The sequence below is a fragment of the Sinorhizobium kostiense genome, from assembly GCF_017874595.1.
Lineage (GTDB): Bacteria > Pseudomonadota > Alphaproteobacteria > Rhizobiales > Rhizobiaceae > Sinorhizobium > Sinorhizobium kostiense.
Window position 1 is genome coordinate 55795 of sequence record NZ_JAGILA010000008.1, and the last position, 111559, is coordinate 167353.

The following is a 111559-nucleotide window of genomic DNA, read 5'->3' on the forward strand; positions in this document are numbered from 1 at the left end:
GTCAAGAAATGAGGCTGAAAGACAAAACCGCAATCGTGACCGGCGCCGGCAAGGGCATCGGCGCAGCAATCGCCCGACGGTTTGCCCATGAGGGTTGTGCTGTTGCGGTGAACTATGCGCGCGATGAGGCTGCTGCCCGTCAGGTCGTGCAGGACATCGAGCAGGCGGGCGGCAAGGCGGTTGCGGTGCAGGCTGACGTCGGCGATCCGGCCGGCATGCCCGCGCTGTTTGATGCGGCTGAAGCCGCGTTCGGCCCGGTCGATCTACTGGTCAACAATGCAGGCATGATGCGGCTCTCATCTGTAGCCGACGCGACGGACGCGGACATCGAAGACCACTGCACCATCAATCTCGCCGGCACGTTCCGCGGCATGCGCGAGGGCGCCAAGCGGCTGCGCGATGGCGGGCGAATCATCTGCGTGTCCTCAAGCGTGGTGGGCTTCTACCAGCCCGGTTACGGATTGTATGCCGCGACGAAAGCGGGGATCGAGGCGTTGACGCACGTGCTTGCCAAGGAGTTGGGCCCACGCGGGATCACCGTAAACGCAATCGCGCCCGGCCCGGTCGAGACCGATTTCTTCATGTGCGGCAAGTCTGAGGAACTGGTTGCCAGCATCACGCGGATGATCCCGCTCGGCCGCCTCGGTCGTCCCGATGACATCGCCAACGCCGTCGCTTTCCTGGCTGGGCCGGAAAGCGGCTGGATCAACGGTCAAACCATCCGCGCCAATGGCGGCGCGGTCTAATCGCAACCCTCAAATCCAAGGAACAAACCATGCCTTTCGCGAACTACAAACTGCCCCAGGCCTCGCTTTCGACGGCGCAGAAGGAAGACCTGATCCACAAGACGACCGAACTCATGGTCGGCTATTTCGGGGAGGTCGTGCGTCCGACCACGATGGTCCTGATCGAGGAAGTGCCCGATGGCGGATACGGACGTGCGGACGAAGTCTTCGTCATGCCGGAGGAGTACCGGGCAAAGGACTGACGCCGTATCGATCGAGAGCTGTTGAATACAGGGAGACATGTGTGACGGAGACCAACAACATGATTTCCCAGCATTCACCTTCCGATCCGAAGCGGACGCAGCGCGCATGATCGGGGCTGATGTGAGCGACAAGGAAATAGCTCACTGGGGCTGACGGTACGCGCCCATGATACAGTCTCTCCCAACATATCAGGGAAGGGTCGATCGCGATCCCGAATTCCTCACGGACCTCCCGGATCGCACATTCAAGCGGCGTATTATACCTGCGCGTTTACGACACGCCGGTGGCGCCAATCCGGTTTGACCGTCCGGATGGCCTTCGGTACATATACCGATCATGCGACGGCGTCCGCGGAGGCGGGCTGAAAGAGCGTCCGGTGCGGCCGACCCAGGCAGGGGGCTTGATCCGGTGCTGTCCAGACCGGTGGTGGCATCCGCCCAGGCCGGCGCTTCGTATGGAACGCCGACCGCTGCATTGGGCCCTGGATCCGAAAATCCCTGTGCAGCAATCAACGAGTTTGCAGTTCGCGTGTCGGGGACGGGCCGCCGCTGCAGGGAGCCGCCACCGCCCCTCATCCCGATGCCGCAACCTTCTCCCCGTCGGCGGGGAGTCCGCGAGTGTGAGACCCGGGGCAGAACCGGCAGCAGCAATTGTGCGGAGCTTTTGCCGTATCAACTGCGTACTCGTTTTCGAGCCGAGGTTCTGCGCCGGGAGCTATAGTACCAGCGGTGTCGATCTATCGTGTTCGCTCGACGCTTGAGGCAGTCGTTTACTTCCATGGAGATGAACGCGAGCGAAGCTCGACGACCTCAACGAGGCCAGCCGACATGACCTTTATGCAAGAGGAGAAATCCCGCAGATATCACCAATTTTCGGATCGACGCAAAGGGGGCTAGCGCCCTGAGTAAAGCGTCATTTTCCGTCACTGCTCGATTAGCGCTTTCGCCTGGTTCTTCATGGAAGTGATCGCCAGGAGCTGTTGCGTCAAGCCTGGAACGGTTGCAGGGAAGCGGCCTTCCAGTGCGGCGGTGCCGACCGTGAAGGCGGCGGCCCGGCCGCTGACGACGGCATGGATGCGTTCGGCGCGGTCGATCGAACCTGCGACGATGACGGGCTTGGCGACGGCGTCGCAGACGGCCCGGATGAGGTCCGCGACATCGACATCGGCGCGATAGGCAAGGAGATCGAGGCCATGCACGCCCTCACGGGCGGCAAGGTCTTTTGCGCTTGCAACGATCTCCGTCACGGAACCCTCGAGAACGCTGGGATGACCCACAATGCGGCCGGGGAAGGGGTAGTAGCGAATTCCACATCCCTTAAGGAGGGGAAGGACGTCGTCGACATGGGTGCCGCCAAGCAGATAGTCGACGCCGAGCGTGAGGGCGGCGCGCACCGAGGCGATTTCGCTGGCGCGGTCGAGTGAAACCACTTCGAGATAACTCTTCGCGCCTGCGGCCCGGATCTCCCGATTAAGCTCTGAAAGCACCTCGAAGGGCAGGCCGATATCCTTGAAGCCGATATGACGGACACCCGCAGAAAGCACCAAGGGGAGCTGCGCCAGCGCATCCGGGATCGTCCGGTCGTTGCGGGTCAGCATGAAGATGAAATCGATGGGGGACATGTCATTTCTCCTGGTCGCGCGGTGCCTTCGCCAGACGGCGAGCGTAGTCGATTGCTGTTTCGAGACTTCCCGGATCGGCAATGCCACGGCCGGCGATATCGAAGGCAGTGCCGTGGTCGGGGCTGGTGCGCACGAAGGGCAGGCCGAGCGTGATGTTCACGCCCCTTTCCAGTCCGAGATATTTCACGGGGATCAGCCCCTGGTCGTGATACTGCGCGACGACCACGTCGAAGCGGCCGTTTCGCGCCTGCATGAAAACCGTGTCGCCGGGCCAGGGGCCGCTGGCGTCTATGCCTTCGGCGCGGGCTGCCGCGATGGCGGGCGCGATGATGCGGATTTCTTCGTCTCCGAAGAGACCGCCTTCGCCGGCGTGCGGATTGAGCCCCGCAACGGCGATGCGGGGGCGGGCGATACCGAGCGCGCAACCCCCCTGATGGGCGAGGCGTATCGCGGACATCTGTGCCGGAAGATCCGCCCGGCGGATCGCGTCTGCCAGCGAACAGTGGATCGTCACCAGCACGGTGCGGATATCGTCATTGGCGAGCATCATCGCCACGCGCCCGGCGCCACCTTTTTCGGCAAGGATTTCCGTGTGGCCGGGGTACGAGAGCCCCGCAGCGGCGAGCGCCTCCTTGTGGATCGGCGCCGTCACGATGCCGGCGACCTTGCCAGTCCTGGCGAGATCGATCGCCGCAACGATGGCATCATAGGCCATCCGGCCGCTGGCGGCGCTCACCTTGCCCAGTGCTGGTGGGGTTTCGGTGCGGGACGCAGCGAGGATATTCAGGGCGCCATCCGGCTTCGCGTCGGCGATGTCATGGATCTCGTTCAGGTGCAGCCCGCCGCCGATGCTGGCGATCGCCCTCTCCATCACGGCCGTATCGCCGATGACGACGCTGCGGCGGACGTCGGTGCGATGAAGTATAGTCTTAGCCACGATCTCCGGCCCGATGCCGGACGGATCGCCCATGGTGACGGCGAGCGGCAGGGAGGTGTTCATTCGGGCTCCTTTCCAATTCGGCGAATGGTGTCGGCGGCATTGCGCAGCGTCATGGCGGAACCAAAGCCGCCTGCTTTCATGGCGAGAAGCATCATTCGTCCATCAACAAGACGAGCGCAGCCGAGGGGAAAGCCGGGCTCGAGTTCGCGGATCAAATCGAAAGCGTGAATCGACAGCCGTTCCAAAAGGGCGTGCATCGTTTCCCCGCCCGTTGCGACGATGGCGTCGTATCGATGCCGGGATAAGGCGATCTCTGCCTCGTCCACCAGGGTGGCGAGAGCCCTCGCCGGGTCGCTGGTGCGGATGTGCGGTGTACGGATGCAGACCACCGAAGCTGCCTTGTCGAGATCCGTCGCACGCATTGCGACCGAAGCGCCTGTCGCGGCCAACGTCTCGCACTGGGAATGGCTGACATGGTTTGCGCTGCCGACAAGCACGAGAACACGGTTCGGCGTGGCTTCAGGCGTAAAAGTGTCTTGGCCGGTGCGTGGCTCGACGACCGTGGCCAGCGCCTCCGCCATGCCCGGCGAACCGACCCACAGCGCCGCGCCGTGCTTCTGGATCTCTGCAATCCGGCGATTGAGCGTTGCCTGATCTGATGCATCGACGATGACCACCGGAGCGTCGCCAATGGTCTTGCCGATCTCGTGGTCCTCGGTGCGGGCGGAGATTCTGGCGATGCGGCCGAGGCCGGGGTCGATTAAGTCTCCGATGCGCGACGTGTGGGCGGGATGGACAGGGTCGCGGCTGTACGCCGTTTCTGCAACCGGCTTGCCGTCAAGCAGTTGAACGCCGTCGATCGTCGTGCGCCCGGCAGCGGGAAATGCAGGTGCGATGACCAGACGTGGCCGGCCGCTGGCCTGGAATGCGGCGGCAATTTCCACGCGGATATGGCCGCGGAGGGTGGAGTCAATCGTCTTGTAAAGAAACGGCCTGTCTGCAAGCCTGGTTACCGCCTGGCGCGTCACATGCGCGGCATCGGTTTCACAGAGAGTGCGGCTGCCGGTGTCGATTGAGACGAGACTGGCATGGGTATCGAGCGATCTCACCCGGCAGATGCGTGGGACATAGCCGCGTTCCAGGAAAGCGATCGCCCCGTCCGCCGCGCTTGTCAGGTCGTCTGCGACGACGCCAATGTGTTTGATTTGGTCAATAGTGCCTGTCATGAACTGAAGGCTATCCGCCAAGTTCTGAGAGAAAAATCGATATGATTTCACGGGTATCGGTGATATCCTGTCACCAATGAAGCGATCTGACCTTCCTTCCCTTGATGATCTGCGTGCCTTTGAGGTCGTTGCCCGCCTGGGTTCCGTGCGAGCGGCCGCGTGTGAGTTGAACCTGACGCATGGTGCCGTCAGCCGGCGCGTATCGAAACTTTCCGAACACCTCAACATCCGTTTGCTGGAACCCGATGGGCGCGGCCTGAGGCTGACGGGAGAGGGCACGCGCCTCGCGCAGGCGACGACGAACGCGCTGGCGCTCGTTGCGGCGGCGCTGGAGGATATCCGCAAAGTCGAGGTGACATCGCCGATCGTCGTTTCCTGCGAAAGGTCCGTCGCCATGCGCTGGCTGATCCCGCGGCTCTCGGAATTCCAGGATCGCCATCCCGAGATCGACCTTCACCTCTCCGTCGGTGGTGGGGGCTTCGATTTTGTGCGCGACCGCATTACGCTCGCGATACGCAGGCTGGATTTCGCGATCAATGCGAACTGGCAGGTCGAGCGGTTGATCGAGGAGCAAGTCGGCCCCGTGATGGATCCAGCGATGACGGATCGATTCGCGGTCGGCGATTACGTTGCGCTTGCCGCAAAGACCCGGCCGGATAGCTGGCAGAAGTGGTCCGCCGCCCATCCGGACGCGCCGAAGCCGCACTCGACGCGCTTTCTTGACCATCATTTTCTGATGGTCGAGGCCGCCGCCGGAGGTCTGGGTGTGGCGATGTGCCCAAAGATCATGGCCATCGACGATATTCGCAAGGGCCGCCTCGCCGCGCCACTTGGCTTTCAGGCTGATGGCTCACATTACGGCGTCATTCGCTCCGCGCTGTCGCAGAAAACGCCTGGAGTTGATCAATTTGTGTCCTGGCTTGTCGCTACCATCCAAAACGATTTCCGCGCTGTGTCTTGAGCGGCGTTGCGGGCTCACGGATCAAATTGGTCCCGCCCCGACCGGAATCGGGTGCTCAGCTGTTCGGGCCAAGTATGGCTGTTCTCGCTTCGGCAATATGGTCGTGCATGTTTTGCTCGGCCTCTCTGGGATCCCGGTCTTTGATCGACTGCCCCTTCATTTTTCCCCAGAGATTTCCCGCCCGTACCGCGTGAATACCTTCATAGAGGGAGGCGAGCAGGCCATTGCGGGCGGCTTCGACGATGATGCGGTGAAAGACAGCGTCCCACTTCTCGAATTCCACCAGGGTTGCCGCCGCGCTGCCCCGATCGATTTCTGCATTTCGTCTATCTGCTGGCTGGTCGCCCTCAATGCCACCATGGCGGCGATCTTGGGTTCCATGATCAGCCGGGTCTCGAAGACCTCGGCTGGCATTAGTTCTCCGTCACAATAAAAATCGAGGAAATATTGATCGCCTCATTGGTGATCCTGCGTCACCATCAGCGTTCAGCAAAATTCGATAGTCCGGCCCGGTTGTTTGGCTGTATCACCAAGGAAGCCGCACTGATGGACCTGGACTATGCAAACCCCTGTCATTCGCCTTGATTTCCGTTCCGATACGGTTACCCGTCCCACCGTTGGCATGCGTGCGGCGATGGCTGCCGCCGAGGTGGGCGACGATGTCCTTGGCGACGACCCCACAATCAAGGCGCTCGAGGCCCGACTTGCCGCACTGTTCGGCAAGGAAGCGGGACTGTTCGTGCCAACCGGCACCATGTCCAATCTCGCTGCGATCATGAGCCATTGCCAGCGCGGCGAGGAATTTCTCTGCGCAACCGGAGCTCATACCTATCTATGGGAAGCCGGAGGCGCTGCGGTGTTGGGCTCGGTCCAGCCGCAGCCCTTGCCGGTGCGCGCTGACGGCACGATCCCCATCGAGGACCTTCACGCCGCGGTGAAGGACGACGATCCGCATTTTGCGATCACGCGACTGGTCACCATCGAGAACACGTTCGCCGGGCGGGTCCTGCCGCGCGATCATCTGGCCGAGGTCGTCGAATTTGCGCGGGAGCGGAAGCTCGCCACCCATCTTGACGGTGCGCGGCTGTTCAACGCGGCTGCGGCGCTCGGCGTCGATGTCGGGCACCTGGCAGAGGGCTTCGATAGCGTGTCGCTGTGCCTTTCAAAGGGGCTGGGGGCGCCGCTCGGATCGGTGCTGGTCGGCGATGCCCCATTGATCGCCCGTGCGCGCCGGTGGCGCAAGATGCTCGGCGGCGGAATGCGGCAGGCAGGAATAATTGCAGCGGCTGGGCTGTATGCGCTCGACCATCACGTCGACCGACTGGTCGAGGACCACGCCAATGCTCGGGTGCTCGCGCAAGCATTTGGGGGAATTGAGGGGCTGAAGGTGACCCCGCCGCAATCAAACGTTGTCTTTGTCGAGCTCGCGCCCGATCTGGCGACCCGGCTGTCCGAGGCGCTACGTGAACTCGGCATCGCGGCGAGTTTCTGGCCCGGTGGGCGGATGCGCTGGGTCACCCATCTCGATGTCAACCGTGCCGCTGTCGACGAGGCCATCGCGGCAGTCCGCGAGATCACTGAGGGCAGGACATGAGGGAATCATGTGGAGAGCGGTAGATGGTAGAGACCCTCACCATGTTATTGGACTGATAAACGACGCTGGTTACGCGTCGAAGAAACATGGAAGGAAGGCATGCATCTGTTCGCACGCAAGGACCTCGAGGAAGCCGCCGCACTCGTCTACCGGCATATGTCACCCACACCGCAATACGTGTGGCCGCAGATCTCGGAAATGGCAGGGGCCTTGGTCTGGATCAAGCACGAGAACCATACGCCGGCCGGCGCTTTCAAGGTGCGCGGCGGAATCACCTTTATGGATTGGCTCCGCCGCAGCGGGCGTTCGGCCGGGGGAATCGTCACGGCAACGCGCGGGAATCATGGCCAGAGCCAGGCCCGTGCCGCGCGGGCAGCCGGTCTTGGCGCCAAAATCGTTGTCCCGCACGGCAATTCCGTCGAGAAGAACGCAGCCATGCGGGCCTTTGGCGGCGAGGTTATCGAGTACGGCCGCGACTTCGACGAGGCCCGTACCGAAGCCCGGCGCCTTGCGGCCGAAACCGGCCTATTCCTGGTACCGCCCTTTCACGAGGAGATCGTCCGGGGCGTCGCGACCTACGGGTTGGAACTCTTTACCGCGGTGCCCGATCTCGATGCCGTCTATGTGCCCATCGGCTGCGGTTCGGGGATTTGCGGCGTCATCGCCGCGCGCGAGGCCCTGGGCCTGAAGACGGAAGTGATCGGCGTAGTTTCGACGCACGCGCCGGCCGCGAAGCTCTCCTTCGAGGCCGGACGGCTGATCGAAACCGAAACGGCGCTGACTTTTGCCGACGGGATGGCCGTGCGCATTCCCATCGAAGAAGCTTTCGCAATCTACTCGAAGGGCACCTCGCGGATCCTCGCCGTCACCGACGACGAGGTCGCCGAAGCGATGCGCCTCATCTACCGCGCGACCCACAATGTCGCCGAGGGTGCCGGCGCCGCGTCACTTGCGGCGCTGCTTAAGGAAGCCGCTGCGATGCGCGGCAAAAAGGTTGGACTTATTCTTAGCGGTGCAAATGTGGACGCCGAGGTCTTCCAGAAAGTACTGGGCGGGGAGACACCACCGGTCGCGACGGTAAGCAAGTGACAGTCGGCGGCACGAGAGCTTATGGCGCGGTTTTCACTATGGCTATCTCGTCGAAGCCGGCCGTTGGGGGTGAAGAGCCTTTAGCTAGCCGCGGGCGGCTCCGGCCACGGCATTGGGCTCGGGTCGGTATCGCCGCTTGCATCAGCATGCTGGACAAGTGAAATCGCTGGCCGCCCGGAACGCGACTTCCCCTGCTGACAAGGTGCGTCCACGGTTGCGGTGTTCACCTAAACGCGTAAAGGGCTCGCCCTTCACTCGGCAAACCCACCGAACGCTAGCGCCAGCGGAATTCGATGCAACTAGGTTCGCAACGGACCGGCGGTGCATTCCTGCGCCGTTTACGACACGCCGATGGCGCAATCCGGTTTGACCGTCCGAATGGCCTTCGGTACATATACCGATCATGCGACGGCGTCCGCGGAGGCGGGCTGAAAGAGCGTCCGGTGCGGCCGACCCAGGCAGGGGGCTTGATCCGGTGCTGTCCAGACCGGTGGTGGCATCCGCCCAGGCCGGCGCTTCGTATGGAACGCCGACCGCTGCATTGGGCCCTGGATCCGAAAATCCCTGTGCAGCAATCAACGAGTTTGCAGTTCGCGTGTCGGGGACGGGCCGCCGCTGCAGGGAGCCGCCACTGCATGCCTTCGGCCGAGGGACCAGCCGTCACCAATGGAAAGCTCGTGCTCGGTCTCGGCTGTGAGCGCAACGCGGCGCCCGCGGAAGTGATCGCGCTTGTGGAACGGGCGCTCGCCGAGACGGGTGCCGGCGGAAGCGATCTCACCCTCATCGCCACGCTCGATGCGCGCTCGGAGGAGCCCGCCATCCATGCCGCCGCGCGGCACTTTGCCGTGCCGCTTCGATTTTTCGACGCAGCGACGCTCGAAGCCGAGGCGGACCGGCTGCAAAATCCATCCGAAGTCGTGTTCGCCCATACCGGCTGCCATGGCGTGGCGGAAGGCGCGGCCCTTGCCGGCGCCGGGCCGGGTGCGGTCCTGATCGTGCCGAAGATGCGCTCGACGCGGGCGACAGCGGCGATCGCCGGTCCACCCTCCGCAGCTGCTGCGGAGGACGGGCAGGCCAGAGGGGGTGCAATGCTTTGTACGGGACGGGGCACAAGAACATGACGGAAACCCTTTTCGCCGGCCTGCCGGAACTCGAACCGGGGACCGTGTGGCTGGTCGGCGCCGGCCCCGGCGACCCTGGTCTGCTGACGCTGCACGCCGCCAATGCGCTCAGGCAGGCGGACGTCATCGTTCATGACGCGCTCGTCAACGGCGATTGCCTGAAGCTCGCGAAGCCTGGCGCAATACTCGAATTCGCGGGAAAACGGGGTGGCAAGCCCTCGCCGAAGCAGCGCGATATTTCGCTGCGGCTCGTCGAGCTGGCGCGTTCGGGACAGCGTGTGCTGCGGCTGAAGGGCGGCGACCCGTTTGTCTTCGGCCGTGGCGGCGAGGAGGCCTTGACGCTGGTCGAGCATCAAATCCCCTTCCGCATCGTTCCGGGCATCACCGCCGGCATCGGCGGTCTCGCCTATGCCGGCATACCGGTAACCCATCGGGAAGTGAACCATGCGGTGACTTTCCTTACCGGCCATGATTCCTCCGGCGTCGTGCCTGATCGGATCAATTGGGAAGGCATCGCCAAGGGCTCGCCGGTGATCGTCATGTATATGGCAATGAAGCATATCGGCCAGATAACGGCGAAGCTGGTTGCCGCCGGGCGGGCGCCGGACGAGCCGGTCGCGTTCGTCTGCAACGCGGCGACGGCTGAACAGGTGGTGCTCGAAACCACGCTTTCGCGCGCGGAAGCCGACGTCGCGGCTTCGGGTCTCGAGCCGCCGGCGATCGTGGTCGTCGGCGAAGTCGTGCGGCTGCGCGCGTCGCTCGACTGGCGAGGCGCGCTCGACGGCCGTTCCCTCATGTCCGATCAATCATCGACCCGCCGTCGAGACCCGGCATGAGCGGACTGATGATTGCGGCTCCGAGCTCAGGCTCGGGCAAGACGACGGTGACGCTCGGGCTGATGCGGGCGCTCAAGAAGCGCGGCGTGAGGATCGCGCCCGGCAAGGCCGGACCGGACTATATCGACCCCGCATTCCACGCTGCGGCGAGCGGCGAGCCTTGCCTCAACTACGATCCGTGGGCGATGCGGCGCGAACTGCTCCTTGCCAATGCCGGGCGCACGGTTGCCGACGGGCGCGCGCTTATCGTCGAGGCTATGATGGGGCTTTATGACGGGGCGGCCGACGGTAGCGGCACGCCGGCGGATCTCGCCGCGGCCCTCGGGCTCGCGGTGATCCTCGTCGTCGATTGCGCTCGTCTCTCCCATTCGGTAGCGGCCCTGGTCAGCGGCTATGCCGGCCATCGCGGCGATATCACCGTCGCCGGCGTCATCCTCAACCGGGTCGGCAGCGACCGGCACGAGGCGATGCTGCGTGATGCGCTCGGCAGCATTTCGATTCCGATCTTCGGTGTCATTCGCCAGGACCCTGCGCTCAAGCTGCCGGAACGCCATCTGGGTCTCGTGCAGGCGGGGGAGCATGGAGCACTCGAAGCCTTCATCGACCATGCTGCCGCCACAATCGAGGCCGATTGCGATCTCGATGCCATTCTCGCCGCCGCCCAACCCTTGCGATTCAGGGCAGAGTCCCAACCCGCCGCGCTCAAGCCGCTTGGGCAACGGATCGCCATTGCCCGCGATGTCGCCTTCGCCTTTGTTTACGAGCACCTCATCGCCGGCTGGCGCGGGCAGGGTGCCGAACTTTCCTTCTTCTCGCCACTTGAAGACGAACCGCCGGCCAGCGGCGCGGACGCGATCTATCTTCCCGGCGGTTATCCGGAATTGCACGCGGAACGCCTCGCGGGCGCGACCGGCTTCCGCAGCGCCATGCGTTCTGCGGCGGAACGGGGCGTGCGCATCTTCGGCGAGTGCGGCGGCTATATGGCACTCGGCGAGGGGCTGGTTGCGGCGGACGGCCTGCGTCACGGCATGCTGGGTCTCCTGCCGCTCGTCACCAGCTTCGCCGAGCGCAAACGGCATCTCGGCTATCGTCGCGTTACACCGTTCGGTGACGCATTCTTCGACGGTCCGATGACGGCACACGAATTCCACTACGCGACCATCGTGTCGGAAGGCGCGGCCGAGCCGCTCTTTTCGGTAAAGGACGCGGTCGGGGAGGACCTCGGCCGGGCCGGGCTGCGCCGTTCAAACGTCGCCGGGTCCTTCATGCACCTCATCGACCGGCTGGAGGCGCCATGACGGCACCGATTTTGCACGGTGGCGGCATCAGCGAGGCTGCGAGGCTCTTTGGCGGCGACCCGTCGGACTGGCTCGATCTTTCGACCGGCATCAATCCATGCCCGGTCGCCATTCCGGAGATCGATCCGCGCGCCTGGCACCGGCTACCGGACAAGCATCTGGAGGAGGCGGCACGCGCTGCCGCAAGCCACTATTACCGCACCGGCGGGCTGCTGCCACTGCCTGTGCCAGGCACGCAGGCCGCGATCCAGCTGCTGCCGCGCCTTGCGGCCGATCAGAAGCGCGTCGCCGTGTTCGGGCCGACTTACGGCGAGTATGCCCGCGTGCTGCAGGCGGCCGGCATTATCGTCGATTTCGTCGAGACCGCCGATCAACTGACCGCTGCGCACGCTATCGCCGTTGTCGTCAATCCGAACAATCCGACGGGGCGGCTTTTCCAGTCGGAAGAAATTTTGGGCATGGCCGAGGCGATGGCTTCGCATGGCGGCCTGCTCATCGTCGACGAAGCCTTCGGCGATCTCTATCCGGAAACGAGCGTGGCGCCCCATGTGGTGGATAACGACAACCTCGTCGTCTTCCGATCCTTCGGAAAATTCTTCGGGCTTGCCGGATTGCGCCTGGGCTTCGTCGTTGCGACGGCAGCGGTGCTCGAGCCCTTCCGCGACTGGCTGGGCCCTTGGGCCGTTTCCGGCCCGGCGCTTTCCATTGCCGCGAAGCTGATGGAAGGGGACACGCAGGCGATCGCCAAATGCATCCTGGAGCGCAAAGCCGGGCTCGATGCAGTGCTCGAGGGGGCAGGATTCGAGATTATCGGTGGCGCGGGCCTGTTTGCACTGATAGAGCATGAGTGCGCCCATCATATCCACAGGGCGCTTTGCGAAGCGCGTATCCTGACGCGCCGGTTCGACTACAATCCCAGTTGGCTTCGATTCGGTCTTGCGGCGGACGAGAATGGGGATCGCCGCCTCGCCGAGGCCTTGCAGGGGACAAGCATCTAGATGTCGGCCGAAACCCTCCTCATCCTGGCGGTGGCGCTGCTGATCGACCGTCTCGTCGGTGATCCCGACTGGCTATGGTCGCGGGTAACTCACCCGATCGTCCTCTTCGGCAAGGCCATCGCGATCTTCGACGAGAGACTTAATGTTGCAGACTTGGGGGAGGGTGCCCGGAAGGTGCGGGGCGTGGTGACGATCGTCACCCTGCTCATCGCCAGCGTGGTGCTCGGCATCGTGCTCGGCCGTCTTTTCGATGTTCTCGGCGCCATCGGCTTTGTGCTCGAGGCGATCGTCGTTGCTGTCTTCCTCGCGCAGAAGAGCCTTGCGGATCACGTCGTCCGGGTCGCCTCCGGTTTGCGCAATGACGGTCTTTCGGGAGGCCGCGAGGCAGTGTCGATGATCGTCGGGCGCGATCCGAACACGCTCGATGAGCCGGCCGTCTGCCGAGCGGCGGTCGAAAGCCTTGCCGAGAACTTCTCCGACGGAGCCGTGGCGCCGGCGTTCTGGTATGCCTTGGCCGGCCTTCCCGGGCTCCTCGCCTACAAGATGCTGAACACGGCCGATTCGATGATCGGCCATAAGAGCCCGCGCTATCTCCATTTCGGCTGGGCTTCGGCGCGGCTCGACGATCTTGCCAACCTGCCGGCGGCGCGGCTCTCGGCGCTGCTCGTTGCCGCCGGCGCCTACTTGAGAATCGGCGCCAAGGCGGCGAGCGCGACGATTGGCGTCGCGCGGCGAGACCACGGGCTGCACCGCTCGCCGAATTCCGGATGGCCCGAGGCAGCGATGGCCGGCGCCTTGGATCTGCAGCTCGCAGGACCGCGGATCTATGGCGGCGTCAAGGTCGACGAACCGATGATCCATGGGGACGGTCGACCCGTCGCGACCGTCGAGGATATCGACCATGCAGTTTCCGTCTTCTACTCGGCCTGTATGGTTCTGGCGGTGGCCTGTGTCGTTCTCGCGGTGCTCTTCCTGATGCTGGGTTCCGGTTAGGATCGCATCAGAGGTGACGGCCGGAAGCTCTGAAGGGTCCCGAGGTGAGGCTTTTCACCTCGCAAAACGTTATTGCCAAGGTAAATGCCCCGGCGCCGGCTGGCTGCCCCAGTTTCCGGCAGCCAGGCTTGCGCCGCACCTCGTTGCCGATTGCGCTTCCACCCCTCTCTGTGGTCATCCTCGGGCTTGACCCGAGGATCCAATCTCAAGCATCGTTCCCGCATGGCCGGCTACGTCTACATCGTGACAAACCATAAGAGAGGGACGCTCTACATTGGGGTCACGTCAGACCTGGAGCGCCGCATCTTCGAACACCGCGAGGGTAAGACACCGGGCTTTGCATCGAAATACGCATGCAGTCAGCTCGTCTGGTATGAGGAGCATCTGCAGATCGGCACGGCCATTCAGCGCGAGAAATCGCTCAAGCGCTGGTATCGGCAATGGAAAATCGAACTCATTGAGAAGATGAATCCGGACTGGCGCGATTTGTATTTCGAGCTTTGGTAGCTTCGTGTGTGGATCCTCGGGTCAAGCCCGAGGATGACGGAGGAGGGAAGGCTTCGACGAACCTGCTACGCCCGAGGATGACGGAGGGAGGACTCTGAATATGCCGGACGGTTCTTGATCTAAAGTGGACTGGGATGAGGGAAGGCCCGGGTTTCCGTCTGCTCGCGCTTTAATTCTCCAGAAACTCAGCAATCAACCCGCTTTGAGCGCTACGAACATGCCCAGCAACTTTTGGACCGACCCCGCCACCAAGCCCCTAATCGTCGCCCATCGCGGCGGTGCGGCTCTGGCTGCCGAAAACACGCTTGCTGCATTCGAGGCGGCCGCGACCATCGGCGCGGACGCCATCGAGACTGACGTCCGCATGACAAGGGATGGCGCCCTGGTCTGCCTGCACGATGCGGATCTCCAGAGACTATGTGGCGATCCGCGCGCCGTGGCAGAACTCGATCTGGCGACACTTCAAGGCCTGCTGCCGACGGTGATGACGCTCGACGTCGCGCTCGCGGCGTCCGCTCCGATGGGGCTCCTGCTCGACGTCAAGCTCAGGGACCGGACTTCGCTCGCTGATATTGTCCACCGCGTGGAGCGTGGCAAGGCAGTCGAGCGAACCTTGCTCGGGTTGCGAAGCCTTGATTTCATCGCAGTGGCACGCAGTGCCAGGACGGACATCGCCATACTCGCCTTTCTCGAGGACCCGGAATCAGCCGCGGCCGCAGGAGAGGCCGGCGCGAACTGGTTCAGGCTGTGGCAGGGAGTTGCGAACCCGGCCCGCGCGATTGCCGTGCGCGACGCCGGGATGCACCTTGCGATCATGGTCGGTCAGCCGCGCACGGTGCCGCTGCCGGGATATCCGCCCTTTCCCGTCGGCCTGATCGATCGCGATGGGCTTGAAAGCCTGCGCCCGCTCGCTCCGGACGCGATTTTGCTCGACGACCCGCGCTTGGCCGTGGCGGCCGGCTACTAGGGAACTGATGCTAAGCAGCGATTCTGGCCAACACGCCAGTCCAGCCGGGGGCCGCACCCGGTCGCCGTTCGGCAACAGCCTTTTCAATTCTCTGCCGCTAGAGCCAAGGGGGCATTGGCTTTTGCGGTGCATTTTTCTATACGGTTCGCCAAGACTCGATTTTCATGAGGTAAGCGCGTGACAGCCACATTCGACAAGGTTGCTGATATTATTGCGGAAACGAGCGAGATCGATCGCGAGACGATCAAGCCGGAAAGCCACACTATCGATGATCTCGGCATCGACAGCCTCGATTTCCTCGACATCGTTTTCGCGATCGACAAGGAATTCGGCATCAAGATCCCACTCGAGCAGTGGACCCAGGAAGTCAATGAAGGCAAGGTCTCGACCGAGGAATATTTTGTCCTGAAGAACCTCTGCGCCAAGATCGACGAGCTCCGTGCCGCCAAGGCCTGATTGACTCCTTCGATACGCGTTCGATTCACTTCCGATGCCGCCTGCTGCGTCCTTCGCTTGACAGGCGGCATCGGCATTTTTACTTGAGCCGCGAAACCAACGGGGTGAGCCTTCATGCTCCTTGAGTATTTCCAGATGATCGACCGGGTCGAGAGCGTCGATCTGAAGGCCGGCCGGCTCACGGCGCGGTCGGTCGTCCCTGAAAAGAGTCCCGTGTTCGAGGGGCATTTCCCCGGCTATCCGCTGGTTCCGGGCGTCCTCCTGATCGAAACGATGGCGCAGGCCTCCGGATTTCTCGTCTTGGCGGCGACGAAATTCGCGGCGATGCCGTTCCTGATGTCGGTCGACAACGCCAAGATGCGAAGCTTCGTCGAGCCTTCGGCCGAACTCGAGATCGAGGCGCTCATGGAGCATGAGGGGTCCGGTTTCGCCGTGACCAAAGCGAAGATCGCCTCCGGTGGCAAGAAGATCTGCGATGCCCAGTTGAAGCTCAGGACGATACCGTTCGATCAGGTGCCGCTCGGCGATGTTGTCCTGAAGCGCGCCGAGGAACTGGGACTGGTGGCCGCAACGGCCGGTTCGGAGAACTGAGATGACGAAATCAGCAAACGACGTGGTGATCACCGGCGTCGGCATAGTGACCAGCCAGGGCGTCGGAGCTGAACCGCATGTGGCGCTGCTGACGGCGGGCGAACCGCCGAAGGCGCGGGTCGAGACGGAGCGCTTCGCACCCTATCCGATCCACCCGCTGCCGGAAATCGACTGGTCCGAGCAGATCCCGAAGCGCGGCGACCAGCGGCAGATGGAGAACTGGCAGCGCCTCGGCGTGTTTGCGGCCGGCCTTGCTCTCGACGATGCGGGCCTGAAGGACAATCTCGAAGCCTGCGGCAGCATGGACATGATCGTTGCGGCCGGCGGTGGCGAACGCGACATCAATGTCGACTCGCTGATCGTCGACGAAGCGCTGAAACGCAATGACCGCGAGCGGCTCCTGAACGAGAAGCTGACGACGGAACTGCGACCGACGCTCTTTCTCGCCCAGCTTTCCAACCTGCTCGCCGGCAATATTTCCATCGTGCATAAGGTCACCGGTTCCTCGCGCACCTTCATGGGCGAGGAGGCGGCGGGCATCTCGGCGGTCGAGACCGCTTTCGCCCGCATCAGGGCCGGGCAGTCGACGCATACGCTCGTCGGCGGCGCCTTCTCGGCCGAACGTCTCGATATCGTCCTGCTCTTCGAGGCCATCCAGGGACACGCAACCGGAGAGTGGCATCCGATCTGGTCACGGAAGGAAGAAAATGGCGGCGGCATGATCCTGGGCTCCGTCGGAGCATTCCTCGTGCTGGAATCGCGCGAATACGCCGAGGCACGGGGCGCCCGCATCTATGCGACGATCGATGCGATCGGCGGCGACCGCGGCAGCCGCGAGGGGGGCAAGCTCGAGGCGCGCCTCAAGGAGCTGGCGCGGCCGGCTGCCCTCATCGAGCCGGAGTCGACCGTCGTCTTTTCCGGAGCCTCAGGGTTTCACGACCTTGTTCGCCGCGAAAAGGCCTTCCTCGACACCGAACTCGACGGCCGACCGGTCCGCGCCTTCGGCGGCCTTGTCGGTCATGGGGTCGAGGCACAATTCCCGGTCGGGATGGCGCTTGCCGCGCTTGCGCTCGGCAATGGCGCCAAGATCCCGCCCTTCGATCCCGCCGAAACGCCGATGACGGCGCCTGCAAAGGCAGCGGTCGTCACGACCATCGGCCATGCCCGCGGCGAAGGCATCGCCGTGCTTGCCGCTGAATAAGGGAGCCCGAGCATGAGCAAGGCATACAAGGACCACCTCGGCCGCCCGATCGTCGCCGTGACCGGCATGGGCGTCATCACCTCGCTCGGCCAGGGGCTCAAGGACAATTGGGCGGCACTCACGGGCGGCGTATCGGGAATCCACAAGATCACCCGTTTCCCGACGGACAGCCTTTCCACCCGCATTTGCGGTACCGTCGACTTCATCGAACTGCCGGCAGACAATGCCGTAGAGCGCTCCTATGCGATGGCGCGTGAGACGACCTTGGAGGCGCTGGCGCAGGCCGGCCTTTCGGGCGACTTCAATGGGCCGCTGTTCCTTGCCGCACCGCCGATCGAGCCCGAATGGAACGCCCGGTTCGAGCTTGCCGATCGTTCGCCGCCGTCGGAGCGGCCGGGCGACGCCTATAACCGCTTTCTCGCCGCGATGCGGCAGAAGGCCGACCCCGTGTTCCACGAGGCAGTGCTCTTCGGCTCGATCTCCGAACGTCTCGCCGACCGTTTCGGCACGCGCGGTCTTCCGGTGACGCTGTCGACGGCCTGCGCGTCCGGCGCGACTGCGATCCAGCTCGGCGTCGAGGCGATCCGCCAGGGACGCACCGACCGGGCGCTGACGGTCGCGACCGACGGTTCGGTCAGCGCCGAGGCCTTGATCCGCTTCTCGTTGCTCTCGGCGCTCTCGACGCAGAACGATCCGCCGGAGAAGGCCTCGAAGCCCTTCACCAAGGACCGCGACGGCTTCGTCATCGCCGAAGGTGCGGCGACGCTGGTGCTCGAGTCGCTGGAGGCAGCGCTCGCCCGCGGCGCGCGCGTCTACGGCATTTTGAAGGGTTGCGGAGAGAAGGCGGACCTCTTCCACCGCACGCGGTCGTCGCCGGACGGCGGCCCGGCGATCGCGACGATCCGCGCGGCGCTTGCGGATGCCGGCATCGACGAGAGCGCCGTCGGCTATATCAATGCGCACGGCACGTCGACGCCGGAAAACGACAAGATGGAATATCTCTCGATGTCGGCCGTCTTCGGCGATCGCCTGCCTTCGATCCCGGTTTCGTCCAACAAGTCGATGATCGGCCATACGCTGACGGCGGCCGGTGCGGTCGAGGCGGTGTTCTCGATCCAGACGATGCTGACCGGCACGCTGCCGCCGACGATCAATTACCAGAACCCGGACCCGGCGATCGTGCTCGATGTCGTGCCGAACGTGAAGCGAGAGCAGCAGGTGACGGCGGTGCTGTCGAACTCCTTCGGCTTCGGCGGCCAGAACGCCAGCCTCGTGATGACGGCCGAACCCGCTTGAGGATGGGGCGGGCCAGAGGAGGCTATTTAGCTCCCACGCACTCAGCGTAGCGACCGACCGTTCGACGATCAAAATACTTCAAAGGAAACATCCATGCGCGCCCTGCAACTGCTCGAAGACCGCAAGCTCGAAATCACCGACCTTCCGGAGCCGGAGGCGCCGGGCGCGGGCGAGGTGACGCTGCGCGTCAAGGCGGTTGCGCTCAACCATATCGACGTCTGGGGCTGGCGCGGCATGGCTTTCGCCAAGCGGAAGATGCCGCTGGTGATTGGTGCGGAGGCATCCGGCGTCGTCGAAAGCATCGGCCAGGGCGTTGCCAATGTGCTGCCGGGGCAGCTCGTGTCGATCTACGGCGCGCGCACTTGCGGCCTCTGCCTGCCCTGCAAGGAGGGGCGTGACAATCTCTGCGAACACGTGGGTGGCGTGCACGGCTTTCACCTCGACGGCTTTGCGCAGGAGAAGGTGAACCTGCCGGCGCGCCTGCTGGTGCCGGCACCTCCGGGTGTCGATGCGGTCGGCGCGGCGCTTGCGCCCGTCACCTTCGGCACGGTCGAGCACATGCTCTTCGATAACGCCAGGCTCGAGCCGGGCGAGACGATTCTCGTCCATGCTGGCGGCTCCGGCATCGGCACGGCCGCCATCCAGCTCGCCAAGAAGATCGGCTGCACGGTCATCACCACCGTCGGCTCCGACGACAAGATCGAGCGGGCCAGGGCGCTTGGCGCCGATCACGTCATCAACTACCGCACCGACCGCTTCGAGGGCGTGGTGCGCAAGCTTACCAAGAAGAAGGGCGTCGACGTCGTGTTCGAGCATGTCGGCAAGGACACCTGGGCCGGCTCCATGCTGTCGATGAAGCGCGGTGGTCGTCTCGTCACCTGCGGCTCGACCTCCGGCGTTTCAACCGAAATCAACCTGATGATGCTCTTCCAGCAGCAGTTGAAGCTGCTCGGTTCCTTCGGCTGCCGTATGGAGAACATGGCAAATGCCATGCAGAAGATGGCCCGCGGGCTGGTTCACCCGGTGATCGACACCGAGGTCGGACTCTCCGACATCGACCGGGCGCTCGAGCGTATGGAATCGCGCCAGGTCTTCGGCAAGATCATCCTCCGGATGGACTGAAGCCGGTGCGAATGCTGATCACACGGCTGGTGCTTGCCGCCGATCGCTTCAGGCAATGGGTGATCGCCCAGCTCGTCATTCTGCTTCTTTCGGTGCTGAAGCTGCTTCCAGCCGATGCGGCGATCAATTTCATGGATCGCGCCGCGCGCTGGATCGGCCCGAAGACCCGCCGCCACAGGCTCACGCTCATCAATCTGCGCAACGCCTTTCCGGAGAAAAGCGAGGCGGAGATCGAGGAGATCGCGCTCGAAAGCTGGGGCAATATGGGCCGGCTCGCTGCCGAATATGTCTTCCTCGACCAGCTCTTCGATTTCGATCCGTCACGGACCGAGGCGGGCAGGGTGGAAGTTTCCGGCATATCGCTGTTCCTGGAACTGCGCGACAATCCGCGTCCCTTCATCGTCTTCACAGCGCATAGCGGCAATTTCGAAATGCTGCCGGTTGCGGGCTCCACCTTCGGCTTGGACGTGACGGTGCTTTTCCGGCCGCCGAACAATCCCTATCTCGCCGACAAGGTCTTCGAGTTCCGCAAAGCCCGCATGGGCAATCTCGTGCCGTCGCATGCCGGTTCCTCCTTCGCGCTTGCCCGCCAGTTGGAGCACGGCGGTGCGGTTGGCGTGCTCGTCGATCAGAAATTCCGCAAGGGCCTGAAAACCAAGTTCTTCGGCAGGGACGTGCAAACCAATCCGCTGCTCGCCAAGCTCGTCCGGCAGTTCAATTGCGAAGTCTATCCGGCCCGCTGCATCCGGTTGCCGGGCGGTCGCTTCCGCCTGGAACTTGAACCCGCCGTCGAGATTCCGCGAAGGGCGGACGGGAGCGTCGACGTGATGGCAACGGCGCAGATGCTCAACGACAAGGTCGAGAGCTGGGTCCGCGAATATCCCGGACAATGGCTGTGGTACCACGACCGCTGGAACATCAAGGGCACGCTATAGGTTGACATCCCCTCTGGCCCCTCTGGCCTGCCGGCCATCTCTTCCGTCCTCGCTGTATCCGGGATTTGCCCATCGCCTCCCGGCCCCCCTGGTCCCGGGAACGTTTTCGATTGGAAGCGGCCGTTTTCTCCAGTTGAACGCTCGCGCGACGAGTGTAAGCTGCTTGCTGTGGGAACATTCGCGGGCGCTTCGGATGGCCGGCGCGCGAGTCCCATAGGGGGCAGATCCGTCCTGCTAACAGTCGTCGGCTCAAGGGTAGCCGGCCGCCTTGGCGTGAGTCGGTTCGGGGATTGGGGTTTCGAATTGAGAGAACTGATCGAACGGTTCTGGTTCAAGTATTCGCAGTTGCAATATGCCGTGAAAGTGGCGGACGAGCACCTGATCGGCATTCTCGATCGCGAAATCGATCCCGTCCTCCGGGCCGTCTATGACAGGAAGGCCGCGAGCGTCCAGGAGGCGCGCCTCCAGTTCGAGTTTCTCGTCGACATGTTGCGGGCCGACGCGGACGATCTCTCCTGCCTGCTGCGCCATTCGCAATTGCTTCGCTCCCTGGTCGACCGCTATTTCGCCGCAACGGGGGCTTCCGATCTCGCCGGCCTGCATTTCGACCGCGCGCCGGGATCGCCAAGCAAGGGCCGTGCCGACGAAGGCTTGCTCAATGAGGCTATCCTCGATTCCATGCCCGACCGGATCGCTGTCATCACGCCGGACTACCGCTATCTCTACACCAATCCCGCCAATGCCAACCATCTGGCCAGCCGGCCGATGGAGCTCATCGGCCGGCACATCGTCGAATTCATCGGTCTCCAGCGCTTCGAAGAGCGCGTCAAAGCCTGTCTCGACCGCTGTTTTGCCGGCGAAATCGTCGCCTATACGTTCGCCAAGTCCGTCGAGGGACGCATCGTCGTCGTCCGCTGCCGCATGACGCCCTGTCATTCGAGCGGCGGCAAGCTGATTGGCGCCATTCTCGTCATCCAGGAACAGGCCGACCGGCGGCGGGCGATCGCGGCCTGAGGTTGTGGATGAGTGCTGTTGCGACGCGGCATACCTGTGCTTGGCGCAGGGACAAGAGAAATTCAGGAGAGCGACCGGTCAACCTGCACGGACATGCTGACGCGGCGGGAACTGCGCCAGACTGCCGCGTACTCCGCGAAAGTGCTAAACTCGTTTCAGGCCGGTGCGCGCCACAAGGACGTCGTCTCCGGCGGGAGGAAGCGAGATGTCACAGGAATGGCCAATGTACATCCTGCAATCAATCGTCGTCTTCGGCCTCGTCAGTGCCTTGTTCATCCGCTTCGGCGAGTAGCCGTCACGCGGTGTCCGTCGCTATTGCGCCGACCAGACCGCCAATTCGTATCCGTCCGGGTCGGAGAAATGAAAACGGCGGCCACCCGGAAAGGGAAAGATCGGCTTGACGATCTTGCCGCCTGCCGCCTCGACCCGCGCCTGCGCGTCCTCGATCCGGTCGGCGTAGATGATGACGAGCGGGCCGCCGCTCCCGACGGGGCCGAGCGTGGTGAAGCCGCCGGTCAGCCGGCCATCGGCGAACTCGCAATATTCCGGACCGTAATCGGTAAAGGTCCAGCCGAAAGCGCCGCCATAGAAGGCTTTGCTCGCAGCGATATCCGAGACGTTGAATTCGATATAGTCGATGCGGCGGTCATTCTCTTTGCTGCTCATGTCGTTTCCGTCCTTGCAATCACGCCTTGCTGGATTCGAGGATTGATTTAAGGCTGGCGAGATCCTTTTCCACCCACGCCGCGTCCTCGGCGAATTGCGCATCGCTCATGCCCGGCAGCCTGAGCAGGGTGAACATCACTTCGGCACCATCGCCGTTCGGGACGACACGCAAGGCGTTGTGCACCTGCTGACCGTCTGCCAGGGTTACAAGGTGATCGACGACGCCGTAGTCGTTATCCGGGGAGAAGCGCACGCGGGCGTTGCCGAGCGGCCCGGGCGCGAGCCACTCCTCGCCCTCGCGCGTCAGGCCGGCAGAGAGGCCGGAAGCCCAGAGCGGCATCTTCTCGTGGTCCGCCATGAAGGCATAGACCTCGCGCCAGTCGCGCGCGATCGACGTGTGAATGATTCTGGCGGGCATCGGGGGCATGGACTCGCTCCTCTGGTCTCAGGATCAATGGGCAGCATCTCGCCTGATGCTCTATATGGTTCTGCCGGTTACAATGCAGGGACGCAAAGTTTGCCTCGGAGTTGCGCGACATCCGCAGCGCACCGAACGGGCAAATGCGCTTCAGCCCTCGATTTCAAGCGCCAGTTCGAGCTCAGGTGTGGTCAGTTGCGGCCAGAATGCGAGATAGACATCCGCATCTCGCGGTCGGCGCCCTGGTCCGAGTTCCGGCGCCACTTCGGCCACGGTCCTCAGCAGGGCCTCGAAAGGACGCCAGCCAATGACCAGCACGCCGGCGGTGCGCGGCCGGCGGATCACCAGCGCGGGAAAGCGCCCAATCTGGCGAAAGCGCGCGTTCTTCACGTCATCCATGAAGTTCGTTCGGGCGTGGTCGCCGTCCATGTCGCAGCGCAGACGCTGCGGATCAATCACATCAGGACGCGCTTCGGCGCAGGCGTCGATGATTTCGTGCAACACCGATTGTCGGGCGATGTTGCGCCGCTCAGTCATTACGGCTTCCCGCAAGCGCCGCAGGATCAGTTCGGCGGCGATCGGCGACTGGAGCTCCGCCGCCTTCACCAGCAAGCATGCCGGCCATGACGACGACGGTTGATCCTCGGTCCAAATGCGGGCGTCAAGTGGCATTCCGGACGTCTGGTGCGCCTGCAGCCAGAGCGGCCCCATCTGGGCGGGCCTGTGGATGGAGTTTACCGGATCCTGGTAATCGTCCCAGCATCTCAACATCCCCGCCATGCGGTAGCGCCAAGCCATCTGCCCGGCGAAGGCGTAGCGCAGCATGCGCCACTGAGGCTCGAATGCCCAGGACCAACAGCATAGCGGATCCGTATAGTAAACGATTTCGACGGCGGCCGGCGCCGCCGTCTCGTCGTCGCGCACCGTGCCGAGGGCAGAACCGGCAAGGTGATGGGTCACTTGCTCCGGGGGCTTGCAAGCTCGGTCTGCGGATATGACGACCACTGGTTTTCCCCCTTGGGAAGCCTGGACCTGACCTCTTCGCTGCGTTGCTTGCTCATTTGCTTATCCATCCGCTCGACTTCCTTTGCCGTGCGGCTGGTGCCCTCGGGGTTGTGGTCGACCTCGCCCCGGGTGTCGACGACGTGCTTGATGGGATCCTCGATATACTCCCAGTGCTCCCCGTCGCCCCAGGGTCCCTGGCCCTCGTTCCACGGTCCGCGAGCATCAACCCCGTTCGACATGTTGAAATACTCGTGGGTGAAGCGAGGATCGCCCTGCAGGACGCCGGGCGGGAAGTTCGGCTGTATGGTCTCAAGTGCCGCCGAGAACATCTGGAAATGCGCAACCTCCCGCGTCATCAGGAAACGTAGCGTGTTCTTGACGTGCGGGTCATCGGTGAACTGCAGCAGATATTCATACACGATTTTCGCGCGGCTCTCGGCCGCGATATCCGAGCGCAGGTCGACTGTGAGATCGCCGTTGGCGTTCACATACGCGCCGGTCCAAGGAACGCCCTGGCTGTTGGTCAGAGTCGGGCCGCCGCCCGAGAGGGCGAGAAATTGCGGGTTCGCGAGCGCCTCGTGAATGAAGCTTTCCTTGGACGATTTCCCGTTGAGCTTCGTAATGGGGTTGGCCTCCGCGGCATTCTTGAGTTCACCGTTCACGCCATCGAGCAGCATCGTGATCGTCGCTCCGACGATTTCCAGATGGCTGAATTCCTCGGTGGCGATGTCCATAAGCAAGTCATATTTCTCGGGATACGGCTGTCTGGCGGAAAAGGCCTGTACGAAATACTGCATGGCGGCCTTTAGCTCACCATTGCCGCCACCGACTGCTCCAGAAGAAGCGCGGCAAAACGCGGATCGGGTTTGGAGACGCGTGCGTCGAACTGAAGTTCTTTCACATGATGAAACATGGTGGGGGCCTCGGATTTGGTGCGTGTCCGATTTCGCCCAGCAGCAAACCTGAGGATCGGTGGCGGGCAAAAACGGTGTCCGAACCTGCCGCCCGTCGCTTTGTTCCGAATAATCTGCGCGCTTCGGAGCTTTGCCGAACAGTCCACCCGGCAGCTACATTCGAGATCAACTTTCCTTGGAAAAAAGCTATCGAGAGACGCATGAACTCCTTATCAGCGGCTATCCTCGACGATGGCGACGGCAAACCGAAAAAGAATATGATTTCGACGGGACGGCTTGTCGTAAATCGATTTGAATGCCAAAAAGCCTCTCCACCCGCGCCACGTCGCGTCTCGCTCCTCGATACGGACATGCGGGAAGAAGGGGCCGGCAGGAGGCGCCATCGCGGCCTGCGCGGCCCTCAAGTCAAATGGAGGCGACACGTGTCACAGGCGGAAATCGGTCTAATCGGTCTTGGCGTCATGGGAGCGAACCTCGCGCTCAACATCGCCGAGAAGGGCAACAGGATCGCGGTTTTCAACCGAACCGTCGAGACGACGCGCAAATTCTACGCCGAGGCGGGTGAGCTTCAGGGGCAGATCGTTCCCTGCGAGACGATCGAGGAGTTCGTCGCCGCGATCCGTCCGCCGCGGCCGATCATCATCATGATCAAGGCGGGCGAGGCGGTCGACCAGCAGATGGAGGCATTGAAGCCCCATCTCGCCAGGGGCGACATCATGATCGACGCCGGCAACGCCAATTTCCGCGATACGATGCGCCGTTTCGATGCATTGAAGGACACGGGCCTCACCTTCATCGGCATGGGCGTTTCCGGCGGCGAGGAAGGCGCACGCCATGGACCTTCGATCATGGTCGGCGGGACGGCGGAATCCTACGCCCGCGTGGAAAAGGTGCTGACCTCGATCGCCGCCAAATATGAAAGCGATCCTTGCGTCGCCTGGCTTGGCGAAAACGGCGCCGGCCACTTCGTCAAAACGATCCACAACGGCATCGAATATGCCGATATGCAGATGATCGCCGAAATTTACGGCATCCTGCGCGACGGGCTGAAGATGACGGCGAACGAGATCGGCCAGGTCTTCGGGGCATGGAACCGGGGCCGGCTCAATTCCTATCTGATCGAGATCACCGAAAAGGTGCTGAAGGCCTCCGATCCACTGACCGGGAATCCGATGGTCGACATGATCCTCGACAAGGCCGGCCAGAAGGGCACCGGCAAATGGTCAGCCATCGAAGCGCAGAACATGGGCGTGCCGGCGACTGCCATCGAAGCGGCTGTCGCCGCCCGCAGCATCTCCTCGATGAAGGACGAGCGTGAAGCCGCCGAGAAGATCCTCGGCGTGCCGTCGGTTGGAGAACTTGCGGTGGCGGACAGGGACGCGTTCATCAAGGATCTGGAAAACGCACTGCTTGCCGCCAAGATCGGCGCCTATGCCCAGGGTTTCTCGGTAATGGCAGCGGCCTCCGGGGAATTCAACTGGAGCCTGCCTATGCCGACGATCGCAAAGATCTGGCGCGCCGGCTGCATCATCCGCTCGCAATTCCTAGACGAGATCACTTCGGCCTTCACCAAGGCGCCGGATGCCGCGAACCTGATCGTCACGCCGGCGTTTGCGGCAATGGTCAAGGAAACCGACGGGGCGCTTCGCCGCGTCGTCTCGACGGCAGTGCTTGGTGGTCTGCCGGTGCCGGCGCTCGCCTCGGCGCTCGGCTATTTCGACAGCTACCGCCGCGGCCGCGGCACGGCAAACCTCATCCAGGCCCAACGAGACTTCTTCGGCGCCCACGGCTTCGACCGCCTTGACGGCGCCGACAGCCATCACGGGCCGTGGGGCAGCGGTCTAAACGCCTAGGTCCTGAGTCCAGGTTTAATTCGATTGTACTAAAGGAAGGGTGGCGCCGGTCACCCTTTCACGACAAGCTAGCGCATCGGCCCGAAAATCGTACCCGATTTTCGGAAAGCTCGATGCGCAAATTCAAAGAGTTACAGCGACCTTTGCGCGTCTGAAAAGACGCGCGGCGCTGTAAGGCATCTCAAGCAAGGGAGCAATCGGGAAGGCAGCATGAGATTCAGGGTGATCGAAGGGGGCAAAGCGATCGAAACCACGCCCGTCACCGGGTCAGCAACGGTTCGTGAGGAGGCTGAGCGGCGCATAAGGGCGTCGGGCTACGAGCAATGGCGGGTGCGCAGCCTCGCCACTGGAGCGCCGATCCCGAGTTCGATCCGGTATTTGAAAATGCAGATCGACTTCGTTGCCGAGAAGCTCGCGCAGCTCAGTCCCATTCCACACGACTTTGCCGACGACAAATACTGGCCTGCTGCCAGTTCCGAGATCATAGCAATGCATCGACCCGCGTGAGAGTCGCGGCCAGCAAGAGCAACCAAAGGTTACTCCCGCGCTTTGGTCACCGACGACTGAAGTTCCGGCTGGCTTAGGCTCTGCAGCGATTCGGCCGGGCGGCCGTCGATCTGGCCGATCACCGCCTTGGCGAGTTCGCGCCCGGCCAGGCGGATATCCTCGTACATGGTGATGACCTCCGGGCGCAGCCAACGCAGGAAATCGCTCGGCACCTTGGAGACCATGTCGGCGTGTTCGCCGACCTTCTTGCCCGCGGCCTCGAGCCCGGCGATCAGCGCAATGGCGCCGGAGCCGCTACCGGAGACGATGCCGTCCGGCGCTTCCGGCGAACGCATCAGCGCCTCGAATGCATCGCGGATGGTCTTGAGGCTGTGGTCGATATTGACCTGGTGGAAGGACACGGACTCGGCGCCGAAATCCTTCAGGCCGCGCCCGAAGCCCGTGCGCATGTGCTTGTGGAATGAGAGGTGTGGCGGAGGCTCGAGCAGCACGAGCCGCCGCCGACCGAGCTCCACGAGCTTGCGCACCGCCTCGTAAGCAAAGCGCTCGTTATCGAAGTCGTGAAACGGGTGCACGATGCCCATGTCGGTGCGTCCGTGGGTGGCGAAAGGGAACCCACGTTCGGTCAGCAGCCTCACGCGCGGGTCATTCGGCTCCAATCGCGAGATGATGACGCCGTCGGCCGCGCCCGTATCGAGAATGTAGCGGATCGGCCCGAGCGGATCCTTGGCGGAACTGTAGGGGGTGACGACCAGGTGATAGGGCGTGCCGGCGAGGATCTCGGTGATGCCGATGACCATCGGGCTGGTGATGCCCATGATCTCCTCTTCGAGCGTTAAAACGAGGCTGATGACGTTGGTCTTGCCGGTCCTCAGTCGAACGCCGGCGCGGTTCGGCTGATAGCCGATCTGCTTTGCGACCAGGCGCACCCGCTCCTTGGTCTCGGCGCCGATATCGGGCGCGTCCTTCAGCGCGCGGGAAACGGTGGTGATGCCGAGCCCGGTCATGAAGGCGATGGTCTTCAGCGTCGGTCGGCCGCCCTCCGTTGGCGGTGTTGCCGCCGGCTTGTTCTTCGTCCTGCCTTCCATGCCCTTACCCTGGAAACCCTCATTCTGAGATGCCTGCGGCGCGTTTTCGCTGCATTCCGTTGCCTTGCCCCGCTTATATATGATTTGCCGCCGGTCACCAGATCGGTGCCGACCGGCTCCGAGCTGGAAAAACTGTAACGATACAGCTCAAATGTCGAGCATTTTCGTCGCTGCACTGCGAAACATGTATCCAGAGAGTTGAGTTCCGAACCTGCTGCATCGGATGCAGCGCCTGCGGAGCGCGCCTGGTGATGCCGTGTCCATCCGCACCATTTGCGCCGTGCAAAAACAAAGGGTAATGGAAGGAACTTCATGTTTTTAAGAAGCTGAACGGGCGTGAATTCCCATGCCCGCAAGTCGCTCAATTACACGCAAAAAGAGTGCTGGCATAATTATCTTGAATCGCCCGTTGTGGGTGTTGCGTCGGCAAATCGTTTGAATTAAGTTTTTTACGGCAACGTTACAGTGAGGGAGGAGACTCATGAAATTACGTTCTTTGGTTGGCGCTTTGGCCGCAACCGTCGCACTGCCGCTCGGTGTGGCCGGCGCCACCGATCTGGAGGTCACGCATTGGTGGACCTCCGGCGGTGAGGCCGCGGCGGTCGCCGAATTGGCGAAAGCCTTCGATGCGACCGGCAACAAATGGGTCGACGGTGCGATCGCGGGCTCCGGCGGCACGGCGCGCCCGATCATGATCAGCCGCATCACCGGTGGCGATCCGATGGGCGCAACCCAGTTCAACCATGGACGCCAGGCGGAGGAGTTGGTCGAGGCCGGGCTGATGCGCGACCTGAGCGAAGTTGCCGAGCGGGAAAAATGGCGGGAGATCGTCAAGCCCTCGAGCCTGCTCGACTCCTGCACGATCGAAGGCAAGATCTACTGCGCTCCGGTCAATATCCATTCCTGGCAATGGCTGTGGCTTTCCAACGCCGCCTTCAAGCAGGCCGGCGTAGAAGTGCCGAAGAATTGGGATGAATTCGTCGCCGCGGCGCCGGCGCTCGAGAAAGCCGGCATCATTCCCCTGGCGCTTGGCGGTCAGCCGTGGCAGGCGTCCGGCGCCTTCGACGTGCTGATGGTGGCGATCGCCGGCAAGGACGTTTTCGAGCAGGTGTTCGCCAAGAAGGACGCCGAAGTGGCCGCCGGGCCTGAAATCGCCAAGGTCTTCAAGGCTGCCGACGATGCGCGTCGCCTGTCGAAAGGCAGCAACGTCCAGGACTGGAACCAGGCGACGAACCTCGTCATCACCGGCAAGGCAGGTGGCCAGATCATGGGCGACTGGGCCCAAGGTGAGTTCCAGGTGGCGGGCCAGAAAGCCGGCGAGGACTACACCTGCCTGCCGGGCCTCGGCGTCAACGAAGTGATCTCGACCGGCGGCGACGCCTTCTATTTCCCGCTGATCGAGGATGAAGAGAAGTCGAAGGCGCAGGAGGTGCTCGCTTCCACTCTCCTGAAACCCGAAACTCAGGTCGCTTTCAATCTGAAGAAGGGATCGCTGCCGGTTCGCGGGGACGTCGATCTTGCGGCGGCCAATGATTGCATGAAGAAGGGCCTCGACATCCTTGCCAAGGGCAATGTGATCCAGGGCACGGACCAGCTGCTTTCGCCCGACAGCCAGAAGCAGAAGGAGGACCTCTTCTCCGAGTTCTTCGCAAATCCCTCCATGACGCCGGAGGACGCGCAGAAGCGCTTCGCAGAGATCATCGCCGACGCGGATTGATACCCACCTCAGGATGCCCCGCGCTTGTCGCGGGGCCGACCCCCGGGCTCGTTTGTCCGATCGCGTTGGCATCCGCCCGCGAAAGCGGGGGCTCCCGTTTGGCAAGTGGCTGGCGCGACAGCCAGGTGGTTGCGGCGCCGGCTGCCCACTGCCCAGAAAACCGTTGCAGTTCCGGAGGAGGAAACATGACGGGTCTAACACGTGGTTCGGTGCGTCCGAACCAGTGGCTGCGCAACCTGAATGCGAAGATCGCCTCGATCCCGATGATTTTGACGGCCCTGGTCATCTTCGTCGGCGGCACGGCCTGGACGGTCGTCTATTCCTTCACCAACTCGAAGCTGCTGCCGCGCCTGAAATTCGTCGGGCTTGATCAATACGAGCGGCTGTGGGAGGCGCCGCGCTGGATCATCTCGATCCAGAATCTCGCGGTTTTCGGCTTCTTCTCGCTGATCTTCAGCCTGGTGATCGGCTTCGTGCTCGCGGCGCTGATGGATCAGAAGATCCGATTCGAGAATACGTTCCGCACCATCATGCTCTATCCGTTCGCCCTGTCGTTCATCGTCACGGGCCTGGTGTGGCAATGGCTCCTCAATCCGCAATACGGCATTCAGTCGATCGTGCGGTCGCTCGGTTGGGAGAGCTTCTCCTTCGATCCGCTCTATGATTCCGACATCGTCATCTACGGCATCCTGATCGCGGCGCTCTGGCAGGGCACCGGGCTCGTCATGTGCCTGATGCTGGCCGGCTTGCGCGGCATCGACGAAGACATCTGGAAGGCCGCGCGCGTCGATGGCATTCCGATGTGGAAGACCTATGTGCTGATCATCATCCCGATGATGCGTGGCGTCATCATCACCACGCTGGTGATCATCGCGAGCGGCATCGTCAAGGTCTACGATCTCGTCGTCGCGCAAACGAGCGGCGGGCCGGGGATCGCCTCGGAGGTGCCTGCCAAATACGTCTACGACTACATGTTCCTCGCCCAGAACCTGGGCCAGGGCTTCGCCGCCTCCACCATGATGCTCCTGACGGTCGCCATCATCATCGTGCCGTGGGCCTATCTGGAATTCGGGGGAGGACGCAAGCGTGGATAACCTCGCCAGCAAAAGCGCGCTGAAACGCCATGAGGCTGAAGACACCAGGATCAAGGCCGGTCCTCGCGGCAGCAAGCCGAGGAGCGCGCTCTCACGCCGCAACATCATCGTCTACGGTACGCTGATCCTGGTAGCCGTCTATTATCTCCTGCCGCTCTATGTGATGATCGTGACGTCGCTCAAGGGCATGCCGGAGATCCGTGTCGGCAACATCTTCGCACCGCCCCTGGAAATCACCTTCGAGCCTTGGGTGAAGGCCTGGGCCGAGGCCTGCACCGGGCTCAATTGCGACGGCCTCTCGCGAGGCTTCTGGAATTCGGTGCGCATCACCGTGCCTTCGGTGCTCATCTCGATCGCGGTCGCATCGGTCAACGGCTACGCACTCGCCAACTGGCGCTTCAAGGGCGCCGATCTCTTCTTCACCATCCTGATCATCGGCGCCTTCATCCCCTATCAGGTGATGATCTACCCGATCGTCATCGTGCTGAGAGAAATGGGCGTCTACGGGACGCTGACCGGCCTCGTTATCGTACACACGATCTTCGGCATGCCGATCCTGACGCTATTGTTTCGCAACTATTTCGCCGGGCTGCCGGAAGAGCTGTTCAAGGCGGCGCGCGTCGATGGCGCCGGATTCTGGACGATCTATCTGAAGATCATGCTGCCCATGTCGCTGCCGATCTTCGTCGTGGCGATGATCCTGCAGGTGACCGGCATCTGGAACGACTTCCTGTTCGGGGTGGTCTTCACCCGGCCGGAATACTATCCGATGACCGTCCAGCTCAACAACATCGTCAATTCGGTCCAGGGCGTGAAGGAATACAACGTCAACATGGCCGCCACGATCCTGACGGGCCTCGTGCCGCTGACGGTCTACTTCGTCTCGGGTCGCCTGTTCGTACGCGGCATCGCAGCCGGCGCAGTAAAAGGATAAGCAAGCATGACCAGCGTTTCCGTCAGGGATCTTTCCTTGAGCTTCGGCGCCGTCACGGTTCTCGACAAGCTCAATCTCGACATCGATCACGGCGAATTCCTCGTCCTTCTCGGCTCGTCCGGTTGCGGCAAGTCGACACTGCTCAACTGTATCGCCGGCCTGCTCGACGTCACCGACGGGCAGATCATCATCCATGATCGCAACGTCACCTGGGAAGAGCCGAAGGACCGCGGCATCGGCATGGTGTTCCAGTCCTATGCGCTCTACCCGCAGATGTCGGTCGAGAAGAACCTCTCCTTCGGCTTGCAGGTTGCCAGGGTGCCGCAGGCGGAGATCGACAAGCGGGTCAAGCGCGCGGCGGAAATCCTGCAGATCCAGCCCTTGCTCAAGCGCAAGCCTTCCGAACTTTCCGGCGGCCAGCGCCAGCGCGTGGCGATCGGCCGGGCATTGGTGCGCGACGTCGACGTGTTCCTGTTCGACGAACCCCTGTCGAACCTCGATGCCAAGCTGCGCTCGGAGCTGCGCGTCGAAATCAAGCGGCTGCACCAGTCGCTGAAGAATACGATGATCTATGTCACCCACGACCAGATCGAGGCGCTGACGCTCGCCGATCGCATTGCCGTGATGAAGAGCGGGGTAATCCAGCAGCTCGCCGATCCGATGACGATCTATAACGCGCCGGAAAACCTCTTCGTCGCCGGCTTCATCGGTTCGCCGTCGATGAACTTCTTCCGTGGCGAAGTGGAGGCGAAGGAGGGCCGCAGCTTCGTCCGCGTCGACGGCACGGCCTTCGACGTCACCGCCTATCCGGCGAGCGTGCCGCTGAAGCCCGGCCAGAAGGTGGTGCTCGGCGTCCGGCCGGAGCACGTCAAGGTCGACGAAGCCCGGACGGACGAGCCCGCACATCAGGCGACCGTCGACATCGAGGAGCCGATGGGGGCGGACAACCTGCTCTGGCTGACGCTTGCCGGTCAGCCGATGTCGGTCAGGATCGCCGGCAAGCGGCGTTATCCCCCGGGCAGCTCCGTGCGCCTCTCTTTCGACATGGGGGTTGCTTCGATCTTCGACGCCGCCAGCGAAAACCGCCTTTGACAGCCCGCCGGAGCGGGTATGCGCATTCGCAACCCCCGCCCAGCTTTAGAGCGACCGGCTTTTGTAAGCGCCGCCTGACAAAGCGTCCGAGCGACCGCCGCCACTGGATTTTGATATGCCTGCCGAGACCTTGAACCGCGACGCGATCCGCATCGATCTTTCCGGCGACTGGCTGCTGGCTTCCGCCGATAACAGCCATGCGCTGACGATCGCGTTGCCTGGCGACGTGCACAGCGCGCTGCAGCACGCCGGCATCATCGCCGACCCCTTTCGCGGCCGCAACGAGGCCGAGGTGCAATGGGTGGCGCACAAGGACTGGGTGCTGGAGCGCACGGTCGTTATCGATGCGGAGGACGTCGAGGGCTTCTGGTACCTCGATTTCGAAAGCATCGATACGGTAGCCTCGGTCTTCGTCAACGACCGGCTGGTGCTGCGGGCGAATAATTGTTTCCGCCGTTATCGCCCGGATGTATCGAACGCCCTTATCGCCGGCGAGAACCGGATCCGGGTGGTGCTCCATTCCGCGATCGCCGAAGGGGCGCGGCGACAGGCGGCGCAGCCGTTCCATGTGCCCTATCACGAGGGCAACTCGCCGATCGGAAATGGCAATATGCTGCGCAAGCCGCAATGCCATTTCGGCTGGGACTGGAACATCGCCATTGCTCCTTTGGGCATCTATCGCGCGCTGGCGCTCTGCCGGCTCGAGACTGCGCGCATCGAACACGTCACGACGCGGCAGCTCTGGCTCGACGATGGCTCGGTCGATCTGCAGGTGACCGTTGTGCTCTATGCCCGCGACCCCGGCATCGTGCCGATCCATTTCGAGCTTGACGGGCAGCGCGAGCGGCTCGACTGCGCCGTCGCCGCCGGCGAGACGCGCATCACGCAGGTCTTCAATATTGCCGAGCCGCAGCGCTGGTGGCCGGCCGGCAGCGGCGAGCAGGCGTTGTCGATCCTCAAGGTCGAAACGCCGGAGGAAACGGTCACGCGCCAGATCGGTTTCCGCACGATCGAACTCGTGACCGACAGGGACGAGGCGGGCAACCGCTTCGTCTTCCGCGTCAATGGCCGCGATGTCTTCTGCCGCGGTGCGAACTGGATCCCTGCGGACGCGCTGATGTCGCGGGTTACACCGGAGGGTGTCGAAGACCTTCTGCGCTCGGCGGTCGACGCCAACATGAACATGATCCGTGTCTGGGGCGGCGGCTTCTACGAGCCCGATTGGTTCTATGATCTCTGCGACCGGCTCGGGCTCATGGTTTGGCAGGACTTCATGTTCGCCTGCAATCTCTATCCCTCGACGCCGGACTTCCTGGAAAACGTCGCGGCGGAAGTGGACTATCAGGTCAAGCGGCTCGCCTCGCATCCGTCGATCGCGCTCTGGTGCGGCGACAACGAACTCGTCGGCGCCCTTACCTGGTTTGAGGAAAGCCGCAAGGACCGCGACCGCTATCTCGTCTCCTATGACCGCCTCAACCGGACGATCGAGATGGCCTTGAAGACGGCCTCCCCGGAGGCGACCTGGTGGCCGTCGAGCCCTTCGGTCGGATACCTCGACTTCGGCGACGCCTGGCATGCCGACGGTTCCGGCGACATGCACTACTGGTCCGTCTGGCATGAGAACAAATCCTTCGACAACTACCGATCGGTGCGACCGCGTTTCTGCTCGGAGTTCGGCTTCCAGTCCTATACGTCGATGCCGGTGATCCGGGAGTTCGCCGAAGCGCGCGACCTCAACATCGCCTCGCCGGTGATGGAGGCGCATCAGAAGAATGTCGGGGGCAACGAGCGGATCGCCGGCACCATGTTCCGCTACTTCCGCTTCCCCAAGGATTTCCCGAGCTTCGTCTATCTGAGCCAGATCCAGCAGGGGCTTGCGATCCGCACCGCCGTCGACTACTGGCGTTCGCTGAAACCTCATTGCATGGGCACGCTCTACTGGCAGCTCAACGACACCTGGCCGGTCGCCTCCTGGTCGAGCCTCGACTATGGCGGTCATTGGAAAGCCATGCACTACATGGCGCGCCGATTCTTCCAGCCGGTCACGGTGGCGGCCATACCGTCCGCGGACGGCAAGACGATCGCCTTCTCGATGGTGAACGATACGGCCGAGCCGGTGACGGTCGAGCTCGAGACCTTCCTCGTTACACTCGAAGGCAAGCGCCGCCTGCTGGTCGCGGCGGCGGGCGCATGCTCGCCGGAGCGTGCGGAGACGCTCGTCGCCATCACGGCCGCCGATATTCCGGCCGATGCGCTTCTCTTCTGGTCCTTCGAGGCATCCAACGGCATGCGTGGCGAGGGCCATTACGTCCACGGCACCTACAAAGCTCTCGACCTCAAGCCCGCGGGCCTTGCGATCGAGGCGGCGCCAGGAGCTGACGGCTACGACGTCATCCTCACCGCGACCGGTCTCGCACTGCACGTAATGGTCGAGGCGGATGCCGAGGGACGCTATTCGGACAACGCCTTCGATCTTACGGCCGGCGAAGCGAAGACGATCCATTTCACACCGAAAGTGCCGCTCGACGAGGGCGTCACACCGCGCTTCAGCGCCTACGATCTCGAATCCTGCCAAGGAAGAGGGTGAGGGGGTGAAGCGCGATCCGCCGTCATGGGTAGCTCTTCGCCTGCGAAGATCAACAGCGCGCCGCTTCGCGGTGGCCCTACCACGAAATGTTTCCGCAAAATCCACGAGGAGATTTACGATGAAAGACGTCAGTTTCCAGCTCTACAGCGCCCGCAATTTCCCGCCCTTCGCCGATGTGCTTTCCGCTCTCGGAGAAGCCGGCTATACGCAGGTCGAAGGATATGGGGCGCTCTATGCCGCTCTCAGCGACGAGGAGATCGCCGAGTTCAAGAGCGGTCTCGAGCGTAACGGGCTTGCGATGCCGACGGCACATTTCAGCCTCGACATGCTGGAAACGGATCCCTTGCGCGTGATGCAGATCGCCAATGCGCTCGGGATTCGCGCCATTTACTGCCCCTATCTGATGCCGGATCAACGTCCGGGCGATGCGGCCGGCTGGCGCGCCTTCGGCGCTCGTCTGCAGGCGGCGGGCAGGCCTTTCCGTGATGCCGGTATCGACTTCGGCTGGCACAATCATGATTTCGAATTCCACGCGCTGCCGGATGGCTCGGTGCCGCTGGAGCACATCTTCGCCGGTGGCCCGGACCTCTCCTGGGAGGCGGACATTGCCTGGATCATTCGCGGCGGCGCCGATCCCTTTGCCTGGATCGCGAAATATGGCGAGCGCATCACCGCGGTCCACGTCAAGGACATTGCGGCGAAGGGCGAGAAGACCAACGAGGACGGCTGGGCCGATGTCGGAGAGGGCACGCTCGACTGGAAGGCGCTGATCCGGGCGCTCAGCGAGACCTCGGCGAAATATTTCATCGCGGAACACGACAATCCGAGCGACTTCCGGCGCTTCGCCAAGCGGTCGCTCGCTTCCATTCAATCCTACTAAGCAGCCATTCGCGGGTGTCCCGCGAATGGCTTCTTGGATTTCGTTTGTCGCAGGTCATTGCCAGAGCTGTTGGCGGATCTGCTTAGGGAGTGAACATCTCAATGACGAAAGAACTTGGCGTCGGCATCATCGGATGCGGCAATATTTCCACCACCTATTTCAAGCTGGCGCCGCTCTTCAGGGGCATCAGGATCATCGCCTGCGCGGACATCGATCCGGCGGCGGCCGAGGCGCGCGCCGCCGAATTCGATGTGACGGCCCAGAGCATCGAGGCGCTTCTCGCCAATCCGGAGCTGGATATCATCGTCAACCTGACCATTCCGGAGGCGCACTTCCCGGTTTCGAAGGCGATCCTCGAGGCCGGCAAGCACGTCTATTCCGAGAAGCCGCTCGTGCTGTCGCTCGAGCAGGGCGAGGAGCTGAGGGCCACCGCAAAGGCGAAGGGATTGTTGGTCGGCAGTGCGCCGGACACTTTCCTCGGCGGCGCCCATCAGCTTGCCCGCGCCTATGTCGATCAGGGCAAGATCGGTCGCATCACCTCGGGCACCTGCCACGTGATGAGCCCGGGCATGGAAATGTGGCACCCTAACCCGGACTTCTTTTTCCTGCCGGGCGGCGGCCCGGTGCTCGATCTCGGCCCGTACTACATCGCCAATCTGATCAACCTGATCGGACCGGTGAAGCGCGTGGCGGCGCTTTCGTCGATGGCCAACCAGACGCGCACCATCACCAGCGAGCCACGCAAGGGGGAGGTGATCCCGGTCAAGACGCCCACCAATATCCATGCGCTGCTCGAATTCCAAAACGGCGCAACCATCACGCTGTCGGCGAGCTGGGACGTCTGGGCGCACCGCCATGGCAATATGGAGCTCTACGGCACCGACGGATCGCTCTTCGTGCCTGACCCGAATTTCTTCGGCGGCACTGTCGAGGCGAGCGGCCGAGGCAAGGAAATTCAGCCTCTGGAGGCTTGGGATCACCCCTTTGCAGTCAATAACTGGGAGCATCCGCTGGGGCCGATCGCCAATTACCGCACCGCCGGCCTTGCAGACATGGCCGATGCCATCCTGGCGGGGCGCGACGCGCGCTGCTCGCTCGATCGAGCGCTGCATGCGGTCGACGTCATGGTGTCGATCCTGAAATCGGGCGAGGAGGGGCGGTTCGTGACGCTCACCACGACCTGCACCCAGCCGGCGGCGCTTGGGATCGAGGAGGCGAGGGCGCTGTTGCGATGACGCGCACAGCTATCGTCGACAAGATGACCCCTCCGCAACCCCTCCCCATAAGGGGGAGGGGCTTACCTTGCCGCACCGTCTTACCTCCGTCTCAGCGGGATCAACCCACGCATAGGCTGAAGATGGGCAGACGAGCGCCGCGGGTACCAAGCCCCTCCCCCTTGTGGGGAGGGGTTGGGGAGGGGTATTCAAGCCCACCCATACTAACGAGGAACGCGACTCATGCCCTGGCAACCGGCGGACAATCGATACGAGAAGATGAAATACAACCGCTGTGGCAGGAGCGGTCTGAAGCTGCCGGCCATTTCGCTGGGGCTGTGGCACAATTTCGGCGGAGATACGCCGCATGAGCGCAAGGTGGACATGTGCCGCACCGCCTTCGATCTCGGCATCACCCATTTCGATCTCGCCAATAATTACGGTCCACCGCCCGGCTCGGCGGAGATCGCCTTCGGCGAGATCCTGCGCACCGAATTCGCCGGCTTCAGGGACGAGCTGATCATATCCTCGAAGGCCGGCTACGACATGTGGCCCGGACCCTATGGCGAATGGGGCAGCCGCAAGTATCTGATCGCCTCCTGCGATCAGAGCCTGAAGCGCATGGGGCTCGACTATGTCGATATCTTCTATTCCCATCGCTTCGATCCGGACACGCCGCTCGAAGAGACCTGCGGCGCACTCGACCACATCGTGCGCTCGGGCAGGGCGCTCTATGTCGGCATTTCCTCCTATAATTCCCAACGCACCCGCGAGGCGGCGGCGATCCTCAAGGATCTCGGCACCCCCTGCCTGATCCATCAGCCGAGCTACTCCATGCTCAACCGCTGGATCGAGGATGACGGATTGGTCGATACGCTGGAGGAACTCGGCATCGGGTCCATCGTCTTCTCGCCGCTGGCGCAGGGCATGCTGTCGACGAAGTATCTGAGCGGTATTCCCGAGGATAGCCGCGCGGCGCAGAATCGCTTCCTCAAGAAGGGCTTCATCCGGCCGGAGATCATCGACAATGTCCGCAAGTTGAATGCGATCGCCGAGAGGCGCGGCCAGACCTTGGCGCAGATGGCACTCTCCTGGGTGTTGCGCGGCGGCCGCATCACCTCTGCCCTGATCGGCGCCAGCCGTTCGGCGCAGATCGTCGATTGCGTCAGAGCGCTCGAGAACGACGATTTCTCGGCAGAGGAACTGGCGGAGATCGATCTCTATGCGCGCGAGGCCGACGTCAATCTCTGGGCCGCCTCGGCCGAGCGTTGATCGACTGCATGTCTCAGAGACAAGCAGCAATGCAGAGTGCTACAGCGCCTTCGTCCGGCAGACGCCGGTCTGTCCGACGAAGGCTTTGATTTGCCTTGACTAAGGCGATCGGCGCCAGGGGTCCGTCACATCCGACAAAAGTCGGGCAGGAGGCCGAAATCGGCCTCTGGACATGTACCCCCATCTCTGTATGGTGCGGTGGTGCCGGTAGCGATTTGCGAGCATCTCCGTGTGCCCAGCGACCGGCAGAGCGAGGACAATGAGCCGTCGACGCGCTGAGGCGTCGATGAAAATGCTCAATCGACGGTTGCGGAGGAAACGCAGCCGTCATAGCGGGAGATAGGGAGGTACTATGGATCGCCGTTCATTCATCAAAAATGCGGGTATCGGCGGGCTTGGTGCGGCAGCGGCCACGGCACTCGCAGCACCGGCCATCGCCCAGACCAACCCGAAAGTCACCTGGCGCCTGACATCGTCCTTCCCGAAGTCGCTGGACACCATCTATGGCGGCGGGGAAGTCCTGGCGAAGTACGTGTCGGAAGCGACGGACGGCAATTTCCAGATTCAGGTCTTCGCGGCCGGCGAAATCGTGCCGGGCCTGCAGGCTGCCGACGCGACGGCAGCCGGTACCGTCGAGGCTTGCCATACGGTTGCCTATTACTACTGGGGCAAGGACCCGACCTGGGCGCTCGGCGCCGCCGTGCCCTTCGCGCTCAACGCGCGCGCCATGAACGCCTGGCATCACCATGGCGGCGGCATCGACATGTTCAACGAGTTCCTGGCTGCACAGGGTCTCGTCGGCTTCCCGAACGGCAATACCGGCGTTCAGATGGGCGGCTGGTTCCGCAAGGAAATCAAGACCGTCGCCGACATGAAGGGCCTCAAGATGCGCGTCGGCGGCTTTGCCGGCCGGGTCATGGAGAAGCTTGGCGTCGTGCCGCAGCAGCTTGCCGGCGGCGATATCTATCCCGCGCTCGAAAAGGGCACGATCGATGCGGCCGAATGGGTCGGGCCCTATGACGACGAGAAGCTAGGCTTCTTCAAGGTGGCACCGTACTACTACTATCCCGGCTGGTGGGAAGGCGGACCCACGGTGCACGCGATGTTCAACAAGGCGGCTTTCGACGGACTGCCGAAGGCCTATCAGTCGCTCCTGCGCACCGCGTGCCAGGCGGCGGATGCAAACATGCTGCAGAAATACGACTATCTGAACCCCGCAGCGATCAAGCGGCTGGTTGCGGCAGGTGCCAAGCTGAGCCCGTTCAGCCCGGAAATCCTCACCGCCTGCTTCGACGCGGCCAACGAGGTCTATGCGGAAATGGAAGGCGCGAATCCCACCTTCAAGAAGATCTGGGAATCGATCAAGGCCTTCCGCGGCGAGTATTATCTAAACGCCCAGATCGCCGAATACAATTACGACACCTTCATGATGATCCAGCAGCGCAACGGCAAGCTCTGAGGCTGCGGTTCGATTTGCGGGAACAAGAAACCCCGGAGCGCTGCTCCGGGGTTTCTCTTTGTCATCAAGGTCGTTTGCCCTGGGGACAGGGCCGTGCCGCGAGCCTCTTCTCCCCGTCAGCCGAGGAGAAGGTTCCGGTCCACCCTCCGTAGCTGCTGCGGAGGAGGGGCAGGCAAGGGGCAGCGTGCACCCTCAATTGAACGACGGCGGCGCGCTCAGATCTGGCGCCGGTGGCTGCTGCTGCTGAGGCGCAACATTCGGCTGGGCCGGCTGCTGGCCGCCGTCGAGCGGGCTTCCGCCCGGGAGTTGCAAGCCGCCCGGCAGGCCGAGGCCGCCGCCATTGTCCGGCAGGCCGAGGCCGCCACCCGTGCCGAAACCGGGGACCTCGATCTTGATGGTCGAGGGATCGACATCGGCGCCTGCGCCTTTGTAGTGCATCACCATTTGCGGGAACATGAGGGTCAGCGCCACCATGATGATCTGGATGCCGACGAAAGGCACGGCGCCCCAGTAGATCTGGCCGGTTGATACCGGCTGCATCCGCTTGCCGGTCACCTTGTCGAGATAGGGCACCCTCGGCGCGACTGAGCGCAGATAGAAGAGTGCGAAACCGAAAGGCGGGTGCATGAAGCTCGTCTGCATGTTGATCCCGAGCAGAACGCCGAACCAGATCAGGTCGATGCCGAGCTTTTCCGCGGCCGGAGCCAGGAGCGGCACGATGATGAAGGCGAGTTCGAAGAAGTCGAGGAAGAAGGCGAGCAGGAAGACCAGCACGTTGACGGCGATCAGGAAGCCGACTTCGCCGCCCGGCAGGCCGACCAGCAGGTGTTCCACCCACAGGTGACCGTTGACGCCGTAGAAGGTCAGCGAGAACACGCGCGCACCGATCAGGATGAACAGCACGAAGGCGGAAAGGCGCGTCGTGGAGGCGAGCGCGGCGCGGACCACGTCCATGTTGAGCCTGCCTTTCGCGGCGGCGAGGATCAGGGCACCGACCGCGCCCATCGCTCCGCCTTCCGTCGGCGTCGCAATGCCGAGGAAGATCGTGCCGAGGACGAGGAAGATCAGCGCCAGCGGCGGAATCAGCACGATGATGACCTGCTGCGCGAGGCGCGACAGGATGCCGATGTTGAATGCCTTGTCGGCGATGGCGACGATGTAGACGAATATGACGCCGACCGTTGCGCCGAGGATGTCCGCGTTCTCGCCCTGCGTCGGCGCGAGGTAGACATGCGCCGCATAGGCGATCGCGACGGCGACGGCGACGGCGACGACGAGCGAAGCCACGCCCGATCCGAGCGTGCGGGCTTCGAGCGGCAGGGCCGGCATCGAGTCGCGCTTCAGGAACGACATGAGCATGATGTAGCCCATGTAGAGGCCTGTCAGCACGAGCCCGGGGATCAGCGCGCCGGCGTACATGTCGCCGACAGAGCGGCCGAGCTGGTCGGCGAGAACGATCAGCACCAGCGACGGCGGGATGATCTGGGCAAGCGTGCCGGAGGCTGCGATGACGCCCGAGGCGACACGCCGGTCATAGCCGTAGCGCAGCATGATCGGCAGCGAGATGAGGCCCATGGCGATGACGGATGCGGCAACCACACCGGTGGTGGCGGCAAGCAGGGCGCCGACGAAGATCACCGCATAAGCGAGACCGCCGCGGATGGGACCGAAGAGCTGGCCGATCGTGTCGAGGAGATCCTCGGCCATGCCCGAGCGCTCGAGCACGATGCCCATGAACGTGAAGAAGGGGATGGCGAGCAACGTGTCGTTCGACATCACCCCCCAGAATCGTTCCGGCAACGCGTTGAGCAACGGCCAGGAAAGGTTGATCGAATCCGATAGGGGCGCGAGTTCCACGCCGATGATGAAGAACAGGAGCCCGTTCGCGGCAAGCGAGAAGGCGACGGGGTATCCGAGGAGCAGGAATATCACCAGCGACGCGAACATGATCGGCGCCAGGTTGTCCGCGATGAATTCGATCATGGGCGGACCTCCGGCGCTACAGCCTCGTCGAGCGGCGCATGGGTCGGCACATGGGGCGTCGGGTCGTCCATGCGGCCGGTCATGACGGCGATTTTCTTGATGATTTCCGAAATGCCCTGCAGCGCCAGCAGGATGAAGCCGGCGAGCAGGATGGCTTTGGCCGGCCATATGATCAGACCGCCGGCGCTGGAGGAGACCTCTCCCGAGAGATAGGACATGCGGACGTAGGGCACGAGGTAATAGACCATCAGCAGCACGAAAGGCATCAGGAAGAAGACGTGCCCGAAAAGGTCGATCCAATGCTGCACGCGCCGCGAGAACATGCCGTAGACGATATCGATACGGATGTGCTCGTTCTGGCTCAACGTGTAGGCGGCGGCAAGCATGAAGGCGCCGCCGAAGAGGTACCATTGCGCCTCGAGCCAGGCATTCGACGACATGTTGAATGCCTTCCGGATGACGGCGTTGCCGGCGCTGACGAGAACGGCGACGAGAATGAGCCAGGAGACCGCCTTGCCGATCCTCTCGGTTATGGCGTCTACCAGCCGGCTGAGGCCGAGTAATGGTTGCATCGAACTATCCCCGCAGTAGGTATTTTTCTTCTGCCAAGCACAGTCACAGTGCCGATTTCAAGGGTGCTTTCAAGCCCGCGCTTTCATTTTTCCGCATTGCAGTTCAGGTGCACGGCCTTACCCCCTGGGCCAGCCCGTCCTCCGCAGCAGCTGCGCTGCAGCTGCGGAGGGTGGACCGGCCATCTCCCCCACTAGGGGGAGAATACAAGCGGCTTGCACCCCGATGCCAGAGGGGGTGCGGCGGAACCGCGATTCGGAAGCCGCGACATGTCCCTGAATCTTCAGCGGCAAGTAAGCGCGAAGGCCTTGAAACTGCCCTGAGTTTCGGGCTGGATGCTCGACGATTCTGGAGGAGAAGAACATGGCCGCGTCGATCCGCAATCCGATCCTGCCGGGCTTCAATCCCGACCCGTCGATCTGCCGGGTCGGTGACGACTATTACATCGCGACGTCCACCTTCGAATGGTATCCGGGTGTGCAGATCCACCATTCGCGCGACCTGGTGAAGTGGCGGCTCATCCGGCGTCCGCTCGAGCGCGCGAGCCAGCTCGACATGCGCGGCAATCCCGACAGTTGCGGCATCTGGGCGCCGTGCCTTTCCTATTGCGACGGCTTGTTCTGGCTCGTCTATACCGACGTCAAGCGCTTCGACGGCAACTTCAAGGACGCCCACAACTACATCGTCACGGCCGAATCAATCGAGGCGACCTGGTCCGATCCGGTCTATGTCAATTCGTCGGGCTTTGATCCTTCGCTCTTCCACGACGATGACGGTCGCAAGTGGTTCTTGAACATGCAGTGGAACCACCGGACAGAGAGTTTCGGCGGTGCGCCGAAGAGCCCGGCTTTCGACGGCATCCTGCTGCAGGAATGGGACGAGCGGACACGCAAGCTCATCGGTCCCGTGAAGAACATTTTCGCCGGCAGTTCGCTCGGACTTGTCGAGGGGCCGCACCTCTTCAAGCGCGACGGCTGGTATTACCTCACGGTTGCCGAGGGCGGGACCGGTTACGACCACGCGGTGACGATGGCGCGGTCGCAGACTGTCGACGGGCCTTACGAGTTGCATCCGAACGTCCACCTCATCACCTCCAAGGACCATCCGGAGGCGCCGCTCCAGCGGGCCGGCCACGGACAATATGTCGAGACTCCGGACGGGCAGGCCTATCACACCCATCTTTGCGGACGGCCGCTGCCGCCGCATCGCCGCTCACCGCTCGGGCGCGAAACGGCGCTGCAGAAATGTGTCTGGCGCGACGATGGCTGGCTCTATCTCGAAAACGGCGGGGTCGTGCCCGAGGTGATCGTGCCGGCGCCGGTGACTGCGCAAGCCGTTCCTCTGCCGGCCTCGACGGAGACGGATTTCGACGATTCGGAGCTTCCGCCGGAGTTCCAGTGGCTGCGCACGCCGTTGCCGGAGCGGATCTTCTCGCTCACGCGGCGGGAAGGACACCTGCGCCTCTTCGGTCGCGAGAGCATCGGCAGCTGGTTCGAGCAGGCGCTGGTGGCAAGGCGCCAGGAGCATCATTCCTTCCGCGCGGAGACCGTGGTCGAGTTTGTGCCGCACACCTATCAGCAGGTCGCAGGGCTGACGCATTATTACAACCGCCACAAGTTCCATGCGCTCGGCGTCACCTGGCACGAGACGCTCGGCCGCAGCGTGACGATCTTCTCTTGTCCCGGCGATTTCCCGCATGGACGCCTGGCCTATCCGGCCGGGAGCGGCGTTCCGGTGCCCGAGGGGCCGGTCCATCTGGCGATGGAGATACGCCAGAACGATCTGCAGTTCTTCTGGCGGGCCTCGGCCGAGGAGGCATGGGCGGCGATCGGTCCGGTACTCGATGCGGGCGTGATCTCGGATGAGGGCGGACGCGGCGAGCACGGCTCCTTCACCGGCGCCTTTGCCGGCATGTTCGCCTTCGACACGTCCGGCAGCGCGATGCCCGCGGATTTCGATCGCTTCCGGTACGAAGCGCCGGTGGGTGAATAGCTTGTGTTGAGCGAGTGATGGAGCCAGCCTCACCCCCTCTGGCCTGCCCGTCCTCCGCAGCTGCTGCGGAGGACGGGCAGGCCAGAGGGGGTAGCTGATACATGCGCCGGCGTCAGCTTCCAGAGGAGAGGCAGCCCTTCAGCGATGCCCCGATGCCTTCCATAAGCTGGAAGTAAAGGTCTGGCCCGGCATCGAGCGATCCGCCTTCCGGGTCCAGCGTACCGGATTTCGCTGGCGTACCCTCGATCACCACATTGACGAGCTTCGGTTCGAATTGCGGCTCGGCGAAGACGCAGGTGGCGCCGAGGTCCTCGATCTTGGCGTGGATCTGCGACAGCCGCTCCGCGCCGGGGAGCACCTCGGGGCTGACGGTGATCGAGCCGGCGACCCGCACATGATAGCGGTTCTCGAAATATTGATAGGCATCATGGAAGACGACGAAGGGCTTGTCCTTGATCGGCGCGATCGTCTCGGCAAGGCCTTTGTCCAGTGCCTCGACGCGCTCATTGAATTTCTCGAGATTGGCCTCGTAGGCGGTGGCATTCGCCGGATCGACCGCGGCGAGCGTCGTCTTGATCTCATCAGCCATCGCCTTGGCGTTCATCGGGTCGAGCCACATATGCATGTCGAACTCGCCTTCGCCATGGTGATGCTCGTGGTCGTGCTCCGCCGCTTCCTTTTCTGCGGCGTGGTCATCATGCCCTTCATGGCTGGCGTCTTCCCCGTGATGACCTTCTTCCTCATGGCCTTCGTGTCCGTCATCATGTGCTTCGAAGGCGCCGCCTTCCCGGAGCTTCAATTTCGCGACTCCCGGTGCTTCGCCAAGCTCCACCACCTTCGCGCCGCCACCGAGTGCGTCGAGCGGCTTGTCGAGAAACGCCTCGAGCCCGTGGCCGACCCAGAACACCACCTTTGCGGACTGCAGGGCGGCGGCATTCGAGGGTTTCATGCTGTAGGTATGCGGCGAGGCGCCGCCTTCGACGATCAGCGACGGCTCGCCAACACCCTGCATGATGGAGGCGACGATCGAGTGGATCGGTTTGATGGAAACGACGACGTTCGGGGCGTCCGCTAGAGACGGCGACGAGAAGAGGAGGGTGGATGCAAAGAGCAGGGCAGGCGTCGATTTCATCGGTGACTCCGGGCTTCAGTTTTTCAGCAGCCCCGCGGGTTTTGCGGGAGTGTTCTATTGCGTTGGACCATGGTGTAATGTTATTACATCAATTGCGTTATGCTATAACGTGTGCGATAGCCAGAGGCAACCGTCGAAATCGGATTTTTTATGCTGAACTTCCGCCCCCAGGAGAAGACGACACTCGTCAGATTGAGCAATGCCGGCGTGCGCCGCAATGGCCGTTGGCTCGTGCGCGGAGTCGACTTTTCGATCAGCCGCGGTGAGATCGTCACGCTCATCGGCCCCAATGGTTCGGGTAAATCGACCACGGCCAAGACCGCGATCGGCGTCGTGAAGCCGGACGAGGGCAGTGTCGAACGCATGGCGGGCCTGAAGGTCGGCTATGTTCCGCAGAAGCTGTCGGTCGATTGGACCCTGCCGCTCACGGTCGAAAGGCTGATGACGCTGACGGGGGCGCTAAAAGCGCGAGAAATCGAAGAGGCACTGGCCGCGACCGGGATGCTGCATATGGCGAAGGCGGAGGTGCAGCACCTTTCGGGCGGCGAGTTCCAGCGGGCGCTGCTGGCGCGGGCGATCGCCCGCAAGCCGGATCTGCTCGTACTCGACGAGCCGGTGCAGGGGGTCGATTTCTCCGGCGAGATCGCACTTTACGAACTCATCAAGCAGATCCGCAACCGCACCGGCTGCGGCATCCTGTTGATCTCGCATGATCTCCATATCGTCATGGCGGAAACCGATACGGTGGTCTGCCTGAATGGCCATGTCTGCTGTCGCGGCACGCCGCAAGCGGTCAGCCAAAGTCCGGAATATCTGAAGCTGTTCGGTCGCCGCGCCGCCGGTGCGCTTGCCGTCTACAGCCATCATCACGACCACACGCACCTGCCGGACGGGCGGGTGCTGCATGCCGATGGCAGCATCGCCGAAAGCTGTTTCCCGGGAGACGGCCATCATCACCACGACGGGGCCGAGAACGTCCACGATCACGACCCGGACTGCGGCTGTGGCCATCACGCGAGGCTGCACGGTTTCGGGCCATCGGAAAAGCGCGATGCTTGACGATTTCTTCATTCGCGCGCTCGTTGCCGGCATCGGCATCGCCATGGTCGCCGGACCGCTCGGCTGCTTCGTGATCTGGCGGCGCATGGCCTATTTCGGCGACACGATGGCGCATTCGGCACTGCTCGGCGTCGCGCTGTCGCTGCTTTTCGAGCTCAACCTGATGCTCAGCGTCTTCATCGTCGCGGCGGTCGTTTCGTTGCTTCTGCTTTTCCTGCAGAAGCGCGGCGCGCTGTCGACGGACGCATTGCTCGGCATCCTGTCGCATTCGGCGTTGTCGATCGGTCTCGTCATCGTCGCCTTCATGACTTGGGTCAGGATCGACCTTATCGGCTTTCTCTTCGGCGACATCCTCGCCGTTTCCAGGGGCGACATCGACATCATCTGGGGCGGCGGCATCCTGGTAATCTTCGCGCTCGTCTATCTGTGGCGGCCGCTGCTTGCTGCGACCGTCAATCCGGAACTCGCCGAGGCGGAGGGCCTGCAGCCGGAAAGGGTCCGGCTCTTCTTCATGCTGCTAATGGCGCTGGTGATCGCGATCGCCATGAAGATCGTCGGCATATTGCTGATTACCTCGCTTCTGATCATTCCCGCGGCGACCGCACGCCGCTTTGCCGCCTCGCCGGAGATCATGGCCGTGCTCGCCTCGCTGATCGGGGCGCTTGCGGTCGCAGGCGGTCTTTTCGGATCGCTCCACTGGGATACGCCATCGGGACCGTCTATCGTCGTCGCGGCGCTCGCGCTTTTCGTGCTGAGTCTCCTGCCGGTCGGCCGGGGTCTTCGGGCGTCAGAGTCTTTGCGCGGAGGACAGAATTGATGGGCATGCCCCAACTGACGAGAAACCAGTCGCTGGTCCTGGGGGCTCTCTCCCACTCCGAGGGGCCGATGAGCGCCTATACGATTCTCGACAAGCTCAGGGACCAGGGCGTTCGCGCGCCGTTGCAGGTCTATCGGGCGCTCGACAAGCTGCTTGAATATGGCCTCGTCCACCGGCTCGAAAGCATCAACGCCTTCGTCGCCTGCACCTGCCCGCACGAGCACGAACACGACCACGGCGTCACCGCCTTCACCATCTGCGAGGGCTGCGGTCAGGTGACGGAGTTCCACGACGAGGCGATCGAACAGCGCCTCGCGGTGCTGGTGCGCGGGCAGAGCTTCAAGACCGAGAAGACAACGATCGAAATCCGCGGGCATTGCAAGAGTTGCGGGTAAGGCGGGGCTGCGTCGCCGTATCTACCCCCTCTGCCCTGCCGGGCATCTCCAAGGGGGTGAACGGGGCGCGTACCTCGTCCAGGAAAACTCAATCGAGCCTTCTCAGCTGCGCGGCATAATGCTGCCAGTTCCTCACATAATGTTCTGCCGAGCGTCTCAGCCCCTCGACGGCGGCGTCGTCGAGTGTGCGGATCGCCTTGGCAGGCGCTCCGACGATCAGCGAATTGTCGGGAAACTCCTTGCCTTCCGTGACGAGCGCATTGGCGCCGACGAGGCAGTTGCGGCCGATCTTCGCACCGTTCAGCAAGGTTGCGCCCATGCCGATCAGCGAATTGTCGCCGATGGTGCAGCCATGCACGATCGCCCGATGGCCGATGGTGCAGCCTTCGCCGATCGTCACCGGAAAGCCGGGGTCGACGTGAATGATCACCGCCTCCTGAATGTTGGTGCGCGGGCCGATCCGGATCGGCTCGTTGTCGCCGCGCAAGGTCGCTCCGAACCAGATGCCGACATCGTCGCCGATCTCCACCTGCCCGATCAGGTTGGCGTCGGGCGCGATCCAGTAGCGGCCTTCGAGCGGTGTGGTCGGCTGTTGCGGTCCGAGGGCATAACGTGGCATTCCGGCTTCCTTCTGCTTGCGGTAGGCGCGTACGACCGATACTGGCCGTACCGATCCAATTACCCTATCACACGACTTGGACCGTTAGGACCGCGACGCCGTCGACGCCACAGGTGACGAGGTCGCCGCGCGCGACCGGCCCCACGCCGGAGGGCGTCCCTGTCATGATGACGTCGCCGGGCGCCAGAGTGAAGAGGCGCGAGAGCTCCGCCACGATCTCCGGCACCGACCAGATCATCTGCGCCAGATCGCCTCCCTGGCGCATCTCGCCATTGACCTTCAGCCAAATCCCGCCGTTTACCGGATGGCCGATCGTCGTTGCCGGAACGAGCGCCGAAATCGGGGCGGAATGTGCGAAGGCCTTGGCGGCCGTCCAGGGCTTTCCCGCCTTCTTGGCCTCCGCCTGCAGGTCGCGGCGGGTGAAATCGATACCGACGCCATAGCCGTAGACGTGGTCGAGCGCCGCTTCGAGCGGAATGTCCGTGCCGCCGCTCCGCAGCGCCACCACCAGCTCCACCTCGTGGTGCACGTCCGAGGAGCGCGGCGGATAGGGGAAGTCCTTGCCGGGCGGCAGCAGATCGTCGGCGTTCTTCTGAAAGAAGAAGGGCGGCTCGCGATCGGGATCGTGGCCCATTTCGCGGGCGTGAGCGGCATAGTTGCGGCCGACGCAATAGACCCGCCGCACCGGAAAGCTCGCACGGCTTCCAGCGACCGGCAGCAGGACGGGCGGGGAGGGTGGTATGACCGTTTCCATGATCGTCCGGTTCTCCATCTCCGGTTCTTTAGCGGATCGGCTCGACAATCGGAACCGATCTTCGGAAGGCACTACTTGCAGCGTCCTTGGTGCGTCCCGAAGGACGCACGGCGCTGTAGTCGCGCAAAATCGCTGCCGCAACCTCGGTCGAAGCGGGATCGCGAGACTTGCAGGGTACAGGCAGCCGAAAAAAACGAAACGCTACGGCACCTTGCGGTGCCGCAGGGGCGTGGGTGCCGTAGCGAATCTCAGGAGGGAAATTAGCAGCAGACCGCTGCAATGGGGAAAATTATGCGCAGGTCATCTGCGATCGCCGCACTCAGGCGCAGCGTGCATAGGCTTCAAGTTGGTCGCGGGTCAGGAAGCGGCCATCGGAACGCGAATTGAGTTCCGGGTGGCTGTATTCGAGGCTTGGCACATCGGGAAGTTCAAGGGCCTGGCGTACAGTCATGATGCCGAGGTCCTTGCGGCCCGTTTCGCGCTTGACGCTCACTTCGACGATGCGACGGAGATTGCGTTCGCTCATTGTGTCTCTCCCGTATTATTTTTTGTTGTCCCTTTTGATGCGGAGTTAAGCACCCAGAAGTTGTTTTTTATGAGGCACCTCAGGACTATAGAGTCCATAAATGAAGGTTTTACGACGGAAATTCGACGCTTTCGCGGAGATTTATGCCACGGCTCGTTCGGGCTCTGAGAAACCGCGGCCACGAACGAAGTAAATGCTCGTCGGATTGCGACATCGCTTATATTAGAAAGCGCCCTTCGCTTCAAGCGAATGCCTCGGCGGCGATGTTTAATACTATTTATGAGGCCGCCATTTGTAATACAAATGGGCCGTCTTGCCGTTTCCGCGCTGTCAATGGAAAGGTTTTGCAGACAATACCGGCTTGTCGTGCAAGGATGCTGAACGCTGCCGTCCAAGGCCTGGGGCTGCCGACTTCAATGCGCCGTCAGATGCGCTTCCTTGGCGGCGAACATGAAGAGCCTCCGCGCCTCGTCGGGCGTCCGCCGGCCGGCAATGGCAGCTCGGCAGGCGCTGCGGGCCGCCACATAATAGGGGCCGCGATGCGGCCACTGGCCCGCCAGGCACGCGAGCGCATCGGACGGTCCCATGACCTTGCGCACGTCTCCGCCGTCCAATCCCAGCTCGATAGGATGACTCCACAATACTTGATGCATGCTTCTCCTCCTGGGCGCGAGGGCCGGCGGCGCGCCGTTCCATCGCCGAAAACGAACGGTGCGCGGAGACTGCCGAAGGATCGCCTGCCTTGCTCCTCCGCGCTTGAGATCCGATGCCAGAACGTGGTCGGCCGCAGCCTTGTTCCGTGCAACTCACGCGCGCGAAACCGGGCCAAGCGCTACAATGTAACCCAGCATCGACCTTTTGTCCGCAATTTTGAGGAAACCCTCCGGAGTCGATTAAAGCCCCTCAATTGCTGGGGTTCCAAGTGTCTGGCGGCCGGCTTATCCTCTCTTCGGCTGGGAGAGTGGCATGACATCGGTTTCGGATATTCGGTTGACCTGGTTGCCCCTGCGCAACGGGACATATTGCGCCATGCTTGGGCGACATGAAGTGGCATTCGTGATGAAACGCCAGACGATGAGTGATTGGGCCTGGCGCATTTCCCATTGCAACGGCACGCAGCAGACCGGCTTTCAATATGCGCCCTCGCTCGAGGGCGCCAAGGCGGCGGTGCTGGAAGGCATTCAGGAATGGTTCCGCCAGGCGGGATTTGAATAGGCCTCGACGCTGCCGCCGGCGCCTGTCGCGCTTTTGCAGCGCCAAGCGGGTCGGCCAAGGCCACCGGTCTGGCATTGCGGCGAGCGTGCCTATATAAGAGCCGGAACCGTTTTCGCCATGCCCGCGCGTGCGGCTTCGTTCAGTGCGCGCGCTGCGAGGTCGCGGGGTGCCGATCCGAGAACGGGCGCCTGATCCAGACCCAACCTGATCCAGACCCAACCTGATCCAGACCCAAGCGGAACAGAAGTGACGACCGACGCAATCATGCCCCTCATGACGGAAGAAAATCCGTATTTCAAGGCGCCCGTCTTCGCCGTCGCGCCGATGATCGACTGGACCGACCGCCACTACCGCTATTTCGCGCGGCAGCTATCGCGCCATGCGCTGCTCTATACCGAGATGATTGTCGCGGATGCGATCCTGCGCGGCGACCGCGAGAAGCTGCTCGGCTATGACGCCAGTGAGCATCCGGTCGCGCTGCAGCTCGGCGGCAACGATCCGGCGAAGATGGCGGAGGCGGCGCGGATCGCAGAAGCTTTCGGCTATGACGAGATCAACATGAATGTCGGCTGCCCGTCCGACCGGGTGCAATCCGGCACCTTCGGCGCCTGCCTGATGCGGGAGCCGGAGCTGGTCGCCAAGTGCGTAGCGGCGATGAAGGCGACGGTGAAGATCCCCGTCACGGTCAAGTGCCGCATCGGCGTCGACGACCAGGAACCGGAGCTGGCGTTGCGCGACCTCGTGGCCCGCGCCCGGGATAGCGGGGCGGATGCCGTCTGGGTGCATGCGCGCAAGGCCTGGCTGCAGGGCCTGAGCCCCCGGGAGAACCGCGAGATCCCGCCGCTCGACTATGGCCTCGTGCATCGGCTGAAGGCGGAAAACCCGAATCTTTTCGTCGGCCTCAACGGCGGTCTTCAGACGCTGGATCAGGCGCTCTCACATGTCGATCCGCGCCTGCTGCCGGAGACTGCGCCATTGCCGCAGGCAGCCGAAGGTGCGCCGCTCGACGGTGTCATGCTCGGGCGCGCCGCCTATCACGACAGCGGCCTGCTGACCGCGGCGGATGGCTATTTCCGCCATCCGATCACCGGCGCTCCGCCAGCGCCGACCGAGCCGGACGGCTTCTCCGATCGCCATCACCGCCTCTCGCTCGATTTCTGGGCGGGTGTGCGCGACTCCATGGCCGATTACGCCGGCGCCCATATTGCAAGGGGCGGTCGGCTGATCCACGTCACCCGCCACATGGTGGGCCTTTTCCAGGGTTGGCCCGGGGCGCGGCGCTACCGTCAGATTCTCTCCGCCGACGCCACCCGCAAGGGCGCCGGTGCTGAGGTGATCATCGCCGCCTTCGACGCGGTGTTCGAAGCGGCAACGGCGCGCCAGGCGGCGGAGTAGGGCAAGGCACCGTCGGTTCCTTACTCGTGTGCTTGTCGCACGAATTCAGCCGCGGCGCGTCGGCGCCGTGAATGACTGGGATTCGGAAATTGCTGTTTCTGTCGAGTGGTTTTCCGCGGCCCAAGGACTTGGGCGCGCTGGATACCTGTGACAAGCACAGGCATGAGGGAGGGAGAGGAGGTTGCGCTAGCGTACTCCCGCTTGGCTCGCGTCAGCGGGAGAGAGGACCAATGCGCCGCGAGTCTCCTTCGCCCCGCGAGCGGCGAGAAGGTGGTCGGTCCACCCTCCGCAGTTGCAGCGCAACTGCTGCGGAGGACGGGCAGCGGGATGAGGGGCATTTGCCAGCCACACAACGAAAAACGGCGCCTCTCGCGAGGCGCCGCTTTCCAGAATCAGAACGCGTCCGGCTCAGAGAGCCTGGAGATTGACGGCCTTCGGGCCCTTGCCCATGCGGTCCGGCTCGGTGTCGAAGGAAACCTGCTGGCCATCCTTGAGCGTTGCGAGGCCGGCGGCCTGGACCGCGGAGATGTGGACGAAAACGTCCTTCGCGCCGCCGTCCGGCGTGATGAAACCAAAACCCTTGTCCTGGTTGAAGAATTTTACGATGCCCTTGGTGGCCATGGAAGAAGTCCTTTTCCTTCAGTCTGTCAGTTTGCCGCAACCCAGCGGGTACGTAGCACGCTTCGGCTGCTTTAGGTAGTGTGTTCGTGCCCCCGAAGGGATACGAACCTGTCGTCTTCAGCGTTTTGCAGGTGCCCGGCGTCTCATGATCCGCGCCGGCCGCTGTATCACTTAGAACTGCCGCATGATTTATCCAGTACTGGAATCATGCGGACAGCGCTGAAAGGCGTCGAGTGGTCACGATATCGGGGAAAAGACGTCTACGATGCCGCTTGCGGCATTCCCGGCTTTTGCCGGTTCAGTACGAAAGTCCAGTCTCCGGGATTGAAATCGCCCGAACGGCTACAGCAGTGGCAGTGTTCGGGAAAAAAGGCAAGGGAAGTTTTGCGGGTGGGGCGCCGAGGCGGCAATTCCTTGCGGCGCAGGGGATGCGGCGGGCAATTGCCCCGCCACTTCGGTCGACAAAACTCGTGGATTGCCCCGTTTCGACCACATTTTCGTCGCGACGCTCCTGTGTGCCTGGTCCGGCATCGGGGATGGCGGGGTTGCTGCCGGCGCAGCGACCCGGTAGGTCTGGACCGGTTACGGAAGTGAAGTCGATTGAAGAGCAGGTGGCCGGCGTGATCGATCCCTATGCCCTCCTTGGAATTGAGCGCGACACCGACGTGAGGGCGATCCGGACGGCCTACCGCCGCGCGGTGAAGACGGCGCATCCGGACCGCGGCGGCGAGGCCGAGGCGTTCGGCAAGCTGCAGGCGGCGTATGAACTGCTGAAGGATCCGGTGCGCCGCAAGGTCTACGACGACACCGGCTACGATCCTCAGCTCGCAGACTCCAAAGACCTCAAGGGCTTGATGATGTTGGAAACGCTGGTCAACGAGTTCATCCTCGACGAGCGCGAGCCGGGCAGCTTCGACCCGGTCGCGGCAATGCGCAGAAAACTCTCGGATGACATCGTCAAGAACCGCTTCCACATACTCGAACTCGAACGCCACCGCTCTCGCGTGCGCAAGCACCTCGACCGCCTCGGCCGGCGACCGGAGACCGACGTGCTCGGTTCGATGCTGCGCGCCCGCAGCCAGTCGATCGCCGAGGCGATCAAGAACGCCGAGGCGCAGATCGAGGCGATCGAGCAGGCCTATGCGATGCTCGAAGGCTATTCCTATGAACTCGAGGCGGCGGAAGTAAAGGCGAACGCGGCGGAGTAGGTTTGGGCGCAGCGCGGCTTAGAGCGCCCATATCCCCAGGCAAAGAGCCGGCTCGACGTCGATGCGCGGCCCCGATCGAAACGCTCGGGGCCGCGCTCCGTGACCTACAGGTCGGAGTCAGGTGATCGCCCGCGGCTCGTGTTATCTATCCCCGTGCGTCTTGGACTCGGCTTGCGACTTTCCAGCGCCCGGTCCACCGCGCGACACGCCTTTGCCATGGGCGCTGCCGGGATTGGTCGGATCCCGCCCGTTGCCCCAGCCGTTGTTGCCCTTCTCGCGGTTGCCACCGTTGTCGCCGTTACCGCCATGGTCACCATTGCCACCGTGGCCGTTGTCGCCGTTACCACCATTGCCGCCATTGCCGCCGTGACCGTTGTCGCCGTCGCCGCCACCGCCGCCGCCGCCACCGCCGCCGCCGCCACCGCCGCCGCCGCCACCGCCGCCGCCGCCGCCGTTGCCGCCATTGCCGCCATTGCCGCCGTTGCCGCCGTTGCCGCCGCCATTCCCGCCATTGCCGCCGTTGCCGCCGCCGTTACCGCCGCCATTACCGCCATTGCCGTTGCCGTTGCCGCCGTCATCGGCGCCGCGATCGGTGTCGGTCGATTGAAAGACGTTGCGAATGAAGGTCGTCGTCAAAGGCGGACATTGCGCCAGCTGTCCGGCCGAGAGAATTTCGGTGCGGTTCAAGGCAATGCAGCAGAGCTCGTAATTGGACTGAGTGAGAGGGGTGCACTGATCTACAGTAAGGATCGGTCGTTGGACCTGTTGAGCTCCCGCGGGAGCCGCCGTCACCGCAAGAAAACCAGCGGAGATCAGTGCTAAACCAGTGCTTGTAAAATGTGAATCCAGGATGCGCATTTGCATTCTCCCTAATTTAGTTCGGGCTAATACAAAAACGAGCAAGTTTGTTCCAGGGTTCCCTCGAAAATTTAGTGGAATTTCAGGGGGATTCTTTTCGCCGCCTACTTGGAATTGTGGTGGATGCCAATTTCCTTATTGCCGGTAGCAGGACAGCCGTGCATGCCGGAAAATGGATAGCGCCGCAGCGACTATGCGGGGACAACTTTCCGGCGACTTCCCCAAACGCGATATTCATGCTCGCGCGCGCAAGCACCAGCCGAGTGCTTGGCTGCCCGAGGGCAATCAAGACGCCGCCGCGGGACCGAGACGCTCGCGCGGGTCCATGCGGCTTCTCAAGCCACCGGTGTTTCAGGGCTTGCGTCGATTCAAGGAGGCATGCAGCACTCAAGGCGTACCGCCAGCGCCTTCTTGCCTGTCGCGCGGCGGAGAGATGCACCGGCCATTGGACGGCGCATCTCCGGCTCTCATTTACTTCGAATCCCTCGGGGCTGGCACGGAGGCTGCGGTCGCCTCCAGCGCCGAGGTCAGGCGCTGGCCCACTGGCTATGGCCTTTTCGCAAGCGACTACGGCTTAGCCGCCGCCACCGCCACCACCACCACCGCCGCCGCCACCGGCAGCGCCACCACCACCGCCGCCGCCACCACCACCGCCGGCTCCATCGGCAGCGCCACCGCCGCCGCCACCACCGCCGCCACCGCCGGCGCCACCGCCGCCACCGCCGCCGCCACCACCGCCGGCCCCATCGCCGTCGCCGTTGCCGCCGCCGTTGCCATTACCGTTGCCGTCGCCGTTGCCATTACCGTTACCGTTACCGTTGCCGTTACCGTTACCGTTACCGTTACCGTTACCGTTGCCATCGTTACCGTCACGGCCGTTATCGGCGCCGCGGTCAGTGTTCGTCGATTGAAAAGCGTTCTGAATCAGGGCCGTCGACAAAGGCGGACATTGCGCCAGTTGCCCCGCAGAGAGAATTTCAGTGCGGTTCAAGGCGATGCAGCAGAGCTCAAAATTGGCTTCCGTAAGAGGGGCGCATTGACCTGCTGTCAGGATGGGGCGCTCGACCGCCTGGGCGTTCGCCGGGACCGTCGCCGTTGCAAGAAATCCAGCCGACATCAGCGCCAGGCCGGTGCTCGTGAAAAGTGATTCCAGGGCTCTCATTTTTGCTCTCCATAATTTAGTAGATGCTCAAATTACGAAAAGACGGGAATGTTCCCCGAGTGGAGTGAATTGAGAGGAGAGGGAGATGGACGCGGCGTCGAAGCGGCCAACAAGCAGGACGCGCCAAATATGTGCGTCAGCCGCATGGCTCCATGTATCTGCTTAAAGGCACGCGATATTCGAAGTGCTAGAGCGACCTTTGCGACGGCGCGCACCGGAGTAGGAAGGATTTCAACCGTCTCTGGGGGCGAAACCGAGGCGCTCGAGATGCTAAGTGCCCACTGCAGCAGTCGCCGAGCGATCACGAAATGCCAATGCGCAGATCGACGCAGAGCGAGCCTACTTCCCCGGCCGTCCCGTCTTGCCCTTGGTCCGCCCCTTGCGGCGCTTTTCCTCGGCCGGGTCCTCATAGGACCCGATGCCCGGTTTGGCGCGGGTGAGGACCGGCTTGTCCGGGACCTTGCCGGTCACCGGCTTCTCCGTGCGGCCGACGGTCATCTCGTCGAGGCTGTTTTTCCTGAACAGCGTTTGCCCCTCATCCACCCTTCGGGCACCTTCTCCCCGCCCGCGGGGAGAAGGAATGGCCACGTCACGGCCCATTTCGTCGAGGTTCGGCTTGCGGAAGAGGGGGCGCTCCATGTCGGTGCCTGGACCCATGTCGTCGAGGGCGGGCTTGCCGAAGTAGGAGCCATCCTTTCCCTCCCCCGTTTGGGGAGGGTGGCCCGAAGGGCCGGGAGGGGTTTCGTGGCTTTTCCCCTCCCCAACCCTCTCCACAGGGGGGAGGGAGCCCGGCGTGCCCGGGGCACCCTTGCTGGCTCGATTGCCGCTTTCCTGATTCTTTGCCTCTGCGCGGGCCATCGGGTCGTCCAATACGGCCAGTTCTGCGGCCTTCAGGCGCTTGATCTCGTCGCGGATTCTGGCGGCGGTTTCGAAGTCGAGGTCGGCGGCGGCGTCGCGCATCTGTTTTTCCAGCGCGTTGAGATGCGCCTGCAGATTGTTGCCGACGAGGTGGCCGGCCTCGGCGAAGCCTTTGCCGGCGACACCGGAGATGTCGGCGCGGACGTGGTCGCGCTCGTAGACGCTGTCGAGGATGTCGGAGATCCTCGCCTTCACCGATTCCGGTGTGATGCCGTGCTCGGCATTGTAGGCCATCTGCTTTTCGCGGCGGCGGTTGGTTTCGTCCATCGCCCGCTGCATCGAGCCGGTGATCGTGTCGGCATAGAGGATGACCTTGCCGTCGACGTTGCGGGCGGCGCGGCCGATCGTCTGGATGAGCGAGGTTTCCGAGCGCAGAAAGCCTTCCTTGTCAGCGTCCAGGATCGCGACGAAGCCGCATTCGGGGATGTCGAGGCCCTCGCGCAAGAGGTTGATCCCGACCAGCACGTCGAAGGCGCCGAGGCGCAGGTCGCGGATGATCTCGATACGCTCCAGCGTGTCGATGTCGGAATGCATGTAGCGCACGCGGATGCCCTGCTCGTGCAGGTACTCGGTCAGGTCCTCGGCCATGCGCTTGGTGAGAACGGTGACCAGCGTGCGATAGCCGGAGGCGGCGGTGGCGCGGATCTCGCCGAGCAGGTCGTCGACCTGGGTCTTGGCCGGGCGCACCTCGACCGGCGGGTCGATGAGGCCGGTCGGGCGGATCACCTGTTCGGCGAAGACGCCGCCGGATTGTTCCAGCTCCCAACCGCCGGGTGTCGCCGAGACGGCGATCGTGTCGGGGCGCATCGCGTCCCATTCCTCGAAGCGCAGGGGCCGGTTGTCCATGCAGGAGGGCAGGCGGAAGCCGTATTCGGCGAGCGTCGCCTTTCGGCGGAAGTCGCCGCGATACATGCCGCCGATCTGCGGAATGGTGACGTGGCTCTCGTCGATGAAGATGATGGCGTTGTCCGGAATATATTCGAACAGGGTCGGCGGCGGCTCGCCCGGCTTGCGGCCGGTCAGGTAGCGGGAATAGTTCTCGATACCCTGGCAGGAGCCGGTCGCCTCGAGCATTTCGAGATCATAGCGGGTGCGTTGCTCGAGCCGCTGCGCCTCGAGCAGGCGGCCGGCCCTTTCCAGTTCCTCCAGCCGGAAGGCCAGTTCCTCCTTGATCGCCTTGATGGCGGCATTCAAGGTCGGCCGCGGCGTCACATAGTGGGAATTGGCGTAGATCTTCACCGATTTGAGCTCGCCGGTCTTCTGGCCGGTCAGCGGATCGAACTCGGTGATGGCGTCGATCTCGTCGCCGAACATGGAGATGCGCCAGGCGGCATCCTCCAGGTGGGCCGGGAAAATCTCGATCGTGTCGCCGCGCACGCGAAAGGAGCCACGCTGGAAATCCATGTCGCGGCGCTTGTATTGCTGCGCCACCAGGTCGGCGAGCAATTGCCGCTGGTCGAGCCGGTCGCCGACACTCATCTGGAAGGTCATTGCCGTATAGGTCTCGACCGAGCCGATACCATAGATGCAGGAGACCGACGCGACGATGATGACGTCGTCACGCTCGAGCAGCGAGCGCGTCGCCGAGTGGCGCATACGGTCGATCTGCTCGTTGATCGAGGATTCCTTCTCGATATAGGTGTCCGAGCGGGGGACGTAGGCTTCCGGCTGGTAATAGTCGTAATAGGAGACGAAATACTCGACCGCGTTGTCCGGGAAGAAGTTCCTGAACTCGGAATAGAGCTGGGCGGCGAGCGTCTTGTTCGGCGCCAGAATGACCGCCGGGCGCTGCGTCGCTTCGATCACCTTGGCCATGGTGAAGGTCTTTCCCGAGCCGGTGACGCCCAGGAGAACCTGGTTGCGCTCGGCGGATGAGAGGCCTTCCACCAGGTCGCCGATCGCTGTCGGCTGGTCGCCAGCCGGCTGGTAATCCGATTGCATGCGGATGGCGATGCCGCCCTCCGACTTGTCCGGCCGTGGCGGCCGGTGCGGCGTCCAGAGCTTGCCGTCCTTGAAAAGCGGATTGCCGCTCTCGATCAGCCTGGCCAGGGCCTCGACCGTGGCGGTGACGCCGGAGCCCGCATTGAACCTGTCGGCGTCCTCCAGGGAAACGTCGAGCCCGGCCACCGGATTGAGCCCCGCGGCAGCGCGCGTCTTCGGATCGGTCGAGCCGCCCATCGAGGTACCTCGAGATGTCTTTGCGCTCACGCTCTCGGCGCGTTGCGCCTTCGCTCCGCGGGGGCCTCGCGTCAGCTCGGACGCCCTTTCGGGCTTGCGGCCTTCGGCCGATCCTGATGCGGTGTCTTTCGAAGCGGCGAGTTCCACCTTCTTGCGGTGTCTGCCGGCCTTGGAGGCGACTTCACGCCGGTTCTCGAAGGTGGACGCTTCCGCTTCCGCCTCGAGCTGCCTCACCCAGTCGGAGACGTTGCCTGAGAGCGGCGCGCCGGAAAGCGGAGCCTGCGGGATTTCTTCGAAACCGCTCGGAGCCGAGGATTTCTTCGGAGCATTCTTCGGAGTTTTGGCCATGGCGGGGAATATGGAGAGAGTCAGCTCGAAAGGAAAGGGGGAATGAGTACAAAAGGGAAACGATACGCTCGGGTTTTCCGGAGGTTTGAGAAAGGTCAAGGGTTCCCTCATGTGACGAGCATTGAGGGAAGGCGGGTTGTGCCGAAGTCACTTGCCGCCGTTATTTCAGATCGGCATCGTCTGCGATTGTCGATTCGCTCCCTCCCGAGGATTCCATGCCCTTTGCCTTGAATGCCGCCTATATCTGGCCGGTCCTGCTGCTGCTCGCATCAAACGTGTTCATGACCTTCGCCTGGTATGGGCATCTTAAGTTCACCCATTCGCCGCTCTATGTCGTCATCGTTGCGAGTTGGGGCATCGCCTTCTTCGAGTACTGGCTCGCAGTTCCCGCCAACCGGATCGGCCACTCGGTCTATTCGGCGGCGCAGCTGAAGACGATGCAGGAAGTGATCACGCTCGCCATCTTCGTCGTCTTCTCGATCTTCTGGCTGAAGGAGCCGATCGGCTGGCACCAGCTCATCGGCTTCGCGCTGATCGCCGCCGGGGCTTCGTTCATCTTCAAGGGGTGAGGGCCGTGCGCAGACGACGGGAATAGGAACGATCCCTATTCCTCGGGAACCGGCGTCGGTTTGCCGTTCGCATCGAGCGCCACCATTACGAAGATGGCGTCGGTGACCTTCTCCATCACATGCGAGAGATAGCGTTGCGCCGCCCAGGCCTCGACCTTGAGCGTCATCGAGGTGCGGCCGACCTTGACGATGTCGGTGTAGACGCAGAGCGTGTCGCCGATCTTCACCGGCAGGGCGAAGGCCATTTCCTTGACGGCGGCTGTGACGACACGGCCGCGAGCGCGTTCGGCGGCGCGGATGCCGCAGGAAAGGTCCATCTGCGCCATGACCCAGCCGCCGAAGATGTCCCCGGCGGCATTGGCATCGCCCGGCATCGCCAGCGTCCGCAGGGTTAGCTCGCCGGTCGGCCTGATCACTGCGCTCATCTCTTCGTCTCCCGTTTGCTCGAAGCCTTAGAGCATTTTTCCGACAGCTGGAACCGTCCGACCTCGTGACGTGCTCTCAAAAAAGACACCGCAGACTTCCCCGTCCGCGCGTGAGGCTCCTCCCGGGCGTGGCGGTGTCACCACCGGAAATGACACCCCTCAATTTTTAGCGCGCTTTGTTAGGACATTTGAAAATACCCCGTCCTATCCTGCAGGCTCTCAGTGGGTTGGAGGGGATAATGAAAAGATTTTCGATTGCCGCGCGGCTCTATGCGCTTGTGGCCGTTGCGCTCATCGCCATGGCGGCCGCTCTGGTGTTTGGCCTGTTCGAGGCCCACAAGCAGCTGGTGGCCGAGCGCAAGGCGATGCTTGCGGCGATGAACGATAACGCGATCGCCGTTTTCGACTCCTACCATAAGCAGGAGGTGGCGGGGACCTTGTCGCGCGAGGAAGCGCAGAAGCGGGCACTCGATGCAATCAAGGCGATGCGCTACCAGGACAGCGGCTATTTCTGGGTCAACGACATGCATCCGACGATGGTGATGCACCCGATCAAGCCCGAGCTGGACGGTAAGGACCTCTCCCAGAACAAGGACCCCAACGGCAAGTTCCTGTTCGTCGAATTCGTGAAGACGGTCCAGGCCCAGGGCAAGGGCTTCGTCGATTACCACTGGCCCAAGCCCGGCGCCGACGAACCGGTGCTGAAATATTCGCATGTGGGCGGCTTCAAGCCCTGGGGCTGGTTGGTCGGCACCGGCGTCTATGCCGACGACCTTGCGGCAATGTTCCGTAGCGGAGCCATTGAGGTGGTCGCCCTTCTTGCCGCGGCCGGGCTGGTGACCGTCGCCGCGGCACTGGCAATCGTGCGCAGCGTCGTGCGTCCGGTCGACAAGCTGAAAAGCTCGATGCGGGCGATTGCCGACGAGGACGTTTCTGCCGAAGTTCCGGAGACCGATCGCGGCGACGAGATCGGGCAGATGGCGAAGGTGCTGGTCGAACTGCGCGACTCGGTGAAGGAGCGGCTCGAGCTGCGTTCGCGCGAAGCGGAGCAGCAGCACCGCCTGGACAGCGAGCGGCGCGGCAATGAGGAGCGCCAGCGCGCGACGGCGGCTTCCCAGGCGGATGCGATGGAGACGATCGGCGCGGCGCTGGAGCGGCTGGCGAGCGGCGATCTCACCGTGGATATTGAGCGTATCGCGCCGGAATACGGCAAGCTGAAGAACGACTTCAACACCGCCGTCGCGGCGCTTCGTGACGTCGTCGGTTCCATCTCGCACTCGACCGAGATCGTCTACGGCAGCGCCGGCGACATTTCGGAAGCTGCGAACAACCTGGCGCGGCGCACGGAACAGCAGGCGGCGGCGCTGGAGGAAACCGCGGCAGCGCTCGACGAGATCACCTCGACCGTCCGGCACGCTTCCGACCGGGCGACTGAGGCCCGCGACATGGTGAACGAGACGAAGGCGAGTGCGGCGAAATCCGGCGGCATTGTCCGCAACGCGATCGATGCGATGGGGCGGATCGAGAGCTCTTCCAACCGCATCAGCCAGATCATCGGCGTCATCGACGAGATCGCCTTCCAGACGAACCTGCTCGCCCTCAATGCCGGCGTCGAGGCGGCGCGGGCGGGCGAGGCGGGCCGCGGCTTTGCCGTCGTCGCCCAGGAAGTGCGCGAGCTCGCCCAACGTTCGGCCGGGGCGGCCAAGGAGATCAAGGAGCTGATCCGCGCCTCGGTCAATGAGGTCGGCGCAGGCGTGGAACTCGTCCGCTCGACCGGCGACGCGCTGACGGAGATCGAAACGCTGGTCAACCGGGTGAACGAGCAGGTTGCCTCGATTGCCACCGCCGCCCGGGAACAGGCAACCGGCCTGCAGGAGGTCAACACGGCCGTCAACAGCATGGACCAGATGACCCAGCAGAACGCGGCGATGGTCGAGGAGACCACCGCGGCGAGCCAGATGCTGGCTCAGGAAAGCCGCGAGCTGAAGTCGTTGTTGCAACGCTTCCGCCTGCAGGAGCAGGCCGGCAAGGCCGTTTACGGACGGGCAGCCTGACCCAAGCGACGAATATTGGAAAGGCCCGCCTTCGAAAGAGGGTGGGCCTTGCCGCATGCCTACCACAGGTAGATGCCATCGCATAGGCTGATTCTCTCTGGTTGACGCGGCTCCCTTCCATGGGTGAGATGAAGCGAGGCTGCGCCGCCGGCCTCATTCGCTGTCAAAGGGAGGAATCGATGTATTTTCGAAAAGTGGTTCAGTGGCGGCATGCCTTGTTGCCGGTGGCGCTTGGCTTCCTTTCGGCCTGCACCGTAGTGGTCGACGAACCGCGCCCGGGGCCGATCGCGTCGCCGCAGGTCTGCACGATGGAATACGCGCCCGTCTGCGGCGAACGCGGTAATCGCCTGCGGACCTTCCCCAATGCATGCCATGCCCGCGTCGACGGGTTTCGGGTGGTCCACCGCGGCGAGTGCCGTCCCGACTTTCGCCCGCCGCTGCAGGAGGCCTGCACACGCGAGTTCGCGCCCGTCTGCGGCGAGCGTCGCGGACGCAGGCAGACCTTCGCGAACGCCTGCATGGCACGGTCGGAGGGCTTCAGGATCGTAGCGCGAGGCGAATGCCGGCGCGACGACGACCTGCCTTCGCCACCGCAATTCTGCACCCGGGAATTCGCTCCCGTGTGCGCCGAGCGCAGCGGCCGCCTGAGGACGTTCCCGAATGCCTGCGAAGCACGTGCGGATGGCTTCGATGTCGTCCATCGGGGAGAATGCCGCTAGGCAGCGCCGCGCCCTGTCAGGCGAAAAGGCGTCTGAGGCATTGCATGTCTCCTTGCTTGAAGTCGGTTCGAGGAGACATGCAGCAGGACTTGTCCATGCGCGATGCCCGCGGATCGCTGGATGAAGCAGGTCTTCGGAAAGCCTTCATTTACCATGTTTTGATAGAGTTCTGCCGAAATCGTCTTTTTCGGCCGCGTGCCCGCCTGGTGACATAGCCGGTGGCCACTTTCGGTCGCGGGCGGGCGGCGTAGCTGTTGGACGAAGGCGGCAGTGAGTATGGCGTATGTATCTCTTCTCCACCGGCCGTTGACGGCGCTTCTCCTCTCCGTATCGCTCGTCGCCTGCACCACCGACGTGCTTGCACCGTCGGCGCGGATCGATGGCGACACCGCGGTCGGCGCAATCCGACCCAGCCGGGCCGTTGCCAATCCGGAGCAGGAGGTGGCCTCCGCCTATCCGGCCGGGCAGCCTGTTGCGACATTCAGAGAGGCTGCCATGCCTGCCGGGCAGAGCGCAGAGGGGCCGCGCGGCCAGCCCATCGACAGCGCGCCCATGGCGAGCCGGGTCGCAACCGACGGAGCGATGGCCATTCCACCCGAAGGCGTGAACATGGACGCCATGCTCGGCGTCGAGCCGGTCGTCGGCCTCGCCGAGGAGCAAGCGGGGCAGATCGCCGAAGGCAATGCGACGCAGCCGGTGGTCGGCGGGATCGGCGAGGACAATGTGCACCAGCTCGGTGGTGCCGTGCAGGCTCCGGTCCCGCAGCAACCGGACCTCGGTTACGATCCCGACTTGCCGCCGCTTGCGCCCGGGCCGGTTCGGGCCGAACGGTCGAATGGGCCGCGTGCGCCCGAGCCGCAACGGTCTATGAGGCCGGCGGAAGAGCCGCAGCAGGTGGCCCTGCTGCCGCGCGCCCGCAATCCGCTGGCGGCGCCGGAATATACCGGACGGATGCCAGCTTCGGAAATTGCCTGCCGCCAGCAACTGAAAAGCCTCGGCGTCATCTACCGCGACCTGCCGCGCATTCATGACGGGCCGTCCTGCGGCATCGATTATCCGATCGAGCTCCATGGCCTTTCCGGCAATATCGGCGTGAAGCCGGCGGTGAAACTCAATTGCCAGGTCACCGCAGCCTTTGCCAAATGGGTGAAGTACGAGCTCGCGCCGTCGTCCCGCTACCGCTACTGGTCGGGGGTCAAGACCATCAGGCCGCTCGGCGGCTATTCCTGCCGTACGATGAACTCGCGCCGCGGCAATCCGATGTCGGAGCATGCACGCGGCAACGCCATCGACGTCGGCAAGTTCGTGCTGAAAAACGGCAAGCAGATCGACGTGCGCAGGAAAGGCTTCTTCGCCTTCCGCGAACGCGGGCTGCTGAAGGCCGTGCGCGCCGACAGCTGCAAATATTTCAACACGGTGCTCGGCCCGGGCAGCGATCCGTTCCACAAGGATCACTTTCATTTCGACTTGAGGACGCGAAAGTCCGGCTACCGGCATTGCGATTAGCGCCCTGGCGGAGAAAAGCGCCGTCGCCATAGTGCCGGAGCAGGGGAAGAAGCTCAGCTTGCGTCGCGAGAGCGGATCGCTCCGGCAACAGGAAGGCGATTGAAAAGCATCACCGTTTCATGAGAGTGGTGGGCCTTCGTCCACATCCGGCAATGTCCATTGCCGAAGTCAGCACATTCGGGTTTTTCCATGCCGCCGATCTCGGAACTCATGATGTTCGCGCTGGCGCTGGCCGCGGCCGGGGTCGTTGCCGGCGTCCTTGCCGGTCTCTTCGGCATTGGCGGCGGCGCCATCCTGGTGCCGGTCTTCTATCAGGTCTTCGGCCTTCTCGGCATTGACGATGCGGTCAGGATGCATCTTTCCGTCGGCACGTCGCTTGCGATCATCGTTCCAACGTCGGTGCGCTCTTTCCTGTCGCACTACAGGCGGGGTGTCTCGGACACGGATCTCCTGCGCAACTGGCTCCTCGCCGTGCCGCTCGGCGCGATTCTCGCCTCGGTGATCGCAGCCTATGTCGGCAGCGAGGCGCTGCGGCTAATCTTCGCGGTGATCGCCCTCGCCATCGCATTCCGGATGATCTTCAACCGGGCAAGCTGGCGCATCGGCTCGGATCTCCCGAAGAATCCGATCAAATGGCTGGTGGGCGTGGCGATCGGCGTTCTCTCCGGCCTCATGGGCGTCGGCGGCGGGGTGCTGAACAACACCTTCATGACCTTGTACAACCGCCCGATCCATCAGGCGGTGGCGACATCGGCGGGCGTCGGCGTGCTGATCTCGATTCCCGGCCTGTTCGGCTATGTCTGGGCCGGTTGGGGCGAGGCCGGGCTGCCGCCGCTATCGACCGGCTTCATCAATTGGATAGCCGTGGCGCTGATCATCCCGATCACGCTGCTGGTCGCGCCGGTCGGTGTCGCACTCGCCCATGCGTTGGACCGGCGCCAGCTCGAGGCGGGCTTCGGCATCTTCATGACGCTGATTGCCCTGCGGTTCTTCTATAGCCTGTACGGGTAGGAGGACATTCGCGGTCCTCCGAATGCGTTTCAGTGGGATCTCAGCGCCACTTCATTTCGCCCTCGCAACCTTGACGAGATGGCCGGGAACGACCACGGACGGTTTGCGCGCGCTGATCCTTCGCCTGCGTGTCGGCGGTCCATTTGCGGACCGTTCTCCTTGAGCTGCGGTCCCGTCGGGGCTGTGCGATAATCCAGTTCTTTTCCATGCGCTTCAACACGCGGCGGTCAAAACGCCGCATCTGCACAACGAACTTGTTCAATCAATCAATATACATTATATTTAATTGTATATTGATAACACTCACGGAGGCACCAATGCCTGCAGCAGCACCTGCCAGACCGGATGTCAAAGGCTTTTACGAGGAGCGTACGTGCAGCATTCAATACGTCGTTTCAGATCCGGTGACCAAGCGTTGCGCCATCATCGATCCGGTGCTCGACTTCGACGAGAAGTCGGGCGCGACGGCAACGGTCCAGGCGGATCGAATCCTTGCCTACGTGGCGGAGAAAGGGCTGGCGGTCGAATGGATCCTCGACACCCATCCGCACGCCGACCACTTCTCTGCGGCCGCCTATCTGAAGGAGAAAACCGGGGCGCCGACCGGGATCGGATCCGAAGTGGTGCGTGTCCAGAAGCTTTGGAAGGGCATCTATAACTGGCCCGAACTCGAAACCGACGGTTCGCAATGGGACCATCTCTTCACGGATGGCGAGCGGTTTTCCGTCGGGTCGATCGCCGGGCACGTCATCTATTCGCCGGGCCACACGCTCGCCTCCGTCACCTATGTCGTCGGCGATGCGGCCTTCGTGCATGATACGATCTTCATGCCGGACAGTGGCACTGCGCGTGCGGATTTTCCCGGCGGCGATGCGCGGCAATTGTGGCGGTCGATCAGCAAGATCCTGGTCCTGCCGGACGAGACCCGCCTTTTCACCGGCCATGATTACCAGCCGAACGACCGCGAGCCGCGCTGGGAAAGCACGGTCGGCGAGGAGAAGCGCTGCAATCCGCATCTTGCCGGCGTGACCGAGGACGAATTCGTCCGCCTGCGGGAGGCCCGCGACAAAACGCTGCCGATGCCGAAACTGATCCTGCACGCGCTGCAGGTCAATATTCGCGGCGGCCGCCTGCCGGAGCCTGAGGCAAACGGCGCCCGATACCTGAAATTCCCGCTCAACGCGCTCCAGGGAGCGGCGTGGAGCTGAAAGGAGCAATCATGGAAACTCTGACGCGAATTGCAGATGTCGGTCCGGACATGGGCGAACGGGCGGCGGAGGCGGCGGCTCTCCTGAAGACCCTCGCCAACCACAATCGGCTGATGATCGTCTGCACGCTGGTCGAGGGCGAACAGTCGGTCGGCCAGTTGGAAGAGCTGCTCGGCATCCACCAGCCGACACTGTCGCAACAACTGACGGTGCTGCGGGAGGCGGGAATCATTGCCGCCCGGCGCGACGCCAAGCACGTCTTCTATCGGCTGGCCGAAGACAAGGCCGCGCGGCTGGTGACGGCGCTGTACGAGATCTTCTGCGGCGAGGGGGCAAAGTGATGGCCGACTATGTCAGCGCCCTTCTTGGCGGCATGCTCATCGGACTGTCGGCGGTCATCCTCATGCTGGCGAATGGCCGGGTGGCTGGCGTCAGCGGCATCGCAGGACGCCTGTTGCACGGCGTCCAGACGGCGACCGGAACGGCCTTTGTCGTCGGATTGATGTCGGGTCCGGTGTTCTTCCGTCTGTTTTTCGGAGAATGGCCGGCAATCCTGCTGTCGGCGGACTGGCCGCTCATCATCGCGGGTGGGCTGCTGGTCGGCTACGGGTCGCGCATGGGTTCGGGCTGCACCAGCGGCCACGGCGTGGTCGGGCTTGCACGGCTCTCGCGCCGCTCGCTCGCGGCAGTGGGCACTTTCATGGGTACCGCTGTCGCAACTGTGTATCTGATGGGATTCTTCCAATGAACCGCATTGCAGCCTATCGCGTCGTGGCCGCCTTGCTCTCGGGCGCCATCTTCGGCTTCGGCCTTGCGCTTTCGGGCATGCTGAATCCAGCGCGTGTCCGTGGCTTTCTCGACATAGCCCGCGACTGGGACCCGACCCTCGCTTTCGTGCTCGCGGGCGCCGTCCTGGTCTCGGCGGCCGGCATGGCGCTCGTGCGTCGCATGGCGAAGCCGCTTCTCGACAGCCGGTTTCATCTACCGGAGACAGTGGTGATCGACCGGCGGCTGATCGCCGGCTCGGCGATGTTCGGCGTCGGCTGGGGCATGGTCGGGCTCTGCCCGGGCCCGGCACTGGCGTTGCTGTCGCTGGGCCTGCCCGCGGTCGTTCTCTTCGTCGCGGCGATGTTTGCCGGGATGGCCGCGCATGATCGCCTGCAGGGAGCGCGGCTATGGAATCGGGCATGATACCGGCGATTGCCTCCGGTGGCGTTGTCGGCTTATCGCTGGGTCTGCTTGGGGGCGGCGGTTCCATTCTTGCCGTGCCGCTCTTGCTCTATGTCGTCGGCGTCGGCGGAACGCATGTGGCGATCGGCACGAGCGCTCTTGCCGTTTCGGCGAGCGCGCTCGTGAATTTCGCCGGTCACGCGCGAGCCGGGCATGTGTGGTGGCGCTGCGCAATCGTTTTTGCCCTCATCGGCACATTGGGCGCGCTTGTCGCGTCCTCCGTGGCCAAGCTGGTGGATGGCGAGAAGCTGCTCTTCCTCTTCGGCCTCGTCATGGTCGCTGTCGGTTTGGCCATGCTGTGGCCACGGCGTGCGGCCGAGGTCGAGCCGCGTCCGGTCGATGCGCGCATGTGCGGGGTGACGGCAGCGGTGGCGCTGGCGACCGGAGCGCTCTCCGGCTTCTTCGGCATTGGCGGCGGCTTCCTGATCGTGCCGGGGATTATTGTTGCGACCGGTATGCCGATGATAAATGCGATCGGCTCGTCGCTGCTTGCGATCAGCTCCTTCGGACTGGCGACGGCGCTAAACTACGCCGCGTCCGGCTTCGTGGATTGGACGGTAGCCGTGGAATTCATCGGCGGCGGCATTCTCGGCGGTGCCGCCGGCATCGTGGCGTCGCGGCGGCTGTCGGCCCGAAAGGGCGTTCTCAACCGGCTGTTCGCAGTGCTGGTATTGTGCGTTGCCGGTTACATTCTCCTGAAGGGCATGGCCGTGCCTGATGCGTTGACGGAGCGTCACCGCTAAATTTGCCCGCCATGGGCTGAAAATCTCGGTGAATCGGCCCATATAGAGCGGCAATCCTACCGACATTCCATTTTCCGGATCCGTTTCATGGCGCCCATTGTTTCCGTTTCGAATCTTTCGAAGACCTATGCCTCGGGTTTCGAGGCGCTGAAGGGCGTCAGCCTCGACATCGAAGAGGGCGAAATTCTCGCCCTGCTGGGGCCGAACGGCGCCGGCAAGACGACGTTGATCTCGATCATCTGCGGCATCGTGAATCCGAGCGGCGGCGAAGTCACCGTCAATGGCTATGACGTCGTTCGCGAATTCCGCGAAACACGCGCGATGATCGGTCTCGTACCGCAGGAACTGACGACGGATGCCTTCGAGACCGTGTGGAACACCGTATCATTTTCGCGCGGGCTGCATGGCAGGAAGCCGGATCCGACCCATATCGAAAAAGTGCTGAAGGATCTCTCGCTCTGGGACAAGAAGGACAACGTGCTGCGCGAGCTTTCGGGCGGTATGAAGCGGCGCGTCCTGATCGCCAAGGCGCTGTCGCACGAGCCGCGCGTGCTCTTCCTGGACGAGCCGACGGCGGGCGTCGACGTCAGTCTTCGCAAGAGCATGTGGGAGGTGGTCGAAAGGCTGCGCGCCTCGGGCGTGACGATCATCCTGACGACCCACTACATCGAAGAGGCGGAGGAGATCGCCGACCGCATCGCCGTGATCAATGGCGGTGAGATCCTGCTCGTCGAAGAAAAAGCGGCGCTGATGACGAAGCTCGGCCGCAAGCAGTTGCGGGTCGACCTGGCGCAGCCTATCGAGGAAGTCCCGCAAACCCTGTTGTCCTACAAGCTGTCGCTCGAGGAGAACGGACAATGCCTGATCTACGATTATGACACGAGTGCGGAGCGGACCGGCATCACCGCTCTGCTCGCGGCGCTTGCGGAAGCGGGCATCAGGCTCAGGGATATTTCGACGCGGCAAAGCTCGCTCGAGGATATTTTCGTGGAGATCGTGGAGGCGGGGCAATGAACTTAGAGGCGGTGAAGTCCATCTATTTCTTCGAGATGGCGCGCACGCGCCGAACGCTGCTGCAGAGCGTGGTGTCGCCGGTGATTTCCACCTCGCTTTATTTCATCGTCTTCGGTGCGGCGATTGGAGAACGAATTGACCAGATCGACGGCGTCTCCTACGGTGCCTTCATCACCCCGGGGTTGATGATGCTGACGTTGCTGACGCAATGCATCGGCAACGGTTCCTTCGGTATCTATTTTCCCAAATTCACCGGCACGATCTACGAGGTCCTTTCCTCGCCGATTTCGATGATCGAGATCGTGCTTGGCTATGTCGGCGCTGCCGCGACAAAGGGGCTGATGATCGGCACCATCATCCTGGCGACGGCATCACTCTTCGTCGATCTCAGCATTGCCCATCCGTTGGCCATGCTGTTCTTCTTCGTGCTGACGGCGATAACCTTCAGCCTCTTCGGCTTCATCATCGGCATCTGGGCGAAGGATTTCGAGCAGCTGAACCTCATTCCGATGCTGGTCGTGCCGCCGCTCGTCTTCCTCGGCGGCAGCTTCTATTCGATCGACATGCTGCCGCCATTCTGGCAGGCGGTCAGCCATTTCAATCCGGTGCTTTACCTGATCAGCGGCTTTCGCTGGAGCTTCTTCGAAGTGTCCGACGTCAACCCGCTAGCCAGTGCGGCAATCATTCTGGTCTTCCTGGCCCTTTGCATGTCGGTGCTGACCTGGATTTTCCGTACGGGCTACAAGCTGCGGAACTGAGGGGCCCGCCACGCGATGGGCCGCGCGCCTTCTGTCCGGTTTCGAACAGAAGGCGCGTGCAGGCTAGAGCATACCCGTCGGGCGATATATCGTAGCCATCCCGCACATGCGTGACTGCATCACGTAAGCTCGGCCCCTCTCGAGGGGCTTTTTCTTTAAAAGAGTCCAGTCATGAGCCGCCGGTATTCCACTTCCGGCTTGCCGTAGGCGTCTCGTGCGAATTCTTCGAGGGCAGGCCGGTCCCGGATGATGATCTGGCCGCGCAGGGAACGAATGAACCCGTTTCCCTCGAGAATGTGCAGTGAGGTCGTGACACTCGGTCGGCGGACCGCCAGCATCAGCGAGAGGAATTCGTGGGTGAGAGAAATCTGGTCGCCCGGGACCCGGTCGTGGCACATGAGGAGCCAGCGGGCGAGCCTTTCATCGACTCCATGCACCGCGTTTGAGATCGCCGTGTAAGTGAGCTGGATCGAGAAGGCCTCAATCGAACGGATCATCACCCGGGCGAAGTTCCTGTTGTGCTCTATGCCCTGATGGAAGGACGCGAAATCCATCCTGTAGGCACCCCCGCCAATTTGCATGATCACATCGTGCGCGCTGAGCTCCACGCCTGTGGCAGCCGAGGTCGGAACGTATCCTTCGCTGCCAAAAATGCCGGCCTCGGCCTTGTTGCCCTCGGGCGTGGTGGCAATTAGCGAGCCAATTCCGGATGTGAGATAGTAGATATAGTCGATAGGTTCACCCGCTCTTGCCAGGAGCGTTCCGCGCGGCAAATCGACATATTCGAGACCGGAAGCGATCTGGCTGTAATCGCCCTCGGGCAGCATTGCCAACAGCTGGTTGCCGATTGGGCTCGGGGAAGACAGGTTCATCAGTTTTGCCCGCTCGTAGGGCCATCGGTCCTTTGTCGCCCGTCGGCTTGTCGCGAGGCGATGATGTCACAATAGCATGGTTCGCAGCTTCGCTTGACTGCCTTTCCATGAAAATGGTGCGTACGGTTTTGGACGCTCGATGCCGGCAATGCATGAAAGACTCGCCATTCGGCCGAAGCAGCGTAGAGTGTCCTTGCTATTCGTCCGATAGCGCCCCCAAGGGGAGATGGAATGACACCCGCTCAAGATTCTGCGTTCGATCCGATCGGCCCCAACGAGCTCGAACTGATCGACAAGATTTTCCAGGTGGAACTGCAAGTGCGGAGGATGTCACGCAAGTGCGTAGAAGCCGAAGCGCTCGCAGCGATGCTGATCCAAGCCTATCAGTCCGGAATACGCGATGCCAATGCTTTGAGCGCCCTGGCGAGGTCGATTCGAGACCACCGCCCCGGTTAGCGCATCGGCCCGAAAATCGCAACCGATTTTCGGAAAGCTCGCTGCACAGATTCGAAGAGTTACAGCGATCTTTGCGCGTCTGAAAGGACGCGCGGCGCAGCGCGGCGATCGCCCTCTCAGTCCCGTAGCCGGAGCTCGCCGCTCTGCATCTGCAGGGAGTCGAGAGTGGAAAGAAAGCTCATGCCGAGCAGGCTGCGGTCGAGCCTGCCTCCGGCTGCGACCATGGCGCGGACATTCGTCCGCACGATCGGGCCTATTGCAAGCTCGGAGAGGACCACAGGGGCGGCAAGTGCAGGGCCGTTTGCCGTCATCACCGTGAGCGTATAGGCGAGATTCGCCGGATCGAGGCCCACCCTTTCGGCGTCCTCGTAAGTGAGCGCGACGCTGCTTGCCCCGGTGTCGATGATCATGCTGACCGGCTGGCCGTCGACCATCGTGTCGGCCTGGAAATGCCCGTCGGTCCGCTTCTGGAGCACGAGCTCCAATTGACCGGCGCTGTTCGTGACGAGCATTGTCCGGCCGGGCAGGAGTCCGGAAAGGACTCGATCGCCGAAGGACTGCAGGTCGAACCGGTAGACATAGGCGGATACGAGCCCCAGGGCGATGAGGATCCAGATGGCCAGGAGCCGCGCTGCCTCGCCGAACCGCCGCCGTCCGCGCAGCAGGCCGGCGCTCAGCAGAGTCACCAGCGCAGTCAGCGCCACGAGCTGTCCGAAGTCATCATTGTTGAGGCCGAGTGTCTGGCCGCTGTCATGATTGAAGATCAGGAGAGCGATGCCGACGGTCAGAATGCCCAGCAGAAGCGTCAGAGGGTTCATGAGCCGCTTCGTTCCCGCGCCAGTCGCGAGCGGCGCGTTTCCCGGCGTGGCTTGCGCTCCACCGTCTCCAGTCGTGCCGGCAACGCCTGCATGATGCTGTGCCGCTCGGTTTCGGTATAGAGCGTCCAGGATCCGATTTCCTCCCGCGTGCGCCCGCAGCCAAAACAGAAGCCGGTCCGATCGTCGATCGCGCAGACGAGAATGCAGGGAGATTCCATGTCCAGTACGCTCTCTCCGTTTGCGTTCGAGATTATATCGGCCTTTCAGATCGTCAGCGCAAGGGAGCCGAAAAGCGCGATCTCCGCGAGTTGCTGGGTGGCACCGATCGTATCGCCCGTGTGGCCGCCGAGCTTACGCGAGACGATCCTGCCGAAGCCCGGCACGACGAGCCCGGACGCGGCAAATGCGAGCAGCACGCCCATGAACGGAACGCCTGCCGCGAAGAACAACAGAAACGCGAGGATCGATCCGGAGCCGAGCGCCATCCGTGCCGCCTGCGGCTCCGGCGTGCCGGCTGAGGCCGCGACACCGTCGCGTCGCGCGGGTGGCAGGCGCGACCAATGCCAGACCATGGCGGTGCGGCTGAGCGCGGCGGTGCCGAGGAGCGCCAGCGCCGCGCCGACTGGCGAGAGCAGCGGCAGAAAGGCGGCAAGCGCGGAGGCGCGAAGGCCGAAGGAGAGGATGAGCGCCACCGCGCCATAGGTGCCGACCCGGCTATCCTTCATGATCGTCAATGCGCTTTCGCGATCGCGGCCGCCGCCGAGGCCGTCGGCCGTGTCTCCAAGGCCGTCCTCATGCAGCGCCCCGGTGACCAGCGCCTGAACGGCGACGAGGACGAAGGCCGTGAAGAGCACGTTTGCCTGAAGAGCAAGCAGCAATATTGCGAGCAGGGCCGCGGGGGCGCCAACCACGAGACCGGCAAGCGGGAAGGCGCGAACCGTGCGGCCCAGGCGGCCGTCGTGGTTGGCGAAATGGCGTTGCGGCATCGGCATGCGGCTCAAGAAGGCCACCGCTCGTGCCACGTCATCGCCAAGATCGCGGAATTTCGTCATCGCCTCTCCCAGCGCATCGGCCCGAAATCGAATCGATTTTCGGAAAGCAGCATGCGCAGATCTAATGAAACACACAGTTCTTTGCGCGCCCCGATACGCCGTGAAGGACGCACGGCGGATCGGAACAGTCCCGAATCGCGCGTACTTGCTGGATCATGCTCCGACGACAGCATCTGGCGCAAATGCCGTTGCCGGAAAAGGGCGGAGCCTCTATGAGGTGCGCTGACAAAGCTTCGATATGCAAGGATTCTCCATGAGTGCCAGCGGGCTGCCGTTTGATGACTTCCGCGAGTTGTTGCGCAACCTGCCCGGACCGGACACGGCGGCACTGGTTGCCGCCCGCGAACGGGATGGGCAGCTGACGAAACCGCCGGGCGCACTCGGGCGCCTCGAGGAAATCGCCTTCTGGCTGGCCGCCTGGAGCGGCCGGCCTCCGGCGGTCACCCGGCCACTCGTTGCGATCTTCGCCGGCAATCACGGCGTGACCAGGAATGGCGTCACGCCCTTTCCCTCGTCGGTGACGGCGCAGATGGTGGAGAATTTCGCTGCCGGCGGCGCGGCGATCAACCAGATCTGCGTCAGCCACGACCTCGGCCTCAAGGTCTTCGATCTCGCGCTCGAATATCCGACCGGCGATATCACCGAGGAAGCGGCGCTTTCCGAGCGCGATTGCGCCGCAACCATGGCCTTCGGCATGGAGGCGATCGCCGGCGGCACGGACCTGCTCTGCATCGGCGAGATGGGGATCGGCAATACGACCATCGCCGCCGCCATCAATCTCGGCCTTTACGGCGGCACGGCAGAGGAGTGGGTGGGCCCAGGCACCGGCTCCGAGGGCGAGGTGCTGGAGCGGAAGATCGCCGCGGTCGAGAAGGCGGTCGCACTGCACCGCGACCATCTCTCCGATCCGCTCGAACTGATGCGCCGGCTCGGCGGCCGCGAGATCGCGGCGATGGCGGGCGCCATCCTCGCAGCGCGCATGCAGAAGGTGCCGGTGATCATCGACGGCTATGTCGCAACCTCTGCGGCGGCAATCCTGAAGGCCGCGAATCCGGCAGCGCTCGACCATTGCCTGATCGGCCATGTTTCGGCCGAGCCCGGCCATATCCGCGCTATCGAGAAGCTTGGCAAGACGCCGCTGCTCGCACTCGGCATGCGGCTCGGCGAGGGGACGGGCGCGGCACTTGCCGCTGGCATCGTCAAGGCCGCGGCGGCATGCCACAGCGGCATGGCGACCTTTGCGCAAGCGGGCGTCAGCAACAAGAGCTGATGGCCGCCATTCCTGTCGATTGGCCGTCGGCCATGTTATGCTGGCGCCGGTGAAGCTTGATGCGAGCCGCCTTCTCGCCTATCGGGGAGTGGCACCGGCCGGCGAATGGCACCTTGCATTCGCCTCAATCGGAAGGTTCTGATCACCCCAGAGTTTTGAAGCTCGTCGAGACGAAATGGACGCCAAGAACACCACACCCCGGAGCGGCCCGACCAGCCCCGTTCACAAGCACACCGGCGTCCGGCATCTCTTTGCCGCTGCGAGCTATTCGCTCGGCGGCGCGAAGCGGCTGATCGGCGAGGCGGCCTTTCGGCACGAACTCATCGCTTTCGGCATTGCCATGGTCGCCTTCGTCATCGCCGGCGCCACCTTGTTTCAATATGTGGCGATGGCGATCCTGTTCCTGCTGATGATGGCCTTCGAGGCGATCAACACGGCGATCGAAGAGATCGTCGACCGCGTTTCTCCCGAAATCTCGCAAATGGGCAAGCACGCCAAGGACCTCGGATCCTTCGCCTGCCTTTGCTTGATCCTCGCGAACGCGACCTACGCCTTCTACGTGGTGTTTCTGGCTCGGTTCCTGGGCTGACATAGCGCCTGGAACCGGTAACCGGAATCCTTACCAAAGGTACGTCTCATATGCCGCGCGGCTAGGTAGTGCGCGGCGGCCATGTCTCAGATGCGGACGAAGCTGCGAGCAAGGGTGTGCCGCTTACCGCCTCGCAAGCATCGGCAAAATCAAGCCCCACCGTGTCTCTTGAGGTGATCCGAACGGTTCGAAACCCAGTTTCTTGTAGACGGCGATCGCCCGTGCATTGGCCGGGTGAGGATCGGTCGCGATGACGGGTACACCCACATCGAAGAGAGCCTTCATTCTCGCCCCGATAAATGCTGATCCGTGCCCGACACCGATCATTTCGGGGTCTCCTATGTATTGATCGATTCCCCGCGATCCCCCGGGAAGCTCGGCAAAGTGGTGATCTTCCCAGCCGTGGACGGTATAGTCCTGCATGAACGCAAAGGGGCGTTCGGCGGTTGAGACAATCCAACGCGCTACCCGAGGATCGGCGAAGTATGCTGCATCGTCCGACTGATCTGAGTCCCACCATGCGCGGACATGCGGGTTCGCTCGCCATGCTGTAAGCAACGGCAGATCATCCAACGTCGCTTTGCGAAAACTGTATTGGTTGGCCGCCGTCATTCAACAAGCTTAGCACGTCGCTGGCCGGTAGAAATGGGCTCTTTTCAGTCGATCAAGCTGCGGCGCACGAGGTCTGATCGCGGAGGCGAACCAGATATTGAACGAGGGCGGCCTGCCGGTGTGGTCCAAGCTCCGATAGGGAAAGCCTCTAGGCAAAGCTCTTGCGCCGCCGGGTGGGCGAGGGGACATCCTCGACCGGAGGCAAGCTCTGCAGCACGCGGCGCGGCGGCAGGATGGCGATCGCCTCGGTGCCCTCGCGCAGCTTCGAGCGCAGGACGAACTGTCCGTTGTGCTTGGCAAGGATCGCTTGAACGATCGGAAGACCGAGACCGGTGCCCTGTTCGGCGCTCTTGATCGCGATCGAGCCCTGGCCGAAGGCCGAAAGCACGACGGGGATTTCGTCTTCCGGGATGCCGGGTCCGTTGTCCTTGATGGAGATGTACTGGCCGCCGCCGGCGGTCCAGCCGCATTTGACGGTGATCTCGCCGCCGGCGGGCGTGAATTTCACGGCGTTCGATAGCAGGTTCAGCGTCACCTGCCGCATCGCCTTCTCGTCGGCCCAGACGGCCGGCATCGCCTGCTCGAACTGCTCGTTGATCGTGATGGCCTTGCTGCGGGCGCGAAGCTGCACCATGCCGATGCAATCCTCGGCGATCTCGGTGAGGTTCACCGCCTCTTCGCTGAGCTCGTATTTCCCTGCCTCGATCCGCGACAGATCGAGGATTTCGTTGATGAGGTCCAAGAGGTGCTGGCCGGAGCGATGAATGTCGACCGTATACTCTTTGTATGTCGGATTGTTGAGCGGCCCGAGCACCTCCGTCGACATGACCTCGGAGAAGCCGAGGATCGCATTCAGCGGGGTGCGCAGCTCGTGCGACATCGAGGCGAGAAACCGCGACTTGGCGAGGTTTGCTTCCTCCGCCCGGCGGCGTGCCTCGTCCGACATCGACTTGGCGACTTCCAGTTCGGCGATGAGGTCATCCTTCTCCGACTGGACCGACAGGATATGTACATTGGCGCGGTTCATGCGGCCGGTCATGAGCATGAGAAAAGCGAGCGAGAGCGACAGCATGCCCGTCAGCCCCACATGGACCGGGTTGCCGCCCGTGAGTGAGCTGAAGCCGAGGGCGGCGATTACGGGCGCGAAGGTACAGAGAAGCGCGTTGCGCAGCAGGAACGTGCCCATGGCCGTGACCGCGAGCGCGATGAAAAGTCCCGTGCCTTCGAAGAGGGCGAAGCTGATATCGCGGCAGCTGTCGCATTCCCGAACTGCAAAAATGGCCCAGCAGATTCCCATCAAGACCTGGCCGGCGAGAAAGCGGTGGCGCCAGATCGAGACCTTCTCCGTCCCGATGTCCTCGCGCTTTGCCTTGCGTGCCAGGAAGACCGTCACCGCATGCGCCGAGAGCGCCATCAAAGCCCAGGGCAGAAAGCTCCTGTCGCCCGACAGATACACGCCGGTGGCGGCGATCAGGACGACGAGGATGGGCAGTGCTATCGCTCCGTTGAGAACGGAGTCGATGTGTAGAAGGAGCATTTCCCGCTCGAACCCGGAAGGGGCCGAGGAGCCGGTTTGCAGCCGCTGCCGTGTCGCACGAACGGTCTTCGAAACGGGCTTGTTTCGATGGCTGCGCGACTTGTCGACGATGATCTTATCGGTCGAGGTGCTGACGGCGATGCTCATGCTCGGAATCGCGTATTGGGTTCGGCTTGCAGTCTAGGATGCAATCCTTAAGAAGTTGCTGCCCGCCATGAAGGATTCGAAAACCATTGTGGCGCGATTGCGTTCGTACCGCTTACTGCTTCGCGGTCTTGTCAGACGCAAAAAAATTCGCTGCAGGCGAGGGCCGGAGAAGTACTATGCAGATTGATGAGGTCTTTGCTTGAGGTGGGGCCGCGGCAAGTTTCGGATCATTGACGGCGCGAAACCGCCGTTTCGTCGACGACCCTTCCATTTCGGCCGGCCGACAAGTCCTTATTCGTGGAGGCGCCGCCCTTCGGAAGGGCGTGGGAGCCTGTTCGGCGGCTGGGTGTTCCTCTTCGTGCTGAGCATTGGCGCCTACGTCGCTTCGAAGCTTCCCCCGCCGCAGAAGCCAATCACCGGGGAATTGCATGGCGCTGCCATGGCGAGCGACGGCGACAGCCTGCGGCTCGACGGCCGGCGCGTGCGGATCGAGGGCATCGACGCGCCGGAGATCGGCCAGAGCTGTCGTCGCGGGGAGAGTTCCTGGGACTGCGGCGCCGACGCGCGCCGCCGACTGGCGACGCTGGTCGAGGGGGAGAGAACGCATTGCCGGCTGCATGGGCGCGACCGCTATGGTCGTGAGCTCGGCATCTGCGAAAGCGGCGGGCGTGACATCGGCCGCGAAATGGTTCTCTCGGGCCTCGCCGTCAGCTACGGCCTTTACCAGGCAGAGGAAGAGACGGCGCGGCAGCGCCGGGCCGGGCTGTGGGCCGGCGACTTTGTCCGGCCGCAGGAATGGCGCCGGTCGAAGGGCGAGCCGGATGAAATGCCGCATCGGGCCGGCGACTGGCTGGAGCTCATCACGCAATGGATCGAGGATGAAGTCCGCATGGTGGCCGAAAGGATCATCGGTGACGGATAGTGCTGACGACAGACTGCGGCAACTGCGTGCGGCCATTGCGGCTTGCCGGCTCTGTCGCGACGTGCCGGCGAGAGGCGTCGGGCATCGGTTGCCGCATGAGCCCAGACCGGTTGCAGTCCTCTCCGTCTCCGCGCGCATCCTGATCGCCGGGCAGGCGCCGGGCCTGCGTGTGCATGAGAGCGGACTCCCTTTCAATGACGCGTCCGGCGACCGGCTGCGCCAATGGCTCGCCGTCGATCGCGCCACCTTCTACGACCCGCATAATTTCGCGATTGCCCCAATGGGCTTCTGCTTTCCGGGCTACGACAGTCACGGCAGCGATCTGCCGCCGAGGAGAGAATGTGCGCCGCGATGGCGCCAGCGCGTCATGGATGAGATGCCGCAGATCGAACTGGTGCTCGCGGTCGGCCACTATGCGCAGCGCTGGCATCTGGGACCGGACTGCCCGAAATCGATGACCGAAACTGTCCGCAACTGGCAGCGCTATTTGAAGCGCAACAGCGGCACGGCCGTGCTGCCCCTGCCGCACCCGAGCTGGCGCAACACCGGGTGGCTGCGCAGGAATCCCTGGTTCGAGACGGACTTGCTGCCCGTTCTGCGCGAGCGGGTAAAGACGCTGCTCTCGTGAAACAATTTTCTTTATCTTCACCAATTCCGCGCTATAGAAGGAAAAATATTCGAGAGGATGTTTCATGGATCGTCTGGACCGTAAGATCCTGCGCCTGTTGCAGGAAGACTCGACTCTGGCCGTCGCCGACCTCGCAAAGAAGGTCGGCCTTTCGACGACGCCGTGCTGGCGGCGCATCCAGAAGATGGAAGAAGATGGCGTCATCCGCCGCCGCGTCGCGCTGCTCGACCCGGTGAAGGTCAACACGAAGGTGACGGTGTTCGTTTCGGTCCGCACCAATGCCCACTCGATGGAATGGCTGCGCCGCTTTTCCGAGGTCGTCGCCGACTTTCCGGAGGTGGTGGAATTCTATCGGATGAGCGGCGACGTCGACTACCTCCTGCGCGTGGTCGTTCCGGATATCGCCGCCTATGATGCCTTCTACAAGCGGCTGATCGCGAAGATCGAGATCCGCGACGTTTCCTCCGCTTTTGCCATGGAGCAGATCAAGTACACGACGCAGCTGCCGCTCGACTACATGGTCATCGATCAGGCGAAGTCGGGCGAGGAATAGGTCTGTCGAGTAGCCGTCGGCGGACCTTTCCACTCGCCAGTTCCCGGACGGCATCCTTTCCGATCCAACGGGCCGTGCGATCGTTGCTTTCGGCCAGCTTTTCGGCGAGCGCCAGGGCGGCCTCATGACAATCGGCGCTGCGCTTGCCGATTTGCCTCAGGGCCCAATTGACCGCCTTCCTGACGAAGTTGCGCTCGTCGGAGGCATGCGCCTCGATCAGGGGCAGCCACGAGAGGATCGTGGAGTCTGGCTCGCTCTTGAGATGGACGGCGGCAGTTGCGACCATCGCGAAGGCGATGCGGCGGACGAATTCGCGCTCGTCGGCCGCAAATTCAGGGATCAGCACCTGCTCCAGACGGGCGGCGACGAGAAGGTCGGCAAGCGTGTCGACGACTTCCCATGAGTTGCAGTCACCGGCCCATCGGCGCGCTTCGGGAAGAGCCATGTTTTTCGGATCGGCGGTAAAAACGGCGAGGATGCGCGCTTCGCGGATGCCGGATCGCCAGAGCTCGTCTGCGCGGGCGTGATCTTTATCCACCTGCCGGGCTATACGACGGAGCGCGACGTTCGAAACACCGAGCGCCGTCCCGGTTTCGATGGCGAAGCGCGCCATGCCGGCGACATTCTCTTCGGAACCGGTGGCGCGCAAATAGTCGATGATCTCCTCGGCCGAGGACGCCGACGTAAGCGTCATTTTTCCAGGCGGGCAAGCAGTGACGACGTATCCCAGCGATTGCCGCCGAGTGCCTGCACATCCGCGTAGAACTGGTCGACGAGCGCCGTGACGGGAAGCTTGGCGCCGTTGCTCCGGGCTTCGGCGAGAACGATATCGAGATCCTTGCGCATCCAATCGACGGCGAAGCCGAAATCGTATTTGCCGGCATTCATGGTCTTGTAGCGGTTCTCCATCTGCCAGGAACCGGCCGCCCCCTTGGAAATGACCTCGATCACCTTCTCGATGTCGAGCCCAGCCCGCTTGCCGAAATGGATGCCCTCGGCGAGGCCTTGGACCAGGCCGGCGATGCAGATCTGGTTGATCATCTTGGTGAGTTGGCCGGCGCCCACCGGGCCCATCAGGCCGACCATGCGGGCATAGGCCTCGATGACCGGCTTCGCCTTCTCGAACGCGTCGGCATCGCCGCCGCACATCACCGTGAGCACGCCGTTTTCGGCGCCCGCCTGGCCACCGGAGACCGGCGCGTCGATGAAATCAGCGCTCTTGGCGCGGGCGGCAGCATAGAGCTCGCGGGCGACTTCGGCGGAGGCGGTCGTGTTGTCGATGAAGATCGCACCGGCTTCGATCGTCTCGAAGGCGCCATTCGGCCCGGTGGTGACCGACCGGAGGTCGTCGTCATTGCCGACGCAGGCGAAAACGAACTCCTGACCCGTCGCGGCTTCGGCCGGGGTCGCCACCGCGCGTCCGCCGAATTCGGCTGCCCAACGTTCCGCCTTTGCGGCGGTGCGATTGTAGACCGTCACCTCATGTCCGCCGCGGAGCTTGAGATGTCCGGCCATGGGGTAGCCCATGACGCCGAGACCGAGGAATGCGACTTTGGCCATTTTCTGCTGACTCCAGATTGCTTCGAACAAGATTCACGGGCGTCGACCCTACTGCATGGTTCCTTGAATCGGAACCGATTCAGACGTTCCGGGGTGGCGAAAAACGATTGGCCACCTATTTCGGAGGGTGGCCAGGGGGAATAAGGCTGGATGGCTTCAGAGCGAAAGGAATGGCGATGGCAAAGAATACGATTTGCCTCTGGTACGACAAGGACGCCGAGGCTGCCGCTCGCTTCTACTCCGAGATCTTTCCCGACAGTGTGGTGAGTGCCGTGTACCGTGCACCCGGTGACTACCCGGCCGGCAAAGAGGGCGACGTATTGACGGTCGAATTCACAGTGGCGGGCATTCCGTGTCTCGGGCTGAACGGCGGTTCCGCCTTCAAGCACAATGAAGCCTTTTCGTTCCAGATCGCCACCGACGATCAGGAGGAGACCGACCGCTACTGGAACGCCATCGTCGGCAATGGCGGCCAGGAGAGCGCGTGCGGCTGGTGCAAGGACAAATGGGGGATTTCCTGGCAAATCACGCCGCGCGTGCTAACTGAGGCGCTGGCGGCCGGCGGCGGCGAGGCAAAGCGCGCCTTCGAGGCGATGATGACCATGAGGAAGATCGACGTCGCCGCGATCGAAGCGGCGCGGCGCGGATGATAGGCGCCCGACGTCATCAACTATTGGGCTATTGCGAGCGAGCTGGGATGCCGCCTAAGCCGCCCTTTGCCGACCCATACGCGGAGGCCTGATCGATGCAGGTCAAACGCATCATGGCTATCATTGCGGCCGAGGATGTTCGGGCAGCCGAGCGCTTCTATCGAGATATCCTCGGCCTCGATGTTCTGATGGATCACGGCTGGATCAGGACCTACGGGTCATCCCAGAAGATGAGCGTACAGATCAGCATTGCGTCCGAAGGCGGCTCCGGCACGCCGGTTCCCGACCTTTCGATCGAAGTCGATGATCTCGACGCCGCCTTGCAGCGCATGAAGGAGGCCGGGGTCGCAATCGAATACGGCCCCGCCGATGAACCCTGGGGGGTGCGCCGCTTCTATGTGCGCGACCCGTTTGGGCGACTGATCAACATACTGATGCACAGCTAAGCAGGCGTCGGAGAACGTCCAACGCTCTGCCGACAAAACCCGCGGCAGAGCGTGATAGCGAATGAGCATCCGTCAAACCCAATGACGTTCGTCCAGTGCGACGCCTTGGCTCTCAGAACGACACGCTGCGGTTTGACCAGATGGGGCCAAGGCGCTCCTCTTCCTTGAGGCTGCCGGAGCCATAGGAGAAGCGGAGGCCGCCGAAAATGGCGTTGCTGTCGCCGGAGAGAGTGTCCGCCAAATCGACATTCGTGTACTTGTACCCCGCAAACAGCGTGGCCGGCCATTGCTCGGGTCGATAGTTCGCGGTGAGCTTGAGGCTGTGGATGTCGAGGTCTTCTCCAGCATCGGTGATGTGATCGAGCTTGCCGTCGATATCCAATCGCACATTGTCGGTCGCGTACCAGCGAGCGCCGAGGGCGCCCATATAGTGATCAGCGTCCAGACCGCCCAGCTCGGTTTGGCCGTAGCCTGCCGCGCCCACGATGGTCCAGGTGTCCTGGAAGAGGGCGCCCTCGACGCCACCCATATAATCCTTGATGTCCTCGGTCAGGCCGACATCATATCGGGATGCTGCGAAGAAGGCGCCGGCGGCAAAGAGGCTGTCCCGGTAATATCCGTGGAGCGCACCGTCATATTTGTCGATGTCGAGGTCGCCGATTCCGGCGCGCTCGTAGCCGAGATCGACCTGCAGGTTCATGCCGGAACCGGCATCGACATTGATCGCGCCTCTCAGTTCCCAGGCGTCGGCATCGACGTCGTCGACGCTGTTCGCGTAGGATCCCTCGACATATCCGGAGAGGCCGCCAGAGGCGACTTCAACTACCGGCTCGTGATAGGCGCCCAAACCGGGAAGCGGCCCATCCACGTCAGCAGACAACGCGATGTTGGAACTCGATAAAAACAGCAGTGCTAAAGTGGTCGTTCGAAACACGGGGCCCCATCTCCGTTAAAATCCCGTCTGGACCCTAGCTGCGCATGGTTAATGCAAGCTGAACGCGAGCCGAATTTACCAACTCGCGATTGTGCCGATTTTACGAAGAGACCGCAGGCAAGTGCGGGCAAATGAGGCGTTGGCGATGACGCTTGCAGAACGTCGCCGGAACGAAATCAGGGCTTGAAGCGCGCGATGACCAGTTGGCCGGCGATCGGTGCACCTTCTTCCATGCGGACCGTTATGTCGCCGATCTCGGCGATCTCGAATCCGGTCGCAGTGAGGCGGTCTCTTAGATAAGCCTCCGAATGGGCGAAGCGTTGATGCGGACCGACGATGTAGGAGCGCCCCGCAAAGTCTTCCTCGGGTAGCGTTTCGCTGGAAAAGATCAGCAGGCCGCCCGGGATGAGATTGTCGACGGCGCCAAAGAATAGCGCTTCCAAGGCGCCCATATAGGGCAGGACATCCGTCGCGACGATCAGGTCGAAAGGCTCGTCGTCATTGTCGTCGAGAAAGTCGACGGCTTCCGCAACGTAAAGCGTCTCGTAGAGATCCTTCTCATGGGCGATCTCGACCATATTCTCGGAAAGGTCGACGCCGGTAATATCCTCGGCCATGTCGCGCAAGGCGCCGCCGGTGAGCCCCGTACCGCAGCCAAGATCGAGCACTCTCCTGAAAGGACCGAGCTCAAGCGCCTGGATGCGCTGGCGAACGAGGAGGGGCACGCAATAATCGAGCTGATCGACAAGAACATTGTCGAAGACTTCGGCGTGCTGGTCGAAGAGCGTCTGCACATAGGCATCCGGAGCCTTGATCGGCGTATCGCCGCGCCCCATGGAAGCAAGCCGGACAGTGGCTCCTCCATGGTCCTCGGGATCGAGTTCCAGTACTTCCCGGTATGCGGCGGCGGCGGCATCGAAATTGCCGGCCTTTTCCAAAGCGAGGGCGCGGTTATAGGCTTCCGCCAGGGCTTCCTCGTCGATCTTCCTGCTCTTCTGCGTCATGGTCGCTTCTTACGACTGCGGGCCGCCTTTGGCAATCGCCGTCGAATTGGACGACGCTCGGGAAGATTCTTGGGGGATCTGCGGTGTCTCCAATACAGCAACGCTTAAGCGTCCAGCGCATTCGATGCCGATCTCACGCCGCGTTTCCATGCGCTCACAAAAATGGAGACACTCATCGGCTGATCAAAAAGTGACGAAGCGCGGTAGTCCGGGATTTATCCTCGCCGGGAATAGAGTCATCATCGTGAAAACAGTGAATTACCGGGAGGAACGCCGATGGCTTCTGAACTCAGCCCGCTGACATTGGAAACGGCGCTGCCGGAGGAGCACGGACCGCCGCTGCCGCAATCGTCACAGGAGACGATCAATACGATCGTCCATTATTATCGCGGTGAGATGGGACGGATGGCGGGTTGGCGGGACCGGATTGACCGGACTTCGAACTGGGCGATCACAGTCGTCGCGGCGATGCTTTCCGTTTCCCTGTCGACGCCCACGTCGCACCATGGCGTGCTGCTCTTTGCCATGCTGCTGATCACGTTGCTGTTGTTGATCGAAGCGAGGCGTTACCGCTTCTTCGACGTCTACCGGGCGCGCGTGCGCCAACTGGAGCGCGGCTATTTCGCACAGGTTCTCTCGCCGGATGGCGCGCCGAGTGCCAAGTGGTCGACGTCGATCGCCGCGAGCCTGCGCAAGCCGGTTTTCCTGATGAGCTACAAGGATGCGGTCTGCCGACGGTTGCAGCGCAATTACTGCTGGATGTACTTGATCCTGCTCCTGGCTTGGGGGCTGAAAATCACCTCGCCCAAGATGTCCATGGCCGGCGAGTTCCTGGGCCCCGTCCGCTCCTGGAGCGACCTCGTCGCAAATACGGCCCTCGGCCCTTTGCCGGGCTGGATCGTGCTGATCCTGGTTGCGTTCTTTTATGGTCTCGTACTCTACGGCTCGTTCCGCCGGGAGGAGCATGAGGGCGAGCTGGCCCACGGCCAAGTGCATGTCTGACTGGAGCAGCCGCGACGCGCCGGCGCTGAACGCTCAATGAAGAATGAATTCTCCTTTCAGCGCCCGCCACTCGCTGGCCGAAATCAGTTTGCGGTGGACGTATCGTACGGAGTGGAGCGGCCCGTCGAGCTGTTCCTGCCAGAACTTGAGGAAGCTTCGCATCTCCGGAAAGTCCGGAGCGATGTCGTAATGCTGCCAGATATAGGTCTGCAGAAGAGCCGGATGGTCGGGCATTCGATACAAGATATGGGCCGTCGTCAGGCCGTAACCCTTGAGCTGCAGTTGCATGTCGTTCGTCATCAAGGACCTCACTTTTCATGAAAGGCTGGTCTCTATGATGGAGCGCTTGATTTCTTAATCAAGGCCTAATACTAGTCCAGATCGCGAGAATAAACATAAAAAATCAAGGGTTTAGCAGCAGGTCTAAGGGAGTGCTGCCAGGAACCCGGTGGTGGGCACGGCGCGACCGCGGGACTTTCTCGATCCTCTCAGCGCTTCAAATGACGTGTCAGCCGTGCTTCGAGCCAGCCCCAGATATTGCGCAGGAGCTCTACCATCAGAAGGTACAGCGCGGCCGCCCAGATATACATCTGGTAGTCGAAGGTGCGGGAGAAGGCGCGACGCGTTTCTCCCATCAGATCGAAGACGGTGACGATCGCGACGATTGCCGAGCCCTTGATCATCAGGACGATCTCGTTGCCGTAAGGGCGTAAGGCCACGATCATCGCCTGCGGCAGGATCACCTTGAAAAAGGCGATGTGTTTCGGCAGGCCAAGCGCGGCCGCGCCCTCATGCTGGCCGCGCGGCACGCTTTCGATAGCCCCGCGCAGGATTTCGGCCTGGTAGGCGGCGGTATTCAGCGTGAACGTGAAGAGCGCGCAGTTCCAGGCGTCACGGAAGAACCACCAGAGGCCGACCGTCTCGAGCTGCGGACGGAAGCTGCCGAGACCGTAGTAGACGAGGAAGAGCTGCGTGATCAGCGGCGTGCCACGGAAGAAATAGACATAGGCATAGGCAAGCCAGGACCAGAGCCTGTGTTTCGACATGCGCCCGAGCGCAACCGGCAACGACAGCACGGCGCCAAGCAGGATCGATGAGCTGACGAGTGCCAGCGTCACGCCGAGGCCCGAGAGGAAACTCGGTCCGTAGCGGGAAAATTTCTCCGCGTCCCAGCCGCCGACGACGGTGAAGAAGATGCCGACGGCAAGCGCCAGCCAGACGCCGAGCGCAACGCTGCCGAAGAAGCGCGATAGCGTGTAGGGCTTCGGTGGTGCCGGGGGCGGGGCCTGCGGCGGGATCATTGTCTCGGCAATGCTCATCGGCCCATCTCCGCGCGTTTGGTCCGGCGCTCGATTGCCGAAAAGGCGACGGACGAAATCATCGCCAGGATCAGGAAGAGGATGCAGGCAAGGCCGAAGAATTCGAAGGCTTGCTTGGTGACGCGGGCTGCAACGCCAGTCTGGCGGAGGATGTCGGGCAAGCCGACCACCGAGACGAGCGCGGTGTCCTTGAGCAATGCCATCCAGAGATTGCCGAGTCCGGGAAGCGCGATGCGGATGAGCTGCGGCAGGATGATGAGCCGCATCGTTGCGCCACGATGGAGACCGAGCGCATCGCCCGCCTCGTATTGGCCGTGGGGAATGGCCTTGAAGGCTGAGAGCAGCACTTCGGAGCAATAGGCGGAAAAGACCACACCGAGTGCAATCATGCCGGCGACGAAGGCGTTGATCTCGACCGGTCCCTCATAGCCGATCGTGGCAAGGAATTGCTGCACGAGGATCTGCAGACCGTAATAGACGATGAAGAGCGTCAGGAGCTCGGGCAGGCCGCGGAAAATCGTCGTGTATATATTGGCGGCAAGCCGCAGCGATCGTTCCTCGGATTGTTTCGCGAGCGCCACGAAAAAGCCGACCGTCAGCCCGATGGGGAGGGTGGCGATCGCCAGACTGGCGGTGACCAGGAAGCCGTAGGCGACCTCATCGCCCCAGCCGGTATCGCCGCATGCCAGCAGCGTGTCGGAACCGAATAACCGAAATACGCCGACCGGCCCGCAAAACGGATCGATGATCGAAACGACCCAGGCAAGACCGGAATAGATGGCGGCAAACAGCCCGCTCATGCCGGTAGATTCCCCTTTATGTTCTTATGGACGCCGACGACGCCTATTCTTGCGTTTTCTTGTCAAGCAAAAACGGCGGAAGGGCAAGCCATCCGCCGTTGCATTTTCTTCATGAACCGAGAATTTGCCGGTATAACCTACGAATGGTAGCGGGAATCGCGGCTATTAGCTGCCGTAGACGTCGAACGGGAAGTATTTTTCGTTGATTTCCTGGTACTTGCCGTTAGCGCGAATGGCGTCGATCGCCTTGTTGAACTTCTCTCGCAGCTCGTCTTCGCCCTTGCGAAGCGCGATGCCGGCTCCTTCACCATTGATGACCGGATCGATCGGCAGCGTGCCGAGCAGCTTGCAGCAGGCGCCGTCCTCGGTCTTCAGCCATTCCGAAAGCACGACGACGTCGTCGATCGCTGCATCGATGCGGCCATTGGCGAGGTCGAGCTTGTATTCATCGGCGGTCGGATAGAGCTTCAGTTCCGCACCCTTCATATGCGCCTCGGCATAATTCGAGTGGGTGGTGGAGCTCTGCGCGCCGAGCATCTTGCCCTCGAGTGCCGCTTCGGTCGCCTCGGTTATCGGGGAATCCTTCGGCACGGCGATCGCCGGTGGCGTGTTGTAGTATTTCTTTGTGAAGTCGACCTTCTCCTTGCGCTCCTCTGTGATCGACATGGACGCGATGAACGCGTCGAACTTCTTGGCGATCAGCGCCGGAATGGCGCCGTCCCACTCCTGCGTCACGAAGGTGCACTCGACCTTCATTTCCTCGCAGAGCGCCTTGGCAATGTCGATGTCGAAGCCCGTCAAAGTGCCATCGGCCTCGAGATTGTTGAAGGGCGGGTAAGCGCCTTCCGTGCCGATAACGAGCTTCTCGCCTTGCGCCATGGCCGAGCCTGCCATGAACGCGAAAACGGCAGCCGATGCGGCGGCTGCCAGCCGTCTGGAAATACGCATGATGATCCTCTCTTTTGGCCGGCATCCGGATTTTTTCTTGTTCGCGGATACCAAGTATACCCGCGGCGAGCGCCGCTGGTTGTGGCGATATTCGTACTGTTTTCCTACAAAAATCAACTGCAAAGCGTCGTCGCTACCAGCAAAAGCTGTTTAGGACTTTTCGCACCCTTATTGTTTGTGAATGGCCCGTTCAGGCACGGTTAATGTCGCCTCCGATAGGCCTGAAGCGGAACCGATCCGTGGCTGCCGCGTTGCGGCTGCGAAAGTTCCGACCGACGCAAAAAGTCGGAACCGCGGATCATTGCCCCGAAACGATGCGCTGTGCCGATGCGCAATGCGACGGGGGCGCCGGGCGCGACAACGTGCCGGGACCAGGAGGAAGAAAGAGAATGTCGATTCGATCCAAACTTTTCGCAACTGTGGCCCTGCCGGTTTTCGCGGCGTCTCTTGCGGCCCAGCCGGCGCTCGCCGATCGCTTGAACGCGCCTTTCGAAGTGGCGCAGGAGGGTGGCGAAGAGCTCTCGCCTGAGGAACTGCTGCTGCTGAAGAAGCGCCAGCAGGAGCAACGCCAGGCCGAGGAAGAGCAGCAGGGCGCCGAGGAAGAACAGCAGCGCCAGGCAGAGGAAGAGCAGCAGCGCGCCGCCGAGGAAGAGCAGCAGCGCCAGGCCGAGGAAGAGCAGCAGCGCGCCGCCGAGGAAGAAAAGCAGCGCCAGGCCGAGGAAGAGCAGCAGCGTGCTGCCGAGGAAGAAAAGCAGCGCCAGGCCGAGGAAGAGCAGCAGCGCGCCGCCGAGGAAGAAAAGCAGCGCCAGGCCGAGGAAGAGCAGCAGCGCGCCGCCGAGGAAGAAAAGCAGCGCCAGGCCGAGGAAGAACAGCAGCGTGCCGCCGAGGAAGAAAAGCAGCGCCAGGCCGAGGAAGAACAGCAGCGTGCTGCCGAGGAAGAAAAGCAGCGCCAGGCCGAGGAAGAACTGCAGCGTGCTGCCGAGGAAGAAAAGCAGCGCCAGGCCGAGGAAGAACAGCAGCGTGCTGCCGAGGAAGAAAAGCAGCGCCAGGCCGAGGAAGAACAGCAGCGTGCTGCGGAAGAAGAGCAGCAGCCCCAGGCCGAGGAAGAACAGCAGCGTGCTGCCGAGGAAGAGCAGCAGCCCCAGGCCGAGGAAGAACAGCAGCGTGCTGCCGAAGAAGAGCCGGCAGATGTGCCGACTGAGCAGACAGGCGAAGCCGAAGAGCAGCCTCAGCCAGAAGGCGAAGAGCCTGCCACTGCCGAGGGTGAGCAGCCCGAGGGTGAGCCCGCTGCGGAAGTCGTCGACGAGCGCACGGTCGAAGAAAAGCAGAAGATCGCCGAGGACCCGGCAGCCACCGATGAGACCGTGGTGCTCCCGGTCGAACGGGGCGCAGCCGTGCTCGACAGCGACAAGGACGCGGACAATTTCGGTGGCGACCGCGCACGGGAAATCCGTCGCCAGCAGCGCGAGGAGCTCCGGGCGAAGGAAGAAGCCGTAGAGCCGCCCAGTGACGACGCCGCTGCCCAGGCGGAAATTCCGGCCGAGGTCAGGGAGGCACTGCCGCAGAAGATCGAGGCAGCGCTTAGCGAAGAGGGTGAGCGGGTCGAGGAAGCTCCGGAGTTCGCCGTTCCGGAAACCACGAACATCGTCAACAACACCGTCATCAACAACACGACCGTAAACAACACGACCGTAAACAACACGACGACGACCAACGTCACGGAAGTGAGGGTCGTCGAACAGACCGAAAACCGCGTCATCCTCGAGGCCGGTGATCGCATCTTCGTTCGAGGCGACGACCGGCCGCGCCTTAGGCACGACGCGGAGGAGACCTTTTACGAGGAACTGCCGCGGGACCGCTACCGTGAGACCATCGTCCGACCGGGCGGTTACCGCATCGTTACGATCTACGACCGTTACGGCGGTATCCTGCAGCGAACCCGCATTGATCGCGAAGGCACCGAATATGTGCTGATCTATGCGCCGGAGTATGAAGAAGAACGTCGGCGCCCGACGATCGTCGATGTCGGATACGAACTGCCGCCGATGCGGCTGAACATTCCGGTTGACGAATATATTGTCGATTACGCCGAAGAACCGGATCTGGACTACTACGAGTTCCTGTCCGAGCCGCCGGTGGAGCGGGTCGAACGGGTCTACACGATCGACGAGGTCCGTCATTCGGCTCGCCTTCGCGACAAGGTCCGCCGCATCGACCTCGACACCATCACCTTTGCCACGGGCAGTGCCGAAGTATCGATGTCGCAGGCAAAGACCTTGCGCAAGGTGGCGGACGCGATGGCGAAGGTCCTCGACAAGGACCCGGGCGAAACCTTCTTCATCGAAGGCCACACGGATGCCGTTGGCTCGGACCGCTCCAACCTGCTCTTGTCGGACCGTCGCGCAGACTCCGTCGCTTCGTTGCTCTCCGAGGTCTACGGCATCCCGCCGGAAAACCTGGTGACCCAGGGCTACGGCGAGCGCTTCCTGAAGATCCGCACGCAGGAGGCGGAGCAGGAGAACCGACGCGTCACCATACGCCGCGTGACACCGCTGGTGCGGCCAGTGGCGCAGCGGTAAGCAGCTGAAAATAGAGCGGTGCGGTCGTTTCGCACCGCTCACCGCCCGTTCATGAGATCGGGGCCGCACAGCCGGTCCCGCTTTTTTTACCCGCCCGTGCGCCGATGATCCGCAGGGGAGGGATAGAAGTTGCCGCGATTGCCTGCGGGAGAGGGAAGGAGAATCCCATGCCTAAGGTCGTTGGAATCGGTGGTGTGTTCTTCAGGGCGGCGGACCCGGCTGGGCTCGCCGAATGGTACGAGAAGCATCTTGGGATTGACGACCTGCACAAGTCCGTATGGTTCCAAGAGGCTGGAGCAACAATTTTTGGGCCGTTCTCCGAGAATACCGACTATTTTGGACAGGCAGAACAGCAGTGGATGATCAACTTCCGCGTCGATGATCTCGATGGGCTCGTGGCAAGCCTGAGGGCAAGCGGGATTGCGGTGGAAACTCGGGCCGAGTGGAACTCGGAAGTCGGTCGCTTTGCCCGCATTCACGATCCCGAAGGCAATCCGGTCGAGCTCTGGGAGCCGACGAAGGGCTGATAGCGAACTCCGCCATCAATGCTCGAACACCGGAGCTGAGGTCCGATTTCGACGAGTCGCTTACAGCGCAGCGCGTCTTTTCAGACGCGCAAAGGTCGCTGTAACTCTTTGAATTTGCGCATCGAGCTTTCCGAAAATCGGGTACGCTAGATGCCGAGGAGCACAGCCCCACCGGTCATCCCCGCTCCGGCTGCCGTCAGCAAAAGCTTTTCCCCGGGCCGGAAGGGTTTCGCTTCGTTTGCCAGCGAGAGCGATAGCGGAATTGTCGCTGCCGATGAGTTGCCGTGCTCCTCGATGATGCGCACCGCCTTCGATGACTCGATGCCGAGACTGCCGCAAACCGCGTCTAAGATCCGGATATTGGCCTGGTGCGGCAGGAACCGGCAAACGTCCCCGGAGCAAAGGCCGGCATCTGCGAGCGCACGTCTTGCGCAGGCCGTCATCATCTCCACGGCGCGAACGAAGACGTCCTGGCCGTCGCGCATGGTCATCAGGACGTCCGCCGCCGCCATGCCAGGCGCAAACGGCCGGGTGCTGCCGCCGGCTGGAATCGTTATCAGGTCGTAGCCGCTCCCGTCCGATGCCAGATCGACGCCGATCACACCCTTGCCCAGATCGTCGCAGGGCGCGACGACCACCGAGCCGGCTGCATCGGCAAAGAGCACGGCACTCGCCCTTTCCGCCGGATTGATCCGGCGGCTGAGGATATTGGCGGCAACGACAAGGACCGGTTTCCCCTGGGTGCGCACGAAGCCATCGGCAAGTGTCAGCGCGTAAAGAAAGCCCGAGCATGCGCCGGCAAGATCGATCGCGCCGGAATTGGCAAGCCCGAGCCGGTGGGCGAGCAGCGGCGCGGACGGAGGCAGCAGGTGGTCGGGCGTCGAGGTCGCAAGCAGCGTCAAAGCCACATCGCCGCGCGGAATGCCTGCGTCCTGAAGCGCCGCTTCTCCGGCTCTTGACGCAAGTCCCGTCAGCGTGTCTCCCGCCTCTACCCAGCGACGCGCGCGGATCCCGGTCCGCCGCTCGATCCAGCCGGGTTCGAGGCCGAGCCTGGTTTCGATCTCGGCATTTGCGACGCGCCGGTTCGGCACGTAATGGCCGAATCCGGCAAGGCGGGATGATCGGACGGTGCTCATAGCCGCCCCGCCGCGAAGGCCGACGCCGCCTCGTCGATTGCGTCATAAGCGCGGTCGAGGTCGGCTTCGGTGACGCAATAGGGCGGCATCAGATAAATGACATTGCCGAGCGGCCGGATGAGGAGCTTGCGCTCGCGGAAGAATGTCCGAAGCCGCGGGCCGACCTCCGAAAGATAGCCGCCGACCGGCACGGCAAGATCGAGGGCGGCGATGGTGCCGGCCTGGCGAATGTTGCAGAAGCGCGGGTCGCCTTCGAAGCGTCGCAGCCGGCTCCGCTGCTTCGCCGCAAGCGCCTCGATGCGTGTTCCCACCGCCTCCGTCGCCCAGATGCCGAGATTGGCGAGGGCGGCTGCGCAGGCGATGGGGTTGGCCGTGTAGGAGCTCGAATGAAAGAACGTCCGGCGGCGATCGGCCGAAAAATGCGCATCGAATATATCGGCGGTGCAGAGGGTCGCAGCCAGCGGCAGCGCGCCGCCTGTAAGCCCCTTCGAGGTACAAAGGATGTCAGGCGTGAGCCCGGCCTGTTCGCAGGCGAAGCGCGTACCCGTCCGGCCCCATCCGGTCATCACCTCATCGGCGATGAAGAGGCTGCCGTGGCGCTCGGCGATCCGCTTCAGTTCGGTGAGCACGGCGGGCGGATAGATTTTCATTCCGCCGGCGCCGAGCACCAGCGGTTCGATGAGCAGTGCCGCCACACGGCCGGACGCGCAAGATGCCGCGAAAGTGTCGAGCGTCTGTTGCTCGCGCCCGGGCTCCGGAAATGGCAGCCGGTCGACGGCGAAGAGAAGCGGTTCGTAGGCCGCATTGAAGACGCCGCGTTCGCCGGCCGACATCGTGCCGATGGTATCGCCATGGTAGCCGTGCTCCAGCACGCAGACGCGGCTACGCGGGGCGCCGATATTGTGGAAGAAGCCGAGCGCCATTTTCAGTGCGACTTCAACCGCGGTCGAGCCGCTGTCGGAATAGAACACGTGCTTGAGGCCAGCCGGTGTGATCCCGATCAGCCCGGCGGCAAGCTCCTCGGCCGGCGCATGGGTATATTCGGCGAAGATGATCTGGTCATAGGTTTCCGAGGCGCGCCGGATCGCCTCCATGATGGCCGGGTGCCGGTGGCCGTGGGTGATCACCCACCAGGAGGAGATCGCATCGAGGATCCGCGCGCCGTCTTCATCGATGAGGTGGGCGCCCTCGGTGCCAGCGACCCGCTTCATTGGTGTTTCAAGCGCGTGCTGGGTAAAGGGGTGCCATACAGGAGACCTTCTCACGCGGGTACCTCGCTAAAGCAATCGACGTCGAAGTTCACGCGAAAAGCTTGCCGCAGAGCGTCCGGCTCAAGCGGCTCGAGCCGTGGGACCCGACCGAGCACGCGGACCTGTCCGAGCGCCGCGATGGTGCTTTGCGTGTCCCGCTGCTCGTCGCCGATGAAGGCGACGCCGAGAACCGGAATCGAGCGGGCGCGCAGCGCTTCGAGCGACAGCAGCGTGTGATTGATCGTTCCGAGTCCGGTGCGGGCGCAGAGGACGACGGGAATCCGCCAGCGCGCGAAGACATCGGCAAAGATGGTCTTTTCCGTCAGCGGCACCATGAGCCCGCCGGCGCCCTCGATGACGAGCGGCGCATCGGTCTCAGGCGGTGAAAGATCGTCGGGCAGGATCGTGACGCCGTCGAGCCTGGCAGAGAGATGCGGCGATGCGGGGGTTGTAAGTCTGTAGGCCTCCGGCAGAAGGCGGTCGGGTGCGATCTGCGCGAGCCGCCCCACGGTTTCGCTGTCTGTTGCATCCTCGAGGCCGGACTGCACCGGCTTCCAATAGTAGCCTGAAAGCGCATCGACGAGTGCTGCGGCGAAGACCGTCTTGCCGAGGCCGGTATCGGTGCCGGTGACCACCAGGCGAAGCGTCATGGCCGCTCCTCCGAAATCGCCACCTTCAGGCTCTCCAGCATCTCGGCGATCGCCCGCCGATCGACGTGCAGCGTGATCGCGATCCTAAGCCGCGCCGTGCCTTCAGGCACCGTCGGCGGACGGATCGGCCGGATATCGAAGCCTTCCCGGCGAAGCCGCGCCGCGATTCTCACTGCCCGGCTATTGTCACCGATCATCACCGGCAGGATCTGCGAACCGCTGCCCTTGATGCCGAGCGTTGCGGCAAGCGCCTCATTGGCGAAGGTCCCGAGCTCGTCGAAAGCCGTTCGGCGTTGCGGCTCGTCCGCGAGTATTTTCAACGACTCGCGAACCGCCGCGGCGGTCAAGGGCGATGGTGCAGTCGAATAGATGAAGCCGCGCGCGCGGTTGACGAGATAGTCGCAAAGGATCGCGTTCGCACCGAGCAGGGCGCCCGAAACCCCGAGCGCCTTGCCGCAGGTATGCAGCACGACGATATTGTCCCGGCCCTCCAGGGAAGCCGAAAGGCCGCGGCCGCCGGAGCCGAAAACCCCGGTCGCATGTGCCTCGTCGACCACCAGAAAGCCGCCGTGCCGGTCCGCGACGGCGGCGAGTTCGGCGAGTGGTGCCCGGTCGCCGTCCATCGAATAGAGGCTTTCTACAGCGATCCACGGATGCCCCTTTCCACCGGCGGCGCGCCACCTCAGGATCGCGTCGGCAAAGGCAGCGGCATGGTTGTGCCGGACGGCCAGCGCGGGCGCCTTGCTCGCCGCTATGCCCTCATGGGCACTCGCATGGATCAGTTCGTCATGAACGATGAGGTCCTCGCGCTGCGGCAGGCTCGAAAACAGCGCGACATTGGCAGCATAGCCGCTGCCAAAGAAGAGCGCCCGGTCCGTGCCGAAGAATTCCGCCGCCTCCGCCTCCAGCGCCTCATGCTCCGGATGGTTGCCGCGCAAGAGCCGCGATCCGCCGGCGCCGACCGGCACGCCGCGTTCGAGCGCCGCGGCAATCGCAGTTTTGAGGCGTGGCGACTGGGCAAGCGCCAGGTAATCGTTCGAGGTGAAATCGAGCCCATGCTGCGGCGCGAGCGCCCGGCGCCGTCCCTTGCGCTCAAGCCCGGCGAGCGTCCTCTCGTAACGCTCGAGCGCGTCCAGCGTCATTCGGCCGGCTCCGGTTGCACCGCCTGCAACGCCATCGGCTTTAGTCCGAGGCGGCGAAACAGCGCCGAGTCATGATCCTCGCCGGGATTGTCGGCGGTCAGCAGCATCTCGCCGACGAAGATGGAATTGGCGCCGGCAAAGAAACAGAACGCCTGCATCTCATCGCTCATTTCCGTGCGGCCGGCCGAGAGTCGGACATGGGATTGCGGCATCAGGATCCGGGCGAGCGCGATCGTGCGGACGAAATCGATCGGATCGACCGGCGGCTGATCCGCGAGCTTCGATCCGGGGATGGGGATCAGCATATTGATCGGTACGCTTTCCGGAGCGGCCGGAAGATTGGCGAGCGTCACCAGCATGGAGATACGATCGTCGATCGCCTCGCCCATGCCCAGTATGCCGCCGGCACAGACCTTGATCCCCGCCTCGCGCACATTGGCGAGGGTCTCCAGCCGGTCGGCGAAGGTCCGGGTGGTGATGACCTCGCTGTAGAAGCGCTCAGACGTATCTATATTGTGGTTGTAGTAGTCGAGGCCGGCATTCGCCAGCCGCTCCGATTGCGTCGGCGTCAGCATGCCGAGGGTCATGCAGGTCTCCATGCCAAGCGCCTTGACGCCCTCAACCATGGCGACGATCGTCTCCATGTCGCGCTCCTTCGGGCTGCGCCAGGCGGCCCCCATGCAATAGCGCGTCGCGCCGCCGTCCTTGGCCTTCTGGGCCTCTGCAACGACCCGCTCGACCTCCATCAGCTTCGACGCCTTGAGCCCGGTCGGGTAATGGGCCGACTGGCTGCAATAGCCGCAATCCTCCGCGCAGCCGCCGGTCTTGATCGACAGGAGCCGGCTCATCTGTATGGCGTTTGGATCAAAATGCGCACGATGGACGGACTGGGCGCGGAAGAGAAGATCGTTAAACGGCAGATTATAGATTTTTCTAGCATCGCCGATCGTCCAACGCCCCGCGGCAGCGCCGGTTTGGAGTGAGCTTGCTGTCCGTGAGGCGTGTACATCCAGCATATCCAGAATTCTCCCTCTGTCTGCACGATCTATATAGATAGATTCAGATATTATCTATAATTTCGTCGCAGGGACGAGGGCGCAACCATCTATTCGGCGAACTGGCGCCACTGCGCAATCTCAGCGGGAAATTGCATCGAGCGGCGAGCCCTGGCGACCGTCCGCTCGGAACCGGAAAATGCTGCAAAAGCAATGCTTAGCGGAAGCAATCAGCCGACGATCGCAAAGGCGCCGCCGGATGCGTTTTTCACCGGTTTTTGCCCGATCCTCTGGACATGGCGCTCCAGCACGGCTGCTGCGTTCTCGGTCCGGCCTTGGCGAAGGAAAGCGAGAATCGCCCGGTGGTCGTGGTCAGGCCGGACCTCCCAGTCCGACCGCCAGGTTGCAAACAGGAACCGGGCGCTGACCGCATGCAGGTCATCGATCGCGGCTAGCAGGCGCGGCATGCCGCAAGGTGTCAGAAGCAAGCGATGGAAGCGGCGATTCGCCCCCTCCCAGGAGCGCACGTCCCGGGCATTGTCCGCTTCGACGGTGGCTTCCTCCGCTTGATTGAGGATCGACGGGGTCAGATGCGGCGCCGCATGGCGCAGCGCCAAAACTTCGAGTGCTGCCCGCATCTCGGCAACCTCGCGGACTTCTTCGAGACTGAACGAGGCGACCCGCACACCGCGGCGGGGCTCGCTCACGGCCAGTCCCTGCGCTTCGAGCCTGCGGAAGGCCTCGCGTACCGGCACATGGCTGGTTCCGAATTCCTCGGCGATGTGATCCTGCCGAAGCTTGGCTCCGGGCTCCAGTTCACCCGTCACGATCCGTTCCGCGAGAATGCGGCAGATGCGGTTGGCTATCGTGTCTTCGTTCGTCGCGGACATGTTTTATAGATAATTTGCGCCGGGCTCGGTGTCGAGCCGGTTAAAAGCATTGCCGCCGATACTCGCAACGATTTTGATCCCCACACGGTTGTGATAACCGTGACGGGTGACGCGTTCCTTCACGGGCATGCCGCCGCGGTGGTTCGGATCGCCCCTGAAGGCGGGCAGGCCTCAAGGCGCGCGATCGGTGAGAGCGTCAGCTCCCTCCTGTTCGGCGCAATGAGCACAGCAGTAGATGATGTCGCCCTGCTCCACTCCATGCCCGATGATCCGGACGCCGCAATGCGGGCATGTCGGAGCAAGTTTCTGGATCGCACATTCGAAGCTATCGAAGGTGTAGGTATCATTCCCCAGATTCACCCGGAAGGTCTTATCGTAGTCGTTACCGCACTGGTCGCATCTGGCCATGGCTGTATTCCTCCTGTTCGGTCGGACCAACCTCGCGAACAGCGATAGGTTCCGTTGTCGTTCCGGCTCAAGCCCGGTCCTCGACAATTGCCGAGCCGGACCTCGTCGGCTGCGCCGATGTCCCCATGTCTTACCGAAATGGGTCGTGCTGCCGATGAGCAATTGCCAGCGGTACGACTAAAGCACCGGTTCTTCCAACCCGCTTCTCTGGTGCGACTTCCATAGATAGTAGCCGAGCACCGATCCGAAGAAGAAGGTATGGGCGATGAACTGCACCAGCGGACTCGATTCCAGGAACCAGGGGAATAGGATCGGTGCGATTACATAGAAGTTGATCAGCCAGAGCGCGAGCCCGAAGAGGCTACCCGCTGCGATAAAGGCAACAGGACCCCGCAGCATCGCTGCGATTTCACCGAAGATTATTCCGTAGATGATCGCGAGTACGAAGTGTACTACGACGCCGGCGATGCCGGCCGTCACGAGCGAATAGCCCGGATCGAGTGCCTCCGGTCCGAGCGCGATGGCGCCGATCATTCGAAGTGGCATAAAGAAAGCGTCGGCTCCCATCATCGACGCGCTGACGATCATTTCGAAGGCAGCGAAAACGATGCCCGCGACTATGCCTGCGATGGCACCCTGCTGAAGACCCCACCGCATGTCGCGCGATGTCACTGGCGTGTGGATGTATTCCCGATAAGCCATGGCTATCACTCCCTTTCGGGCCCGTGAATTTCTATGATCGAAAGGAACGGACCGAGCGGCTCGACTGTTCCCGCCCACGGGCTGGACTCACGGGGAATTGAGCGCTCGGAAACTTCCCGCCCCGGGGGCAGGGGCGCCTTATTGGGTCGAGGACAGAGGGGACGCCAGGAAAGGTCCTTGCCGACCAACACGCAATTCTACTTCCACATGGTCCGCATCCTCGCCGCGACATCGATGCGGATCTGCTGGGCGCTTCGCTCGGAGGCCTCACGGCCGGCGACAGGCCAGGTTCCGGTCTCAAAGAACTGCAGGAGCGTCGCGGGGATAAAACGCGTCCGGCTCGCATAGACGTGTCGGTTCCCCTGCGCGTGCTGCCCACCGGTGAAGAAGCGCTGGGGCACCACCAGCGTGAGGCTGTCCTTGGCGCGTGTCATGCCGACATAGAGGAGCCGTCGTTCCTCCTCGAGGTCGTCGCTCGTTCCCGTGCTGAGATCCGAGGGGATGCAGCCATCGACGACATTCAACATGAAGACGGAACGCCATTCCTGGCCCTTGGCGGAATGGATGGTAGAGAGCACCAGATAATCTTCGTCGAGCAGCGGGACGCCAGCCTGGTCGCTCGTCGCGTCCGGCGGATCGAGCGTCAGCTCGGTCAGGAAGCGCTCGCGGTTATGGTAGCCGGCTGCGATCTGTTCCAGCTGCAGGAGATCGGCCCGGCGTGTCTCGGCATCCTCGTGCATCCGCTCAAGATGCGGCTCGTACCAGCTCCGCGCGAGCGCGATCTCGGCCGGCCATCCGGAATCGGATTTGCGCAGAGCCAGCATGAGGTCAATGAAGGACGCCCAATCCGGCCCGCTCTTCGGCGGAGCGGGTATCTCGCCGAGCGCCATCAGCGGCTCGGGATCGGTCGCGATGACATCGAGGATCTTGCCGGCGGTCTGCGGACCGATGCCTGGCAGCATCTGCAACAGTCGGAAGCCGGCGACCCGGTCTCGCGGATTTTGGGCAAAGCGCAGCACCGCGAGCAGGTCCTTGACGTGGGCGCTGTCGAGGAACTTCAGTCCGCCGAATTTCACGAAGGGGATGTTGCGGCGGGTCAGCTCCACCTCGAGGGGTCCGCTGTGGCTCGAGGTGCGGAACAGGACCGCCTGCTGCTTCAAGAGCATGCCCGATTCGCGGTTGGCGAGGACCTGCTCGACGATGTAATTCGCCTGATCGCTCTCGTCCTTCACGGTCAGGAGCTTCGGACGGACCGCCGATTGCCTGTCGGTCCAGAGATTCTTGGTGAACCGCTCGCGCGCCAGCTCGATGACGCCGTTCGCGGCCGCGAGGATCGTCTGTGTCGAGCGGTAATTCCGATCAAGGGTGATGACGTCGGCGGGCGGCGAGAACGCATCGGGAAAGTCGAGAATGTTGCGGACGGTCGCAGCCCGGAAGGAATAGATCGCCTGCGCGTCGTCTCCGACGACGGTCAGGCCGCGCCCGCCGGGTTTGAGGGCCAAAAGCACGGAAGACTGGAGCTTGTTGGTGTCCTGGTACTCGTCCACGAGGACATGGTCGAACCGGTTGCCGATGTCATCGGCGAGCGAAGGATCGCCCACCATTTGCGCCCAATAGAGGAGCAGGTCGTCGTAATCGAGCACGTTCTGCGCCTGCTTGGCTTCGACGTATCCGGAAAAGAGCTCCTTCAGCTGCTGTTCCCAGCCGGAAACCCAGGGATACCAGCTGCGCAGCACTTCGTTCAGCGGCGTCTGCGAGTTCACCGCCCGGGAGTAGATCGCCAGGCACGTGCCCTTGGTCGGGAACCTGCTTTCGGTCTTCGAGAGCCCGAGCTCATGCCGCACGACGTTCAAAAGGTCGGCGCTGTCCTCGCGGTCGTGGATCGTGAAATCCACGTTCAGACCGATCTGCTCGGCATAGATCCTGAGGAGCCGGGCGCCGATGCCATGAAAGGTCCCGGCCCAGGCGAGGGCGTCCGTCATGACGCCGGAACCGGCCCCAAGCACCTGCGCGCAGATACGCTCGACCCGCCGCGACATCTCGGCGGCGGCCCGGCGCGAAAACGTCATCAGAAGAATGCGGCGGGGATCAGCCCCATTGACGATCAGGTGGGCGACGCGATGGGCGAGCGTGTTGGTCTTGCCTGATCCGGCTCCGGCTATGATGAGCAATGGCCCGCCCACGGTTACGCCGTCCCCTCCAATGCCATGCTCGACAGCGCGGCGCTGCCGCTCGTTCAGCTTTTCAAGATAGGTCGCGCTCATTCGCCCCCGTCATGTCCATTCCACAATGAGTCCGGCTCCCTACATATCCGATCAGGGTCGCTGCTTCACGGTGGAATGCACCGATTTGAGAAGCGATTGGTTGAGGTGATCGCAACATCAGTCCCGCGGGAGCCTTCCGATGAGCAGCTCGTTTGCCTGCGCGTTTTGGCAACGGCGACATTTCAGCATGGCCGCGATGGCCATCAGGGACCTGCCGCCACCGTGCGCTCTCGCAATCTGCCGACGATCGATCCACGCCTGATGGCGGCAATGTGCACATCTTGCGACGAGAAAGTACCATTCCGGAAGCTTCTCCAAAGTGGAGGCGGCTTCCGACAAATCCTCGCGCGCAGCGAGCTCAATTCCCCGAGGATGCCTCACTATCGTTCTCTGTCAAAGCGTGGCCTCCATCATGCGTCTCGTCGCGACTCTCAGCTGTGTCGGTGAACGGCCTGCTGGCGGGTGTGTTCATGATATGTTCTCAGTCGGACGCTCAGTTGTCAACAGATCAGCTGCGCGACGGAGGTGGATCTCAGATCCCCCAGTCTCCCTTGCCGAAATTGACAGCGCCCCGCCGCATCGCGGTTCCGATTTTCGGGCCGATGCGCTAGAATTTTAGGCGTTGTTTTCCGGGAGGGCATCCCGATGAACGTTGCGCTCTGGCTTGAGAGCTTGGGACTTGCGCAGTATGCCCCGGCCTTCGATAGCAATGCTATCGACGCTGAGATCTTGCCCAAGCTGACTTCCGAGGATCTGAAGGAAATCGGCGTCGCTCCCCTTGCTCATCGCAAGAAGATCCTCGAGGCAATCGCCGCACTAGAAAGCTGCCAAACTGGCGCCGTTCCAAGGCAGCCGTTTTCGGGGCCAGTCGCTCACCTGAATCAACCCCCGGAAACCCGGCCACGCGAAGCCGAAAGACGTCAGCTCACCGTCATGTTTGCCGACCTGGTCGGCTCGACTGGTTTGGCCACCCATCTCGACCCTGAGGAAATGAGCGCGCTGCTGCGCCAGTTCCAAAATGCCGTTGCGGGCGAGATCGTCCGTTACGACGGCTATGTTGCGAAGTTGATGGGCGATGGCGTTCTTGCCTATTTCGGCTGGCCGCAGGCGCACGAGGAAGAAGCGGAACGGGCGGTCCGAGCAGGGCTTGCCGTCGTCGAAGCCGTGAAGGCGCTCTCCACCAAGGACGGTCAGCAATTGTCCGTCCGTGTTGGCATAGCGACCGGCGTAGTCGTCGTCGGAGACCTGATCGGGACCGGCGCGGCCCAGGAAAACGCCGTGGCCGGAGAGACCCCCAATCTCGCTGCTCGACTGCAGAAGCTCGCCGAGCCGGATACGGTCGTGATTTCGGAACTGACATATCGGCTGCTGGGCAGGCTCTTCGAGGTCAAGCGAATTCGCCCGAAAAAGCTGCATGGCTTTGACACCCCCACCAGCTCATACCTGGTAATGGAAGAAAGCCGGGCTGAAGGCCGTTTCGATGCCCTTCACGCAGGAGTTGCCGCGCCATTGGTCGGCCGGGACCTTGATATCGGCGTGCTTATCGACCGATGGAAACTTGCGGCCTCCGGAGAAGGACAAGTCGTTGAGCTGTTTGGCGAGGCGGGTATCGGCAAGTCGCGGATTCTTCAAGAGCTTCGCGAACGGCTGAAGGGCGAACGGGTCACATACTTGCGTTACTTCTGTTCGCCGTATCATGCGCAACGTGCGCTGTATCCTGTCGTCGACCAACTGCTCCGCGCCGCCGACATAAACCGAACGGACCCCCCTGAAACACAGCTGGCCTTCCTCGAGGAAGCGCTTGCGGCAGCCCGGGATCCGCAGCAAGCCATCCCTTTGATTGCAGCCTTGCTCTCGATCCCGACGGGCGATCGCTACCCAAAGCTCGACCTGATGCCGCAAATGCAGAAGGCGCGCACATTCGAGGTCTTGATAGAGCAGTTGGAGGCACTCGCAGGCGGTAAACCGGTCCTCATGCTTCTGGAGGACGCCCACCACCTTGACCCGGTTTCGGCCGAACTCTTCGACAGCGTTGTCGGCCGCATCCAGCGGCTGCCGGTTATGCTCATCGCCACCTATCGGCCGGAAGGAGCCGTCCGATGGAGCGGTCTCCCCCACGCGACCTTGCTGACCCTGAACCGCTTGAGCCGCGCCCAGACAGCCGCCATTATCGATGCCATGACGGGCGGAAAACACCTCCCGTCGGCAGTTCTCGACCAGATTCTCGCAAAAACCGAGGGTGTGCCGCTTTTCGTTGAGGAACTGACGAAAGTGGTTCTGGAGTCCGGTCTCCTCGAGGAAACCGGCGAAGCCTACAAGCTATCGGGCCCATTGCCTCCGCTCGCAGTGCCGGCAACTCTCCACGATTCGCTGATGGCTCGTCTCGATCGCCTCGCCTCGGTCAGGGAGGTCGCCCAAATCGGTGCGGTCATTGGGCGGGAATTCAGCCATGAGCTACTCGCCGCTGCAACCGGGATCCCGGAGGCTGAACTGGAGATGGCAACGGAACAGCTCGTCGCCGCAGGCCTGGTATTCCGGCGCGGCGGCAGAGGTGAGGCGAGCTACGCCTTCAAGCATGCGCTGGTTCAAGATGCGGCTTACGGGAGCTTGCTTTTGAGCCGGCGGCAGCAGTTGCACGCCCGGATTGCCCAGATCCTGGAGGCGAGATTTCCCGAGATCGTCGCAGCAGAACCCGAATTGCTGGCCCACCATTTCGAACAGGCATCCCTTCTGGAGAAAGCCGTCGAGTACCACGAACGAGCTGGGCGGCGCGCCCTGTCGCGCTCGTCGCTATCGGAAGCTCTTTTGCGTTTCGGCAATGCGCTGAACGGATTGACGACCCTTCCGCCCTCGCCAGAGCGGACGCGACGCGAACTCTCGTTGCAACTGGCAATCGGAAGCGCCCAGATGGCTGCTCACGGCTTCGCTTCCCCCGTCACGGGCGCCGCCTATTTGCGCGCCAGGGAAATTTGCGAGGAACTGGACCAAATGCGGGAGGCGTTCCCCGTTCTTTACGGTCTTTGCTTGTATCACCTCTATTCCGCCGAACTGCCCGAGGCGCGTCGCGCGGCCGATCGACTGCTGGAACTTGCCAACAGCTGCAACGACCGCGGACTCTCGTTCTTTGCGCATCGGGCGGTTGGCGTGTGCGCTCTGCCTGCCGGCGACTTTTCGCGCGCACGGGCTCACTTGGAGGAGGCGTTGGCGCTCTATGACCCGCATGAACATCGGTCCCCCGCCTTCGTCTATGCTTTCGACCCGCGCGTCGTGTGCCTCGACTATCTGGCGCGTAGTCTTCTGGCTCTTGGCTTTCCGGAACGGGCATTGGCTGCCAACGACGAAGCCACGGGCGAAGCGAGAAACATCGGGCACCGCAACAGTCTCGCGCTGCCTCTGTTCTTTGGTGGTGTCATCCGCCAGATTCTAGGCGATCACAACGGAACGAGGATTCGTGCCGCCGAACTGTTGCAAATTTCGGGGGAGGCGGGTTTCCGATTGTGGCAGGCCGGCGCCACCGTCCTGCAGGCGTGGGCGGTCGCCGACGAAGGCGACATCGATCGCGGCAGGACCGATCTTGAGAGAGGCGTCGAGGAGTGGAAAAGCACCGGGGCGCGGTACATGTTGCCGTACTTTGTCGCCGTTCAGGCGCAAATCGAGATGAGCGCTGGCAACGCAGCGGAAGCGACCCGGCTGCTTCAGAAGGCTGAGGACGACATCGAACGGACGAGCGAACGCTGGTTCGCGGCCGAAGTGCTTCGCCTCCAAGGAGAGGCTGCGCTCCAGTCCAAGGTCGAGCGGGAGAAAAAGGCAAGGGATTGTTTTCGGGGAGCCCTGGCTATGGCGCGAGCTCAAGGTGCACGTTTTTGGGAGCTTCGCGCGGCCATAGGACTTGCACGGCTGGAGGGCGCCGAGACGGGCGCGCGGGAGCAACTAGCCGAGATTCTTTCAAGTTTTGCGGAAGGATCTTCATTGCCGGACCTGAAGGCAGCGCATCTGCTCGCGACCGCGCCGAAATCACCTGCAGCCTAAAGGGAGGATGCCATGCCCAAATCGGATATCCGGGGAATCGTGAAGGAAGCGAGCGACCGGTGGAACGCCGCGTTTAACGGTGGGGATGCCGCTGCAGTTGCTGCGCTCTATACGGAGGATGCTACCGTGTTGCCGCACACCCATGCAGTCGTCAAAGGGACGGCTGCGATCGCTGATTTTTGGGCCGGACTGATCTCGGCTGGGGTCAAGGATCACGGCATTGAGCTGCGCGAGGTGGAAGAGGAAGGGAACCTCGCTTTTTCGAGCGGCAAATGGTCCGCCACCGCACTTGCAGAAGATGGAAAAGCAGTGCGTTTCGAGGGCACAATCGTGACCATCTTCCGAAAGCAGGACGACGGCTCCTGGAAACTTTGCTTGCACACATGGAATTGAGGTCGCCGGCATTGATTCCGCCGATCTGATGAGAGGGCCGATCCGCGGGACACGTTACAACGGGCAACGCCCGGCTTAACGCCTGCGAGCCGAGCGCCGTGTCATACCGAAGAGGCGGACTCTTGCGCGCCGTGGCTGCGTTGAAACCTTCGCAGACCGCCGAGTACCTATTCATCGATGACAATAAACGCGGGCTCCGTTCAGCCTTAGCTGTTTTGGTCCGACCGGTTAATATGCGAGGCCGAAGCAGATAATGTTCATTTTCGAGGGCAGCACCCGCCGGAAACGAGTGGGCTGATGTTGAATCACCTATTTTGCTGATCCTGGTGGTGGGCTGTGGTAATTTAGCAATCTTTCACATAGCGGTCCAATTGGGGGAAGCCATGGATCGTAAGCTTGCCGCTATTCTCGCCGCGGATGTTGTTGGCTACTCCACACTGATGGAGCAGGACGAACAGGGCACTTTCGAGCGTCTGCGAGCCGGACGCAAGGAATTGTTCGAACCCGAGATAGCCCGCCACCACGGCCGCATTTTCAAGCTGATGGGCGACGGATTGCTGGCTGAGTTCGCCAGCGTTGTGGATGCGGTGGAGTGCGCGGTTGCCCTGCAGCGCGGGCTTGCCGAACGCAATTCGTCCTTCCCGGAAGACGAACGCATCAATGTCCGTATCGGCGTGAACCTGGGCGAGGTAATCATCGAAGGCGATGATTTCTACGGCGAGGGCGTCAACATAGCCGCCCGCCTCGAACAGATGGCCGAGCCGGGCGGCGTCTACGTCTCTGGCAAAGTTGCCAAGGAGGTGGAGAAGAAGCTCGCCTTCGGCTTTGAGCCCATGGGCGAGCGTCTGATGAAAAACATGGACGAGCCGGTGCCCGTCTACCGCATCAAGCTCCTGGGCGCTCCCGAAATACGGAGCCGACGCCGCCGTCGGAAATCTTACATGCCCGGGGCTGCCGCAGCGGCGGTCGCTCTCCTCGTGTTCGCCGCAGGAGGTTGGCTCTACTTCAACTTTTTTGGCGCTCCGGCGTCGGCGAACGTCCCTTCCATCGCCGTTCTGGCCTTCGACAACATGAGCGACGATCCGAACCTCGGCTATTTCAGCGACGGCGTCAGCGAAGACATCATCGCTGGCCTGGCGAGAGCGCCCGACCTGTCGGTGATCGCGAGGAACTCGTCGTTCACGTACAAAGGAAAACCGACCGACGTCCGGCAGATCGGCAAGGAACTCAATGTCTCCTATGTCCTCGAAGGAAGCGTGAGAAAAGACGCTGAGCGGGTCCGGATCGTTGCGCAGTTGATCGACGCCAAGACAGGCGGTCACGTCTGGGCCCAGCGTTTTGATCAGTCTGGGAGCAACCCCATGGCGCTCCAGGATGCTATCACCGACAGGATTATCGGCGCTATTTCCAGCGATACTGGGCAGCTGAAGCGGTCGCGATATAGCGAAGCCTGGAGCAAGGATGCCGCCAGCCTTGAGGAGTACGACTATTACCTCAGAGGGCACGACAAATTCATGCAGTACACGCCCGAAGCAATGGAGGAGGCCTATCAGATATGGTCCGAAGGAATGGCAAAGTTCCCCGACTCCGCCCTCCTGAAGCTCAAGATGGGTTTTCTGCGCTACGCACGCGCAGTCAACGGCTGGTCGCAGGATACGGCGGAAGACCTGCGCCTTATCGGAGAGCTGGCAAGGCAGGGAATGTCGAGCGATAATCTCTCGCCCCTGGAGCGCAAAATGGGTCATTGGTTGCTCGCATACGCCAATCTTGTTGAGCGCGACTTCGAGAATGCCCTCAGGGAGGCCGAAGCGGCGATCGCGTTGGCACCGAACGATGCCTTCATGGTTGGCACACTGGCCGAAGTCCCAGCTGCAGCAGGCGATATCGACAAAGCCGTATCATGGACGGATTTCGGCAGCCGGAATGACCCAGCTAACGTAATCCTCGCGCTCACGAAGGGTTGGGCGCTGACAATCGGAGGCCGGTATCGAGAATCGGACGAGGCTATGAAGGCGCTGGGAGACTGGTTCGCGACTATCCCCCTTGTCAGGGCGATCAACGCGGTCAACCTCGGTGAGGTCGACGAAGCCAAGCGCCACGTAAAGAAGGCTCTTGCTCTTGATCCGAGTTGGACGGCGGAGAAATGGAGGACGGCCACATTTGTTGACGCCGACGTTCTGGACCGACAGGTGAGTAACTTGATTAAAGCAGGGCTACCGGAGAAGTGACCGCCAAGCGGCCGCCCTTTGCCCAGATTATTACCTATCGCTAATGGGCGAAAAGGATGCGGCAAGCCGAAGATCGGCCGCTGTTCGCAGCTAAAACGAGCCAATCCTTGATCACGAGATGATCCGGCAGTGGCGAAGACAACATCGAGGCGCCCAAACGCCGCGGGCGGCGGCCGTCAAAGCCTTGGACATCGTCTCATCAAGACGCCTGCTTCGCACACGATAATCTTATCGCCTAATCAGCCGCGCAATCCCGTCGTCCGTTCGATGAAATCGGCAATCGCCGCCGTGTCGTCGAGGTCGAAGGCTGGTAGGTGGCCATCGGTGACCGGGTGGTCGGCCGCGATGGCGACGATGTGCGGGTCGGTCGGCGCCAGTGGCTCGCGATTGGCCGATTCCAGCCGGCGTGCCTCGATCTTCGGGATGGGCTCGCGCTTGTAGCCCTCGATCAGCACGAGGTCGCAAGGGGCAAGCCGCGACAGGATTTCTTCGAAGCTCGGCTCCGGCGCGCCGCGCAATTCGTGCATGATCGCAAAGCGGGTTGAGGAGACGATCGTCACCTCATGGGCGCCGGCTTCGCGATGGCGGTAGCTGTCGGCGCCGACCTTGTCGATGTCGAAATCATGGTGCGCATGCTTGACGGTCGACACCACATGGCCGCGCTGGGTCATTTCACTGACGAGGCGGACCATCAGGCCCGTCTTGCCGGAATTCTTCCAGCCGGCGATCCCGAATATCCTTGGAACGTTCATGATGCGGCGTCCTCGATGCGTTTCAGCCATTCTTCGGCTTCTTCAAGCTGCTGCGGCGTATTGATGTTGAAGAAGGGGTCGAGCGAGCCCGCCTTCGTCGCAATCGGCGGAAAGTCTACCGCGACCGACGGATGACGCTCAATGAAAGCGCGCACGCGCCGTTTCGCGTCCGTGCGGATCCAGGTGTCGAGGTCGTCGGCGAGCGCGACGGGCCAAAGGGCAAAGAGCGGATGCATTTCGCCAGCCGACCAGGCAACGGCAATCTGATCGGCCAGAGTAAGGGCTCCCTGAAGCCGGTCGGTAAGCGTCTCCGGAAAGAAGGGCGTATCGATCGGCACCGTGAGGACATGGTTTGCTTCCGGCGCGACTTGAGTGGCGTGGCGCATTGCCGCGAGCACGCCCGCGAGTGGGCCGACAAAGCCGGGAATCGTGTCGGCGAGCACGATCGCATCGCCCGGTATCGTGATGCCCGGGTCCGCGTTGAGATTGATCGCGATGCCGGCGACCTTCGGCCGTAGCCGCTCGACAACATGGGTGAGCATGGGTCGACCGCCGAGGCTGATTGCCGCCTTCGGCCGGCCCATGCGCGTGGAGCGGCCGCCGGCGAGGATGACGGCGGGCGGGCGGCGGATTGCATCGGGAGCGGCTTCGGGCATCCGCGACATTCCTATTCGAGCGGGCCGGCGACGGCGCGCTGCGCGACGGCCTGGCGGCCGCGCAGGCTCTCGCGATAGAAGGTATAGAGGCCCGAGCCGATGATAATGGCAACGCCCGCCAGCATCCACCGGTCCGGCATTTCGGCGAAGAAGAAGATGCCGATCGTGATCGACCAGAGGAGGCCGGTATAGCGGAAGGGCGCGATCACCGAAATCTCACCCTCGCGCATGGCGAGCACGATGGTCTGGTAGCCGAGCATCAGGAGAACGCTGGCGACGGCGATATGGCTGAAGGACGCAGGCGATACCGGCTCCCAGCCGCCGAGTGGAACGATCAGCGCCGCACCGACCAGCGTCGTGACGAAGGAGGTGGTGAGCGTAATGAAGAGCGAGGGCACTTCGGTGCCGATTCGCCGCGTGCAGAGATCGCGGGTCGCCGTCACGAAGACGCAGGCGACCACGATCAACGCGGCCGGCGTGAAACCTTCCGGCCCCGGCCTGAGCAGGACCAGCACGCCGACAAAGCCGACCACGATCGCCATCCAGCGCCGCCAGCCCACAGGCTGACCCAGGAAAAGGGCAGCGCCGAGCGTCACCGCGAGCGGCAGCGCCTGCATGATCGCCGCGGCGTTGGCGAGCGGTATCAGGCCGAGCGCCGAAATATACGTCAGCGAAGCCAGTGCCTCCATGGCGATGCGCAGCAGGATAGCCGGCCGGAGGATCGTTTGTATCGGCCGCAGCGCGCCGAAACGGTAGGCCACCGCCAGCGCCATCAGCGTGGTCAGCATGCCGCGCACGAACATGATCTGGCCCGTGTTCATCGCGCCGGTGACCGATTTGATCAGGGCGTCGTTGCAGGAGAAAGCCGCCATGGCGAGGCACATGTAGACGATGCCACGAAGATTGGCTGAAGACTGCATGCGGTATACCTCGGGCTGGGGGGCATGTGCCATCTTGAGGGAGCGGGCGAATCCACGGTGCGGCTGCCGCATGGGCTAGCTTTGGCTTCCATTCGCCACAAACTCAAGCCTGTCTTTCAGCCAAATTCGGGAGACATGTGCGCGTGGCGCAACGGATTCGGGGAATGTTAAGTTTCGCCTTCTAGTGTCGCGATGATTCCGCAACTATCGCATGATGCGATCGGTGGGTGACGCGTGTAAGCGCCGTCATCCGGTGCTGGCCGTTGGACCTGGGAGGTATCTCCGGCTGAGCCCCAATGCTTTCCTGCAGCATGACTGCAGTCGAAGCGCCGCAGCGGTCCCCCGTGTCCTGGCGACGCGTGGTGCTGCGATGATGCCAGCCGCGCGGACATGTCTCTCATAAATAGAACCGGGGTTCGCAATGTCCGTCATTGATCGCCTTTTGCAGCGCCTGCGTATTGTCACGAAAGTCCTGCT

General features: G+C 62.8%; 112 protein-coding genes and 1 pseudogene (1 of these 113 cut by a window edge). 65 read left to right on the forward strand and 48 right to left on the reverse strand.

Annotation, left to right across the window (positions count from 1 at the left end):
- Positions 1-8 precede the first annotated feature (8 nt).
- Positions 9-746 (forward strand): SDR family oxidoreductase, encoded by a 738-nt coding sequence (locus J2Z31_RS23705; protein WP_209605275.1) that lies wholly within the window; start codon positions 9-11, stop codon positions 744-746.
- A 29-nt stretch (positions 747-775) separates the two neighbouring features.
- Positions 776-988 (forward strand): tautomerase family protein, encoded by a 213-nt coding sequence (locus J2Z31_RS23710; protein WP_037381523.1) that lies wholly within the window; start codon positions 776-778, stop codon positions 986-988.
- 923 nt (positions 989-1911) lie between these two features.
- Here the strand turns inward: J2Z31_RS23710 and J2Z31_RS23715 are convergent.
- Genes J2Z31_RS23715 through J2Z31_RS23725 form a run of 3 tightly spaced genes read right to left on the reverse strand, consistent with a single transcriptional unit; the run spans position 1912 to position 4725 of the window.
- On the reverse strand, positions 1912-2610 hold the full coding sequence (locus tag J2Z31_RS23715) for a 4-hydroxythreonine-4-phosphate dehydrogenase (RefSeq protein WP_209605277.1): 699 nt from the start codon (positions 2608-2610) through the stop codon (positions 1912-1914).
- 1 nt (position 2611) lies between these two features.
- A complete protein-coding gene (gene pdxA / locus J2Z31_RS23720; protein ID WP_209605279.1) occupies positions 2612-3610 on the reverse strand; it encodes a 4-hydroxythreonine-4-phosphate dehydrogenase PdxA in 999 nt (332 codons plus the stop codon).
- Positions 3607-4725: a four-carbon acid sugar kinase family protein gene (locus tag J2Z31_RS23725; protein ID WP_234939642.1), complete on the reverse strand. Its 1119-nt coding sequence runs from the start codon at positions 4723-4725 to the stop codon at positions 3607-3609. The genes pdxA and J2Z31_RS23725 overlap by 4 nt, the downstream gene beginning before the upstream one ends.
- Here J2Z31_RS23725 and J2Z31_RS29435 point away from each other — a divergent pair.
- Positions 4639-4821 carry a hypothetical protein gene (locus tag J2Z31_RS29435; protein WP_234939653.1) on the forward strand — a complete coding sequence of 61 codons (183 nt, stop codon included), beginning with the start codon at positions 4639-4641 and terminating at the stop codon, positions 4819-4821. The two genes, J2Z31_RS23725 and J2Z31_RS29435, sit on opposite strands and share 87 nt — an antisense overlap.
- 31 nt (positions 4822-4852) lie before the next feature.
- Complete coding sequence (locus tag J2Z31_RS23730; protein WP_209605283.1) at positions 4853-5737, forward strand: LysR family transcriptional regulator; 885 nt, start codon at positions 4853-4855, stop codon at positions 5735-5737.
- A gap of 55 nt (positions 5738-5792) precedes the next feature.
- On the opposite strand, the pseudogene J2Z31_RS30025 reads toward J2Z31_RS23730, so the two are convergent.
- Positions 5793-6151: pseudogene (locus J2Z31_RS30025) on the reverse strand (FadR/GntR family transcriptional regulator).
- A 145-nt stretch (positions 6152-6296) separates the two neighbouring features.
- On the opposite strand from J2Z31_RS30025, the gene ltaE reads away from it, so the two are divergent.
- From ltaE to J2Z31_RS23815, 16 genes are all read left to right on the forward strand, one after another.
- Entirely contained in the window at positions 6297-7331 is a 1035-nt protein-coding gene (gene ltaE / locus J2Z31_RS23740) for a low-specificity L-threonine aldolase (RefSeq protein ID WP_209605285.1), read from the forward strand.
- Positions 7332-7430: 99 nt separating this feature from the next.
- Positions 7431-8420, forward strand: a complete 990-nt coding sequence (locus J2Z31_RS23745) for a threonine dehydratase (protein WP_209605287.1) — start codon at positions 7431-7433, stop codon at positions 8418-8420.
- Positions 8421-9055: 635 nt separating this feature from the next.
- Positions 9056-9541 (forward strand): cobalamin biosynthesis protein, encoded by a 486-nt coding sequence (locus J2Z31_RS23750; protein ID WP_209605289.1) that lies wholly within the window; start codon positions 9056-9058, stop codon positions 9539-9541.
- Entirely contained in the window at positions 9538-10377 is an 840-nt protein-coding gene (cobA, locus tag J2Z31_RS23755; protein WP_209605291.1) for a uroporphyrinogen-III C-methyltransferase, read from the forward strand. The genes J2Z31_RS23750 and cobA overlap by 4 nt, the downstream gene beginning before the upstream one ends.
- Positions 10374-11675 (forward strand): cobyrinate a,c-diamide synthase, encoded by a 1302-nt coding sequence (locus J2Z31_RS23760; protein ID WP_209605293.1) that lies wholly within the window; start codon positions 10374-10376, stop codon positions 11673-11675. The genes cobA and J2Z31_RS23760 overlap by 4 nt, the downstream gene beginning before the upstream one ends.
- The gene (cobD, locus tag J2Z31_RS23765) at positions 11672-12673 is read left to right on the forward strand and encodes a threonine-phosphate decarboxylase CobD (protein WP_209605295.1); all 1002 of its coding nucleotides are present in this window, start codon (positions 11672-11674) and stop codon (positions 12671-12673) included. The genes J2Z31_RS23760 and cobD overlap by 4 nt, the downstream gene beginning before the upstream one ends.
- A complete protein-coding gene (cbiB, locus tag J2Z31_RS23770) occupies positions 12674-13666 on the forward strand; it encodes an adenosylcobinamide-phosphate synthase CbiB (protein ID WP_209605297.1) in 993 nt (330 codons plus the stop codon).
- Positions 13667-13888: 222 nt separating this feature from the next.
- A complete protein-coding gene (locus tag J2Z31_RS23775) occupies positions 13889-14173 on the forward strand; it encodes a GIY-YIG nuclease family protein (protein WP_209605298.1) in 285 nt (94 codons plus the stop codon).
- A 217-nt stretch (positions 14174-14390) separates the two neighbouring features.
- Positions 14391-15140, forward strand: a complete 750-nt coding sequence (locus J2Z31_RS23780) for a glycerophosphodiester phosphodiesterase (RefSeq protein ID WP_209605301.1) — start codon at positions 14391-14393, stop codon at positions 15138-15140.
- Positions 15141-15317: 177 nt separating this feature from the next.
- Positions 15318-15596, forward strand: a complete 279-nt coding sequence (locus J2Z31_RS23785; RefSeq protein ID WP_012708338.1) for an acyl carrier protein — start codon at positions 15318-15320, stop codon at positions 15594-15596.
- A 114-nt stretch (positions 15597-15710) separates the two neighbouring features.
- On the forward strand, positions 15711-16187 hold the full coding sequence (locus tag J2Z31_RS23790; RefSeq protein WP_209605303.1) for a 3-hydroxyacyl-ACP dehydratase FabZ family protein: 477 nt from the start codon (positions 15711-15713) through the stop codon (positions 16185-16187).
- 1 nt (position 16188) lies between these two features.
- Entirely contained in the window at positions 16189-17388 is a 1200-nt protein-coding gene (locus J2Z31_RS23795) for a beta-ketoacyl-ACP synthase (protein WP_209605305.1), read from the forward strand.
- Positions 17389-17400: 12 nt separating this feature from the next.
- Positions 17401-18684 carry a beta-ketoacyl-ACP synthase gene (locus J2Z31_RS23800; RefSeq protein ID WP_209605307.1) on the forward strand — a complete coding sequence of 428 codons (1284 nt, stop codon included), beginning with the start codon at positions 17401-17403 and terminating at the stop codon, positions 18682-18684.
- A 93-nt stretch (positions 18685-18777) separates the two neighbouring features.
- Positions 18778-19806: a zinc-binding dehydrogenase gene (locus tag J2Z31_RS23805; protein ID WP_209605309.1), complete on the forward strand. Its 1029-nt coding sequence runs from the start codon at positions 18778-18780 to the stop codon at positions 19804-19806.
- A gap of 11 nt (positions 19807-19817) precedes the next feature.
- Complete coding sequence (locus J2Z31_RS23810) at positions 19818-20741, forward strand: lipid A biosynthesis lauroyl acyltransferase (protein ID WP_209605311.1); 924 nt, start codon at positions 19818-19820, stop codon at positions 20739-20741.
- 303 nt (positions 20742-21044) lie between these two features.
- A complete protein-coding gene (locus tag J2Z31_RS23815) occupies positions 21045-21755 on the forward strand; it encodes a PAS domain-containing protein (RefSeq protein WP_209605313.1) in 711 nt (236 codons plus the stop codon).
- 312 nt (positions 21756-22067) lie between these two features.
- Here the strand turns inward: J2Z31_RS23815 and J2Z31_RS23820 are convergent, their stop codons facing one another.
- The 5 genes from J2Z31_RS23820 to J2Z31_RS29865 form a co-directional block, all read right to left on the reverse strand.
- Complete coding sequence (locus J2Z31_RS23820) at positions 22068-22421, reverse strand: VOC family protein (RefSeq protein WP_209605315.1); 354 nt, start codon at positions 22419-22421, stop codon at positions 22068-22070.
- Between the two features lie 19 nt (positions 22422-22440).
- Entirely contained in the window at positions 22441-22848 is a 408-nt protein-coding gene (locus J2Z31_RS23825; protein WP_209605318.1) for an SRPBCC family protein, read from the reverse strand.
- A gap of 141 nt (positions 22849-22989) precedes the next feature.
- Entirely contained in the window at positions 22990-23844 is an 855-nt protein-coding gene (locus tag J2Z31_RS23830; protein WP_328243636.1) for a DsbA family oxidoreductase, read from the reverse strand.
- Positions 23796-24641, reverse strand: a complete 846-nt coding sequence (locus J2Z31_RS23835) for a manganese catalase family protein (protein ID WP_209605322.1) — start codon at positions 24639-24641, stop codon at positions 23796-23798. Before J2Z31_RS23835 ends, J2Z31_RS23830 begins: the two co-directional genes overlap by 49 nt.
- Before the next feature lie 8 nt (positions 24642-24649).
- A complete protein-coding gene (locus tag J2Z31_RS29865) occupies positions 24650-24757 on the reverse strand; it encodes a manganese catalase family protein (protein WP_209605324.1) in 108 nt (35 codons plus the stop codon).
- Positions 24758-25180: 423 nt separating this feature from the next.
- Between J2Z31_RS29865 and gndA the strand changes: the two genes are divergently transcribed.
- Complete coding sequence (gene gndA, locus J2Z31_RS23845) at positions 25181-26611, forward strand: NADP-dependent phosphogluconate dehydrogenase (RefSeq protein WP_209605325.1); 1431 nt, start codon at positions 25181-25183, stop codon at positions 26609-26611.
- Between the two features lie 210 nt (positions 26612-26821).
- Entirely contained in the window at positions 26822-27118 is a 297-nt protein-coding gene (locus J2Z31_RS23850) for a hypothetical protein (protein WP_209605328.1), read from the forward strand.
- Between the two features lie 29 nt (positions 27119-27147).
- Here J2Z31_RS23850 and J2Z31_RS23855 read toward each other — a convergent pair whose 3' ends face one another.
- The gene (locus J2Z31_RS23855; protein WP_209605331.1) at positions 27148-28206 is read right to left on the reverse strand and encodes a LacI family transcriptional regulator; all 1059 of its coding nucleotides are present in this window, start codon (positions 28204-28206) and stop codon (positions 27148-27150) included.
- Positions 28207-28687: 481 nt separating this feature from the next.
- Here J2Z31_RS23855 and J2Z31_RS23860 point away from each other — a divergent pair, with 481 nt between their 5' ends.
- The 9 genes from J2Z31_RS23860 to J2Z31_RS23900 all read left to right on the forward strand — a co-directional run bounded on the left by J2Z31_RS23860 (position 28688) and on the right by J2Z31_RS23900 (position 40455).
- Positions 28688-29923, forward strand: coding sequence for an ABC transporter substrate-binding protein (locus J2Z31_RS23860; RefSeq protein ID WP_209605333.1), 1236 nt, complete (start codon positions 28688-28690; stop codon positions 29921-29923).
- Positions 29924-30108: 185 nt separating this feature from the next.
- Positions 30109-31017 carry a carbohydrate ABC transporter permease gene (locus tag J2Z31_RS23865; RefSeq protein ID WP_209605334.1) on the forward strand — a complete coding sequence of 303 codons (909 nt, stop codon included), beginning with the start codon at positions 30109-30111 and terminating at the stop codon, positions 31015-31017.
- Between the two features lie 19 nt (positions 31018-31036).
- Positions 31037-31951: a carbohydrate ABC transporter permease gene (locus J2Z31_RS23870; RefSeq protein WP_209605840.1), complete on the forward strand. Its 915-nt coding sequence runs from the start codon at positions 31037-31039 to the stop codon at positions 31949-31951.
- Between the two features lie 6 nt (positions 31952-31957).
- On the forward strand, positions 31958-33043 hold the full coding sequence (locus J2Z31_RS23875; RefSeq protein WP_209605337.1) for an ABC transporter ATP-binding protein: 1086 nt from the start codon (positions 31958-31960) through the stop codon (positions 33041-33043).
- 115 nt (positions 33044-33158) lie between these two features.
- A complete protein-coding gene (locus J2Z31_RS23880) occupies positions 33159-35630 on the forward strand; it encodes a beta-mannosidase (protein ID WP_209605338.1) in 2472 nt (823 codons plus the stop codon).
- Positions 35631-35748: 118 nt separating this feature from the next.
- On the forward strand, positions 35749-36510 hold the full coding sequence (locus tag J2Z31_RS23885; RefSeq protein ID WP_209605340.1) for a sugar phosphate isomerase/epimerase family protein: 762 nt from the start codon (positions 35749-35751) through the stop codon (positions 36508-36510).
- Between the two features lie 101 nt (positions 36511-36611).
- Complete coding sequence (locus J2Z31_RS23890) at positions 36612-37745, forward strand: Gfo/Idh/MocA family protein (protein ID WP_209605342.1); 1134 nt, start codon at positions 36612-36614, stop codon at positions 37743-37745.
- Positions 37746-37967: 222 nt separating this feature from the next.
- Positions 37968-38996: an L-glyceraldehyde 3-phosphate reductase gene (mgrA, locus tag J2Z31_RS23895; RefSeq protein WP_209605344.1), complete on the forward strand. Its 1029-nt coding sequence runs from the start codon at positions 37968-37970 to the stop codon at positions 38994-38996.
- Positions 38997-39348: 352 nt separating this feature from the next.
- Complete coding sequence (locus tag J2Z31_RS23900; protein ID WP_209605346.1) at positions 39349-40455, forward strand: TRAP transporter substrate-binding protein; 1107 nt, start codon at positions 39349-39351, stop codon at positions 40453-40455.
- A 192-nt stretch (positions 40456-40647) separates the two neighbouring features.
- Here J2Z31_RS23900 and J2Z31_RS23905 read toward each other — a convergent pair whose 3' ends face one another.
- Both J2Z31_RS23905 and J2Z31_RS23910 read right to left on the reverse strand, forming a co-directional pair.
- Positions 40648-42438 (reverse strand): TRAP transporter large permease, encoded by a 1791-nt coding sequence (locus J2Z31_RS23905; RefSeq protein WP_209605348.1) that lies wholly within the window; start codon positions 42436-42438, stop codon positions 40648-40650.
- Positions 42435-43010: a TRAP transporter small permease subunit gene (locus tag J2Z31_RS23910; protein WP_209605350.1), complete on the reverse strand. Its 576-nt coding sequence runs from the start codon at positions 43008-43010 to the stop codon at positions 42435-42437. The genes J2Z31_RS23905 and J2Z31_RS23910 overlap by 4 nt, the downstream gene beginning before the upstream one ends.
- Positions 43011-43371: 361 nt before the next feature.
- Here J2Z31_RS23910 and J2Z31_RS23915 point away from each other — a divergent pair, with 361 nt between their 5' ends.
- A complete protein-coding gene (locus tag J2Z31_RS23915) occupies positions 43372-45000 on the forward strand; it encodes a glycoside hydrolase family 43 protein (protein ID WP_209605352.1) in 1629 nt (542 codons plus the stop codon).
- Positions 45001-45112: 112 nt separating this feature from the next.
- On the opposite strand, the gene znuA is transcribed toward J2Z31_RS23915, so the two are convergent.
- Positions 45113-46132: a zinc ABC transporter substrate-binding protein ZnuA gene (gene znuA, locus J2Z31_RS23920; protein ID WP_209605354.1), complete on the reverse strand. Its 1020-nt coding sequence runs from the start codon at positions 46130-46132 to the stop codon at positions 45113-45115.
- 150 nt (positions 46133-46282) lie between these two features.
- On the opposite strand from znuA, the gene J2Z31_RS23925 reads away from it, so the two are divergent.
- The 3 genes from J2Z31_RS23925 to J2Z31_RS23935 are packed head-to-tail and all read left to right on the forward strand — an operon-like array spanning position 46283 to position 48403.
- Entirely contained in the window at positions 46283-47191 is a 909-nt protein-coding gene (locus J2Z31_RS23925) for a metal ABC transporter ATP-binding protein (protein WP_209605356.1), read from the forward strand.
- Entirely contained in the window at positions 47184-48008 is an 825-nt protein-coding gene (znuB, locus tag J2Z31_RS23930; protein WP_209605357.1) for a zinc ABC transporter permease subunit ZnuB, read from the forward strand. Before J2Z31_RS23925 ends, znuB begins: the two co-directional genes overlap by 8 nt.
- Positions 48008-48403 (forward strand): Fur family transcriptional regulator, encoded by a 396-nt coding sequence (locus J2Z31_RS23935; protein ID WP_209605359.1) that lies wholly within the window; start codon positions 48008-48010, stop codon positions 48401-48403. The genes znuB and J2Z31_RS23935 overlap by 1 nt, the downstream gene beginning before the upstream one ends.
- Before the next feature lie 88 nt (positions 48404-48491).
- Here J2Z31_RS23935 and J2Z31_RS23940 read toward each other — a convergent pair whose 3' ends face one another.
- The 4 genes from J2Z31_RS23940 to J2Z31_RS23955 all read right to left on the reverse strand — a co-directional run bounded on the left by J2Z31_RS23940 (position 48492) and on the right by J2Z31_RS23955 (position 50955).
- Positions 48492-49022, reverse strand: a complete 531-nt coding sequence (locus tag J2Z31_RS23940; protein WP_209605361.1) for a gamma carbonic anhydrase family protein — start codon at positions 49020-49022, stop codon at positions 48492-48494.
- Between the two features lie 67 nt (positions 49023-49089).
- Positions 49090-49776 carry a fumarylacetoacetate hydrolase family protein gene (locus tag J2Z31_RS23945; RefSeq protein ID WP_209605363.1) on the reverse strand — a complete coding sequence of 229 codons (687 nt, stop codon included), beginning with the start codon at positions 49774-49776 and terminating at the stop codon, positions 49090-49092.
- Positions 49777-50095: 319 nt separating this feature from the next.
- Positions 50096-50302, reverse strand: a complete 207-nt coding sequence (locus J2Z31_RS23950; protein ID WP_209605365.1) for a hypothetical protein — start codon at positions 50300-50302, stop codon at positions 50096-50098.
- Between the two features lie 413 nt (positions 50303-50715).
- A complete protein-coding gene (locus tag J2Z31_RS23955; protein WP_209605366.1) occupies positions 50716-50955 on the reverse strand; it encodes a DUF982 domain-containing protein in 240 nt (79 codons plus the stop codon).
- Positions 50956-51268: 313 nt separating this feature from the next.
- On the opposite strand from J2Z31_RS23955, the gene J2Z31_RS23960 reads away from it, so the two are divergent.
- Together J2Z31_RS23960 and dusA are read left to right on the forward strand one after the other, a co-directional pair.
- Positions 51269-51517: a hypothetical protein gene (locus J2Z31_RS23960; RefSeq protein ID WP_209605369.1), complete on the forward strand. Its 249-nt coding sequence runs from the start codon at positions 51269-51271 to the stop codon at positions 51515-51517.
- A gap of 264 nt (positions 51518-51781) precedes the next feature.
- A complete protein-coding gene (gene dusA, locus J2Z31_RS23965) occupies positions 51782-52912 on the forward strand; it encodes a tRNA dihydrouridine(20/20a) synthase DusA (RefSeq protein ID WP_209605842.1) in 1131 nt (376 codons plus the stop codon).
- A gap of 408 nt (positions 52913-53320) precedes the next feature.
- On the opposite strand, the gene J2Z31_RS23970 is transcribed toward dusA, so the two are convergent.
- Positions 53321-53533 (reverse strand): cold-shock protein, encoded by a 213-nt coding sequence (locus tag J2Z31_RS23970; RefSeq protein ID WP_012708287.1) that lies wholly within the window; start codon positions 53531-53533, stop codon positions 53321-53323.
- A gap of 620 nt (positions 53534-54153) precedes the next feature.
- Between J2Z31_RS23970 and J2Z31_RS23975 the strand changes: the two genes are divergently transcribed.
- The gene (locus J2Z31_RS23975) at positions 54154-54741 is read left to right on the forward strand and encodes a DnaJ domain-containing protein (RefSeq protein WP_408022056.1); all 588 of its coding nucleotides are present in this window, start codon (positions 54154-54156) and stop codon (positions 54739-54741) included.
- A gap of 141 nt (positions 54742-54882) precedes the next feature.
- Here the strand turns inward: J2Z31_RS23975 and J2Z31_RS23980 are convergent, their stop codons facing one another.
- From J2Z31_RS23980 to uvrB, 3 genes are all read right to left on the reverse strand, one after another.
- On the reverse strand, positions 54883-55428 hold the full coding sequence (locus tag J2Z31_RS23980; RefSeq protein WP_328243637.1) for a hypothetical protein: 546 nt from the start codon (positions 55426-55428) through the stop codon (positions 54883-54885).
- A 738-nt stretch (positions 55429-56166) separates the two neighbouring features.
- Positions 56167-56472 carry a hypothetical protein gene (locus tag J2Z31_RS29870; RefSeq protein ID WP_209605373.1) on the reverse strand — a complete coding sequence of 102 codons (306 nt, stop codon included), beginning with the start codon at positions 56470-56472 and terminating at the stop codon, positions 56167-56169.
- Positions 56473-57100: 628 nt separating this feature from the next.
- A complete protein-coding gene (uvrB, locus tag J2Z31_RS23990; protein WP_209605375.1) occupies positions 57101-60205 on the reverse strand; it encodes an excinuclease ABC subunit UvrB in 3105 nt (1034 codons plus the stop codon).
- A gap of 215 nt (positions 60206-60420) precedes the next feature.
- Between uvrB and J2Z31_RS23995 the strand changes: the two genes are divergently transcribed.
- A complete protein-coding gene (locus J2Z31_RS23995; RefSeq protein ID WP_209605377.1) occupies positions 60421-60774 on the forward strand; it encodes a DMT family protein in 354 nt (117 codons plus the stop codon).
- 35 nt (positions 60775-60809) lie between these two features.
- Here the strand turns inward: J2Z31_RS23995 and J2Z31_RS24000 are convergent, their stop codons facing one another.
- Positions 60810-61199 carry an acyl-CoA thioesterase gene (locus J2Z31_RS24000; protein ID WP_209605379.1) on the reverse strand — a complete coding sequence of 130 codons (390 nt, stop codon included), beginning with the start codon at positions 61197-61199 and terminating at the stop codon, positions 60810-60812.
- A 239-nt stretch (positions 61200-61438) separates the two neighbouring features.
- On the opposite strand from J2Z31_RS24000, the gene J2Z31_RS24005 reads away from it, so the two are divergent.
- The 11 genes from J2Z31_RS24005 (at position 61439) to J2Z31_RS24055 (ending at position 71442) form a co-directional block, all read left to right on the forward strand.
- A complete protein-coding gene (locus J2Z31_RS24005; RefSeq protein WP_209605381.1) occupies positions 61439-63253 on the forward strand; it encodes a methyl-accepting chemotaxis protein in 1815 nt (604 codons plus the stop codon).
- A gap of 179 nt (positions 63254-63432) precedes the next feature.
- Complete coding sequence (locus tag J2Z31_RS24010; protein WP_209605383.1) at positions 63433-63972, forward strand: Kazal-type serine protease inhibitor domain-containing protein; 540 nt, start codon at positions 63433-63435, stop codon at positions 63970-63972.
- A gap of 276 nt (positions 63973-64248) precedes the next feature.
- Positions 64249-65478 carry an extensin-like domain-containing protein gene (locus J2Z31_RS24015; RefSeq protein WP_209605385.1) on the forward strand — a complete coding sequence of 410 codons (1230 nt, stop codon included), beginning with the start codon at positions 64249-64251 and terminating at the stop codon, positions 65476-65478.
- Between the two features lie 189 nt (positions 65479-65667).
- A complete protein-coding gene (locus J2Z31_RS24020; protein ID WP_209605387.1) occupies positions 65668-66489 on the forward strand; it encodes a sulfite exporter TauE/SafE family protein in 822 nt (273 codons plus the stop codon).
- Between the two features lie 317 nt (positions 66490-66806).
- Positions 66807-67697, forward strand: coding sequence for an MBL fold metallo-hydrolase (locus J2Z31_RS24025; protein WP_209605389.1), 891 nt, complete (start codon positions 66807-66809; stop codon positions 67695-67697).
- A gap of 11 nt (positions 67698-67708) precedes the next feature.
- Complete coding sequence (locus tag J2Z31_RS24030; protein ID WP_209605392.1) at positions 67709-68038, forward strand: ArsR/SmtB family transcription factor; 330 nt, start codon at positions 67709-67711, stop codon at positions 68036-68038.
- Complete coding sequence (locus J2Z31_RS24035) at positions 68038-68445, forward strand: YeeE/YedE family protein (protein ID WP_209605394.1); 408 nt, start codon at positions 68038-68040, stop codon at positions 68443-68445. The genes J2Z31_RS24030 and J2Z31_RS24035 overlap by 1 nt, the downstream gene beginning before the upstream one ends.
- Positions 68442-68888 (forward strand): YeeE/YedE family protein, encoded by a 447-nt coding sequence (locus J2Z31_RS24040; RefSeq protein WP_209605396.1) that lies wholly within the window; start codon positions 68442-68444, stop codon positions 68886-68888. The genes J2Z31_RS24035 and J2Z31_RS24040 overlap by 4 nt, the downstream gene beginning before the upstream one ends.
- Positions 68873-69670 carry a sulfite exporter TauE/SafE family protein gene (locus J2Z31_RS24045; protein ID WP_209605398.1) on the forward strand — a complete coding sequence of 266 codons (798 nt, stop codon included), beginning with the start codon at positions 68873-68875 and terminating at the stop codon, positions 69668-69670. The genes J2Z31_RS24040 and J2Z31_RS24045 overlap by 16 nt, the downstream gene beginning before the upstream one ends.
- A gap of 87 nt (positions 69671-69757) precedes the next feature.
- On the forward strand, positions 69758-70684 hold the full coding sequence (locus tag J2Z31_RS24050; RefSeq protein ID WP_209605399.1) for an ABC transporter ATP-binding protein: 927 nt from the start codon (positions 69758-69760) through the stop codon (positions 70682-70684).
- Entirely contained in the window at positions 70681-71442 is a 762-nt protein-coding gene (locus J2Z31_RS24055; RefSeq protein WP_209605402.1) for an ABC transporter permease, read from the forward strand. Before J2Z31_RS24050 ends, J2Z31_RS24055 begins: the two co-directional genes overlap by 4 nt.
- 155 nt (positions 71443-71597) lie before the next feature.
- On the opposite strand, the gene J2Z31_RS24060 is transcribed toward J2Z31_RS24055, so the two are convergent.
- Positions 71598-72314, reverse strand: coding sequence for a Crp/Fnr family transcriptional regulator (locus tag J2Z31_RS24060; RefSeq protein ID WP_209605403.1), 717 nt, complete (start codon positions 72312-72314; stop codon positions 71598-71600).
- A 231-nt stretch (positions 72315-72545) separates the two neighbouring features.
- Here J2Z31_RS24060 and J2Z31_RS24065 point away from each other — a divergent pair, with 231 nt between their 5' ends.
- On the forward strand, positions 72546-72770 hold the full coding sequence (locus J2Z31_RS24065) for a hypothetical protein (RefSeq protein ID WP_209605405.1): 225 nt from the start codon (positions 72546-72548) through the stop codon (positions 72768-72770).
- A gap of 116 nt (positions 72771-72886) precedes the next feature.
- On the opposite strand, the gene J2Z31_RS24070 is transcribed toward J2Z31_RS24065, so the two are convergent.
- The 3 genes from J2Z31_RS24070 to J2Z31_RS24080 are packed head-to-tail and all read right to left on the reverse strand — an operon-like array spanning position 72887 to position 74640.
- Positions 72887-73588, reverse strand: coding sequence for a TIGR02281 family clan AA aspartic protease (locus J2Z31_RS24070; RefSeq protein ID WP_209605407.1), 702 nt, complete (start codon positions 73586-73588; stop codon positions 72887-72889).
- Entirely contained in the window at positions 73585-73806 is a 222-nt protein-coding gene (locus tag J2Z31_RS24075; RefSeq protein WP_209605409.1) for a DUF1289 domain-containing protein, read from the reverse strand. Before J2Z31_RS24075 ends, J2Z31_RS24070 begins: the two co-directional genes overlap by 4 nt.
- A 45-nt stretch (positions 73807-73851) precedes the next feature.
- On the reverse strand, positions 73852-74640 hold the full coding sequence (locus tag J2Z31_RS24080; protein WP_209605411.1) for an adenosylcobinamide-GDP ribazoletransferase: 789 nt from the start codon (positions 74638-74640) through the stop codon (positions 73852-73854).
- Positions 74641-74893: 253 nt separating this feature from the next.
- Here J2Z31_RS24080 and cobT point away from each other — a divergent pair, with 253 nt between their 5' ends.
- Entirely contained in the window at positions 74894-75910 is a 1017-nt protein-coding gene (cobT, locus tag J2Z31_RS24085) for a nicotinate-nucleotide--dimethylbenzimidazole phosphoribosyltransferase (protein ID WP_209605414.1), read from the forward strand.
- 175 nt (positions 75911-76085) lie between these two features.
- Positions 76086-76499: a diacylglycerol kinase gene (locus tag J2Z31_RS24090; RefSeq protein ID WP_209605416.1), complete on the forward strand. Its 414-nt coding sequence runs from the start codon at positions 76086-76088 to the stop codon at positions 76497-76499.
- 123 nt (positions 76500-76622) lie between these two features.
- Here the strand turns inward: J2Z31_RS24090 and J2Z31_RS24095 are convergent, their stop codons facing one another.
- Both J2Z31_RS24095 and J2Z31_RS24100 read right to left on the reverse strand, forming a co-directional pair.
- Positions 76623-77111 (reverse strand): GNAT family N-acetyltransferase, encoded by a 489-nt coding sequence (locus tag J2Z31_RS24095; protein ID WP_209605418.1) that lies wholly within the window; start codon positions 77109-77111, stop codon positions 76623-76625.
- A 148-nt stretch (positions 77112-77259) separates the two neighbouring features.
- Positions 77260-78795, reverse strand: a complete 1536-nt coding sequence (locus tag J2Z31_RS24100) for a sensor histidine kinase (protein WP_209605421.1) — start codon at positions 78793-78795, stop codon at positions 77260-77262.
- A 199-nt stretch (positions 78796-78994) separates the two neighbouring features.
- Here J2Z31_RS24100 and J2Z31_RS24105 point away from each other — a divergent pair, with 199 nt between their 5' ends.
- The 3 genes from J2Z31_RS24105 to J2Z31_RS24115 all read left to right on the forward strand — a co-directional run bounded on the left by J2Z31_RS24105 (position 78995) and on the right by J2Z31_RS24115 (position 80898).
- Positions 78995-79717, forward strand: coding sequence for a thermonuclease family protein (locus J2Z31_RS24105; RefSeq protein WP_209605423.1), 723 nt, complete (start codon positions 78995-78997; stop codon positions 79715-79717).
- Positions 79674-80345 carry a uracil-DNA glycosylase family protein gene (locus tag J2Z31_RS24110; protein WP_209605425.1) on the forward strand — a complete coding sequence of 224 codons (672 nt, stop codon included), beginning with the start codon at positions 79674-79676 and terminating at the stop codon, positions 80343-80345. The genes J2Z31_RS24105 and J2Z31_RS24110 overlap by 44 nt, the downstream gene beginning before the upstream one ends.
- Positions 80346-80409: 64 nt before the next feature.
- Positions 80410-80898, forward strand: coding sequence for an Lrp/AsnC family transcriptional regulator (locus J2Z31_RS24115; RefSeq protein ID WP_209605427.1), 489 nt, complete (start codon positions 80410-80412; stop codon positions 80896-80898).
- Here J2Z31_RS24115 and J2Z31_RS24120 read toward each other — a convergent pair.
- Positions 80867-81592 carry a DNA alkylation repair protein gene (locus J2Z31_RS24120; protein WP_209605429.1) on the reverse strand — a complete coding sequence of 242 codons (726 nt, stop codon included), beginning with the start codon at positions 81590-81592 and terminating at the stop codon, positions 80867-80869. The genes J2Z31_RS24115 and J2Z31_RS24120 overlap by 32 nt on opposite strands.
- The gene (locus J2Z31_RS24125; protein ID WP_328243642.1) at positions 81589-82476 is read right to left on the reverse strand and encodes an NAD(P)-dependent oxidoreductase; all 888 of its coding nucleotides are present in this window, start codon (positions 82474-82476) and stop codon (positions 81589-81591) included. Before J2Z31_RS24125 ends, J2Z31_RS24120 begins: the two co-directional genes overlap by 4 nt.
- A 158-nt stretch (positions 82477-82634) precedes the next feature.
- Between J2Z31_RS24125 and J2Z31_RS24130 the strand changes: the two genes are divergently transcribed.
- A complete protein-coding gene (locus tag J2Z31_RS24130; protein WP_209605433.1) occupies positions 82635-83108 on the forward strand; it encodes a VOC family protein in 474 nt (157 codons plus the stop codon).
- Positions 83109-83203: 95 nt separating this feature from the next.
- Positions 83204-83554: a VOC family protein gene (locus tag J2Z31_RS24135; RefSeq protein ID WP_209605435.1), complete on the forward strand. Its 351-nt coding sequence runs from the start codon at positions 83204-83206 to the stop codon at positions 83552-83554.
- A 112-nt stretch (positions 83555-83666) separates the two neighbouring features.
- Here J2Z31_RS24135 and J2Z31_RS24140 read toward each other — a convergent pair whose 3' ends face one another.
- Together J2Z31_RS24140 and J2Z31_RS24145 are read right to left on the reverse strand one after the other, a co-directional pair.
- Positions 83667-84488: a hypothetical protein gene (locus tag J2Z31_RS24140; protein WP_209605437.1), complete on the reverse strand. Its 822-nt coding sequence runs from the start codon at positions 84486-84488 to the stop codon at positions 83667-83669.
- Between the two features lie 176 nt (positions 84489-84664).
- A complete protein-coding gene (locus J2Z31_RS24145; protein WP_209605438.1) occupies positions 84665-85492 on the reverse strand; it encodes a methyltransferase domain-containing protein in 828 nt (275 codons plus the stop codon).
- Between the two features lie 276 nt (positions 85493-85768).
- Between J2Z31_RS24145 and J2Z31_RS24150 the strand changes: the two genes are divergently transcribed.
- Entirely contained in the window at positions 85769-86494 is a 726-nt protein-coding gene (locus J2Z31_RS24150) for a DUF2270 domain-containing protein (RefSeq protein WP_209605440.1), read from the forward strand.
- A 33-nt stretch (positions 86495-86527) separates the two neighbouring features.
- Here J2Z31_RS24150 and J2Z31_RS24155 read toward each other — a convergent pair whose 3' ends face one another.
- The 4 genes from J2Z31_RS24155 to J2Z31_RS24170 all read right to left on the reverse strand — a co-directional run bounded on the left by J2Z31_RS24155 (position 86528) and on the right by J2Z31_RS24170 (position 89561).
- A complete protein-coding gene (locus tag J2Z31_RS24155; protein ID WP_209605442.1) occupies positions 86528-86794 on the reverse strand; it encodes an usg protein in 267 nt (88 codons plus the stop codon).
- A 188-nt stretch (positions 86795-86982) separates the two neighbouring features.
- Positions 86983-87813, reverse strand: a complete 831-nt coding sequence (locus tag J2Z31_RS24160) for an ABC transporter permease (RefSeq protein WP_209605444.1) — start codon at positions 87811-87813, stop codon at positions 86983-86985.
- A complete protein-coding gene (locus J2Z31_RS24165; protein ID WP_209605446.1) occupies positions 87810-88613 on the reverse strand; it encodes an ABC transporter permease in 804 nt (267 codons plus the stop codon). Before J2Z31_RS24165 ends, J2Z31_RS24160 begins: the two co-directional genes overlap by 4 nt.
- A gap of 165 nt (positions 88614-88778) precedes the next feature.
- Positions 88779-89561, reverse strand: a complete 783-nt coding sequence (locus J2Z31_RS24170; RefSeq protein ID WP_209605448.1) for an ABC transporter substrate-binding protein — start codon at positions 89559-89561, stop codon at positions 88779-88781.
- Between the two features lie 389 nt (positions 89562-89950).
- Between J2Z31_RS24170 and J2Z31_RS24175 the strand changes: the two genes are divergently transcribed.
- Complete coding sequence (locus J2Z31_RS24175) at positions 89951-92140, forward strand: OmpA family protein (RefSeq protein WP_209605450.1); 2190 nt, start codon at positions 89951-89953, stop codon at positions 92138-92140.
- 167 nt (positions 92141-92307) lie between these two features.
- Positions 92308-92667 carry a VOC family protein gene (locus tag J2Z31_RS24180; protein ID WP_209605452.1) on the forward strand — a complete coding sequence of 120 codons (360 nt, stop codon included), beginning with the start codon at positions 92308-92310 and terminating at the stop codon, positions 92665-92667.
- A 146-nt stretch (positions 92668-92813) separates the two neighbouring features.
- Here J2Z31_RS24180 and J2Z31_RS24185 read toward each other — a convergent pair whose 3' ends face one another.
- From J2Z31_RS24185 to J2Z31_RS24225, 9 genes are all read right to left on the reverse strand, one after another.
- A complete protein-coding gene (locus tag J2Z31_RS24185; RefSeq protein WP_209605454.1) occupies positions 92814-93803 on the reverse strand; it encodes a beta-ketoacyl-ACP synthase III in 990 nt (329 codons plus the stop codon).
- Entirely contained in the window at positions 93800-95068 is a 1269-nt protein-coding gene (locus tag J2Z31_RS24190; protein WP_209605456.1) for an adenosylmethionine--8-amino-7-oxononanoate transaminase, read from the reverse strand. The genes J2Z31_RS24185 and J2Z31_RS24190 overlap by 4 nt, the downstream gene beginning before the upstream one ends.
- Positions 95065-95703 (reverse strand): dethiobiotin synthase, encoded by a 639-nt coding sequence (bioD, locus tag J2Z31_RS24195; protein ID WP_209605458.1) that lies wholly within the window; start codon positions 95701-95703, stop codon positions 95065-95067. Before bioD ends, J2Z31_RS24190 begins: the two co-directional genes overlap by 4 nt.
- Positions 95700-96845, reverse strand: a complete 1146-nt coding sequence (locus J2Z31_RS24200) for an 8-amino-7-oxononanoate synthase (protein ID WP_209605460.1) — start codon at positions 96843-96845, stop codon at positions 95700-95702. The genes bioD and J2Z31_RS24200 overlap by 4 nt, the downstream gene beginning before the upstream one ends.
- Positions 96842-97861: a biotin synthase BioB gene (bioB, locus tag J2Z31_RS24205; protein ID WP_209605462.1), complete on the reverse strand. Its 1020-nt coding sequence runs from the start codon at positions 97859-97861 to the stop codon at positions 96842-96844. Before bioB ends, J2Z31_RS24200 begins: the two co-directional genes overlap by 4 nt.
- Positions 97862-98070: 209 nt before the next feature.
- The gene (locus J2Z31_RS24210; RefSeq protein ID WP_209605464.1) at positions 98071-98730 is read right to left on the reverse strand and encodes a GntR family transcriptional regulator; all 660 of its coding nucleotides are present in this window, start codon (positions 98728-98730) and stop codon (positions 98071-98073) included.
- 171 nt (positions 98731-98901) lie between these two features.
- Positions 98902-99138, reverse strand: a complete 237-nt coding sequence (locus J2Z31_RS24215; protein WP_209605466.1) for a hypothetical protein — start codon at positions 99136-99138, stop codon at positions 98902-98904.
- Between the two features lie 177 nt (positions 99139-99315).
- A complete protein-coding gene (locus tag J2Z31_RS24220) occupies positions 99316-99840 on the reverse strand; it encodes a hypothetical protein (protein WP_209605468.1) in 525 nt (174 codons plus the stop codon).
- Between the two features lie 197 nt (positions 99841-100037).
- On the reverse strand, positions 100038-102104 hold the full coding sequence (locus J2Z31_RS24225) for an ATP-dependent helicase (RefSeq protein ID WP_209605470.1): 2067 nt from the start codon (positions 102102-102104) through the stop codon (positions 100038-100040).
- A 645-nt stretch (positions 102105-102749) separates the two neighbouring features.
- On the opposite strand from J2Z31_RS24225, the gene J2Z31_RS24230 reads away from it, so the two are divergent.
- The 3 genes from J2Z31_RS24230 to J2Z31_RS24240 all read left to right on the forward strand — a co-directional run bounded on the left by J2Z31_RS24230 (position 102750) and on the right by J2Z31_RS24240 (position 108754).
- Positions 102750-106133, forward strand: coding sequence for an adenylate/guanylate cyclase domain-containing protein (locus J2Z31_RS24230; protein ID WP_209605472.1), 3384 nt, complete (start codon positions 102750-102752; stop codon positions 106131-106133).
- Between the two features lie 12 nt (positions 106134-106145).
- The gene (locus J2Z31_RS24235; protein WP_209605474.1) at positions 106146-106526 is read left to right on the forward strand and encodes a YybH family protein; all 381 of its coding nucleotides are present in this window, start codon (positions 106146-106148) and stop codon (positions 106524-106526) included.
- 314 nt (positions 106527-106840) lie between these two features.
- Positions 106841-108754: an adenylate/guanylate cyclase domain-containing protein gene (locus J2Z31_RS24240; RefSeq protein ID WP_234939632.1), complete on the forward strand. Its 1914-nt coding sequence runs from the start codon at positions 106841-106843 to the stop codon at positions 108752-108754.
- 239 nt (positions 108755-108993) lie between these two features.
- On the opposite strand, the gene mobB is transcribed toward J2Z31_RS24240, so the two are convergent.
- From mobB to J2Z31_RS24255, 3 genes are read right to left on the reverse strand one after another with little or no spacing between them, the layout of a single operon-like run.
- Positions 108994-109506: a molybdopterin-guanine dinucleotide biosynthesis protein B gene (gene mobB, locus J2Z31_RS24245; protein WP_209605476.1), complete on the reverse strand. Its 513-nt coding sequence runs from the start codon at positions 109504-109506 to the stop codon at positions 108994-108996.
- On the reverse strand, positions 109503-110162 hold the full coding sequence (gene mobA / locus J2Z31_RS24250; RefSeq protein WP_209605478.1) for a molybdenum cofactor guanylyltransferase MobA: 660 nt from the start codon (positions 110160-110162) through the stop codon (positions 109503-109505). The genes mobB and mobA overlap by 4 nt, the downstream gene beginning before the upstream one ends.
- An 11-nt stretch (positions 110163-110173) precedes the next feature.
- Positions 110174-111082 (reverse strand): DMT family transporter, encoded by a 909-nt coding sequence (locus J2Z31_RS24255; RefSeq protein ID WP_209605480.1) that lies wholly within the window; start codon positions 111080-111082, stop codon positions 110174-110176.
- 421 nt (positions 111083-111503) lie between these two features.
- Between J2Z31_RS24255 and J2Z31_RS24260 the strand changes: the two genes are divergently transcribed.
- On the forward strand, positions 111504-111559 hold the start of the coding sequence (locus J2Z31_RS24260) for a methyl-accepting chemotaxis protein (protein WP_209605482.1). The gene runs 2497 nt beyond the window's last position; only the first 56 of its 2553 coding nucleotides appear in the window; it begins with the start codon at positions 111504-111506; the stop codon falls past the right edge of the window.

What these genes read in the sequence shown, in the direction of transcription:
- J2Z31_RS23705 (WP_209605275.1), top strand. Translation starts at nt 9, where the DNA reads ATGAGGCTGAAAGACAAAACCGCAATCGTGACCGGCGCCGGCAAGGGC.
- J2Z31_RS23710 (WP_037381523.1), top strand. Translation starts at nt 776, where the DNA reads ATGCCTTTCGCGAACTACAAACTGCCCCAGGCCTCGCTTTCGACGGCG.
- J2Z31_RS23715 (WP_209605277.1), bottom strand. Translation starts at nt 2,610, where the DNA reads ATGTCCCCCATCGATTTCATCTTCATGCTGACCCGCAACGACCGGACG.
- pdxA (WP_209605279.1), bottom strand. Translation starts at nt 3,610, where the DNA reads ATGAACACCTCCCTGCCGCTCGCCGTCACCATGGGCGATCCGTCCGGC.
- J2Z31_RS29435 (WP_234939653.1), top strand. Translation starts at nt 4,639, where the DNA reads ATGGGTATCGAGCGATCTCACCCGGCAGATGCGTGGGACATAGCCGCG.
- J2Z31_RS23730 (WP_209605283.1), top strand. Translation starts at nt 4,853, where the DNA reads ATGAAGCGATCTGACCTTCCTTCCCTTGATGATCTGCGTGCCTTTGAG.
- ltaE (WP_209605285.1), top strand. Translation starts at nt 6,297, where the DNA reads ATGCAAACCCCTGTCATTCGCCTTGATTTCCGTTCCGATACGGTTACC.
- J2Z31_RS23745 (WP_209605287.1), top strand. Translation starts at nt 7,431, where the DNA reads ATGCATCTGTTCGCACGCAAGGACCTCGAGGAAGCCGCCGCACTCGTC.
- J2Z31_RS23750 (WP_209605289.1), top strand. Translation starts at nt 9,056, where the DNA reads ATGCCTTCGGCCGAGGGACCAGCCGTCACCAATGGAAAGCTCGTGCTC.
- cobA (WP_209605291.1), top strand. Translation starts at nt 9,538, where the DNA reads ATGACGGAAACCCTTTTCGCCGGCCTGCCGGAACTCGAACCGGGGACC.
- J2Z31_RS23760 (WP_209605293.1), top strand. Translation starts at nt 10,374, where the DNA reads ATGAGCGGACTGATGATTGCGGCTCCGAGCTCAGGCTCGGGCAAGACG.
- cobD (WP_209605295.1), top strand. Translation starts at nt 11,672, where the DNA reads ATGACGGCACCGATTTTGCACGGTGGCGGCATCAGCGAGGCTGCGAGG.
- cbiB (WP_209605297.1), top strand. Translation starts at nt 12,674, where the DNA reads ATGTCGGCCGAAACCCTCCTCATCCTGGCGGTGGCGCTGCTGATCGAC.
- J2Z31_RS23775 (WP_209605298.1), top strand. Translation starts at nt 13,889, where the DNA reads ATGGCCGGCTACGTCTACATCGTGACAAACCATAAGAGAGGGACGCTC.
- J2Z31_RS23780 (WP_209605301.1), top strand. Translation starts at nt 14,391, where the DNA reads ATGCCCAGCAACTTTTGGACCGACCCCGCCACCAAGCCCCTAATCGTC.
- J2Z31_RS23790 (WP_209605303.1), top strand. Translation starts at nt 15,711, where the DNA reads ATGCTCCTTGAGTATTTCCAGATGATCGACCGGGTCGAGAGCGTCGAT.
- J2Z31_RS23795 (WP_209605305.1), top strand. Translation starts at nt 16,189, where the DNA reads ATGACGAAATCAGCAAACGACGTGGTGATCACCGGCGTCGGCATAGTG.
- J2Z31_RS23800 (WP_209605307.1), top strand. Translation starts at nt 17,401, where the DNA reads ATGAGCAAGGCATACAAGGACCACCTCGGCCGCCCGATCGTCGCCGTG.
- J2Z31_RS23805 (WP_209605309.1), top strand. Translation starts at nt 18,778, where the DNA reads ATGCGCGCCCTGCAACTGCTCGAAGACCGCAAGCTCGAAATCACCGAC.
- J2Z31_RS23810 (WP_209605311.1), top strand. Translation starts at nt 19,818, where the DNA reads ATGCTGATCACACGGCTGGTGCTTGCCGCCGATCGCTTCAGGCAATGG.
- J2Z31_RS23820 (WP_209605315.1), bottom strand. Translation starts at nt 22,421, where the DNA reads ATGAGCAGCAAAGAGAATGACCGCCGCATCGACTATATCGAATTCAAC.
- J2Z31_RS23825 (WP_209605318.1), bottom strand. Translation starts at nt 22,848, where the DNA reads ATGCCCCCGATGCCCGCCAGAATCATTCACACGTCGATCGCGCGCGAC.
- J2Z31_RS23835 (WP_209605322.1), bottom strand. Translation starts at nt 24,641, where the DNA reads ATGCAGTATTTCGTACAGGCCTTTTCCGCCAGACAGCCGTATCCCGAG.
- J2Z31_RS29865 (WP_209605324.1), bottom strand. Translation starts at nt 24,757, where the DNA reads ATGTTTCATCATGTGAAAGAACTTCAGTTCGACGCACGCGTCTCCAAA.
- J2Z31_RS23850 (WP_209605328.1), top strand. Translation starts at nt 26,822, where the DNA reads ATGAGATTCAGGGTGATCGAAGGGGGCAAAGCGATCGAAACCACGCCC.
- J2Z31_RS23855 (WP_209605331.1), bottom strand. Translation starts at nt 28,206, where the DNA reads ATGGAAGGCAGGACGAAGAACAAGCCGGCGGCAACACCGCCAACGGAG.
- J2Z31_RS23860 (WP_209605333.1), top strand. Translation starts at nt 28,688, where the DNA reads ATGAAATTACGTTCTTTGGTTGGCGCTTTGGCCGCAACCGTCGCACTG.
- J2Z31_RS23865 (WP_209605334.1), top strand. Translation starts at nt 30,109, where the DNA reads ATGACGGGTCTAACACGTGGTTCGGTGCGTCCGAACCAGTGGCTGCGC.
- J2Z31_RS23875 (WP_209605337.1), top strand. Translation starts at nt 31,958, where the DNA reads ATGACCAGCGTTTCCGTCAGGGATCTTTCCTTGAGCTTCGGCGCCGTC.
- J2Z31_RS23880 (WP_209605338.1), top strand. Translation starts at nt 33,159, where the DNA reads ATGCCTGCCGAGACCTTGAACCGCGACGCGATCCGCATCGATCTTTCC.
- J2Z31_RS23885 (WP_209605340.1), top strand. Translation starts at nt 35,749, where the DNA reads ATGAAAGACGTCAGTTTCCAGCTCTACAGCGCCCGCAATTTCCCGCCC.
- J2Z31_RS23890 (WP_209605342.1), top strand. Translation starts at nt 36,612, where the DNA reads ATGACGAAAGAACTTGGCGTCGGCATCATCGGATGCGGCAATATTTCC.
- mgrA (WP_209605344.1), top strand. Translation starts at nt 37,968, where the DNA reads ATGCCCTGGCAACCGGCGGACAATCGATACGAGAAGATGAAATACAAC.
- J2Z31_RS23900 (WP_209605346.1), top strand. Translation starts at nt 39,349, where the DNA reads ATGGATCGCCGTTCATTCATCAAAAATGCGGGTATCGGCGGGCTTGGT.
- J2Z31_RS23905 (WP_209605348.1), bottom strand. Translation starts at nt 42,438, where the DNA reads ATGATCGAATTCATCGCGGACAACCTGGCGCCGATCATGTTCGCGTCG.
- J2Z31_RS23910 (WP_209605350.1), bottom strand. Translation starts at nt 43,010, where the DNA reads ATGCAACCATTACTCGGCCTCAGCCGGCTGGTAGACGCCATAACCGAG.
- J2Z31_RS23915 (WP_209605352.1), top strand. Translation starts at nt 43,372, where the DNA reads ATGGCCGCGTCGATCCGCAATCCGATCCTGCCGGGCTTCAATCCCGAC.
- znuA (WP_209605354.1), bottom strand. Translation starts at nt 46,132, where the DNA reads ATGAAATCGACGCCTGCCCTGCTCTTTGCATCCACCCTCCTCTTCTCG.
- J2Z31_RS23925 (WP_209605356.1), top strand. Translation starts at nt 46,283, where the DNA reads ATGCTGAACTTCCGCCCCCAGGAGAAGACGACACTCGTCAGATTGAGC.
- znuB (WP_209605357.1), top strand. Translation starts at nt 47,184, where the DNA reads ATGCTTGACGATTTCTTCATTCGCGCGCTCGTTGCCGGCATCGGCATC.
- J2Z31_RS23935 (WP_209605359.1), top strand. Translation starts at nt 48,008, where the DNA reads ATGGGCATGCCCCAACTGACGAGAAACCAGTCGCTGGTCCTGGGGGCT.
- J2Z31_RS23940 (WP_209605361.1), bottom strand. Translation starts at nt 49,022, where the DNA reads ATGCCACGTTATGCCCTCGGACCGCAACAGCCGACCACACCGCTCGAA.
- J2Z31_RS23945 (WP_209605363.1), bottom strand. Translation starts at nt 49,776, where the DNA reads ATGGAAACGGTCATACCACCCTCCCCGCCCGTCCTGCTGCCGGTCGCT.
- J2Z31_RS23950 (WP_209605365.1), bottom strand. Translation starts at nt 50,302, where the DNA reads ATGAGCGAACGCAATCTCCGTCGCATCGTCGAAGTGAGCGTCAAGCGC.
- J2Z31_RS23955 (WP_209605366.1), bottom strand. Translation starts at nt 50,955, where the DNA reads ATGCATCAAGTATTGTGGAGTCATCCTATCGAGCTGGGATTGGACGGC.
- J2Z31_RS23960 (WP_209605369.1), top strand. Translation starts at nt 51,269, where the DNA reads ATGACATCGGTTTCGGATATTCGGTTGACCTGGTTGCCCCTGCGCAAC.
- dusA (WP_209605842.1), top strand. Translation starts at nt 51,782, where the DNA reads ATGCCCCTCATGACGGAAGAAAATCCGTATTTCAAGGCGCCCGTCTTC.
- J2Z31_RS23970 (WP_012708287.1), bottom strand. Translation starts at nt 53,533, where the DNA reads ATGGCCACCAAGGGCATCGTAAAATTCTTCAACCAGGACAAGGGTTTT.
- uvrB (WP_209605375.1), bottom strand. Translation starts at nt 60,205, where the DNA reads ATGGCCAAAACTCCGAAGAATGCTCCGAAGAAATCCTCGGCTCCGAGC.
- J2Z31_RS23995 (WP_209605377.1), top strand. Translation starts at nt 60,421, where the DNA reads ATGCCCTTTGCCTTGAATGCCGCCTATATCTGGCCGGTCCTGCTGCTG.
- J2Z31_RS24000 (WP_209605379.1), bottom strand. Translation starts at nt 61,199, where the DNA reads ATGAGCGCAGTGATCAGGCCGACCGGCGAGCTAACCCTGCGGACGCTG.
- J2Z31_RS24005 (WP_209605381.1), top strand. Translation starts at nt 61,439, where the DNA reads ATGAAAAGATTTTCGATTGCCGCGCGGCTCTATGCGCTTGTGGCCGTT.
- J2Z31_RS24010 (WP_209605383.1), top strand. Translation starts at nt 63,433, where the DNA reads ATGTATTTTCGAAAAGTGGTTCAGTGGCGGCATGCCTTGTTGCCGGTG.
- J2Z31_RS24015 (WP_209605385.1), top strand. Translation starts at nt 64,249, where the DNA reads ATGGCGTATGTATCTCTTCTCCACCGGCCGTTGACGGCGCTTCTCCTC.
- J2Z31_RS24020 (WP_209605387.1), top strand. Translation starts at nt 65,668, where the DNA reads ATGCCGCCGATCTCGGAACTCATGATGTTCGCGCTGGCGCTGGCCGCG.
- J2Z31_RS24025 (WP_209605389.1), top strand. Translation starts at nt 66,807, where the DNA reads ATGCCTGCAGCAGCACCTGCCAGACCGGATGTCAAAGGCTTTTACGAG.
- J2Z31_RS24030 (WP_209605392.1), top strand. Translation starts at nt 67,709, where the DNA reads ATGGAAACTCTGACGCGAATTGCAGATGTCGGTCCGGACATGGGCGAA.
- J2Z31_RS24035 (WP_209605394.1), top strand. Translation starts at nt 68,038, where the DNA reads ATGGCCGACTATGTCAGCGCCCTTCTTGGCGGCATGCTCATCGGACTG.
- J2Z31_RS24040 (WP_209605396.1), top strand. Translation starts at nt 68,442, where the DNA reads ATGAACCGCATTGCAGCCTATCGCGTCGTGGCCGCCTTGCTCTCGGGC.
- J2Z31_RS24045 (WP_209605398.1), top strand. Translation starts at nt 68,873, where the DNA reads ATGGAATCGGGCATGATACCGGCGATTGCCTCCGGTGGCGTTGTCGGC.
- J2Z31_RS24050 (WP_209605399.1), top strand. Translation starts at nt 69,758, where the DNA reads ATGGCGCCCATTGTTTCCGTTTCGAATCTTTCGAAGACCTATGCCTCG.
- J2Z31_RS24055 (WP_209605402.1), top strand. Translation starts at nt 70,681, where the DNA reads ATGAACTTAGAGGCGGTGAAGTCCATCTATTTCTTCGAGATGGCGCGC.
- J2Z31_RS24060 (WP_209605403.1), bottom strand. Translation starts at nt 72,314, where the DNA reads ATGAACCTGTCTTCCCCGAGCCCAATCGGCAACCAGCTGTTGGCAATG.
- J2Z31_RS24065 (WP_209605405.1), top strand. Translation starts at nt 72,546, where the DNA reads ATGACACCCGCTCAAGATTCTGCGTTCGATCCGATCGGCCCCAACGAG.
- J2Z31_RS24070 (WP_209605407.1), bottom strand. Translation starts at nt 73,588, where the DNA reads ATGAACCCTCTGACGCTTCTGCTGGGCATTCTGACCGTCGGCATCGCT.
- J2Z31_RS24075 (WP_209605409.1), bottom strand. Translation starts at nt 73,806, where the DNA reads ATGGAATCTCCCTGCATTCTCGTCTGCGCGATCGACGATCGGACCGGC.
- J2Z31_RS24080 (WP_209605411.1), bottom strand. Translation starts at nt 74,640, where the DNA reads ATGACGAAATTCCGCGATCTTGGCGATGACGTGGCACGAGCGGTGGCC.
- cobT (WP_209605414.1), top strand. Translation starts at nt 74,894, where the DNA reads ATGAGTGCCAGCGGGCTGCCGTTTGATGACTTCCGCGAGTTGTTGCGC.
- J2Z31_RS24090 (WP_209605416.1), top strand. Translation starts at nt 76,086, where the DNA reads ATGGACGCCAAGAACACCACACCCCGGAGCGGCCCGACCAGCCCCGTT.
- J2Z31_RS24095 (WP_209605418.1), bottom strand. Translation starts at nt 77,111, where the DNA reads ATGACGGCGGCCAACCAATACAGTTTTCGCAAAGCGACGTTGGATGAT.
- J2Z31_RS24100 (WP_209605421.1), bottom strand. Translation starts at nt 78,795, where the DNA reads ATGAGCATCGCCGTCAGCACCTCGACCGATAAGATCATCGTCGACAAG.
- J2Z31_RS24110 (WP_209605425.1), top strand. Translation starts at nt 79,674, where the DNA reads ATGAAGTCCGCATGGTGGCCGAAAGGATCATCGGTGACGGATAGTGCT.
- J2Z31_RS24115 (WP_209605427.1), top strand. Translation starts at nt 80,410, where the DNA reads ATGGATCGTCTGGACCGTAAGATCCTGCGCCTGTTGCAGGAAGACTCG.
- J2Z31_RS24120 (WP_209605429.1), bottom strand. Translation starts at nt 81,592, where the DNA reads ATGACGCTTACGTCGGCGTCCTCGGCCGAGGAGATCATCGACTATTTG.
- J2Z31_RS24130 (WP_209605433.1), top strand. Translation starts at nt 82,635, where the DNA reads ATGGCAAAGAATACGATTTGCCTCTGGTACGACAAGGACGCCGAGGCT.
- J2Z31_RS24135 (WP_209605435.1), top strand. Translation starts at nt 83,204, where the DNA reads ATGCAGGTCAAACGCATCATGGCTATCATTGCGGCCGAGGATGTTCGG.
- J2Z31_RS24145 (WP_209605438.1), bottom strand. Translation starts at nt 85,492, where the DNA reads ATGACGCAGAAGAGCAGGAAGATCGACGAGGAAGCCCTGGCGGAAGCC.
- J2Z31_RS24150 (WP_209605440.1), top strand. Translation starts at nt 85,769, where the DNA reads ATGGCTTCTGAACTCAGCCCGCTGACATTGGAAACGGCGCTGCCGGAG.
- J2Z31_RS24155 (WP_209605442.1), bottom strand. Translation starts at nt 86,794, where the DNA reads ATGACGAACGACATGCAACTGCAGCTCAAGGGTTACGGCCTGACGACG.
- J2Z31_RS24160 (WP_209605444.1), bottom strand. Translation starts at nt 87,813, where the DNA reads ATGAGCATTGCCGAGACAATGATCCCGCCGCAGGCCCCGCCCCCGGCA.
- J2Z31_RS24165 (WP_209605446.1), bottom strand. Translation starts at nt 88,613, where the DNA reads ATGAGCGGGCTGTTTGCCGCCATCTATTCCGGTCTTGCCTGGGTCGTT.
- J2Z31_RS24170 (WP_209605448.1), bottom strand. Translation starts at nt 89,561, where the DNA reads ATGCGTATTTCCAGACGGCTGGCAGCCGCCGCATCGGCTGCCGTTTTC.
- J2Z31_RS24175 (WP_209605450.1), top strand. Translation starts at nt 89,951, where the DNA reads ATGTCGATTCGATCCAAACTTTTCGCAACTGTGGCCCTGCCGGTTTTC.
- J2Z31_RS24180 (WP_209605452.1), top strand. Translation starts at nt 92,308, where the DNA reads ATGCCTAAGGTCGTTGGAATCGGTGGTGTGTTCTTCAGGGCGGCGGAC.
- J2Z31_RS24185 (WP_209605454.1), bottom strand. Translation starts at nt 93,803, where the DNA reads ATGAGCACCGTCCGATCATCCCGCCTTGCCGGATTCGGCCATTACGTG.
- bioD (WP_209605458.1), bottom strand. Translation starts at nt 95,703, where the DNA reads ATGACGCTTCGCCTGGTGGTCACCGGCACCGATACCGGCCTCGGCAAG.
- J2Z31_RS24200 (WP_209605460.1), bottom strand. Translation starts at nt 96,845, where the DNA reads ATGACGCTGGACGCGCTCGAGCGTTACGAGAGGACGCTCGCCGGGCTT.
- bioB (WP_209605462.1), bottom strand. Translation starts at nt 97,861, where the DNA reads ATGCTGGATGTACACGCCTCACGGACAGCAAGCTCACTCCAAACCGGC.
- J2Z31_RS24210 (WP_209605464.1), bottom strand. Translation starts at nt 98,730, where the DNA reads ATGTCCGCGACGAACGAAGACACGATAGCCAACCGCATCTGCCGCATT.
- J2Z31_RS24215 (WP_209605466.1), bottom strand. Translation starts at nt 99,138, where the DNA reads ATGGCCAGATGCGACCAGTGCGGTAACGACTACGATAAGACCTTCCGG.
- J2Z31_RS24220 (WP_209605468.1), bottom strand. Translation starts at nt 99,840, where the DNA reads ATGGCTTATCGGGAATACATCCACACGCCAGTGACATCGCGCGACATG.
- J2Z31_RS24225 (WP_209605470.1), bottom strand. Translation starts at nt 102,104, where the DNA reads ATGAGCGCGACCTATCTTGAAAAGCTGAACGAGCGGCAGCGCCGCGCT.
- J2Z31_RS24230 (WP_209605472.1), top strand. Translation starts at nt 102,750, where the DNA reads ATGAACGTTGCGCTCTGGCTTGAGAGCTTGGGACTTGCGCAGTATGCC.
- J2Z31_RS24235 (WP_209605474.1), top strand. Translation starts at nt 106,146, where the DNA reads ATGCCCAAATCGGATATCCGGGGAATCGTGAAGGAAGCGAGCGACCGG.
- mobB (WP_209605476.1), bottom strand. Translation starts at nt 109,506, where the DNA reads ATGAACGTTCCAAGGATATTCGGGATCGCCGGCTGGAAGAATTCCGGC.
- mobA (WP_209605478.1), bottom strand. Translation starts at nt 110,162, where the DNA reads ATGCCCGAAGCCGCTCCCGATGCAATCCGCCGCCCGCCCGCCGTCATC.
- J2Z31_RS24255 (WP_209605480.1), bottom strand. Translation starts at nt 111,082, where the DNA reads ATGCAGTCTTCAGCCAATCTTCGTGGCATCGTCTACATGTGCCTCGCC.